Genomic DNA, 92,610 nt, shown 5'->3' with positions numbered 1-92,610 from the left:
TGCACTTACTACCTTACCAGGAGGAGAGCCCGTTTTTCATCTATTTTGCTTACATATCTGACAGGTTCCTTATTATACCAAATCAGGAACCTGTCTTTTTTTCTCCCACAAACATTTTACTCATACGAAAAATATGCAGTAGCTGAAACGAAATCATACGCCAACAAAATTGAAGGAATGTTTCGGCACGCGGAAGCTGTTGCCAATGATTTCGGACAATATATGTTGTTTGCTAAAAGCCATCAATTGACACGCGAGCAAGTGCTAGAACATATGCACGACTTACTCAAACGCAATAACGAATTGCTCGGCATTTATACGTTATGGGAGCCAAACGCCCTTGATCAGAAAGATGAGGAATACGTCAATAAAGATGGCCATGATGAGACAGGTCGATTCGTGCCGTACGTCGTTCGAAGCGATGGAAAAATTATTGTAGAAGCAAGCCGTGACTACGACAAAGCAGGGGATGGCGATTATTACTTAGTGCCGAAGGAGACAAAAAAACCTTTGCTTCTTGAGCCTTACACGTACGCAGTCAACGGAAAGGACGTGCTGCTTACGTCGCTCATTTTGCCGCTGATCGATCCGAAAACGAACGAATTTTTAGGCATCGTTGGGGTTGATTTTGATGTCTCGTTTTTGCAACAACTCATTCGTGAACAAAAACCGCTTGGGGGGTATTTTAATTTTATTGATGGCAACGGAACGATCATTGCAAGCGGCTTAGGGGAAAAGTTTATCGGACAAACAATTACAATGGACGAACAAAAAACGATATTGAAGCGCATCGCCAATGGGGAATCTTTTTCAGATACAGTATATTCTAATCTTATAAAACAAGAAGTGTTTCGAGGGATTGCTCCCGTTCATCTTGCACAGTTTGAAAAAACATGGGCTATCGTTTTATCCGTTCCTTCTAATACGTTGTTTAGCCAAATAAAAACGTTGGCGATAGAAGGAGCAGTCGGCGTCATTGTTGCCGTCTTATTGCTTATTGTCTTTATGACAGTAACGCTTCGACGCATTTTGCTCCCTGTCCGCAAAACAGCGCTTGTCGCCCAGCAAGTAGCAGAAGGAAAATTGAACGTTCACGTCGATATTTTAAAAAATAACGATGAAATTGGAACGTTAACGAAAGCAATAAAAAAGATGGTGGAACAACTAAGAGAACAAATTCGCACGTTATCAGCAGAAAGTATGCAGTTGACAACAGAAGCGGCCCACGTTACCGAAAACGCGAAGCAAAATAGCGACACGAGCGCGTATATTCATGAGGTCATGAACGAAATTACGGAGCGGACAACTTCTCAAACGGAAGCGATGCTTGAAAGTATGAAAGCAATGGAGGAGATGGCGATAGGCGTTCAAAAATTAGCTGAATCGACCTCCGAAGTGGCAGACTCAGCAAAAGAGATGTCCGAAGAAGCGCAACAAGGGAAAGAACAGCTTGAACAAACGGTACAACAAATGAATCAAATCGAGCGGTCTTTTACAATGATCGCTAAGCAAGTCGAACATTTAACATCGTATTCTGAACAAATTGGTCATATTGTTGCAGCAATTAGCGCGATTTCATCGCAAACGAATTTGCTCGCATTAAATGCAGCGATTGAAGCAGCACGTGCTGGAGAAGCAGGAAAAGGCTTTGCAGTTGTTGCTGAAGAAGTGCGAAAGTTAGCTGAACAAGCAGATGAAGCAGCGAAACAAGTAAGCGAACTCATCGGGCATGTCCAACACCAAGTGAAGGAAGTGTCAGAAGTCACAAAACAAGGAGCGGAAGATATAAAAGAAGGCAGCGCGATCATTACGAACACTGCGCAAGCTTTCGAACGAATTGTCCAAAAAACAGATGTCGTATCGGAAGAAATTCAAGAAATATCAGCGGCAACAGAACAAATGTCAGCTGGCGTGGAACAAGTGACCGCTTCGCTTGAAAACATTGTTGAAACGGCTAAAGATGTACAAGCAGAAATCGTTCAGGCGACGCGTTCAGTCGATGAACAAGCGAATATTTCTAAACAGCTTGATGCATCCGCCAAGCAGCTCGCTCGTATTGCGGAGCAACTACAACAATTGATCCAGCGCTTTACTTTGGAGTCCCAAAAATAACGGGACTCCTTTTTGACGATCAATATCGTTTTTCTACTTTTTTTTATCATTTATCAATACTAAAATATACAAAACTAGAAAATAAATATATACTTTTTTCTTTTCATCCACTTGTCGCAACATATTTATAATTTCCTCTTCCATTTTCCCTCTATGTTCCACTTCCTTTTCATTTGCAACTAGCCAATCGATAGATACATCTAGTACTCTACTGATCGGAATAAGCAAATCTACACGCGGGGTTACCGTCCCATTAACAATTTTATTAATCGTGCTCTTAGACTGACCGGTTTGTTCTACTAAATCTTTTTGCTTTAAATTGAGTTGTTTTAAACGTTGCTTAATTCTCTCACTAATGATCGCTTTTATATCATTCACATTCACCATTCCCTTCATGTTTTGTTTCTTTTTTGGAATTTTCTCATTGAAAAGTTCCTAAAAAGAAACTATAATGGTAATCAAACAAACCTTTCTTCGTTTTACGTAATCATAACAAGGCGGTGGATTCATGGACGTTTATGCTCGTGCAAAACGTACCATCAGCGCGTGGGTCATATGTTGTTATACGTCGATCATGTGCTTTTTAATATACACAAATGTTTCTAAAACTTTTTACATCGTCATCTCATGGCTCATCGTTAGCCTTTCATTCTTTTCTGTATTTTTAAAATACACTAGGAAAATCGTGTCCTATAAAAAGAAAAAAAATGAGCATGACGTGTATAAATATATGTGTGCGTTAAAACAACTCCCTTTAAGAGTCATACATGCCGTTGCATATTGTTTTTTGTTGTTTTTGTTTATCTTGTTTTGGATACATATTCCAATCGCTCACTTGCTTACAGCAAGCTTTCTGTACGGAATATGGCATGCGATTCTTTTTCATATAACAACTAAAACTTTATATAAAGTGATTCAGCATGACGTATATGACTTTTTATCATACGGACATCGAAGCGCCTTGCTTGCAACCGATTTTTTGTATTTATCGCATGTTAAAAAACTAATTCATTATGGAGTAGGCGTCGTTTCGATCTCCTTTATGTACATATTGAGCGTGTATCACTCGTTTATTCAAGCAAATAGCGAAGCGAGCGATGTTTTTTTGTACTCCTCCATTCTTTTTTTAGTAGCTTTGATAATGTTTTACTTTTTCGTTAGTTATGTGACAGCGAAGCATATCACGCGCACGATTGATTCTTTGCAGCAAAAAATCGCGGACGACTATATTCCGAACGTTTATATTGACGAATTTTCCTCTCTCGTTCACACGTTCAATGCATATAACGACCGAACAAAACAAATTTTTTTGCTGTTGCATACAATTGGACGGGAAAATGATGAATATCGGTACATTGTTGAACATTCTCATCGCGTTGCAAATTATTGTTTGAGAATTGGTGAATATCTCGGTCTTAACGATCATCAGCTACATAGCTTGTATCAAGCTGCCCTTCTTCACGACATTGGAAAAATAGGTATACCTATCTATATTTTATTAAAAAAAGAACCTTTATCTAAAGATGAATTTTCATTTATTCAACAATATCCGAATATTAGCTACTTTATAGCGAAAATGATGTTAAAGTCGGACAACGAAGATTTGCTAAACGCCATTCGATTTCATAAAGAACATGTGGATGGAACAGGATATCCGAACCGTTTGAAACAAGATGAGATCCCTTTGCTAGCAAAAATCATATCAGCTGTAGATGCATTTGATGCGATGACCTCATCTAGGCCGTACCGAAAAAGTAAAAGTAAAATGGAAGCGATGGAAAATCTATTAAAAGAAAGTGGGACAAAGTGGGATGACAAAGTTGTGAATGTGATAAACCTATTATTAACAAAAAATAACAAATATGTTAATATAGCGATAAGAAGCTAAATCCTTCGAGTCGCTTTTTTCTTGCCTATAGAAAGGAGAAACTTCATTGGACTGTACAAACTTATTTAAAACGACCATTTGTTGTTTTGAACAACAAATCAACCGACCGATCGTGCTCGTTTTAAACGACTCGTTCATTTTCTCAAGCTACTCATCAGAAGATGTAAAATATTTGTTTTATAAAAATGAATCTATGATTAAACGACATATTTTTAGTATGTCAGAAACGACTATAGTACATTACGATTCAACGGCATGGATCGTTTATCCCATTCCAACGAGCACAAAACATGGTTTTGTCCGTCTGCTTATTTCTCATCCATACCATTCAGACAATCACATGTGCGTTGAATGCTTAATTGAAATACTTACGCTTATCGTTCAAAAAAAATATAGCGAGCAACAACTCGCCCAAGAAATTGAACAACTATCAGAGAGAGAAAGACAAATATTTTTCCTTTTACTAAAAGGATACAGCAATCAAGAAATTGCAGACGAACTTGTTTTAAGCAAACATACGATTAAAAATCATATTAACCATGTGTTTCAAAAACTGGACGTCAAACGTCGTTCGCAGTTAATCGCAAAGTTCAGTCATCTTTTATAATTTTGTCATTCGGGGGAGCATCATGGATATTTTTGTAGGAAGACAACCTATCTTTAACAAAAATTACGAAGTCGTTGCTTATGAATTGTTTTACCGAAGTGGAGAAAAAAACTTTTATAACGCGTTAGACGGAAATAGAGCGACAATGGACGTGCTAATCAATAGCTTTATGAACATTGGAATTGACAAGTTAACGAACGGAACGCGGTGTTTCATTAACTTCACAGAAACGTTATTAAAAAAGCGAATTCCGTTTCATTTTCCAAAAAATTTAATCGTCGTTGAAATACTTGAAACGATTCCATATTCATATGAGCTCTTACAAATTTGCAAAGAGTTAAAGAAAGAAGGATATATGATTGCGTTAGATGATTTCATCTTTTCAGATCAATACGTTCCTTTATTTCCTTATATTGATATTATTAAGGTCGATTTTTCTCAATCCAATAATTATAAGCTATACGATTCTGTCATTAAATCTCATCATATTCATTTACTTGCAGAGAAAATTGAAACGAGCGAACAATTAGCCGAGGCAATGCGAAACGGATTCGTATATTTCCAAGGATATTTTTTTAGTAAGCCAATTGTTGTGAAAGAGAAATCACTTCCAAAAATGTCGTATGCTTCTCATTTCTCTTTGTTAAAACAATTAAATAAAAATGAATTAAACTTTGAAGAACTTGTTGAAGCGATTGAACACGATCCTTCATTAACTTATCGTTTACTCAAAACAGTAAATTCGTTTTTCTTATCTTCTTTCCCAAAAATTAAATCGATTCGTCATGCGGCGATTTTACTTGGAACAAATCATTTAAAAAGCTGGTTGACCGTTCTCACATTTCAAAAGCCGAACGAGCCGTTTAAAAATGAGGTGATTGTCAACAGCCTACTAAGAGCAAAAACACTTGAACAACTTGCTTATCTTATTGGTTTAGATGATGAAAAAGAGATACTGTTTTTTATGGGCATCTGTTCTTCCTTGCATCTACTACTAGATCGGCCTTTGCATGACGTATTGGAAGAGTTGCATGTCGATGAAAACATTCAACAAGCATTAGAAGGACGGCATCCGCTGTATTCTCCCTTGTTTGAACTCGTTCTCTCGCTTGAAACAAACAATACTGAGCAAACGCAGCAATGGGCGAACGTGCTAAACATTCCTATCGCCGAAGCATTCGCTATCTATCAAAAAAGCATCGAATGGATCGTGCAAATGCAAAGTGAATGGGCAAACTTATAAGTATTGAAAAATCAACATCTTTCGACAATAATAGACATATATTCTATTTTTCTATATAAAAGGAGGTGCTCGAAGTGGAGAACCATCCGCCTACGTCACATATGTTTTTTACAAATGAGCAATTTTTGTTTTACATTATGGATCAATTATTCGATATTGTATTTTTAATGAAAGTCGAAGAAGGTCCGCGCTTTCGCTATGAGCGCGTCAGTCCCACCGCTCTCCATTTAGCGAGCTTAACGGAAAAAGATATCGGAAAATGCATCGAAGATATATATGATCATCACGTCGCAAACCATTTAAATGAACAATATACGAAAGCGACGCAAACAAAATCGCTCATTACATTTCGCGATCGCATGAACGTAGAAGGGATACGTTTTGCGGAATCTACATTAATCCCTATTTTAGACGACAACAATAAAGTCTCCTATATCGTCGCATGCACGCGTGAAATTACCGATATGCTACAAAAAGAAGAGCAGTTAGAAGAAGCGAATCAATTGATTGATTCTTTATTTACGTACTCTCAAGAAGCTTTTATTTTATTTGACTTATGCGGACGTATTATTCGTGTGAATCACGAAATGGAACGTTTATTTGGTATGCAAAAAGAAGAAGTAGTCGGCAAAACGCTTTTCGATGTCATTCCTGTGCATAAAGAAAATATCGAACAAACGTTAGAACGATTAGGCGAAGGAAAGCCGTTACAAACGATTCGTTTAACGATGAAAACGAAACATAATGAAACGATATACGTTTCGGTGAACGCTTCACCATTGTTAGATAAAAACAGAAAAATTATCGCTGGTTTTGCTAGCCTTTTAAATATTACAGACCTCATTCAAACGCAAAAGCAGTTAAACCGAAGCGAAAAATTGCACCGTCATATTGTTGAGGCTTTCCCAGAGGCAATTATTATGTGTACGAACGAGCGCCTGACGTACGCCAATCCGATTGCTCTCCATACGCTCAAGGCATCAACATTGGACGATGTGAAAAACAAGCCCATTCACCAATTCATTCATACGAATAAACAAACAACCATCACAGCTCTAGACGGAGAAACGATCCCCGTACAAATTGGTGTACTCCCATTTCCATACGAAGAAGAACGGGCTGAGTTAATGATCATTAAACCAATCGAACCGATTGCGCTCAAACAACAAAAAGAAACATATTTAGAAAGAGAACAATTTATCGAAAAATTGACCGAGCTTCTTTTATCATACGAGGGTGTAGCTGTTCTTTTAATTGACGTGTACCAATTTAAATTTATCAACAGTTTCCTCGGCTATGAAAACGGAAACGAGCTATTAAAACAAATCGGTCTACGTCTTCATGAAGCGATTCATTGTAAGGCGATATGGACGCGAATAAACGGCGATCAATTTTCAGTTGCCCTTTCATATGGAACACAAAAGGAAGTCATTGAACTTGCCGACGTAATTAAAGAAGCTCTTCAAGAAACATATGTGATCGACCACCAACCGATTCGAATCGGCATTCATATCGGGATAAGCTACGCATACGACGCCCAATTATGTGCGGAAACGTTGTTGAACAACGCAGAGAAGGCACTATATTTTGCGAAAATGGAAGGAACGAATATCGTTAAGCGATACGAACCGCATATGTCAAACGCTTTTGCCAGAAAAATTCAGCTTGAAAACGCCCTTCCGTTAGCTGTAGAAAACGAAGAGCTTTTTTTACTCTATCAGCCAAAAGTCAATGTCCACGCCCGATCATGCAGCGTGGAAGCACTCGTTCGCTGGAAACATCCACAATTTGGATTTGTTAGTCCAGCCGAATTTATTCCAATCGCAGAAGAAACGAACGTCATTTACGATATCGGGAAATGGGTGTTGCGTCAAGCGTGTCGCGATCTTTCCTTCTTACGCCAAAGTGCCACAGGATGTATGAAAATCGCCATCAACTTATCGGCAAAACAATTTTTAGACGAGCAGCTCGTTGAAGATATTCAACATATTTTGCAACAAGAACATTGCGATGCCTCTTGCTTTATTTTTGAAATTACAGAAACGACAATTATTAAAAACCCTGAGCGCGTCGTAACGACGTTAGAACGTTTAAAAAAGCTCGGCTTTTCTATTGCGGTAGATGACTTTGGCGTCAGCTACTCATCGCTTGAATATTTAAATCGCTTTCCAATTGATGAAGTAAAAATCGACCGTTCATTTATTCAAAACATCGTCAATAATGAAAAAAGTAAAGAAATTGTGAGCGCCATTATTTCCTTGGCGCACAATCTAGGGTTGACCGTCACAGCTGAAGGTGTTGAAACGGAACAACAAGCGCAATTTTTAATCGAAAAACAGTGCGAACAACTACAAGGTTTTTACTTTAGCCGACCGATATCGCTTGAACAACTACCAAACACGATCGCATCATTACGACAAATCGTTCACACATTAAAATCCCCGATGTAACCCGGGGATTTTTTTATGCAAGCACGGCGCGATCGCTCGCGAACTGACTGCCGCGAATGCGTTGAAACTCTTGTAAAAGCTTTTCGACAGTCAGTTTTTTCTTTTCTTCTCCACTTGCTTCAAAAATGATTTGTCCGGCGTCCATCATAATAAGTCGATTGCCTAATTGGACAGCTTGTTCCATATTATGCGTCACCATTAACGTCGTAAGGCGATGTTGTTCAACAATTTGTTTCGTTAAATCAGTAATGAGTTGGGCGCGTGCTGGGTCTAGCGCTGCCGTATGTTCATCAAGCAACAACACATGCGGTTTCGTAAACGTCGCCATAAGCAACGATAACGCTTGTCGTTCCCCGCCAGATAACAAACCGACTTTTGCATGGAGACGATTTTCTAATCCGAGTTGAAGCGAAGCGAGCGTTTCTTTAAAAAATTCGCGTCGCTTTTTCGTCACACCGAAACGAAGCGTCCGCTTTTCTGTTCGGTTATAAGCGATCGCTAAGTTTTCCTCGATCGTCATATTTGGCGCAGTTCCTGCCATCGGGTCTTGAAAAACACGACCGATATAACGAGCTCGATCATGTTCGCTCATCGTCGTCACATGTTTTCCGTCAATGATGACTTCACCTGTATCCGGAGAAAGACGGCCAGAAATGATGTTCATTAACGTCGATTTCCCAGCCCCGTTGCTGCCGATAATTGTAACAAAATCTCCCGGCTGAAGCGAAAGTTCGATATGTTTTAGCGCTACTTTCTCATCGAGCGTTCCTTCGTTAAACACTTTCGTAATCTGCTTGAGTTGAAGCAACAGCCGCACCTCGCTTTCTTGCTTTTCGCTGTTTTTCCGCACGCGCTGCCACCATTTGCGGAACGACAAGCGCTAAAATGACGATACATGCTGTAATGAGCTTCACATCGCCCGTCTCTAAAAATTGGACACGTAACGCTAGCGTAATCACGATGCGATAGATGATCGCTCCTAAAATAACAGCTAGCGTCGCTCGCACGATCGTTTTAGCGCCAAATAGCGCCTCCCCGATAATGACTGACGCTAAGCCAATCACGATCATTCCAATGCCCATGCCAATGTCGCTAAATCCGCTATATTGTGCAATAAGCGCGCCTGAAAACGCAACGAGCGCATTCGACAACCCTAGACCTAAAATCGTTAAACGGTCTGTATTGCCTGAAAAACTAGCAATCATTTTTTTATTGTCGCCGACTGCTCGTAATGCTAACCCGACTTCCGTTTTTAAAAACAAGTCAATAACGACTTTAACGATCACTACTAACAACGTTCCAAAAACGATAACCGCCCATGTTTTCGGAGCGAACGGAACGATCGTCGCTAGCGCTGCATCCACTCGTTGAAATTGAGCTGTCACCATCGTCATCACAGTTTCTTGCTGCAAAAGAGGAATGTTCGGTTTCCCCATAATACGCAAGTTGATTGAATATAAAGCGATCATCATTAAAATACCGGACAACAACGGATTAATTTTTCCTTTCGTATGCAAAAGACCGGTTGCGCACCCTGCTAAAAAGCCGGCACCAATCGCCGCAAGCGATGCAACAAACGGGTGGACGCCGCCGACGATGAAGACGGAAGCAACAGCTGCTCCCGTCACAAAACTTCCGTCGACCGTCAAATCGGGAAAATCTAAAATTCGAAACGATATATATACACCAAGCGCCATTAGCGCATATAACAATCCTGCTTCTACAGAACTAAACAATGCTGTAATCATACGATCCATCCTTTACGTTATTCAATGAATTCCGCCATGCTATCCCATTCGCTTCTCCATTCCACACCCATCTCTTGCGCCGCTTTTTTATTGATGACAAGCTTTAACTTTTGCGGATATTGCACTGGAAGTTCGGACGGTTTTTTCTTTCCTTCTAAAATGTCAGCTGCCATCACGCCTGCTTCATAACCGATATCGTAGTAGTCAAAGCCGTACGCCGCAAAACCACCACGTTTTACCGAGTCTAACTCACCAACGAAAAGCGGTACATTTTGATCATTCGCCACTTGAATGACCGACTCAAGCGCTGAGACGACGGTATTATCCGTAATGACATAAAAACAATCAACTTTGCCAACGAGCGATTCAGCTGCTTGTTTCACTTCTGCCGATGTCGATACAGAAACTGGTACAATCGTTAAATCCGTGCCTTCCATCGCCTTTTTCACCGCATCAATTTGCGCAACCGAGTTTTGCTCGCCGGCATTGTAAATCATACCGACGCGATTTCCATTAACAAATTGGTCAATAAACTGCACCGTTTTCGGAATCGCATCTGGATGCGTATCTGTCGTTCCTGTTACATTGCCACCCGGATTTTCCATCGATTGCACAAGCTTCGCCCCAACCGGATCAGTTACTGACGTAAAAACGATCGGAATGTCTTTCGTTGCATTTAACGCTCCGAGCGCACTCGGTGTTGAGTTCGCGAAAATTAAATCGACTCCATCCGCGACGAAGTTGTTTGCGATCGTTTGATTATTGTTCATATCCCCTTGCGCAATTTGCACGTCGTATTCCACTTTTAATCCTTTATCTTCAAGCGCCTTTTTAAACCCGTTAAACGCCGCATCGAGCGATGGATGTTCAACAATTTGCGTCACGCCAATTTTGTACGTTTTGTCTCCGTCTGCATCGTTTGCCGTTTTCTCCCCAGAGCATCCTGCAAGCACGCTTCCTGCAAGCAACAATGCTCCACACATATTCAACCATTTCATTTTTATCCCCCTCACTTTTACGCTGTTTCGCTTTTATGCGTTAAATTATACAAATATATTTTCTAAATATCAAGCAAATTCTTAAAACTTTTGTAAAAAAAATAAAACGGTGCTTATTGTGCACCGCTTTGAGAGACGACTTGTTCTTTTAACGCCCGTCTTAAAATTTTTCCTGTCGTATTTTTTGGCAATTCATCTAAAAATTCAATTGAACTTGGTACTTTATATTTCGCTAAATGCTCGCTGCAATACGCGATGAGCTGTTGTTCGGTCAACTGTTTATTTTTGCTCACAACATAACATTTCACCGCTTCACCAAAATTCGGATCAGGGACGCCAATGACAGCCGCTTCAACAACATCTGGATGGCTGTACAATACTTCTTCCACTTCACGTGGATATACGTTATACCCACCGACGATAATCATATCTTTTTTCCGATCGACAATATAAAAATATCCTTCCTCATCCATTTTTGCTAAGTCGCCCGTATATAGCCAACCGTCTCGAATCGTATGCGCCGTTTCTTCCGGCATTTTATAATATCCTTTCATCACGTTCGGTCCGCGTACGATCAGTTCACCTACTTCGCCGACCGGCACTTCTTCACCTAATTCGTTCACAATTTTATTTTCGACGTTTATAATGCTCGTTCCAATCGAGCCCGGTTTACGCGGACGATCGAGCGGATTAAAACATGTAACTGGCGACGCTTCTGAAAGTCCATACCCTTCAGAAACGATCACTTGAAACTTTTTCTCGAAATTTTTCAATAGTGCTACAGGCATCGATGCCCCACCGGAAATGCATAGACGAATGTGCGAAAAATGTTCTGCCTTTCCGTCTGGATATTGATATAAAAAGTTGTACATCGTCGGCACCCCAGCAAAAACGGTCGCCTTTTGCTCGCTTGCGATTCGGAATACGTCTCCGGGACTAAACTTTGGAAGAATAAGCACCGTTCCGCCATTCATAAGCGGTGCATTGAGCGCCACCGTTAAACAAAAGACATGAAACATCGGCAACGTCGCAATGACGCGGTCATCCTCGTTTATTTTTAAGTAATCAGCCACATCTTGAGCGTTGCTGTAAAGATTTTTATGCGTCAACATCGCCCCTTTCGGTTTTCCCGTCGTCCCCGATGTGTATAAAATAACTGCTACATCGTCGTCATGGAGCGCCGGACCGAAAAACGGAACTTCACCTGTCGCTAACACCGTTGTAAACGATTTCATTTTTTCAGGCAAAACGATGCCATGTTCTTTTCCTTGCGGCGTTTCGCAAATAATGATATGCTCGACGCTCGGCAAGCGTCCGTCAAGCTTCATCAATGTCGGAATGACGAGATCGAGCGCAATTACTACTTTCACATCACCGTTTGTTAAAATGTAATGAATTTCATCGGGCGTATAAATCGGATTGATTGGAATGACCGTCGCCCCGGCGCGCATCGCCCCGTACAAACTGACGACAAAATATGGCGAATTGCCTAATAACAACGCCACATGATCCCCTTTGTTCACCCCGAGCTTTGCTAGACCGCTCGCAAACTTCATAACTGCTCCGTTCAACTCGCCATACGTCGCCTCAGTTGTTTCAAACACATATGCTCGCTTGTCCGGCTTTTGCGATGCGATTTGTTCTAACCGTGAAACTAAATTCATTTTCTCCCCACCCCTCTTAATGAATGAATAGTCATTCATTTTAAAATTAAAAAAATTCTAAATGTATTATATTTTAAAATAAAAAAACAAGCAAGTAGGACATTGTCGTGCAAACGATCACGTCTCGCTTCTCCTAGGTGGGTAAAAAAAGAAAACGGGGGCTCTCCCCGTTAAAATGACAATGAGCGCATTTGGCTATCGGTTGCCCGCAGCAATTCTCCCCACGTTTCATATCCACGCAGCCGAAATTGTTGTAACAGCTCCACAAATAAATACGCAGTCGTTAGCGCATCACCGATGGCGGAGTGACGTTCGTACATACGCGTGCCGAACGCTTGCGCATATCGTTCTAAGTCGCGCATATCATACGACGGTGCAATGAAGCCGATTAAATCGAGCGTATCGATAAATGTCGGCTTGTGAAATTTCATTTTTTCTCTGCGCAACTCATGCTTTATGACAAATAAATCAAACGAAATGTAGTGACCGACAAAACAGACCGTTCGTTTTTTCTGAACGAAATCAAAAAACTGTTGCAGCGCTTCAATCGCTATCGGTGCATGCTCTACTTTTTCTTCCGTAATATTCGTTAACTCCACAATCACTTGCGGAATGTCGCGACATGGGTTGACGTACGTATGAAATGTTTCGTTTTCAAGCACTGTCGTCCCCTTCACTTGCACCGCACCAATTTCAATGAGACGATCAGCCGTTGCAACGTTAAAGCCTGTCGTTTCTGTATCAAATACTGTAAAGATGATGTCATCAATCGGTGTTGATAACGGGATGTTGTCGTTTAGCTTGTAATCGATCGCCTTTCGTAAAAAAAACATGACCATCCCCCTTAAAAATGAGAAAATAATTGCGCTTGTAGTTGCTTTAACGTTTTTAAACTTAAAATGAGTTCATCTTTTTCTCTCGTTGTCATCGTCGTAAACGATAAGACAGATGACGCTTGTTTATTCGCTTTATAATGGTTCCATTTATGACGAATGTAAATAGTTAACACGTTTTCAGCCGCTTTTTGCACATCTTTTGCAAACGATGGAGACAACACGTGTTTCTCCTTTAGCTTCTCAATTCGCTCAAACGGTGTGCCGGATACAATTCCGTGAATGAGTGATAAAATTTGCACGCTATGATGGTACGGAAATAACACTTCTTTTTTCATATCAATCGTTTTTCGCTCAAGGCCGAAAATGGACCGAATCGGGCGATCAAGTGTCGGAATTTCATTTTGTTTTTCTATCTCAACGAGGCGAAAAAAGAAAATTTTCGCCCGAGTGAGTTGTTCTCGAATTTGTTGTTCGAACGTACGGTGCAAGTCCATATCCCCATATACAAACCGATATGAGAAAAAATTTTGCGCCAACAACAAATTGTCATTTGTCGCATGAATCATCCACTCGCGCAAACGATCTTTCCACGTCTCGAGCGAGCCGCGCCACGCCTTTTCACTCGCCATCATTTTTCCTTTGCATCGTTCATAACCAGCTTTCTCCATAACACGCACAATCGCCTCACCGAGCTTCGCAAAATACGCAGCATGCTCGTCGCTTTCGTACACGAGGAAATGGTCTTGATCCGTCAGTAAAAACTGCTCTCTCCGACCGCTTGAACCCATTTGGTAAAAAGCGAAACGACACGGCGGCTCTCCAACTTCGTTTAGCGCCAACGCCATACAACGCAACACAAGGCGATCATATAGTTTCGTAATCATATTTAAACATTGGGCAATCGGTACTTGGTCGCGCAACATCGTTCCTAACAGTTCATAAATGGCCATTTTCATTTTTGGCAACGTTCGCTCATCAGCATGATCAATTTGTTGAATCGTGCGCATCATACTTTCATTTTTCTTTCTCATTAAATCAGAAAACGTCACTATTCCTTGTACTTTTTCATCGTCAACAACCGGCAAATGCTTCACTCCGCGCTCAATCATCATCGCAAGCGCATCATAGTAGTAAGCGAAGCGCGAAATCGTTGCGACATCTTTTGTCATTACTCGCTCGATGGCAGTATCATAAGGAAGCGAGCAACTAAGCACCCGTTCGACAAGATCTGTTTCAGTAACGATGCCGCATAACTTTTTTTCTTCCGTCACAATAATGGAACTAATATGCGTCTCCGCCATTTTTTTCGCCGCCTCTTGTACCGTTGCGGTGGGCGGTAAAGTGACGACATCGCGAACCATTAAATCTTGTACGGGAACGACAAATGATGTTGAATCGCCAAATTTACGCGCCTGCTTAATTTGTTCAGCAAGCGATACGTACACATCTTTTAAGCGTACACACGCCTGCGCAAGCAAATAGTCATGTACGTTCGGATCATCCCATAAACGCGATAAAACAGAAAACGGTATGATAAGCACTTCGCATCGTTCCGCTGCCCTTACCGCGACAAGTTCTTCTTTTCCCTCCCCTTTTGATACACCTAAAAAATCAGCTAAACTAGAAAAGCCAATGAGCCCTCCTTTTTGCACAACTTCAAGCACTTCATCATATCCTTCGTGCTCGACGTACACTTCCGCCACCCCGTCAAGCAACAAAACAAGCCCTTTACGCCGCTCATTTTTTCCTAAAATCGCATCGTCTTTTTCAAACGTTTTTCGCTCACATATAGCAATGAGCCGATCGATCTCTTCTTTTGGCAAACCGCTAAATAGTGGATGCACTTTTTCCCCTCCCTCATAAAAACGGCATCTGTATACACAGATGCCTTTACATTATCTCATCCACACTTGGCCGTCTTTATATGTCATTTGCTCTGGATAACGAAGGTCATACACTTCTTCTTGTACAGCTTGCGAAGGTTCTTTCGTCATTAACGATACGACGACATTTGCCACAAGTGCGGCTGCAGCACCAAACACCCCTGCACCTGTATCAACAATGCCTGCAATCGAAAACCCACCGTATTTCGCCGCTAAAATGTAGCCTAACGAAACAATTAAGCCGACAAGCATGCCTGCAATCGCACCTGCAGAGTTTGAACGTTTCCACCATACACCAAGCACAAGGGCAGGGAAGAACGTACTTGCCGCAATTGCAAACGCCCACGCGACAATTTGCGTAATCACGCCCGGAGGATTTAAAGCGACTAAACCAGCTAACACCGTCGCTGCCGCAATCGAAATGCGTGCAACAAGCAAGCGATTTTGTTCCGATGCGTTCGGGCGCAAAATACGATAATAAATGTCGTGTGCAAATGACGATGAAATAGCAATCATTAAACCTCCCGCTGTCGACAACGCCGCTGCCATCGCACCAGCTGCGACTAAGCCAATGACAAACATGCCGAGATTTGCGATCTCTGGAGTTGCCATAACGACGATGTCATTGCTAATGACCATCTCTTGCCATTGTAAAATGCCGTCACCATTCGCATCGGCAATTTGTAACTTCCCTGTGTTAATCCATTTTTCTGTCCATGCCGGCAACTCGGTAATTTTTTGTCCAACGACGTTTTTAATGAGGATGAAGCGCGAAAATGCTGCATACGCCGGTGCTGATAAGTAAAGTAAGCCGATAAATAAAAGTGCCCATGCCCCCGACCAACGCGCCGCCTTCATCGTCGATACCGTATAGAAGCGAACAATTACGTGCGGAAGTCCCGCTGTTCCAGCCATTAATGTAAACATAAGGGCGAGGAACTGCCATTTGCTACCTTTCAGAAATGGATCCGTATATTGTGAAATGCCTAACTGTTGATCAAGCTGTTGAAACTCACCGACAATTTTCCCGTAAGAAAGCCAAGGAATTGGATTCCCTGTCAACTGTAGCGACATAAAGACAACTGGAATTAAATACGCGATAATTAAGATGATGTATTGGGCTACTTGTGTCCATGTAATTCCTTTCATTCCGCCAAACGCCGCATAAAACGCAATTAACACAACCCCAATCATCGTGCCGACTTTCGCATCAACTTCGAGCAAACGCCCGATAACAACCCCTGAACCTGAAAGCTGACCGATGGAATAAACGAACGAAATAATGATCGTACAAATGGCTGCAATGAGACGCGCGGAATGGCTCTCGTAACGGTCACCAATAAATTCTGGCACCGTATAGCGACCGTATTTGCGAAGCTGTGGAGCAAGCAAAAACGTCAGAAGCAAATAGCCGCCCGTCCATCCCATAATGTATGCAAGACCATCGTACCCTAGCAACATGATCGTACCAGCCATACCGATAAATGACGCAGCACTCATCCAGTCCGCCGCGATCGCCATACCGTTTGAAAACGGAGAAATACCGCGTCCTGCTACGTAGAAATCAGATGTTTCTTTCGCTTTATTGTAAATGGCAATCCCAATATATAACGCAAATGAAGCGATAATGATAGATAAAGACACGAGAAATTGTGTATCCATCGTGCTCCCCCTTCCCCTTTGTTCTCTTAATGATCAAGTGTTTTCCCTGCGCTTAGTTGCTCGTTTCTCTCTTCGCTAATGCCGTACTTTTTGTCAATGCTGTCGCTTACTTTTGCATTAATAAACAACAAGACGATAAACGTCACTACAGCCCCTTGTGCCCCCATGAAATAATGAAACGGGAATCCGTTAAACGTCATGTTTTTAAACGATTCCGCAAACATGACAACGCCAAACGAGACAATAAACCAAATAATTAAAAAGATGACAATTAACCGCACGCGCTCACGGAAGTATGAGTCGGCAATTTTTTTATCAATTTGTCTCAAACAAACACACCCCCAAGTTAAAAATAAATTTGACCGTTTCGAAAAATGGTGCTGGGAACGTTATCACTTCAAACAAAAAGTAAGCGAAGACTGACAAAAATGGAATGAGTAAAAAGAAAGGCTTTTGTTTACGAAAAGCAACGTACAAACTCGCAACTGTAATGGCTAAGATGAGGTAAAAACCAATCAAACAAATCCCCCCTATGTTGTAAGCGTTATCATTTTCTTTTAGCCCCCACCTCCTAGTATGTACTGCTAAATTTTAAGAAAATTCTAACACAATCATATTATCTCCACTTTTCATTTCATCGTCAAGCATCTGTTCAAAAAATTTTCAAATTTTTTATTCTGTATTATAACAAGACATTCTTAATTAACTCTTGTCATCCCAACATGGAACAACCATTTCTTAAACGATCATTTCACAAAAATAAACAAGCTAATCCAGAAACGTAAACACGTTTCGAGATTAGCCTCTTTCATTTCTATTTACTTTACAAAGGGAAATGTAATGTCAAAAAAATACAACACAACGAGTATAGTGGTCAAAATAAGTGCTTGAATGCTATCACGCTTAATTAAATCGGAATGCGAACGTTTGTATTCTTGTTTTACTGTCCACCGATGGGCAATATGTGAAGAAAGTAAAAACCAACAAAAAATAACTACATAACTAACGATTCCATATGTCCACCATGTCATTTGAATCACCTAAATCCAAGTTGTCTCTGAGAATAGTTCAGATGACAAATCTTATATTTTACTTCTCCCAAAAAAAGCATCCCTCCAACTTCGACCGTTTTTACTTCGTTTCGCAAACACATGCATCGTTCCTTCCGCACTCCCCATCGCCCTCATGTTTGTCGTGTCGATCCCTTTTTCCTTCAACCATACGCGATAGTCACGCAAACATCCTGGCATCTCCTCGATTCGACGAACAAGCGCCGCGAGTTGCTTTTCCTTCTCCTCATGTTCTAGCGTACCGAGCCACATGGAACCGATCAAGCTGAAAGTACCCTCTGTCCCCGAAATATTCTCGACAAGCTGTGATCCATGGGGCGCCATCTCCATTGATGACCACCCAATCCTCAAGTGGATCATAGCCATATTCCTTCATCAGAAAATTCTCTACAGCCTCCCAAATCGGTTCATTCGTTTGATGAACCATATACCGTCGATTCACTAAGGATACACGCTTCCCGTTTTTCTCCCATCCTTGGTGAATCATGATGATCTTTTCTTCTTTCCCTTTGATGCGGCTTCGTTGACGTTTCACGTACAACCCATCCGCTTCGATAAAAAACACGCGCCCTTTTTTCTCCATCGCACGGTGCCCTTCCACCTCTGCCTCGATGATGGACTGGCGAATCGTTTCGTGACTCATACATGCATATCCCACCAGCTTTTCAAGCGACTGCGCAGCCTGTCGATACGAAGAACCCGTCACGGCGAGATGAATCGCTGTCTCCTCTAATAGCGGACTCACTCCATGCGCCCCATCGAACTGAAGAAAGACATCGAGTAAAGACGTATACACCTTTTTTCACGGTCAAAGTAGTAGTTTCGCTTCACTTCCACCTCTCCAAATAGCGTTTGGAGTCGGAGCGTCCGCTTATCTTTGAGCGCATATCGTTTCTTATCTCGCTGTTCTGCCAATGTGCGGTCGATCTCCTCCAACACCTGTTGAAGGAGATGACCATATTGTTTTTGCATATGTTTAAATAAAGACTGTTCGATCTCTTTTCATGTCAAGCCGTTTGTGATATAATCCTGCATGGGCTCCACTCCTTTCTTTGGTTGTATTTTTTCGCACTTACTACCTTACCAGGAGGAGAGCCCGTTTTTCATCTATTTTGCTTACATATCTGACAGGTTCCTTATTATACAAAATCAGGAACCTGTCTTTTTTTCTCCCACAAACATTTTACTCATACTGCAGAGATTTTCTTTTTTGTTTCTGCCCAGCTGTCACACATTCAATGCGATCTTCAACGTCGCAATCGTCATTTGGTGAAACAAGAAGACGCGGTGATCATTGCCATTCATCTGTTAGGAAAGTTGCTTGGCTTCTCTTCCGAACGTGCATGGCATCGCTTTGTTACTGGGAACTTGTTCACGGATAGACATTTTCTCGAACGTTCTCGATACAATCGTCGTTGCCGGGCGCTACGATTTGCGATCAAATGGATTTCGTCATGAACTAGCGAAACGTGGGCAAAATCATGCCTATGCGGTCGTGGGTAGCATGCCAATCAAGTTGTGCCATGCCGCAAGAATGTACCTTGTCAAACAATTCCAAAGGATCGCTGACATCGGACTTTGTGCGTCGAAAAAAGTGGAATTAGATGTCATATTGTTGGTGTATTCACTTGTAACACTCGGGCTAGTTGAGCGCTAGCGCTCAACTAGCAGTACGGGTTTCAGTAAATAAAAAATTCAATAAATTTGATAATAGGAGTAGACGATCGCTACCCCTCCCACGTCCATCTTGTTCTTGCTAGTTGGACATGGCCATGGAAAATCGTTTTTGCTTCGTCGACAAGTTGTTCAACGTTACCGAAATGAGGTAAGTGCGTTAGTAGCAATGTTTTAACGCCAGCGTCGCGCGCGATCGTTGCCGCTTCCTCGCTCGTCATATGCCCTGCTTGTTTCGCATGTTGTCCTGCGTAAAAGTTGCATTCGCAAATCAGTAAGTCTGCCTGTTTCGCAAAAGGAACAAACTCAGGCAAATAGCTAGAATCTGCTGTGTATACGACCGTCTTTTCTCCTGCACAAATGCGCATCGCATAACAAACAGCTGGATGTTCTGTCGGCATAAACGTAATCGTAAATGGACCGATATGAAGCATATCGTTCGGATCGTACGCCACCGCTTTCGTCACTCCTTTATGAGCAAGGCGTGCGAATCCATCCCGATCAAACGAATGTCCATAAATAGGAAGCTCAGGCAAATGTGCGCCTAAATTTTTCTTAATGAGTCGCGCGTATTGAAGCGGGCCGATATCTGCCACGTGATCGTGATGATAATGCGATATGATAACCGCATCAATTTGTTCAATATCAATGACATTTTGCAGTTGGGCTAACGCTCCGCTTCCACAGTCCACTAATAAACGAAAACCGTCGTGTTCAAATAAGTAACATGACGTCGCCTCATTCTTTTTTGGAAACGCCCCCCAATAACCGATAACCGTCACTTTCATATGTATTCACCTTCCTCGCAAAAATGTGTACAACTAAACGATACCAAATTTCTGAACAAATTTCACATACGCAAATGTTATAAAACAACTATTGACAAATATATATCTGTTATAATACAATAAAATCAACAAAAGCGAAGGGGATGGGGAGTTATGTTAGAAAAAATGTCTGAATTTTATAAAAAGTTACCGCCAAAAACATGTTGCGAGTGCGGCAAAGAAATGGAAGAGCAACATGAATGTTACGGCAATGTTTGCGTTCAATGCTTAAACGTTTCTTGTTAAAGTAAAAAGCAGCCCGCGCGGCTGCTTTTTACTTTAATTTATAAACGCGTGCTTCATACGGTTTTAGCACGATCGTGTCAATCGATTCGTTTTCATCAACCGCATAGTTGCTAATGAGCAGTTGTTTTTCCGTAAACGTGATATGTGACGGCAACGTAAATGTCGGTTGCTCGCTGCTAAAGTTTGTGATGACAAGCAGCTGTTCGTCGTTCAACTTGCGCACGTATGCGTAAATTTGCTCATCATCTTCAAGCAGCAGCTCATATGATCCGTACACGATAATCGGATGCTCTTTCCGGAGACGAATGAGCTTTTTATAGTAGTGGAAGATGGAATTTTCATCTTTTAATGCTTGCTCGACGTTAATATCGCGATAGTTTGGATTGACGTCAATCCACGGCGTCCCCGTCGTAAATCCTGCATGTTCCGTCGCATCCCATTGCATCGGTGTGCGCGCATTATCGCGACCGCGGTAATGAATCGCTTTTAAAATTTTTTCTGGGTTTTCCCCTTTATTGACAACAACATCGTTCCATAAATTAATCGTTTCAACATCACGATAATATTCGATCGACGGGAAAGCGACGTTCGTCATCCCAATTTCTTGCCCTTGATAAATGTATGGCGTTCCTTGCATCATATGCAACCATGTCGCCAACATTTTTGCACTTTCTACCCGATACGTTTGATCATCGCCAAAGCGCGAAACAGAGCGTGGCTGGTCATGGTTTTCTAAATAGAGTGAGTTCCATCCTTTTCCATGAAGTTCTACTTGCCACTTGCTCATAATTTTTTTCAAATCGGTTAATTTCCACGGTTGAATGTCCCACTTGCCGAGATGGCTACCCGGTTTCGAATCGACATCCATATGCTCAAATTGAAACAACATATTCATGACGCCATCTTGTTCGTTCGTAAACCGAATGGCATCGTCTGTCGTCACCATCGGCGTTTCTCCGACCGTCATAATGTCGTATTTACTTAACACTTTTTCTTTCATTTCTCGCAAATAGTCCATTAACTTCGGTCCGTTCACAAAATATTGTCCGCCCCATTGATAACGGTCATTCGCATTCGTCACCGGAGCATCCGGCAACCCTTCCACTTTTGACAATAAGTTAATCACGTCCATCCGAAATCCATCAATGCCACGATCTAACCACCATGTCATCATATTGAAAATTTCTTCGCGCACCTTTTCATTTTCCCAGTTTAAATCTGGTTGCTTTTTCGAAAATAAATGTAAATAATATTCCCCTGTTGCTTCGTCGTACTGCCAAGCAGAGCCACTAAAAAACGATTGCCAGTTGTTCGGCTCTTTCCCATCTTTCCCCGAACGCCAAATGTAATAGTCGCGATACGGATTATCTTTCGACTTGCGTGATTCAACAAACCAATGATGTTCATCGGACGTATGGTTGACGACTAAATCCATCACTAATTTCATCCCGCGCGCATGCATTTCACGAAGCAGTTCGTCCCAGTCAGCGAGCGTGCCAAACTCGTCCATAATATCTTGATAATCGCTAATATCATAGCCGTTATCGTCGTTTGGCGACTTATAAACAGGAGACAGCCAAACGACGTCGACACCGAGCTCTTGTAAATAATCTAACTTTTCGATAATGCCGCGCAAATCACCGATCCCATCCCCATTTGAATCTTTAAAACTGCGCGGATATATTTGATATACCACCGCTTCTTTCCACCATTGTTTCATTTTTGGAATCGATTCCATCTTCTTTTCCCCTCTCCGCTATTCTTTTACTGAACCAGACGTTAAACCCGACACGATGCGGCGTTGGAATAATAATACCATAATAACGAGCGGAATCGTAACGATAACTGTCGCAGCTGAAATTTCACCCCATGGAATTGTATATTGACCTTGGAACATCGCGATTCCAACCGGCACCGTTTTATAATTTTCTGCTGTGTTAATCGTTAACGCGAATAAAAATTCGTTCCATGCCGCAATAAACACGAGAATGGACGTTGTAAAAATCCCTGGTACAGCGAGCGGCAAAATCACTTTAAAATACGTTTGTAGCGGTGTTGCACCGTCCATTTTCGCCGCTTCCTCTAAATCAAACGGAATTTTACGGAAAAATGTGACTAATAACCAAATGGAAAGCGGCAACGCAAACGTTGTATACGGAATAATTAATCCTAAATAACTGTTCGTCAACTCAAACTTTTTCACAAACATGTAAATCGGCGAAATCGTCGCAATTTGCGGAAACATCGAAACAGATAAAACAATGCCAAGAATAATCGACTTTCCTTTAAAATCTAAACGTGCGATCGCATACGCAGCAAACGCCGCCACAAATACGGTATACACGGTCGTAATCGTCGCGATGACGGTACTGTTCCATAAATACTTTAAAAATGGATAGTTTACAAAAACAGAAACGTAACTTTTTAACGTCGGATGGCTCGTAAACCAATTAAACGCTTCTTCCCCAAACAATTCGCTTAGCGGCTTAATCGAACTTAATAAAATCCATAAAAATGGAAACATCACTAAAAAAACGAAAACAAATAAAAACAAATAAAACAATGGACCGGCTTTCTTTTGCATCGTTGCACCTCCTATTTTCGATCAGAAATGAGGTCAGCACCTAAAAATTTAATGTAAATCGTCGAAATGATCGCAACGCAAATGAAGACGATCACTGCTAACGCTGAACCGCCACCGAAGTTTGTTTGCGAGAACATAACTTTATACGCTAAAATCGAAATCGTTTCTGTCGAGTTCGCTGGTCCGCCACCTGTTAAAACGAAAATTAAGTCAAATACACGAAACGCATCAAGCGTACGGAACAAGAGCGCAACGAGAATGCTTGACTTTAAAAGAGGTAACGTAATTTTGACGAACTGTTGCCACTTTGTCGCCCCGTCAATAGATGCTGCCTCATATAGTGAGCTTGGAATCGTCTGCAAACCTGCTAGCAGCAATAATGCCATGTATGGTGTCGTTTTCCATACGTCAGAGAAGATGACGGCAAACATTGCTCCTGCCCCTGTCGTTAATAGCTCGCTCATATTATTGATAATGCCGATATCTGCAAAGTATTTTGCAACAATTCCGTTTTGTCCGTCATATAAAAACTTCCACATTAATGCGGATACAGCCGTCGGAATCGCCCAAGGAATTAAAATCGTTGCCCGTACAAGACCGCGACCGAAAAACGCTTTATTAATCAACAGCGCAATCGCTAGACCGAGCACTAATTCAATGGAAACGGAAATGACCGTAAATACAGTTGTATTCCAAAGCGCTTTCCATAAACGCGAGTCGCCTAAATAGTTTTTGTAATGTGCTAAACCGACAAAGTTCGGTTCAATAACTGCTCCACTTAACCCGTTTGCAAGCCCTGTTAATTTGTCTCCCTGCTTTAACTGTCCGCTTTCGTTTAATGTCTTTAATGTTTGTTTCGTTTCGCTAATCGTTTTTGTTAAATGTTGTGCCGCTTCTTCATCAATAGAAACAATTTTGATCTCTTCACTCGGCACTTCAAAATTGTTCAAAATCTCATCAACTTGTTCATACCGTTTTGCTACTTCTTCATCCGCACGAATTTCTTCATCGACTTGTTTCAATTTTTCTTGCAACGACGCCAACTGTTCTTTTTCCGCGCCCGTTGCTTCGGCCGTTTCTTGCTTTAATGCGCTCATTAAAAACGGATAACTTTCTAAATATCGCTCTAAGTTTAAGCTGTAATCAAAGTGAAGAGAAGATTTTGCTGGGTTGTTCAGACGATAGTCAAATAAACTGAAATAAAATGACTGAATGACCGGCCAAATCGCAACAGCTAAAATGAGCAGTAAAGATGGAGCGACAAGAATATACGCTAAACGGCGCTCCGACTTTTTTTCGTTTTTCACTCGTTGTTCCCCCTTTATGCAAAGGATTTAGCCTCCAGCGCTCATACGAGGCTGAAGGCTAACGTGCAACTACTGCATAACTGCTTTAATTTCTTTTTCCATGTTTGCCACCGCTTCTTCGACTGTCATTTGTCCTGCAATGGCTTTAGATACGTTAATTTGAATAATTTCAGATACTTCTGGATAGTTTGGTACAACCGGACGCGGTACTGCTGCATTTAATCCGTTAACAAATCCTTCTTCTGCAAAGAATGGGTTCGCTTTTAACACTTCTTCATCTTTAAATAGTTCTGGAAGCGTTGGTGCTAAACCGCCGTAAATCGCAGAAATTTTTTGACCTTCTGGACCAGTCATAAATTTTACAAATTCCCAAGCCGCTTCTTTATTTTTCGAATATGCGTTAATTGCTGTCATCCATCCACCTAATGCAGCTGCTGAACCTTTATCTCCAGCTGGCAGTGGCGCAACGCCGACTTTATCAACAATTTTTGATTGTTCTGGATCGTTTGCCAACGCGTATTGGTATGGCCAGTTGCGAATAAATGGCGATTGTCCTTCAATAAACGCAGTATGCGACTCTGGCTCTGTAAATGTCGTAATGTTGCTTGGCACAACATCAGATGTTGCAATTTCAACAAGCTTTTTCAATCCCTTAATTGTTTCAGGGCTGTTAACGACTACGTTGTTATTTTCATCGACGATTTTTCCGCCGTATGCCGCAATAAATTCGATCGCGTTACATACTAACCCTTCATATTGTTTCGCTTGCATTAAGTATCCGAATTGTGTGCCGCCTTGTCCTTTAAATTCGCGAGCAGCTGTTAACAACTCATCCCAAGTTTTCGGCACTTTATCTTCTGGTACGATGTCTTTACGATAAAATAATAGTCCTGTGTCAATAAATTTTGGCATCGCCCATTGCTTTCCATCAAAATTTCCGGCTGCAAGTGCACCTTGGTTGTATGCACTTAAATCAATGCCATCTTTTTCGATGAAACGATCGAGCGGAAGAACATATCCAGCTTGCGCAAACTCTGCTGGCCAAATAACGTCCAAATCCATGACGTCAATTTCCGAAGATTTCGCGTTTAACATGGTGACGTATGCATCGTGCTGAGCCCCTGTGTCTGAAGGCATTTCGCGGAACTCTACGTCAATGTTCGGATATTTTGCTTCAAACGCTTTGACAATTTCTTCAGTTGCTTTTGTCGCATCTTTACCGCGAGCATACACGATTTTTACAACTTCTTCAGATTTTTTTGCCTCATCTTTTTTATCCGTTGTTTCCTTCTTGTCTGTGTCTTGACCGCCAGAACAAGCTGTCAAGCCGAGCGTAAGCGCTAACAATGCAGAAGAAAATTTTGTTGCTTTCTTCATGAAAAAATCCCCCTTATTTTTAAAATAAAATGTATGTCAAACTTCACTTTTGTGAAGCTTGCTACCAACTGTTGATGCGCGAACAATCAGTTGAAGTGGAAATTCGTAAATTTCTTGCACGTCATATTTTTTTGTTTGAATTTTTTCTATCATCACATCAACCGCTTTTTGTGCCATTTGTTTCACCGGTTGATGCACCGTTGTAATGGTCGGATTCGTTAGTTCCGTAATTGCTTGATTATCAAAGCCAACGACCGCTAAATGTTCAGGGATGCGATATCCGCACCTCACCGCTTCCGATATAATGCCAGCCGCCACTTCATCGCTTCCGGTAAATACAGCAGTCGGACGATCCGAAAGCGCCATCATTTGTCGGAATACACGCTTTCCGTCCGCAATGTGAAACGCATCGCGAAAAGCGTATCGCTCATCAAACGTAAGCTTATATTCCGCTAACGCTTTTTTAAAGCCAATCTCACGCGATTTTGCTACATTGCTTTGGTAACCACCGGAACAATACGCAATTTTCGTATGACCTTGTTCAAGCAAATGTTTCGTTGCTATGTATCCCCCGTACACTTGATCAAGCCGAACGGTTGGAACGTTTGCACAATCGTCAAACTCGTTGCAAAGGACGATCGGCCCATACTGTAAAAAAGGCTTCAACTTTTTCCACTCATTTTGAATAGAAGCTAAGATGACTCCATCGACTTGTTTTGTTTTTAGTAAATTCATATAGTTCAATTCTTTTTCAGGCGAATAGCGGGTTTGACAAATAATGAGCTGATAGCCATGTTCCGCTGCCGCTATTTCTGTCGCTTCTACAAGTTCGCTGAAAAAAGGATTAGTAATGCGCGGAATAAATAATGCTAAAATGCTCGTTTTCTGATTCCGCAAACTTCTCGCCGAAGAATTCGGCACATATCCTAGCTGCTCCATCGCTTCAAGCACGAGCTTTCGTTTCTCTTCTGACACATACGGGTGATTGTTTATGACGCGCGAAATGGTCGTCCGTGAAAGCCCTGTTAGCTTGGCGACATCTTCAATCGTCGCCATCCTCCCATTCCCCCCTTATTTCAATCGAAAAGAAACGAATGAAATCGTTTTCATATTCATATTATACTTACACTCTCTTGTATATGCAAGTTAATTTTTTAAAAATTTTTTCATTGAAAAAAAAAGCTTCTGAAGCATATTACGCCTCAGAAGCTCGTTCAACAATCGTTGTGAACTGACGACGATGTTGAATCGTAAAATACGTGATCGTTCCAGCCATCATCACGACGATAAACATAAGCAGTTTACCGACGTTTTCCCACATAAATGAGAAGTCACCGCTTGAAATGACCGCTTTAAATCCGAAAACAGAATATGTCATTGGCAACCATGCGTTAAATAGCTGGAGCGCATGCGGAATTAACTCAAGCGGGAACGTTCCGGCGCTTGTCGTTAATTGTAAAATTAATACAACAATCCCGATAAATCGTCCAGGATCTCCAAAAACTGTAACGAGAAATTGAATGACAGATAAAAAGGAAATACTTGTAACAATGCTAAAGATGATAAATAAAGGAACGCTTTTCACTTGTAAATCGAGCACAAACAGCAATACGCTATCAGCAAGAAGCGCTTGTAAAATACCGATTCCGATGAGTACGCCAAATTTTGCAAAAAACCAACTAAATGGCGAGCGCGGTGCTCCGGCTGGCTCGCGAAGTGGAAAGACGATTGAAAGTAAAAGTGCCCCAACAAACAATCCTAATGATAAGAAATATGGAGTAAATCCCGTTCCGTAGTTTGGCACTTTATTTATTTTTTCATTTTTTACTTTCACCGGTTCAGCAAACATGTTGTATACATCTTCATTTGCCTTGACATCGCTTGCTTTCTCTGCACCTTCTTTTAATTTATTTGCTAGTTCTTCTGAACCGTCTGTTAATTGATTCATCCCATCTTGCAATTTTCCTGTCCCGATTGTTAACTCATTCATCCCGCCGGCCAATCGTTGCGAACCATCAGCCAATCGATGCGCACCGTCTTGAAGTTGATCAGCACCGTCAGCAAGAGCCCGCAATCCAGAAACAAGCGCTTTGCCACCACGAGCGAGCTTCGCTGTTCCTTGCTCCGCTTCTTTCATTTTTTCATGTAACGTAGCCATACTTACAACAAGCTTTTCTTGACCGCTCGCAAGCGCATTCGCACCATCGGCCAGCTGTTTTTGTCCCGTAAGCAGTTGATTCACGCCACTTTCAAGAGCGATATGCCCTTCATGCAACTGCTTCGCTCCATTACTTAACGAAGTTGCACCTGCTTGCAACGCCTTGGCGCCATCGTTTAACTGTGCTACTCCGTTTTCCACTTGCTTGCTTCCTACCGACAATTGCACAACGTTTTGTTTTAGTTGCTCATATACTGCTTTTTGCGCTGGATCTGACGTTTGCGCAATGAGGGCATCAAGTTGGACAGCTAACTTCTCTAACCCGCCTGCCACTTGAGCAGCACCTGTTTGAACTTGCGTAGCTCCTTGTTGCCACTCGGAAAGAGATGTCGCTAACTTTTCTGCTCCCCCGCTTAATTGCTCCGAACCTTGCAACAGCTGCGGCATGCGTTCATCAAGTGCTTTCACTCCTTCAAGCACACGATTGGCCCCAGAAGCAAGCTTTGCCGTCCCTTCTTTTGCTTGTTGCGCTCCAGCAACTAGCTGTCCTTGCCCATCAACCATGCGCTTCATTCCATCATGAAGCGTTTGAACACCTGTTTCTACTTGCATCGAACCGTCAGCTGCTTGATGCAATCCGTCGGTAAATGCGATTGATTTTTCCGCAAGTGTCGCTAAATGGCGATACAATTCATTTGAACCATCTTGCGCTTGTTTCATGCCATCGTACAGTTTATTCGTTCCTTCGCTTGCATCAACGAGTCCATCATGCAACTTTTCTGCTCCGTCGCTCGCTTTCGTTAGCCCATCTGCCAACGTTTTTACTTTGTCAAACATGTTTTCTGCGTACGTTTCGGTTAATGTTTTTGCCACTTCCGTTTTAATTTTTTCAACCGCTGTCGCGCCAATTTGGGCAGATAAAAAGTTAAATCCTTCATTCGGTTTGTAAATGAGTTGCAGCTTTTTCGGATGATCGTCTTGTAACGTTGTGGCATGTTGTGAAAAATGTTCAGGAATTTCAATAAGCATATAATACCGTTGTTCTTTTAACCCTTTTTCCCCTTCTTGTTCACTGACAAAATGCCAATCAAACTGCTTCTTTTCTCTCAACTTATCAACAAGATCGTCACCAATATGAAGCTCTTCTCCTTCAAACGTTGTTCCTTTGTCTTTGTTTACAACAGCGACAGGTAAATCATCTAAATGATCGTACGGATCCCAAAACGCCCATAAAAACATGCCGCTATATAAAAGCGGAATAAACAAGACAGCGATAATCGGAATAAGCACTTTCCGATTGGACGTGACCGCTTTTATTTCTTTCACAAACAATTGAAATGTATGCATATGCTCAACCCCCTTTTTTAAAATGTTGACCAATTTGTTCATTTAGTCATTTCTTACAAAAAAGAGAAGGATCATCACCGAGATAATCCTTTTAACAAATACAAATGAAACAGTTCGGCAATTTTTTGTTGCGATAACGGCTCGTGCTCCTTTTCCCAATCGACGTTTAACGCGATATACATTTTAAACATTAAAAACGCTATTAACTCCGCATCGCACGAACGAATTTCCCCTTTTTCCATCGCCTCTTCAATCTTTTTACGAACGTAAGCGATCATTTCACGATCAAGCCGCTTCATGACGTGTCGTACAGCTGGCGTGCCAATATCACGAACTTCTTGTAAAAGTTTTATCGTCAGCTCATGCTCTTTGCGAAACGTAAAAATACGCTGCAAAGCGCGTTGTACGTTTTCGTTAAAAGATAAGCGATCATCAATCGCTGCATCTGCCTCACGCTTAATTTCAAAAATGATCGAAGAAACGATTTCTTCGAGTAGCTCTTCTTTACTTTTAAAAAACGTATAAATCGTTCCTTTCCCAACGTTCGCCATTTTCGCTACTTGATCCATCGTCGTCGCCTTATAACCGAACAGCGAAAACGACTTCGCTGCCGCTTCAATAATTTGTTTTCTTTTTTCTGACATAGGCGTTCATCCTTTATCATGACTAAATGAACATTTTGGTCATTTCGTTTTAAATCATAACATACATCACGTGCACTTGCAATAGAAAAGGTGCCTTATTTAAGAAGACACCTTTTCCTTTGTATAAGAAAAGTAATGCAGCACCTTTTTTACTGCTTCTTCTCCTTGATCGATACAATCTGGAAGACCGAGACCTTCATATGAACTTCCGGCTAAAAAGACACCTGGAAAATACTGTTTCATATCACTTTTCACTCGTTCGATACGTTCGCGATGACCGACAGTATATTGCGGCATCGATTGTTTCCAACGCGTCACGATCGAAAACATCGGTTTCGTCGTTATGTTCATCACTTTATTTAAATCGTCCATCACTACTTGGACAATATCATCGTCTGTTTGATCGACAATCGCTTCATCTCCAGGGCGCCCGACATAACAGCGCAACAACACGTAGCCTTCCGGTGTCGTATGCGGCCATTTTTTATGCGTCCACGTACATGCAGTAATCGTATAGTCGCTATCCCGCGAAACGACAAATCCCGTTCCGTTCATATCTTTTGCTACCGCCTCTTTCGGAAAGGCTAATGCGACCGTTGCCACAGAGGTAGATGGCATCGTTTCAAAAGAAGAAAACATCGTTTCATTTGGAAAAAGGGATGTCAACGATTGATGCGGAACTGCAACGATGACGCTATCCGCTTCTTTTTTCTCTCCGTTGCTTAACGTTAACACGTATCGGTCATCTATCTTTTCAATCCGCTCGACACGTATCCCTTTATGCACTGTTCCTTTTTCGAGCTTTTGCTCAATCGCATCAACGAGCGATGACAACCCTGTTTTTAACGTTTGGAAAATGCCTTTGTCACTCTTTTGCTTCGTTTTTTGCTTTGGCATCGATCGTTTCATCCCTAATACGAGGCTGCCGTGTTTTTGTTCTAAATGGAAATATTGTGGGAATGTTGCCATTAAACTAAGGTTGTCAATATCACCAGCGTAAATTCCCGACAATAAAGGCTCAATTAGCCGATCAACGACTTCATTGCCAAGACGACGGCGGAAAAACTGACCGAGCGACACGTCTCCTTCCGTTTTTAACGGCGGCAACACAAAGTCAGCAGCTGCACGCAGTTTGCCAAATGGAGAAAAAAGACGCGTCACAACAAATGGGGCAAGTTTTGTCGGGATACCCATCACCGCCCCGCCCGGAATCGGATGTAGCGTTCGATTCACGAGAATGTACGATTGCCCGGCCGTGTTATGCACAAGCTCTTTTTCAAGCCCGACTTCGTGAATAAGACGTGAAGCGCTCATTTTTCGTGCTAAAAAAGAGTCTGGACCGCGTTCAATAATAAATCCATCGCGATAAACCGTTTGTACTTTCCCGCCAAGTCGATGGCTCGCTTCGATTAATTCACACGAAATCGGCAACTTGTTTTCTCGCGCTTCTTTTTGCAAGTAATACGCAGCCGTCAATCCCGTTATTCCACCGCCAATAATGACGACTTTCTTTTTCATAGCGAATCGCCTTCTTTACGTAAATGGTTTAAAACAACTGTTGCAAGGGCGTCAATAAACTGCGGATGCGCATTCGGCATCGGTGGACGATAGTAGCTGACGCCAAGTTCATCCGTTACTTGCTTACATTCAATGTCGTTATCGTATAACACTTCTAAATGATCCGCGACAAATCCAGCTGGAACATATACAAACGCCTCGTATTTCTTTTCTTCGTACAATTGTCGCGTTAAATCTTGCACATCAGGGCCTAACCACGGCTCTGGCGTATTCCCTGCACTTTGCCATCCGATTACATATTCAGAAACGCCTGCTTCTTTCGCAATCAAATCCGCTGTTTCTTGTAGCTGTTTCGGATACGGATCTCCCATAGCAATAATTCTTTCAGGCAAGCTATGCGCTGACACGATTAACACCGCTTTGTTGCGCTCTTGCTCAGACATCGCTGCATACGTTTCTTTCACTCGATCTGCCCAATATTGAATAAATTTTGGCTCAGTATACCAACTTTCCACACACGTCAATGTCGGTCCACCTAAACGCGCCGCTTCTTCTTTCGCTCGTCCGTTGTACGATTTGACGCTAAACGTCGAAAAATGTGGGGCTAATACGATCGAAACTGCTTCTGTAATGCCGTCTTCATACATTTGCCGAACGGCATCTTCAACGAACGGTTCAATATGCTTCAACCCTAAGTATACGCGAAATTCAACGTCATGTTGCACTTCATTCAGCCGTTCAGCAAGCTTTTCCGCCTGTTGTTTCGTAATGGCCGCAAGCGGGGAGATCCCGCCAATCGCTTCATAGCGTTCACGAAGATCGGCCAACATTTCTTCTGACGGCTTACGACCGTGTCGAATGTGCGTATAATATCGCTCTAAATCTTCCTCTTTGTATGGCGTACCATACGCCATCACAAGCAGTCCCATGACTTTTTTTGACATCGTTCATTCATCCTTTTCTTTTTGCTGAATATTCATGGATAAACGCTGTGAGCCGTTTCAACGTCTCTGGCTGAATTTGCGGGAAAATACCATGCCCTAAATTGAATACGTACCCACCTTCATGCGCCATTCCTTCATCTAAAATTTGCTTCACACGCGCTTCAATAACTTCCCATGGCGCAAGCAATACAGCTGGATCTAAGTTGCCTTGCAGCGCTTTCGTTAGTCCCATGTCTTTCGCTTCACGAATTGATAAACGCCAATCTAAACCCACGACGTCAAGCGGCAAGTCATGCCATTCTTTCGCTAAATGGCTTGCACCGACACCGAACATAATGAGCGGCACGTTTTCATCGCGAAGCGCTGTAAAAATGCGCTCCATCGTTGGTTTAATAAATTGTCGATAATCAGCAACGTTTACCGCTCCAACCCATGAGTCAAAAATTTGAATCGCACTTGCCCCAGCGCGAATTTGTGCTTTGACGTAACGAATCGTCATATCCGCTAGCTTGTCCATAAGCGCAAACCATGCTTTCGGTTCAGCGTACATAAACGCTTTCGTTTTATTATAGTTTTTCGAAGGGCCGCCTTCAATCATGTAGCTTGCTAATGTAAACGGCGCACCAGCAAAACCGATCAGCGGAACGGTCAATTGCTCTTTCGTTAATAGACGAATCGTTTCAAGCACGTACGGTACATCACTTTCTGGGTCGATTTCACCGAGGCGCTCCACATCCGCAAGTGAACGAATCGGGTTGCTAATGACCGGTCCAATTCCCGCTTTAATATCCACGTCAACCCCGATTGCTGGAAGCGGTGACATAATATCCTTGTAAAGAATCGCCGCATCGACGTTATATTGTTCGACAGGCAAACGCGTCACGTACGCACATAGCTCTGGTTGATGAGTAATTTCAAAAAGGGAATATTTTTCTTTTAAAGCCCGATATTCTGGCTGCGAACGTCCGGCTTGTCTCATATACCAAACTGGGACGTATTCCGTTGCTTCTCCGCGACAAGCGCGTAAAAATGTATCGTTTTTAATCATTATGTCCATCCTCTCTACATATGTAATCGCTTATATTATAGTGTAACGAAACTGTTCATTTGTTTCCACTAACACAACTATACCGATTTTTTCACCGTCTGGGTAGTAATAATACGCAACGTTCATGAAATCGCCAAGAAGAAAAGAAAGTGGTAAAATATGAATAATAAATAGAAAGAGGTGATGGGTGGATGTACGTATTTATGACAAATGGAACAATCGACTACTTACAACAGTTACGCGATCAGCATCCAAATGAGCGCATGTTGCTCGCATGTAATGAGGACAATGGCATGCTCATTCATGAAACAGAAGGGAAATCTGTATTTCATGAGCCGCGTCCATATGAAGTGCTAGATGCTGTTGGATTGCTCGAAGGGGAGTTTATCGTTTGTAATAACATTCCTGTTACCGATGAAGGAAGACCGCTATTTGAACATCGCTTCAATCAGCGGGCGCGTTTAATTGAAAAAGAACCTGGCTTTGTCGCCATTCGCGTCTTACGTCCGTTAAAAAGCGATACGTACGTCATTATGACGATATGGGAAAGCGAAAGCGCCTTTCGTCGTTGGCAACAATCAAAAGCATACGAAAAAGCTCATCAAAAACGCGGGACTGAAGAAGGCATCGATCAACAACGCTCTATTTTCCCTCGTCCATCTTATGTGACGACATATACGGTCGTAAAAGAAGGCTGATGCACCATCAGCCTTCATCCATTCCAAGCGTTCATCCCGCCGCGAACGTTCACAACGCGCTTAAATCCGTTTTTCACTAATATTTTTGCCGCTTGATTGCTGCGCATACCGCTTTGACAAATGACGATCGTTTCTTTGTCACGGTCTAATTCATCCAATCTTTTGGATAAATCATGAAGCGGAATATTTTTAAATTGACGAATGTTGCGTGCGCGATACTCCGCCGGCGTACGTACATCAATAAACTGGCGGTCTTTCGCTTGTTTTAACTTCTCTTTTAATTCATCCGGCGTAATATGCTCCACACCTTTTGTCGGCAACATTTTTGTCGCGACAAAATAAATGAGTACAAGAATAAGGAAAACATTGACCCATGTGCTCATATTTTCTCCTCCTAAATACGTATATGGGTATATTACCCCGTTTTCGTCTGTTTGTCAACGATGGTATAATGGTAAAAAACAGAAGGAGCGGGACGCATGAAAACGTTACTGTTTGCTAAGCTTCACGAATATTATAACGACATGGTGGCCATTCGTCGTCATTTGCATCAACACCCCGAGCTATCGTTTCAAGAGTATAAAACGGCAGCGTACATCGCCGACTACTATAAACAGCTCGGCATTCCTGTGCGAACGAACGTCGGGGGGAACGGAGTAGTTGCGACGATCGCGGGGAAAAAAGGTGGAAAAACGGTGGCGCTTCGGGCTGATTTTGACGCTCTCCCGATTCAAGATGAAAAAGATGTTCCGTATCGATCAACCGTCCCAGGTGTCATGCACGCATGCGGTCATGACGGACATACGGCGACACTACTCGTTCTTGCCAAAGCGCTTCATGAACTGCGTGACCATTGGAGCGGAACGATCGTTTGCATTCATCAACATGCAGAAGAATACGCACCGGGTGGCGCAAAAGCGATGATTGAAGCCGGATGTTTAGAAGGGGTCGACGCGATTTTTGGCACCCACCTATGGGCAACAGAGCCGACAGGTGTCATTCAATATCGTACCGGACCGATCATGGCAGCCGCAGACCGCTTTCAAATCGTCGTCAAAGGTTCGGGTGGGCATGGAGCGGAGCCTCATAAAACAAAAGATGCGATCGTTACAGCAGCGCAACTTGTGCTACACTTGCAACAAATCGTTAGCCGGCGCGTCAATCCACTCGAACCTGCTGTCGTTTCAATCGGATCATTCATATCTGACAACGCATTCAACGTCATTGCTGATCGGGCAACGTTAGTCGGAACAGTACGTACGTTTTCTGAACAAGTGCGAAACGATATTGAACGAGAAATTGAACAAATTGTCAAAGGAACGTGTATCGCCAACCATTGTACATATAAATATAGTTATACGCGCGGTTATCCACCTGTCGTAAATCATGAAAAAGAAACGGCTTTTCTCGTCTCCATTGCCCGTGAAGTAGAAGACGTCACTCACGTTGTAGAAATCGCTCCCCATATGGGTGGGGAAGATTTCGCCTATTATTTACAACATGTCAAAGGAACGTTTTTCTTTACAGGTGCAAAAGCAGAAACGACGACGAACGCTTATCCACACCATCATCCAAAATTTGATTTTGATGAGCGCGCCATGCTTATTGCCGCAAAAACGCTTGGGTTAGCCGCGATAGAATATATGAAATAAAAAAAAGAAGCGGTGTTCATTCCGCTTCTTTCCATTTTTTCTTTACATACATAATGAGCAGGGTGCAAAGCAACCCTTCTGCTATAAGTACAGCCGTTCCTGCCGAAAGTGATACGATGAACGTAGACAACATTGTAAATAGAGCCGTTTGCATGCCGAATACAATAAGCCATATACCCAACACAGATTGACGTCGCTTCGTCATAGTTAACGGGTATAAAGCAAGCATCGGATGGCTGCGATGATGAGAAAAAAGCGGCAATAGCTGTAGCGCCGTCGCATAAGTGAACAACAATGAAAAAAATACATATCCTGTCGGTATCGTGTAAATAAATATAGCGCCAATCGCTGTTAATCGGGTAACAATCCCTAAATATTCCCCGCTTCGCACAAACGTCCGCACATGTAAATATGTGTACGCTTGCTTCGTCGCCCGATCAACGATACGTAACAGCGGAGATAGCCAATAGCGCTTTTTTACCGTTTTACGCAAATGTGGAACGTCAACAAATAAATGAACGACACGATAAAATGACTGCATCCGTCTAGTTTCATCTTCGAGCAACACGTCCCACTTTAATGGGATGTTTTTGACACTTCTTGTTATGTATCGTGCAACGATCATCATTATAACTGCCATTGTGACGACAAAAGCGTAAGCGCCGACAAGAAAAAAATACATCGCCATGACATTCAACAAAAAGCGAATACAACGATGAAATAATGACCGCTGTGAGAAAGCATCTTCTTTCCATTGAACGAGCATATTCCATCCTTTTAGCGGAAAAAGCACGACACATAGCAAAACGAAAGATTGACTAGAAAATGTACGATGGAGCGGAAAAAGAGCGATCGCGATCATCATACATATGGACATATGCACGACAAAACTATACACGCCGGCGCGAAAAAAATACGGGCGCATATTTCTTTCAACCGGAAGAAGAAAAACGGTATCCGCTTCTTTCAGCAGCGTCCGCACCCCGCTTGACGTTAATACAAAGGCGAAAATGATCGATGCGACTATGGCGTATGGAAACTGTTGCAACGAATCGGTCCATTGCTTATACACGTACGCCCCCGCTCCAACGGCGATGAACAACACGATAAGCAAATGATCATTAAACATATACCGACCATATCGTCTCACTTGTGCTACATAGGCAATAAGCCGCTCTTTCCACAACTGTTTTCCATCAATCATCGTTCGTCTCTTCCTTTGTTAATTCGATATATATTTCGTCGAGCGTCGCATGAGGCATATGAAGCTGTTCTTGAAGCATCGGCAATGAGCCGCACGCTTTCACTTGACCGTTATGCAAAATAACGAATGAGTCACAATATCGCTCTGCCGTCGCTAAAATGTGCGTCGACATCAAAATGCCTGCCCCTTGTTTTTTCCGTTCATCAATAAGCTGTAGTAACGCTTGAATGGCGAGCGGATCTAACCCGACAAATGGCTCATCAATAATATAGAGTGGAGCGTCTATTAAAAAGGCGCACATAATCATGACTTTCTGTTTCATCCCTTTAGAGAAAAACGCAGGAAACGCCCTTAATTTTTTCTCAAGTCGAAACATCTGTAGCAACTGCGGCACTCGCTGATCGTATTGCTCATTTGAGATGCCATACGCCATGGCAGTGAGGCGCAAATGCTCTTCAAGCGTTAATTCTTCATATAAAACAGGCATTTCGGGAATGTACGTAAATTGGGCACGATACTGTTTCGGATCATCGTGAAAAGTTATTCCATTCATCGTAATCGACCCTTTTCGTGGTTGCATCAAGCCGATGATATGTTTAATCGTCGTGCTTTTTCCTGCCCCGTTTAACCCGATTAAGGCGACAACTTCTCCTTGATGGACAGTAAACGATACGTCGTCTAAAACGTTTTGTTTCGTATAGCCCCCGACTATATGTTGAACTTGTAATAACGCCATCGTCGTTTTCCTTTCTTATGTAATTATTTTTTATTTTAACAAATGAATAATGAAAAGAAAAACGGGTTATGATAAGTAGCGAAGAGGGACAAACAAGTAGCAAGTCGCAGTGAGCAACAAAGCAAGTTCAAGAACATGATGAAATGAGGTGTCTACGGGCCGCATAATAAGCTAGCCTGTAACAACGAAAACACTCCCTTAAAAAGGGGATGGTCATCTTGAACAACATCGTACTCACAAACGCGTAACTGATTCTACTCGTAAATGAGGTGTTCCCAAAAGACACGTAATCATGAAGTTCCCTCTTCAGTGGGCAGGATGCGATGCGCATCCTGCTCTTTCCGTTTCTCCAATAGCCATCATTGTGGTAAAATGAAGACAAAATGGAAAGAAAGGTGGCGTAAACATGAGCGACTGTATTTTTTGTAAAATTATAAACGGTGATATTCCTTGTGCAAAAGTATTTGAAAATGATCACGTCATCGCTTTTTTAGACATTAGTCAAGTGACAAAAGGGCATACGCTTGTCGTACCGAAAGTACATAAAGAAAACATTTATGAATTAACACCTGAACTTGCCCAGCGTGTCTTTGAAGTCGTCCCTACAATCGCCAATGCGATTCGCGAACAATTTTCTCCAGAAGGCATTAATATTTTAAGCAACAATGGAGAAATCGCTGGGCAAACGGTCTTCCATTATCATATGCACATCATCCCACGCTACGGAAAGGGAGATGGCTTCGGGGCAGTATGGCGGTCACATCAAAGCTACTATACGTTCGATCAACTTCAAGACATCGCCGCACAAATTAAGCAAGCTCTATAGAAAGAAGGTGTCCTAAAAAGGGCACCTTCTTTTTCAAACCGACTTATTCGCTCTTTAATGCATCTTTTAACGACTTGTCTTTAATCTCTACATTGGCATCTTTCATAAGCTGATCGAGCTTCGATTGTACTTTCGATGCATCGAGCTTGCTTTTTTTCACTTCATATTCAATTTGCTCTTTCATTTCATCGAACGATTTTTTCTCTTCTTTATCTGTCACTTTAATGATATGGTAACCGAATTGCGTTTTTACCGGTTCGCTAATTTCCCCTTTATTTAAAGCATATGCTGCTTTTTCAAACTCCTCGACCATCTTGCCAGGTCCAAACCAACCTAAATCGCCACCGTTTTGAGCAGAGCCGGTATCTTTTGAATATTCTTTTGCTAATTTCGCGAAATCTTCACCTTTTTCTAATTTTGCTTTAATTTCTTTTGCTGTTTTTTCATCGTCAACTAAAATATGACTTGCTTTCACTTTCGGCTTATATTCATCATAATATTTTTTCAATTCTTCATCCGTTACTTTCATGTCTTCCATCGCTGCTTTTTGGCGTAATAAATCGAGTTTTACCATGTTGCGAATGGCTTCTTCGCCGTTTTGCTGCACCGCTAAATCATATTGCATACCGTACATTTCTTTTAAATTTTCAATTTCCTTATTCAATTCTTCGTCCGTCACTTTAAATTTTTTACTTAACACTTTTTCATGAACGAGATCGCGTAACACATCTTTCCCGAAACGTTCTTTCATCTCGTTGTATAGCTCTTCTTTTGTAATGTTGCCTGCCTTCGTTTCGACAACAACTTCTGATCCGTTATTACAAGCCGAAAGCGCAAGCATCGCTGCTGCCGACATGGCAACTGTCCATTTTTTCATTTCCCACAACTCCTATCTATAAATGTACACAAAACATACTATACCATATTTTTTCCGAAAGCTAAAATAAACCGCGAGTGCGCCCATACATTTTCGCTTCTTTTTACATACAATACATTGTCAAAGCGTCGCAACGCCTTCATATACGAAAGGAGGTGTCGTCTATGGGTGCAGGAGTAGGATATGCAAACGGATTTGCGTTAATCGTTGTGTTGTTTATTTTATTAATTATCGTTGGTGCAGCTTGGTTATACTAATCGAAAGGAAAGCTGACAGGAACGCTGTCAGCTTTTTCACGTAAACAACACTTCGATGTAGGAAGAAATGAGTAAAATGGTAATAAGGACGTTAATCGTTCGAAATACTTTCGGCTGTTTTTCTTCAGGAATTTCTTTTTGAATACAAAGTGAATTCGTTAGCTGATTAACGATGAGCAGTACAATGGTCGCAAGGGGTATAAAATAAAGAGCCAAACGATTCCCCTCCTGTTTTATGTATTTACTCCCCTAATTTACAACGATTTTTTCGATAAATCAATAATAGCATTTCATTTATGCAACAAATCCTGTAAAATAATACACACAAGTAGAGAAAAGGAGTTTCGAAAGATGAGCATTGAACAGCGCATTGAAAAATTAGAATACTATTGTTCGCTCATGTTAGACATGATCTCACCAGAAACAAAGCCGTTTTATGCGCTCGTCATCCGCTATGGCTTAACGAAAAAAGAAGTCGAAGACACGCTGCGACTGTGCGAACAATTAACTGAACAATATAAACAACAAAAAGAGGAAGGATTCGTGATTTTCACCTCGCTCTTTACTGAATTTGCGAGTGCGCTTCATCCGAACCTTCCGCTAGCTGAGACGATTGATGCGTTACAAAAACAACAACTATTCGTTCCACTCATGAACGAGTTTCAACAGTTATTACATACGTTCAACAAATGAAGCGACTTCTTCTTTTGGCTCATCTTTCTTTTTCAACTTCCCGTTCTCTTCCACGAACTCTTGTTCAATATTTTGAAAAGAACGCTCAAAAATTTCCATAAAATCGTCCCCGTACACATTTCGGATCATACACATCATTTCTAACATTTCTGGAAATTTACCGTACAATTCATACAACGGCTGAATGCCTTGAAGTACAGACGTCCGTTTCGGATCATACGACTCCATTAATTTCAATAAAATGTCTTCCCCTTTTTCCGTCAACTCGATGTACGTATTTCGTTTATCGTCTTCTTTTTTCGAAAACGACAACAATCCCCGCTCCTCTAATTTTTTCGAAAAGTTAAATGCGGTCGATACGTGCATAACACCAAACTTCGCAATTTCGGAAATAGATGCTCCTTTTAAATGGTATGCAATCCATAAAATATGATGCTCGTTAATGTTTAAATCAAACGGTTTGATCCATTGTTGCCAATCTTTTTCAATTGACTTCCATAGCGCTTTGCTTAATTGGGCAACCCTTTGACTAAATAACATCGCCTCTTTGACAGAATAATGTCGTTCCGTGCTTTTCATCTCTCCACCCACTTTTTCGTATTTCCTTTGTTTTATCTTTTATTATGCCAGTAAAACAATAAATAATAAAGTATTAAATATTAGAATTTTTTAATAAATTTTAATATACACTTTTTGAACTAGGAGGAACGAGCATGGTCATCGCGACGGCGACAATTGGTCTCATCTTTTTGTATTTCACGATTGCTACGTTTTCTATATTAAATAAAGCGCGCATGTATCCCCCGAAAAAAGTATTAAAGCAACGCATAAGCGTATTCGGGACCCTCGCCCTTTTTTTTATCGCCCTCACTCTTTTACTCGTTCGTATGCAGTAAGAATGATATAAGGAAAACCCGACCAGAAACGATCGGGTTCTTTTTATTATTGTTGTGGAACGGTATATGTTCGTCTCATAAGCGACTGAACGATCGGATAAATGACGATCATCGCAATCGTATTGACAAACGCCGTTGGAATGACGACAGCAACGAATAGACCGCCAAACGTCGCTCCCCCTGGTAAGCCAACGATGGCTAATGCGACAGCTAAAAACGTCGCCCCAGAAATGAATGTGCCGACAGCAGTAAGCAATGCCGCTTTCACTGGCGTCGCTTTTGCCTTAAACAGCATAAACAATCCAAAAAAGAGCGCAGCCGTCACCACTTTATCAACGACGTTCGGAATAAATCCACCCGGAAAACTTGTCGTTACTCCAGAAATGATCCCTGTGGCGATAGCTAGTAAACTAACAGCCGTTTTGTTCGGAAAAAGCATGATGCCTAAAAACATCATCGTCAACATCATATCCGGCTTCATTCCGAAGAAAAAGCCCGGAATGACCGTGTGAAGCACAGCACCGATCCCAACAAAAAGCGATAACAACACTAACGTTCTCGTATTCATTTCTCATCTCTCCTCATCTCATTCTTTTCTCTTCTCAGCTTGTAAGCAAGTTTAACAATATTATAGCACTTTAAAGTGCCAAGGTAAAATAAAAATTTTCAAAAAATATTTTTTCGGAACGTTTCCATAAACTGCACTAGCGCCTCACACGCTTCTATATCAACAGCGTTATAAATTGACGCGCGGCACCCTCCGACTGAACGATGGCCAGCTAATCCAATAAACCCGCTTTCTTTTGCCTGCGCTAAAAATGCTTTAGTGAGATGTTCCGTCGGCAACGTAAATGTGACATTCATATGCGAGCGGCTTTCTTTTTCAGCATGGCCTTTGTAAAAACCGTCGCTTTCATCAATACAGCGATACAACATCGCCGCTTTTTCTGCATTTTTCTTTTCGAGCGCTTGGACGCCACCTTGTTCCTCTACCCACTCAAGTACGAGCGATAACATATAAATCGCAAACGTTGGCGGCGTATTGTACAATGAACGGCTTTCGCTATACGTGCGATAATTCAACATAGTCGGTAAACGATCGTCCCCTTTTTGCAACAAATCTTTCCGAATGATGACGACCGTCACACCTGAAGGCCCTAAATTTTTTTGCGCCCCTGCATAAATGAGCGCAAAACGGCTCACGTCAATGTCACGGCTTAAAATATCGCTCGACATATCTGCGATCAAGTCGACAGAAACGTTTGGAAATTCACGCCATTGTGTTCCTGCAATCGTGTTGTTTGACGTAATATGCAAATAAGCAGGGCGTTCGGATAATTCGATATTCGTCGGAATATATGTATATTTCTCCTTTTTCGACGAAGCTGCGACGTGCGTTGCCCCTACTTTTTCTGCCTCTTTCATCGCTTTATCCGACCATGAGTCCGTCAGTACATAGTTGCCAACTTCCCCTTCTTTTAGCAAGTTCATCGGCACCATCGAAAATTGCAAACTTGCCCCTCCTTGTAAAAAGAGGACATCGTGCGTGTTTGGGATATTCATTAACTTACGCAACAACATCTCCGCACGTTCATGCACAGCATCATATTCTTTGCTTCGATGGCTTAACTCCATGACAGACATGCCCGTTTGTTGAAAGTTGAGCAATTCCTTTTGCGCTCGTTCTAACACAGCAAGCGGCAACGCGGAAGGCCCAGCATTAAAGTTGTACGTTCGCTTCACACTTTTCTCCCCCTCGTATCATGTAATAATATATATCCTAACATGAAACATAAAAAAATGAAGAAAAATTTTTGAGAATTTTTTAAAAAAGAAAAGACCTTGTTATTCCAAGGCCTTCTGTCGCTGTGCGCGCGCTTGACGAATACGTTCCATATACACTTCCCCTTCTTTCTCAAGCAACGTCTCATCTATTTTCCGTTCTTCCCTAGCCGCGCGAATCGCCATATATCCGCTCATCACAATACCGACAATAAGCAACGTTATAAGCATAAACATCCTCCTTTAAGCTTGTCTTACTTTACACATATGCAAATAAGCGAAAAAATAGACGCATAAAAGAAGGAAATAGTTGTGAAGGAGCGAATATATGCGAAAGAAAGGGGTTGGGAAGATGAACGTATACACGCTTACTGTGTTTGAAAAAACGGGTGAAAAATTGCTCGATGAAACATTTACTGCGGCAAACGATGAGGAGGCAAAGCGAATAGGGGAACAAAAATTAAAAGAAAAACAGCTTGAACATAAAACGCATCGCTGCACAACATCGAGCGGCAAACTCATTTTATTCCATCGATAAAGCCCCGATCATCTCGGGGCTAAAATAAATTGTTCCATCATGTTTAATTTTTCTTTTGTGTAGTGTTCATAATTTTCATTGTACGCCTTCGGTTCTTTCGGATTGGCAAAATGGGTAATGGCTTTTGTTTCAGGATGCACGAACTTGCTTGATGCACCGCATCCCAGTCCAATAATGGACTGCTGTTCTTCCATGATCATAATGTTATAAATGCTTTCTTGGCCTGGCAAAGCATAACCGACGTTTTCTAAATTGCCGAGAATATTTTTTTGACGATATAAATAATACGGCACATATCCTTTTTCTTTCGTCCACTGCTCTGCTCGCTTCATCATTTCACTAATTTCATCGCGATCAGCTACTTTATACTTCTCTTTATTTTTCGTCATTTCTGAAGCGCGCTTGAATGACAACGTATGCACCGTCAACGACTCCGGCATAAGCTTTTCCGTTTGCTCAAGCGTATAACAAAACTGTTCAACACCTTCCCCCGGCAACCCGATAATTAAATCCATATTGATATTGTTCATGCCTGCTGCACGCGCAAGATGAAATTTTTCGATTGTCTCATCAACAGTATGGTGGCGACCAATCGCTCGCAACGTTTCTTGAATATATGATTGTGGATTAATGCTAATGCGGTCGATGTTCCATTTTTTCAACACCGCAAGCTTTTCTGGCGTAATCGTATCTGGTCTTCCTGCTTCAACTGTAATTTCACGCACCCGCTCAACGTTTGGAAAAACGCGATACATATGGGCATATAACGCATCCATTTCTTCTGCAGTAATGCTTGTCGGTGTTCCGCCACCGTAATAAATTGTCGTAATCGGAATGTTGCGCTCTCGTAAAAATCGCCCAATTTGCTCCATTTCATAATGCAATCCAATTAAAAATGCATCGACTGATCCTTGCTTTCCTTGAATAGCATATGCCGGAAACGTACAATATGCACATTTCGTCGGACAAAACGGAATGCCGATATAAATGCTCACTTCTTTTGATAAGTCATAAAGATCAGGGACGACCGTCAACTGACGGTCAACAATTTGTTGCATAAGCTGAATTTTTTCATCCGTCACTAAATAATCTTCGCGCAGTTGACGGTGCGCTTCCTCTTTTGTTACACCAGACCGCAATGTTTGGTGCAGCAACTTTACCGGACGAACGCCCGTTAAAATGCCCCATTGCTGCACAAAACCTGTATACTGCTGCAGTAATGTTAAATATATATACGAAACCGCATGCTTCACTTGCTTCATGCGTCCTTTTTCTTCTGTCGTCTTCCACGCTCGCTCATAACGGGCGGAGCACGTGCGATCATGTTCATCATGCAACGTTCCTGTAACGACAAGTTGCTCCTCATGTCGTACGACAATCGTCACTCGCACGTTAGCTTCTCCCGTCGGCATAAATGAAACTGTTCGCTCTTCAAAAAATAAACCGGTAATGACCTCAAGTGAACGTTGAAAACGTTCAACCGGATCGAGTCCACAAATGTCAATACGCAATGAAATCACCTTTCGCTTCAAAGTATTAAGCTCATTTAAGTGTACAGAAGAAGCGAAAAGCTCGTCAAGAAACGGAAATTATTTTTTCTCTATCGTGCGAATTTGCCGTAAAAATTGCGGACGATGTTGTTTACGAAAATGTTCTTTAATCATATATGCAACACCAAGCTGTTCATTTGAACGTGTCACCCAATCCGCCACAGCTTTCACCTCGTTCGGCGCATTCCCCATCGCGACGCCAAGTCCAGCCGCTTCGATAGCTGGCATATCATCAATTTGATCCCCGATGACGACCATTTCTTTCAATGAAATACCGAGTTCGTTTCCGAGGCGAATGAGTCCGTTTTGTTTTGATACACCTTTTTGGAACAGTTCAATTTTCCCTTCACTTATCGTGATCGCAAGCTCTGGAAACGCCTGTTCAATCGTTTCGACAATGTCATCACGTTCCTCTTCATCCGAATAAAATACGTCAATTTTCATCACATCAATTGGATCGTCTCGCAACACATCACTTAACGAATCAACAAATTGAGCTGGATAAAAAAACGGATCTCCTAAAATCGTTTTCGCAACCATATTGTTTTTTATTTTTTTTCGATTTCCGATCGAATACCGCTCATGAAGTAAGCGTACATTGCAGTTAAAATGTTCAAGCACATGCACAATATCAAACGTTTTTTGTGCTGGAATGACTGACTCATGCAGCTTTTCGTCTAGCGACTTTGCGATGAGCGCACCTTGAAACGTCACTAAATACGAATCTAATTTGAGCGCTTTCGCTACTTTTTTAGCGGACAAAAAGTTTCTTGATGTCATCAATGTAATATATACATCTTTTTTCTTTACAAATTCGATTGCTTCTTTCGTTTTCTTCTCTAGCTTTCCATTTGTTTTTAATAACGTGCCGTCAATGTTTAACGCAAGTAATTTATACATGATCGTCCCCCCTTGATGTCGTGTCTTCATTCATACGTATGACAAGGGTATAAAAAAAAGAACACTCATTTTTCATGAGTGCCCATCATATAGCTGTTCAATCGGCTGAATCATCGCAGCCATCGCCTGTGCAAACAACTCGTTTAACCGCTCTTCTGCACGAATTAAACGCGCGATGTTTTCGTTCATTTCAATGACGTGCAAATGTTGTTGTAACATCTCTACGTCCGCATCGCTCACAGGTAATCCATTCATTTGCTTTTGTTGCAACTGTTTTTGTAGCGTGCGAAATCGCGCAAATAATTGATGTGCTGTTTCGTCACGTTGCACTTGCTCATATGCGCGACGAAGTTCCATAAATGGTTCGCTCATACGGATGGCTGTCGAAAGTTCATGAATAGCTTGAAGGACGTTCATGCGACACGCTCCTCTCCTTTTCCCTTTCTTTTTACGATATGAGCGAAGCGGCCGCCGTATGTCTACAATTGAACGAAAAATGCAACACATCCTTGGACGAGCCCGATGATTCCGCCTAACAAAGCACCTAAATACGTAATCATTTTAAACTCGCGGCGCGAAATCGTTAAAATCATCTCTTCTAGCCGTTCAACAGAGAACGAAGCTACTTCTTCTCGCACAATTTCTTGCAAGTGCAACCGCTCCATCCATTGTTCCAATCGCTCAGATGCAAACTGTAAAAAAAAGCGTACAAACTGCGGCAAAGAAGAGCGCACATACGGGGCAACAAGCGGACCGAGCGGCTGTTGCAACGGCTCTTGCACAATCGCCGACGTCAATCGCTTCAACCATCCGACAACAGTTTCACGACCGACAAACTGTTCAACGTCATGGACGTGCATCGCTTTTACTTTTTCCCATTCGTTTGTAAATAATTGCACAAGCAATTGTTTTGCCCCATCACTTTGCAAAAACTTCACGACTTCTGGACGAATTTTATCCGCTAAACTAACGTTGCCAAGAAACATTTGAATCATATTGCCAAACATACCACGGCTTTGTAAAAATTCATGAATCATATGCTCTATCTGCCGTTCCCCTTGCTCGCTCTCTACATATGCGCGCAAGCGGAGCAATAAACGATCGACAATGGCAGGAATGGCGTCATCTATTTTTTGCAATAGCTCGCTCGGAATCGCTGCATGGAGCGGAAGTTCACCACGTTGCATCATCATCATGTTATATTTTGTTTCGATCCACGTTTCAACCATTTGTTGCGGATGCTTTATACCCATCCGCTCTAACCAAAACGCAACCGTTTCGTCGGATTGAAGCCATTTTTCTACTTCTTCTTGCACGTAGTTCGTCATATCGCGAATAAACGTTTCATCGTTTAACTTTCGGCGCAAGCCGTCCGCTGTTAATAAATGCTCAACAACCATGCGTCCGAGCTGTTCCGCTAACTCTTCTCGCCGCTTCGGAATAAGTCCAGGGGTAAACGGGAGTCTTTTTCCTGCGATATAAATGGGACGATATGGACGGAAAAGCATTTTAATCGCAAGCGAATTCGTCATTCCCCCGATGAACGCTCCGACAGCCATCATAAAAAGTAAATAAAGAAAAAGCCCCATAACGATCTCCCTTCTACTAATGAACTGCTCTAACCATTCATTATAGGGCTTGTCCGTTATGAGTGCAAATGTGCGATAACTGCTTGTGTAATCGTTTCAAACATTTGCATAACAAGACGCGAAACACTTCCCGCTCCGTCGCATGTTCTGAAGCAAGCCATGCCTCTTTATATATATTCATTTTCTCAAATTGTTCGCGCCATCCATTTTCCGTTTCTTTCGTTGTTGTGTTCCATTCCTTTCCTAAATGAAGCAAATATAAATAACGAACGAGCGCTTCTTCTTCCTCGTCTAAATGATAGTTCATTAACGCATGTAAATAATGGACAACCATACTGTTCACCTCTCGTCATGAATATATGAACAAAGGAAATGAATCATGTATACTTTTTTTTCGGTCATACAAAATAACGAATAAGGGGGCATGCATAATGAAAGAACGCGACAATTATGAATGGGATATCGATCGCATGATTAACGAAGGCATGGCGGGAGGTTACGTATATTCGTGCCATCACGCAACAAACATTGAAGAAGCGCGTGATGTTCAAACAGAACAACCACCACATGAAGTAAAATGAAGCGGCGAGCATTTTCTCGCCGCTTTTTGTATAATGGTCGTGATAGGAGCGGAAAGGACTGGGATACATGTTAGAAAAATTACGGGCATATTACCAAGATGCACTTATTGAACGCGAGCAAGTGGACGAGCGGGATCAATATGAATGGTTTTCGACGGAACGCGGCGAAGTTTTTGGCATAAAAAAAGAAGCGCTTACTCTAAAAGAACGGACGTTGTTAGCAACGTTATTTACACGATATGAAACGATCCCTTCTTGGTTGAACGAGCGACAACAAAGATGGTATCGCTTTTTAATACAGCATGATACGACAGCATTCGAACATGTACCTTCTTCTGCACATACACGTTTCATTTATTTTTACATTCAAAAAGGGACTGTTGATCCGCATGATTTTATGGAAGCGATTCAATCGCTTTTTCCATATGATGTGACGATGTTATCGGAAACAGAACAACAATTTATCGTCATCGAGCAACAAGAAGAGAGCGTTGCCTCCACTCTTTATGAACTGATCGATACGCTATGTAGCGATTTCTACATTCAATTGCGGGCCTATATTGGACAAAAGTGCCCACATGGCGTTGAACTTACACACATATTTACCGCGGAAAAGCGATATTTTCACATCGGTATGAAACATAAACCCGAGCAGCGCGTTTACTCCATTGAAGACGTCTTCCCTCTTTTGCTTATTAACGATGAAGAGATGACGTACGCCATGACGTTTTTACAAACAGTAAAACAAGATGACGATATGATTAAAACGATGAAGACGTTTTTTGAATGCAATTTAAACGTTTCGCTAGCAGCAAAAAAGCTTCATATGCACCGCAATAGCTTGCAATATCGCATTGATAAACTTATCGAAAAAACAGGCATTGATATAAAACAATTTAAAGGGGCGCTCACCGTTTATTTGGCTATTTTACTTCATGAACAACACTAGGCATGTTGCCCGAAAACGTTTTCTTTTTTTGTGCATCGTGTCCATTTACGACTCTCCCCCTTTCATATATGCTTAAATCAAATGAAATCGATTGCATAAGGAGGCGTACGTATGGCTGAGCTTCGTTTAGAACATGTGTACAAAATTTATGACAACAACGTTACTGCTGTAAAAGACTTTAACTTACACATCCAAGATAAAGAATTTATCGTTTTCGTCGGTCCGTCAGGTTGCGGAAAATCAACGACGCTTCGAATGATCGCAGGTCTTGAAGAAATTTCAAAAGGCGATTTTTACATCGATGGCAAACGGATGAACGACGTTGCGCCAAAAGATCGCGATATCGCAATGGTGTTCCAAAACTATGCGCTTTATCCACATATGAGCGTATACGATAACATGGCGTTCGGATTGAAATTGCGCAAGTTTCCAAAAGAGGAAATCGACCGTCGTGTTCGTGAAGCGGCACGCATTCTCGGCCTTGAGCAATATTTAGATCGCAAACCGAAAGCGTTATCCGGTGGTCAACGTCAACGTGTAGCATTAGGACGTGCGATTGTACGCGATGCGAAAGTGTTTTTAATGGACGAGCCGCTTTCAAACTTAGACGCAAAATTGCGTGTACAAATGCGCGCAGAAATCGCGAAACTTCATCAACGTTTAGGAACAACGACAATTTACGTTACGCATGACCAAACGGAAGCGATGACGATGGCAACTCGCCTTGTCGTGATGAAAGACGGAGTAATTCAACAAGTCGGTACACCAAAAGAAGTATATGAAAAACCAGAGAACATTTTCGTCGGTGGATTTATCGGCTCACCAGCAATGAACTTTTTGCGCGGTGTGCTTCAAGACGGCGTATTCGCCATTGGCGATGTGAAAATTGCTGTACCAGAAGGAAAAATGAAAGTACTTCGCGAACAAGGTTACGTCGGTAAAGAAGTCATTTTAGGTATTCGTCCAGAAGACTTCCACGATGAACCAGTCTTCCTTGAAGCATCGCAAAATACAAAAGTACGTGCCCATGTCGAAGTGGCAGAATTGCTCGGTGCAGAAATTATGGTATATTCACAAATTAGCGGCCAAGAGTTTGTCGCACGCGTCGATGCGCGCACAGACGTAAAAGCAGGTCAAACGATCGATCTTGCATTAGATATGAACAAAGCTCACTTCTTCGATGTCAATACAGAGTTGCGCATCCGTTCCAATAGTGAGAAATAAATGGGAAGCCCGTTCATTTGAGCGGGCTTTTTACTCTTGGATGAAACGGACAACATCGTCGCCGCAACGGTCGCAATGAAACAAATGAACACACATATGCTGCTTTCGCGTATGCGCGTATCCATCGACCATTTTCATCACATCTGCATCCATATACGGACTATAATCATCGAAATAATCCGTTAATTTCCCTTCGTCTTTTAATTTTTCCCCACATTGGTCACAATAAAAAACGATTGTCCGTAAGCCATTACATAACGGACAAATGTTCATTTTCATCCCTCGCTTCGCTATTTTCCATTATCTTTCCCACTACACAAAAAATTACCACATTAAAAAAAGAATAATAACATGTTTTTTCCCCAAAATAGTAGTACAAGCAAGCAAACAACATTCGATGGGTTAAGCCAAGCTTGGCAGCGTGAAAAACGATCACGCGTTGCTGGTGCAAATCCAGCTAACCCAACCATAAAAAACTTTTCACGAGGAGATGATTGAACATGGCTAACACAAACCAATTATTAGTATACGGTGCACAACAAGCAATTGATCAAATGAAATACGAAATCGCTCAAGAATTTGGTGTAAACCTTGGACCAGATGCAACATCACGCGCAAACGGTTCAGTTGGTGGCGAAATTACAAAACGTCTTGTTGCAATGGCGCAACAACAATTAGGCGGATCTTACACAACTAAATAACATGGCTGAAAAACCCCCAAGCATTTCGCTTGGGGGTTTTACTGAATTCGTTGCAAAAACTGGCGCGTCCGTTCATGCTTCGGGTTTGTAAATAGTTGTTCCGGGTGGCCGCGTTCAATCATCATTCCTTCATCAAAAAAAATTACTTCATCGGCAACTTCCCGCGCAAAGCGCATTTCATGCGTGACGACAATCATGGTCATTCCTTCATTCGCCAAATCTTTCATCACTTTCAACACTTCCCCAACAAGTTCTGGATCTAGTGCTGAAGTCGGTTCATCAAATAACAATACTTTCGGTTCCATCGCGAGCGCTCGCGCAATGCCAACACGTTGCTGTTGTCCCCCGGACAGCTGAAACGGATACATATGCATTTGGTCTTTTAAACCTACTTTAGTCAGTAGCTGTTCCGCCTTTTGTTTCGCTTCATGTTTGCTTAACCGCTTCACCGTAATAGGTCCTTCCATCACATTTTCGAGCGCCGTCATATGTGGAAATAAGTTATACGATTGAAATACCATTCCTGTCAAACGACGGAAGTTCGTCAATTCTTTCTTTGACGGCTTTTTGGCAAAATGAAGCCGCTCTTGATCGATAGTGATCGTTCCGCTATCAGGTATTTCTAGCACGTTTAGACAACGCAATAACGTCGTTTTTCCCGATCCCGATGGACCGATAATAACAACAACCTCTCCTTTTTTTACTGTTACATTAACGCCTTTTAATACTTCATGATTTCCAAACGTTTTACGCAATCCTTCAACAACTAACATCACAACTCTCCTTATTCCGATTATCGCACGACGTATCGGCTTAACCGTTGTTCGATTTTTCCTTGAATGATTGAAAGGAAAAAGCAAATGAACCAATAAATGAGCGCAGCTTCTGTATAAAGCAACAAAAATTCATAATTCGTTGCCGCAATTTCTTGCGCCTTCCGAAACATTTCCGACACAAGAATGAGCGAGGCAAGAGACGTATCTTTCACTAAGCTAATAAACGTATTGGATAGCGGTGGAACGGATACGCGGGCAGCTTGCGGTAAAATAATACGTCTTAGCGTCTGCACATCGTCCATTCCAAGCGAATAAGCTGCCTCCCATTGACCTTTTGGAATCGATAAAATGGCCGCTCGGATAATTTCCGATGCATATGCCCCAACATTTAATGAAAAACCAATGATCGCAGCCGGCAACGGATCAATCGTTATTCCGATCGTCGGCAGTCCGTAAAAAATAATAAACAGTTGCACAAGAAGCGGCGTACCACGAATAGCGGACACATAGGCACGCGCCGTCCATTGCAACCATTTCACGCTCGATAGACGAGCTAAAGCCGTTAGCAACGCAATCGCTAATCCAATGACAAATGTAATAAATGCCAGCGGAATCGTATATAGCAAAGCTCCCTTCACCAATGGGAGAAGGGAACTTTCAGCAATATTCATTAACCTTTCTAAACGCTCTGAATCGATCACCATACTATTTAGATACATCTTCACCAAACCACTTTTCTGAAATTTTTCCGTACGTACCGTCTTCCATCATCTCTTTTAACGCCTTGTTTACAGCCTCAACAAGCGGATCGCTTCCTTTGCGGAACATGAACCCACTTTGCGACGCATCGTCATGTGTCGCGACAATTCGAACAGGTGCGTCCGGTTTTTGTTTAAGAAAATCAAGTACAGATAATTTATCATTAATTGTTGCATCAACTCGTTTTGAACTTAGTAGCTCAATCGCTTGATTAAATCCTTCCACCCCTACGACTTCTGCGCCATATGAACGGGCTAAATCTGCATAGTTACTCGTCATCGATTGCGCCGCTTTCTTCCCTTTTAAGTCATCGAATGATTTGAGCTGTTCATTTTCTTTATGAACGACAAGGACAGCAGCTGACGTAATGTAAGGGTTAGAAAAATCGTATTTTTCTTGACGATCCGGACGAATACCAACTTGGTTAGCAATCATGTCAAAACGCTTCGCATCTAAGCCGGCAAACATCGCATCCCATTGTGTTTCTACAAACACAGGTTTCACACCGATACGTTTTGCTACCTCTTTCGCAATGTCTACATCGAATCCTGTCAACTCACCTGTTTCATCATGAAACGTAAATGGCGGATACGTTCCTTCCGTTCCAATTTTTAATTCACCTTTTTCTTTTATTTGAGCAAATAAATCATTTTTTTCTTCATTTTGACCGCAACCAGTAAGCCATACGCTGACCAGAAGTAATGCCAACAACAAAAACGACTTTTTCATCACTGAAACCCCCATTATTCTTATCGGTTTTTATGCTTATTAATCGTAATGGAAGTTTACGAAGTTGTCAATAAAAAAAGGAGCAAATTGCTCCCTTTTTACACGTTTTCCACAATCGGCTCGCGAATGCGGACGAGCACTTTTCGAATGCGGCGATTTTCAACTTGACGGACAGTGACCGTTAATGACTCATGCTCAAACGATTCGCCAACGGTCGGAATGCGCTCAAACATTTCAAACACCCAGCCACCGAGCGTATGAGAGGAGCTTTCTAGCTCTTCGATACCTAAAATGTCACAAAACTCGTCAAGCGGCAATTCCGCATTAAATTCGTATTCGTAATCATTAATTTTTTGGAACGTTTTTACCGCTTCATCGTGTTCGTCCCATATTTCCCCAACAATTTGTTCTAAAATATCTTCTAGCGTAATTAATCCCGACGTTCCACCAAACTCGTCGATGACGATCGCCATATGTACTTTACTTTTTTGTAATTCAGGTAACAATGTCGATATGCGCATCGACTCGACGACGAATAGCGGTGTGCGCAACAATTCACGAACGTTTACTTCTTTCCCTTGCACAAGTTGACTAAAAAAGTCGCTTTCCGATAAAATACCGATGACGTTATCAATATCCCCTTCGTATACCGGAACGCGCGAATATCGTTCACGTAAAAAAATGTCGCGAATTTCTTCGATTGGCTGATTCACTTCTACCGCAACCATATCAATGCGCGGAGTGAAAATCTCACCAACTAAAATATCGTTAAAATCAAGTGAACGATGAACGAGCTCTTTTTCTTTATTGTCAATAACCCCTTCTTCTTCACTTAAATCGACCATTACTTTTAGCTCTTCTTCAGTGACCGAAGGCGTATCTGCCCGATGACCAAACAGTTTGGAGACGAATTGTTTTAACATGACAAGCAATGCCGTAACAGGAGTAAATAGTTGAATGAGCATATACAGCACATCGGAAATCATAAGCGAAAACGACTCGGCATTTTCTTTCGCTAACGACTTTGGCAACACTTCACCAAAAATTAAAATTAAAATGGTCATGCCGACTGTGCTAATGACGAGACCTGTATTGCCACCAAACAAGTCTGTCGCCACTTTCGCAGAAATAGATGCCGCAGCAATATTCACAATATTATTTCCGACTAAAATGGTCGAAAGAGCACGGTCGAAGTTTTCGGCAATATACAGCGCTTTTTTACTTCCCCGCCGCTTCTCATCGACATAATTTTTTAAGCGAATTTTATTGACGCTCGAAAACGCTGTTTCTGAAGCTGAAAAAAAAGCGGATAAAAAAATTAAAAAGATGAGTAAAAAAATTAAACTCAGAGGCAAATCTCCCAACGAACATTCACACTCCTAATCGGATGATTTTATGAAAATATATATTCATCATACCAAATTTACATGAAAAAGAAAACGACCACACATATGTGCAGTCGTTCGTCACGATTCGATTAACGTCGTCCCGATAAAAAAAGTTAATAGTAGCACGTACGTAATGTTTAATGTAATTGAAAGTTCTTCCATCCCGTTCGTCCCTCCAGCAACATATTCCCCATTTCTATTTTAACAATGAGAGGAACGAATATGTTTGTCAATGGTGTGAACATTTTTACTCATAAAGCGCCCAATGGTTTGTCGGACCGTGTCCACTGCCGATGTGTAGCGCTTGTTCGACAGCAGCTTGAATAAATCGTTTTGCAACATCAATCGCTTCATATATCGTTTTTCCTTTCGCCAGTTGCGCGGTGATAGCGGCAGCAAACGTACAACCTGTGCCGTGCGTATGTTTCGTTTCAATCCGTTCGCTTTTCCATTCGTAAAATCGTTCACCGTCATACAGCAAGTCAACTAGTTCGCTTCCTTCGGCGTGCCCACCTTTCATGACAACGTACCGAACGCCTAGATGATGAAGCTTTTTTGCTGCCTCTTTTCGATCCTCTAACGTTTCAATTCGCATATTCGTTAACACTTCCGCTTCTGGAATGTTTGGCGTTAACACATAAGCAAGCGGCAACATGTGACGTTTGAGCGCTTCAATCGCTTCTTGCTTTAACAACGGGGCACCACCTTTTGCAACCATGACCGGATCGACGACGATGCGCGTCCATCTGTATTGAGCCGTTTTTTGAGCGACTAATTCAATAATTTCATGGCTGAATAACATTCCCGTTTTTACCGCATCAGGCGACAAATCAACCGCAACGGAATCGATTTGCTTTTCGATCGCCTCAAGCGGGAGCGGATATACCGCTTGCACACCGAGTGTATTTTGCGCCGTTACTGCTGTAATGGCTGACATGCCAAACACACGGAACTGATGAAACGTTTTTAAATCCGCTTGAATGCCAGCCCCTCCGCCGCTATCTGAACCAGCAATCGTCAACGCTTTATATACCATATCCCTCACCCCAAATATTGATAATATAACCTTTTTGCTTCTTGGATGTCATTTGTACCATGAATAAATACGCGCCCATCGAAAAAAACGACAAAACGATGTCGATCAACTGTAAACGAAAATAAATAGTCATTTCGCTCCACTTGAATGCCTTGTTGTTGTAAAAAAGAAATGAGCGTTGTCCATTCCCACCCATCTCTCTGGGCAGGACGAATTTGTACAGTATCACGTCCGCACAATACAGCAAATTTCGTTTCGTTTTCATATTGAAGCGCTGGATACGTTCGCTTATCGCCGCATGACGGGCAACCGTCTTTTTTTATACGTTTGACGTCAATCATGCGGTATTGTCCACGCCATATATCAAACGAGACGAGTTTTCGATTGATGCGCTCATCATTCACTAAAATTTTCAATGCTTCTGCCGTTTGATGGGCGACAACCATATGAACGACAGGACTAATGATGCCGGCTGTATCGCACGTCGCAACACCGAGCGGCACTTCTTCAAGAAGACATCGTAAGCACGGCGTTTCATGTGGGATAATGACGTAGCTTAATCCATAACTACCTACACACGCCCCATAAATCCATGGCACAGCATACTTTTGCGAAACATCGTTAATGATCATCCGCACGTCGAAATTATCGGTGCTATCGATGATGACATGAGGGCGATCGCGTGCCACAAGATACTCAAGCAACCGCGCATCTGCATCCGCCACGATCGGCTCGATAACAACGTCGCTATTTATCGCGCGCAAATGCGTAGCGGCCGCCATCGCTTTTGGCAGGCGTTTGATTGCATCTTCTTCCGTATATAGCTGCTGACGCTGTAAATTGCTCCACTCGACATAGTCGCGATCGACAATCGTTATTTTTCCAACTCCAGCTCTCACAAGCGTTTCAGCATTTGCTGCTCCAAGCGCGCCTGCCCCAACGACGAGCACACGTTTTTCACGAATACGTTGCTGACCTGTTGCACCAATTGGAGCAAACCGTTGTTGCCGCGAGTAACGATCCATTAGACGATGCTCATCCCTTCGAGCGGGCTACTTGCTGTCGCATATCGCCTTTTCGGAATTCTTCCAGCTTCATAACCGAGTCTCCCTGCCTCAATCGCAAGTTTCATCGCTTTCGCCATTTTTACTGGGTCTTTCGCACAAGCAACAGCTGTATTTAACAACACTCCGTCAGCCCCAAGTTCCATTGCCAACGCTGCATCCGCTGGTCCACCAATGCCTGCGTCAATAATGACAGGCACAGTTGCTTGTTCAATAATAAATTGAATGTGTAACGGATTGATAATGCCTTGACCCGATCCGATCGGTGACGCCCCCGGCATAATAGCATGGCAACCGAGCTGTTGCAGTCGTTTCGCCAACACGACGTCATCTGACGTGTAAGGTAAAACGATAAATCCTTCCTCTAATAGCATTTCTGTTGCTTTTAACGTCTCTACTGGATCAGGAAGCAACGTTCGGTCGCATCCGATCACTTCAACCTTCACCATATCACAAAGCCCTGATGCTTTCGCTAATCGGGCGATGCGCACCGCTTCCTCTGCTGTTTTTGCCCCCGCTGTGTTCGGCAGCAACTTATATTTCGTCACATCGATTTTTTCTAAAAAATTCGGTTGATTCGGTTCAAAAATGTTCATTCGGCGCACCGCAAACGTTAAAATTTCTGCTCCCGACGCCTCCACAGCTTCTTTTTGAATGTCGATGTTCGGATACTTTCCTGTACCGAGCAACAGACGAGATTGAAATGTGTACGGACCAATTTGTAACATATTATCCTCCCCCTACAAAATGAACAATTTCAATGCGATCGCCGTCCGCAATCGCTCTTTGCTCATAATTATCTTTTGGAACGATATCCATATTGATTTCGACAATCGCAATCTTTTCATGAATATGAAAATGGCGTAACAGTTGAGCAACGGTACGCACATGATGAGGTAATTCAATCGTCTCACCATTAATGATGCAACGCATGCTTTCCCCCCTTTCTTGTAAGCGAAAATGGAGTCATATCAAATGGAATTTCTTTTCCTTCTACTATATCGCTGACGCATCGACCGGTGATGGCGCTTAGTAAAATGCCATTTCGATAATGCCCCGTCACAACGAATATGTTTGCATATTGTGGATGCTCTCCGATATATGGCATACCGTCTTTCGTTTGAGGACGAATGCCTGCCCAAGCTCCCTCAAACGTAGCGAAAGCAAGTTCAGGAACGATTCGCATCGCACGCGCTAACAATTCATGCACGCTACACGCTTGCACTGTTTTATGAAACGAATGAACAAGCGCACTAGCCCCGATCACCAAGCGATTGTTTGCTTTCGGCACAATGTAACAACCGTTTTTTGCAAATACAGTCGCTCGTAAAAGACGTTTTTCTGTCGTGACAGCGATACACTCTCCTTTAACGGGATACATATGTAACGATAATTGGAGCTTTTCGGCGAAAACAGGTGTCCATGCCCCGCACGCGATGACGATTTGTTTTGCATATATCGTCCCGCGCGTCGTTTTTACTCCGACTATGCGCTCATCATCGAAAATAAAATCATATGCTTCTGTATACGGCAAAAATCGCGCTCCTTTAGCTATAGCGGCATGAGCAAACGCCAATGAAAGCTGTCGTGCATCAACTTGCTGATCGATCGTATACATCGCGCCATAGTCAGTTTGTACATGCGGCTCCATTTGAGCAACTTCTTCCGCTGTCAACCAACGAACATGTTGCGGTTGTATACGCCTCCAAAATTCATAATGTTCCGTTAATTTTTTATACTCTTCATTTGTTGTAGCGATTTTTAGCATCCCTACGTCGTTCCAACCGATAGTGATGTTCGTTAATTCAGCCAATTCGGCGATGATGCTCGGAAATAACGATTGGCTAGCAAGAGCAAGCGGAATAAGAGGATGATCGGTTGAAAACTCCGAATGAGCACCGAGCATCCCTGCCGCTGCCGATGATGCTTCTTGCGCTAGCTCACCGCGCTCAACAACTGTGACAGCTGCCCCCCGTTTTGCTAGCTCAAAAGCAACGCTACTACCAATAATACCTCCCCCGATAATTAAAACGTCCATGTGCTCTCCCCCATTTGTTTTCGATATAATCGCACCATTTCCAACGGGTCATCGCCATAAAATATAGTGGACATCACCGCGATCCCTTTTGCCCCTGCCATAAACACATCGCGAACGTGCGCCGGTTGAATGCCGCCGATCGCAATTACAGGAATGTGTACGCGACACGTCAATTGTTGCAACGCTGTAACCCCTCGCGGTTTCACTCCTTCTTTACAGCTCGTTTCGTAAATATGTCCAAAAACCACATAGTCTGCCCCTTCCTCTTCCGCTTGTTTCGCTTCTTCAAACGTATGAACGGAACGACCGACACGCAAAAAAGGAAAACGTTCCTTTACTCGTTTTGGCGCTAAGCTATGATGTGCAAGCTGAACCCCACCCACGCCGTAGACGACCGCAACGTCTACGCGATCGTTGATGACGATTTTTTCCGCGGGCACACCTGCTTGAAGCAGTTTTTCTACAATGATCCCAATCTCTTTTGCCGGACGATGCTTTTCACGAATATGAATGAAATGAGCATAGGTGTGAACGAGCGATGAAATGTGAACGAGCGCATCTATTGACTGCTTTCCAGTTGAAATGAGATGAAGTTCTCCCATATTACCGCACATCCTTCACCGCAACGTATGGGAACACATCCGCCATATAATACCCAACAGCAACAATCATACATATGACAACAAATAAATAAACATCATATTTTCCGAGCTTTACTTCATAATAAAACGTCCGCTTTCGACCATTTGTGAATCCTTTCGTCTCCATAGCAACTGCGATGCGCTGAGCGCGCCGAATGCTTTGCGATAAAAGCGGGATAGCATATCGCTTCACAAGTTCAAGTTTGCTGCGAAATCCGTTCGCTTTGGCGGCTCGTCGTACTTTCAACGCCTGATGTACCGTTTGAAATTCTTCGATCATGATCGGCAGTAAGCGAATAGCCGCTAAAAAGCTATATGCGTATTTTGGCTTCAACTTTACTTGTTGCATAAGCGAATAAAATAAAAGCACCGGCTTCGTCGTGAGCGCAAACATCAACCCGAAAATCGCAAATAAAAGGGCGCGAAACCCGAGATGTACACCGCGATAAAAACTTTCTTCTGTAATGTGAATGAGCCCCCAGCGAAACCACGTCGTTTCTCCCTTTCCAAACAAAATCATCGACGACGATGTAGACACGAAAATAAAAAGGAACGGGAGAAGAAATAAAAAAATATGTTTCATTCGATAGCCGCTAAACAATATAAACAGCACCGTAAACCCAACCGCCCAGTTCATAAGCACGTTCGGGTTATGAACAAAAACGATGACGACAAACATCGGCAAAAATAAGAGCAGTTTCGCTGTCGGATTCGTTTGATGCAACCACGTTTCTTTATGTTCCATACTCCATCTCATCATATTCCACCTCGCACAACGATCCGCGGCGCAACCTTTTCATCAGCGACAAGCTTTCCGTTTTCAATGACCCATCGTCTCGTGGCGAATTGTGACACGATGCGCTCATCGTGTGTTACCATCACGATCGCTTTTCCTTGTTGCCGATACGCTTCGAGCCATTCAAGCAGCGCAAACGTATTTTTTGCATCTTGCCCGAACGTCGGTTCATCAAGCAACAATAAGCGATGGCGATCTGCCACCGATGCCGCAACGCTTAGCCGCCTTTTTTGCCCCATCGACAATTGATACGGATGTAAATGTCTCTGGTCAGCTAAATGAAAGCGAGCAAGCAACTGCTCTACTTTTTCTGCAATCTCGTTTTCCTTGCAGTTCTCGAGCCGCAAGCCGTATGCCAACTCATCATCGACGCGATGTGTGACAAATTGAAATTCTGGATTTTGAAATACAAAAGCCATGTTGTCGTATAACGACTCATCATCTATGATCTGATGGCCTTGCCAATACAAATCGCCTTCTGTTCGAATTAATTTCATCAAGCTTTGCAGCAACGTGCTTTTTCCTGCCCCGTTTTCCCCTGTAACTACAATCCATTCTCCTGCATAAATCGTCAAATGGTTGACTGCGATTTTCTCTTCTTTTTGCCGAAAGCCACGGAGCGATGGCACATGTAAAAGAACGTCTCCCTCTTCATACGGTTGTTGCGCGGTTTTTGGCTTTTCATACGCCTCCCACACACCCGGGTACCAAATGCCTTGTTCGTCGATAAACGAGCGATACGTTGAAAACACGGCGTGCGTCGGACCATCAGCGATAATATCGCCATGTTCGTTAAATAAAACGATGCGCTCAACAAAGTCAAGAATGTGATCAATTTTATGCTCGACGATAACAACAGTTCGATCTTCCGCCACTTCTTTTAACGTTTCCCATACCGCTTTCGTTCCTCCTTCATCAAGAAACGCTGTCGGTTCATCTAAAAATAGCACATCAGGCTCAAGCGCCAAAACCGACGCAAGCGCCAACCGCTGTTTCATCCCCCCCGATAGCGTTTGAATCGGTACGTGAACGTCCGACAGACGAAGGCGAACAAGTTGAAGAACGTGAGCGATTTTTTCATCCATGTGGGCGCGAGGTACACCGAGATTTTCAAGCACAAACGCTATTTCTTCGTCGACGTATGGCATGCAAAACTGAGAATCTGGATCTTGAAACACATAGCCTGCACGCTTTGGAACATGAAGCTCTTTCGCTTTCATCGGCACATCGACAGAGCGTGGGATAATCCCTGCCATTACTTGTAGTAGCGTCGATTTTCCACACCCAGACGGACCTAAAAACAACACTTTCTCTCCTTTTTCAATCGAAAGCGATAAATCTGTAAATAATCGCTTTTTTGCTCCAGGAAACTTCAATCGAAGTTGCTCAATATGAACGGCTTTTGTCAATGATGTCACCTTCTATTGATCTAACGAATCGTAATCTTCTTTTGACGTCGGGCGCAACAATTGTGTCACACCTGTTTTTTCAAGTGCTTTCACAAGGGAATAAGCAAACAATCCAGAAATCACAATCGCCCCAACAAAGCGTGCGCCGATGAATAACGTTAAATTCCACCACGCTAATTGATCGATGTAACCTTTGTAAAAATCAAGCACGAGCGAAGCGATCGTCGAACCAATTGCTGCAAGCGATACAACTGCGACATCAAAACGTTTATAACGGAAAGCAGCAAACACAAGCTCAGCGAACAATCCTTGTACAAAGCCGTAAAACAACACTTCTAATCCCCATTCAGAACCAACTAAAAACTCCCCGGACGCAGCGGCAACTTCAGCAAGCAATGCCACACCCGGCTTACGAATGAGTAAATATGCGACTGTAGCGGCGATAAACCACATGCCATAAATGAGCTGATCGATATGAAGCCCGAGCGGCTTTACCGCATAGTAAAGCGGCCCCCACACTTTATACACAATACCAAATACAATTGCTATAACAACGGTCGTTAATACATCTGTTAATTTAAGCCCTTTCGTTTGCATGAACATTCTCCTTTCCAATTGGCCAATATTCTAATTTGTACGCCATCTCCCAAAATAAATACTCGTATTGACTGCTGATCCAAAAGTGTTGCTTCATTCGCTCACGTTCTTTCTCGCTCGCTGTTTTTGCGATGTCGTTTAACCGTGCAATTTGTTGCTCGACAAGCTGTTTAAACCAGTCGGAGCCGTACGCTTCAATCCATTTCGCATAAATCGGCTGCTTCGGTTTGCAATGCTTCAATCTCTCCCCGATTTCGTAATACAACCAATAGCACGGCAAAATGGCTGCCAATACATCGCCAAAGTGTCCCGCAAATGCTGCTCGGTACATGTGCGACGTGTAAGCATAAGCGGTTGGTGACGGAACAAACGACGCCTTTTCTTCCTCGGTAATATGAAGCTCTTTCATAAACGTCTCATGCAAACGAAGTTCAGCTTCATATGTGTTTTGCGCATGATTGGCCATGCTCGCTGTCGTTTGTAAATCGTCGGCCATCGCCCCGCCAAGCGCTTGCACTTTCGCAAAGTGTGTCAAATAATATGAATCTTGTAATACATAATAACGAAAACAACGTAAATCGAGCGTCCCTTCCCCTAACTCCTTCACAAACGGATGATGAAAGCTCGCCTCCCAAATCGGATCGACAGCTTTGCGCAATTGCTCTGAAAACAACATGTCCTCTCCCCCTTATGAAAAATAAAAAACCACTTTCTTTGCGCAAAGAAAGTGGTTAATAAACGATGGAATTTGATATAAAGACACACTTCGCACCGTTTCCACTTCCCTACGCTGGTATGATCCAGATCAGGTTCTAAGGGTCTCAAAGGCACACTTTGATCTCAGCCTATCTAAAGGCCCCCCTAGTGGAATGCATTTGCGTTATTGACTTTGTCACTAATATTAGCATATTTCACTCAATTGTCAAATATTTTTTATCCATCATTTGCGCACATCGTTTTCTTCCTGTATGCTAAAGTAGCGAATATATAGTCAGGAGTGGGAAACATGGCAAATGTTTTTTTAAAACGAAAGCGAAAAAAGCGGCTCGAACTTGGACATCCATGGGTGTTTCAAAGTGAAGTCGATTATATTGAAGGAGATTCTGAGCCGGGTGATTTCGTCAACGTATATAACCATCAACGTCATTTTTTAGCGAAAGGATATATCAATCCGAAATCACAAATGATCGTGCGCGTGTTGACGCAAAACCCAAATGATGAATTAAATGCACAATTTTTTATGAACCGTATTCGACAAGCATGGGCGTATCGCGAACGCATGATTCCTGGCGTCCGTTCATGCCGCGCCATTTATGGTGAAGCAGATTTTTTGCCTGGATTAATCGTTGATAAGTACGAGGATGTGCTTGTCGTACAAATTTTATCGCTCGGCATGGAAAAACGAAAAGAATGGATTTTACAAGCCCTTCTTGACGTTTTTCAACCGAAAGCTATTTATTTGCGCAACGACGTACACGTGCGTGAATTAGAAGGACTAAAACAAGAAAAAGGATTTTGGTACGGCACGTGCGACACAAACGTACAAATTGAGGAAAATGGCGTCAAATATATTGTCGATATTGAAAATGGACAAAAAACAGGATTTTTCTTCGATCAACGCCAAAATCGTGCCGCGATTCAACCGCTTATTACAAGCGAATCGACCGTGCTCGATTGCTTTACACATACAGGCTCATTTATGTTAAATGCTTGCTTATATGGAGCAAAACATGTTACTGCTGTCGATATTTCAGAACATGCCATTGAAACAGCAAAACGAAACGCCGCGCTAAACGGATTTACAAATGTACAGTTTGTCGTCGCAAACGCGTTTGATTATTTACGCGAATGCGTGCAAGAGGGAAAAAAATGGGACGTTGTCATCATTGACCCGCCGGCGTTTGCAAAATCTGCTCATGCGGTGCCGAAAGCGCTCGCCGGTTATAAAGACATTAACTTAAACGGCTTAAAACTTGTGAAAGATGGCGGCTTTTTCGTCACAGCAAGTTGTTCGTATCACGTGCATCCCGACATGTTTCAAGCTATGGTTGCCGAAGCGGCATTTGACGCAAAGAAAATTTTACGTCAAATTCATTGGAGCGGCGCAGGATACGACCATCCAAAACTGCTTGCCGCCGACGAGGGCGACTATTTAAAATTTGCCATTTACGAAGTGCATTCACGCAAATAAAACAGGTTGGGGCATCCTAACCTGTTTTAAAATGGACAAATTTTTGCGCACACATCGCGTAAAAATGAAGTATACTATAATTGAAAACGCTTTCTTTTTTGTGAGGTGGTTTCATGTGGCACTCAAAACAATTTGCCCAAAATGCTTTGGGAAAAAGAAAATAAAAATTTGTTTGTCGCTTTATAAAACATGCTCGTTTTGCAACGGAACAGGGAAAATTCAACAAACACCAACGAAGCGAATTAGTTAAAAAGCACTTCACACTAACCATTGATGTGAAGTGCTTTTCGCTTATGCTGCGGATTTTCGCTGCTTCGCTTTCGCTTGCGCTCGTAAAATTTTCACAGATAAATAAATACCTGTCCCGGTTAAGACGATAATCGCAAGCGCGGCGATATCGATCATGAGGCGGTTCCAAAGCCCCAGCTTTCCAACGTGAATTGCGCGCACGAAAGAAGCAAATTTATTCACTTCTTTTTTGACGACGGTGCCGTCTGGCGCAATCGTCACTAACGTCCCATCTTTGTCATTTAAACGCACCATATACATGCCGTGGTTCATCACTACTCCAACTTCATCCATTGAAAATGCACCTGATTCGCTCGCCTTTTTCACAGCGTCCATCATATTTAGCTGTTCGTGATGTGCGCCACCGTGAGCATGTTCATGACCGCCATGCGAATGTCCACCCATCCCCATTAACCAACGCTCTGTCAACAACAATCCTGTTATCGCTTCCAAAAGTAAAAATATAGAACAAATGAGTCCAATCCATAAATGCAAGTTGCGCGTTTTTTTCACACATACCCCTCCAACTTTTTTAAAATATGCGACTGTCATGAATGTACAAAAAATAGATGTGAAAAGTATGAAATGATTGTGAAATAAACGTGAAAATCCCCTTTTCCATATCGGAAAAGGGGATTTCATTATTTCATCACATATACTCGTGCTTCATATGGACGTAATGCAAAGCGCGTCGCATGCTTATGCGGTTTCACGTCGTAGTTTGTTAACATGAGTTGCTCGCTATTTAATTTCAATGAATCGTAGCGATACATCGTCTTTCGGTCTGTTAAGTTCACGATTACGACCGCTTTTTCATTACCCCATGTACGCGTGTACGCATAAATCGCTTTATGATTTTCTAATATTAAATCATACGTTCCGTACACAAATACATCGTGCTGTTTGCGAAGTTGAATCATTCGTTTGTAAAAATTGAGCACAGAGTTCGGGTCATTGATCTGCTTTTTGACGTTAATTTGTTTATAGTTCTCATTGACGCCAATCCACGGTGTTCCTGTCGTAAATCCGGCGTTTTCTTCATCCGACCATTGCATCGGTGTGCGTGAATTGTCGCGGCCGTTTTTCCAAATCCATTGCATCACTTCTTCATGTGAGCGCCCTTTGGCCCGCTCAATGCGATAATAGTTTTTTATCGCGACATCATCATACTCATCAATCGTTTCAAAACGAACATTCGTCATACCGATTTCTTGACCTTGATAAATAAACGGTGTTCCTTGCATAAGAAAATACAATGCCCCTAACGCTTTTGCACTTTCTACAAGATATGTTTCATCATTTCCCCACGTCGACACCGAGCGCGGCTGATCGTGGTTTTCAAGGAACAACGCGTTCCAGCCAATGCCTTCTAATCCTTTTTGCCATTTCGTTAAGACGCGCTTTAATTTACGAACATCGATGCCGCCGTCCGTCCCTTTTTGCCAAAGTCCTAAATGCTCAAATTGAAAAATCATATTAAAAATGCCGCGTTCTTCGCCGACCCAATCTTCAGCTTCTTCCACTGTCACACCGTTCGCTTCCCCGACTGTCATAATGTCATAACGCGCAAACGTTTGCGCTTTGAGCTCACGAAGATACTCCATAATCCCTTCTTGATTCATATGCCCATCAAATGACGGGACATAGTCAAGCCCTTTTGGGTTCGGTAAGTCGGGAAGCCCTTCTTTTTTCTTAATGTGCGAAATCGCATCAACACGGAAGCCGTCAATGCCTTTATCAAGCCACCAGTTAATCATATCATATAACGCTCGCCGAACATCTTCGTTTTCCCAGTTTAAATCTGGCTGTTTTGTCGCGAATACGTGCAAATAATATTGATCTGTTGCTTCATCGTATTCCCACGCTGAGCCGCCAAAAATGCTTTCCCAGTTGTTCGGCTCTTTTCCGTTTTTCCCGTCGCGCCAAATGTACCAGTCGCGTTTTGGATTGTCGCGTGACGAACGCGATTCAATAAACCACGGATGTTCATCGCTCGTATGGTTAATGACGAGATCTAAAATGACTTTCATGCCTCGCTTATGAATTTCTTCAAGCAGTTGATCGAAATCTTCCATCGTGCCAAACTGCTCCATAATATCTTGATAATCGCTAATATCGTAGCCGTTGTCGGCATTCGGCGATTTATAAATAGGGCAAATCCATATGACATCGATTCCAAGGTCTTTTAAATAATCAAGCTTCTGAATGATTCCTTGTAAGTCTCCGATCCCGTCTCCGTTTGAGTCCATGAAGCTTCTCGGATATATTTGATATGCAACCGCTTCTTTCCACCAAGCTCTTTTCACGTAAAAACCTCCTCAATCCATTCAAACTAAATCGCTTTCAATGATCTCTACTCTTTCATGTTAATACACAAACGCTCTCGTTAAAAGAGGAAGTTGCACTTTTTCATAAAAAATTTCGTTTTATGTGTGCAAACGGTTTACATACGAACAAAAATAAGCAACGATTGATCATCGTTGCCTATTGTATACTTATAATTTTATTCCATTTCATTCACTTTATTCGTCCGATTTGAAATTGTAATGCGACCGATAAACATCGCAAAAATAAAACCAATGCCAACAAAAATTAACCCGTATAAAAACACATCACTTAACGCATCAACAAGCGTCTGCTTCAATACAGGAACAAACATTTGTTGCAGTTGATATGGAATCGTTTTTAACGTATCTGGATTTAAAATGACCGAATATACGCTTTGTGGGTTTGATTCGACTAATTGCTGAAATGAATCCATCATCGCATGCGCTTTTGGCGGCAATTGCTCTAGCAGCGGAAGAAACTTCGCTTCTAATAAGTCTTTTGAGCGATGATTCATAATTGCACCTAACAACGTCGCTCCAAACGTTCCACCAATTTGTCGGAAAAATTGGCTTGATGACGTCACAATGCCAAGCTGCGATTTCGGAAACACTTCTTGCAATGCAAGGGTAATGACCGGATTGACAAATCCTAATCCGAAACCGAGCGTCGCCATAAAGGACATCGCCGTCCATTTATTCGTATGAACATCCATTGTTGACAGCAAGAAAAAGCCGAGTGCTACAAGCACCATCCCACCAATGACTTGCGGACGAACGCCTATTTTTTGTACAAGTCGCCCGCCGATCATGCTTGCAATAATGAGCGCAAACATCATTGGAAACATCATCGTTCCTGATTCAGATGGGCTCATGCCAATAATACCTTGCATAAAGAGCGGCACAAACATAATCGCTCCAAACATTCCGACAGACATAAAAAAGCCGACACTATTGAGCACAACAAACGTCTTATTTTTTAATAAATGAATCGGCATAATTGGCTCCTCAGCTTTACGTTCAACAAACACAAATAAACTGAAGAAAACGACCGAGCTAGCTAGTAAAGAAATGATTTGCCACGACAGCCAATCATATTTATCGCCACCAAACGTCAACGCCAACAATAAAGAAACAACTGCCACAACCATCGTAAACATGCCGACTAAATCGAGCTTCACTCGTTCAGCCATGCGTCGATTATGCAAACCAATAGAGATGAGCACAATCGCTAATATACCGACAGGGAGGTTAATGTAAAACACCCAGCGCCAATTTAACGAATCGACAATCCATCCACCCACTTGTGGCCCAAGAATAGATGCTAATCCAAATACGCCGCCAAACACACCTTGCCATTTTGCACGCTCTGCTCCTGTAAACAAATCGCCGATAACGATCATTGCCATCGGCATCATAATACCGCCGCCAATACCTTGAATAGCGCGGAAAATGATAAGTTGGGTCATCGTATTTGCCATGCCGCATAGCGCTGAACCGATAATAAAAATCGCTAATCCAGCAATATAGATCGACTTGCGTCCAAATAAGTCAGCGAGCTTCCCGGCAATCGGCACAATCGTTGTCGATGTGAGCATATAAGCGGTTGTCAACCATGCCATCATGCTCAATCCACCGAGTTCCCCAACGATGCGTGGCAACGCCGTCCCGACGATCGTCCCATCGAGTGCTCCAAACAACATCGCAACGAGTAATCCTGTAATTAAAATGCCCCGCTTTTGTTGTATATCGGCCATGCTTGCTTGTATCGCGGCCTGTTCTTTCATTTTAATCACTTCTCCTCTTTTTCGTTTGTCGCAACAATTTTTTCGATAATATGAACAAACTGTTCAAGCTCCTCAAGCTGTAATTGGCTTAAATAACGCTCAATAATTTTTCTCCGCTCTGCCCGTGCGTGCTGAAGCATATGCCTTCCCTTTTCAGACAGCTGAATATACACGACACGCCGATCTTCTTCATCTCGCTCTCGCAATACAAATCCGCTTTTATATAAGCGATCAATCATCGTTGTGATCGCGCTCGGTTTCACAAACATTTCGTCCGCTAATTCACTTACTGTACATTTCCCGCGCTTTGAAAGCAAATTTAAAATAAAAAACTGCGGTTTCGTTAAGCCGATTTCCTCCTTTGCTAAATCCGCGGCCAATTTACGAACGGCCAATGAAAACGCATGCTCTAATCTCTCAACGAGTACAGTAAACGGCGTCCGCTCCATACACACCCCACCTTTTTTAATGATATAAATATTTAACATAGTTAAATATATACGAAAGAAAATATAAAGTCAATGAATCATTCCTGACGTATCAAATGATCCGCTCGTTCATACATTGTCATAAGGAGGGAGTGCGATGAAACGAGATGAACAAAAAGCGTTAGAAAGAGCGATTGCGGAAATTACAGAAATTGCCGAAGGGTTTGGGCTTGATTTTTATGAAATGCGCTATGAAATTTGTCCTGCTGACATCATTTACACGTTCGGAGCATACGGGATGCCAACACGCTTTTCGCATTGGAGCTTTGGAAAACAATTTCATAAAATGAAACTTCACTATGACCTCGGATTAAGTAAAATTTATGAACTTGTTATTAACTCCGATCCGTGCTATGCATTTTTATTAAATACGAACACACTCATTCAAAATAAATTAATTGTCGCGCATGTCCTTGCCCATAGCGACTTTTTTAAAAATAACGTTCGCTTCAGCAATACGAAGCGGGATATGGTTGAAAGCATGGCAGCGACAGCGGAACGAATTAAACATTACGAACACGAATACGGGAAACAAGAAGTTGAAAAATTTTTAGATGCCGTATTAGCTATTCAAGAACATATTGACCCGTCGCTCCTGCGCCCGAAGCTTGCATGGACGTTAGCTGACACGGAAGTGTACGAAGAGGAGAACGAAACGCGCAAACCGTCCCCGTATGACGATTTATGGTCGCTTGATGAAAAGAAAAAAACACAGCCCGTTCGAAAAAAACGAAAAAAGTTTCCACCACATCCAGAAAAGGATTTGCTGCTATTTATCGAAGAATATAGCCGTGAACTTGACGAATGGCAGCGCGACATTTTGACGATGATGCGCGAAGAAATGCTTTATTTTTGGCCACAGCTTGAAACGAAAATTATGAACGAAGGCTGGGCATCATATTGGCATCAACGTATTTTGCGAGAAATGGATTTAACGAGTGACGAGGCGATTGAATTTGCTAAATTAAACGCCGGGGTTGTTCAACCTTCCCGCACCGGCATTAATCCATATTACTTAGGACTAAAAATTTTTGAAGATATCGAAAAACGGTGGGACAATCCGACCGAGGACATGAAAAAGCTTGGCGTCAAGCCAGGTTCAGGACGAGCAAAAATATTTGAAGTGCGCGAGCTAGAATCGGACATTTCGTTTTTACGCAACTATTTAACAAAAGAACTCGTCATGCGTGAAGATATGTATTTATTCCAAAAGCAAGGAAAAGACTATAAAATCGTTGATAAACATTGGGAACATGTGCGCGATCAGCTCGTGAACATGCGCGTCAACGGCGGCTTTCCATATATTACAGTCAACGATGGCGATTACATGCGCAACGGGGAGTTGTATTTAAAACATTGGTACGAAGGAATTGAACTTGACGTCAAATATTTAGAAAAAGTGCTTCCATACATTTATCAGCTTTGGGGGCGTGCCGTTCACATCGAAACGATCATCGAAAACAAAACGACGTTATTCACATACGACGGACGAAACGTACAGCGAAAATATATATGAGCTACTGAGGCATCAGTAGCTTTTTTGTTGAAACTTTTTTCTTTTTTTTCCGTACATACATATAAATAACAAGAAAGGTGGGTTTATATGGAGAAACGTTCTCTTACTGGCATCATCATCGGTACTATTTTAGGCATTTTTCTTCTCGTCATTGCCTTGACGTCATGGTACACCGTTGATGAGTCGGAACAAGCAATCATTTTAACATTCGGTAAAATTGATGAAGAAGTGAGTACACCCGGTCTACATTTTAAACTTCCTTGGCCTATTCAAAAAGTAGAAAAACTATCACGTGAAACGTTTAGTTTGCAGTTCGGGTACAAAGAAGAAAACGGAAAGGTTGTCGCCTCGAATCAAGGCGATACAAAAATGATTACAGGTGATGAAAATATTGTACTTGCCGATATGGTCGTGCAATGGAAAATTACTGACCCTGCAAAATTTCTTTACCGTTCATACGAGCCAGAGCAAATTTTGTACAATGCAACGTCTGCTTCTTTGCGCAGCGTCATCGGCAGTTCAAAAATTGATGATGCCTTGACGTCCGGCAAAGCAAAAATCGAGGCAGATGTGCGCGAGTCGCTGACCGCATTAATGAAAAAGTACGATATTGGCATTTCCATTTTAGCTGTCAAGCTACAAGACGTCGATTTACCAAACGATGAAGTGCGCAAAGCATTTACAAACGTTACTGATGCACGTGAAACGATGAACACAAAAATTAACGAAGCAAATAAATACCGCAACAAACGGACGAAAGAAGCCGAAGGGGAAAAAGACGCACTCATCTCCCAAGCGGAAGCAGATAAAGTGGCACGCATCGAAAAAGCACGCGGAGACGTCGCAAAATTTAACGCCTTATATGAAGAATACAAAAACGCAAAAGATATTACAAAACAACGGCTAATGATCGAAACGCTTGAACAAGTGTTGCCATACACGCGCATTTACATTATGAATGACGATGGGAATACACTAAAATATTTACCAATTCAACCGATCGAAAAACAAACGACAGAGAAAAAGGCAGAGAAAGGAAGTGGTAACGAATGACAAACTTCCAAAACGATCAAAACGTCATTTCATTTAAAGATAAAATGCCGACAAAATGGTTCCGCTTCATCATGAGCGGCGGCATTGGTCTCCTCCTGTTGATCGTTGCTTTAACAAACATATATATTGTCCATGAAAATGAATATAAAGTTGTACGCCAATTCGGTGAAATCGTTCGCATCGATCAAACACCAGGTTTACGGTTCAAAATTCCGTTCATTCAAACCGTCACATCGCTACCGAAAGCGCAAATTTTTTATGACGTTGCTGAAGCGGAAATTAACACAAAAGATAAAAAACGAATTCTTGTCAATCATTACGCTATTTGGGAAATTACAAATCCGAAAGAAATGATTCAAAATGCCCGCACATTAGAAAATGCAGAATCGAAAATGGATGAATTTATTTTCTCGATCGTTCGCACCGAACTTGGACGGTTAAATTATGATGAAATTATTAACGATGAAAAATCGTCGCGTGGTAGCTTAAACGATGAAGTAACAGCAAAAGTGAACGAGCTCTTGCAACAAGATCGTTATGGTATTCGCGTCGTTGATGTACGAATGAAGCGCATTGACTTGCCAGAAGAAAACGAACAATCTGTGTATAAACGAATGATTTCCGAACGCGAATCGAAAGCGCAAGAATATTTGTCGATGGGAGATGCGCAAAAACAACGTATTATCGCTCAAACAGACCGCGAAGTAAAAGAGATGCTCGCGAAAGCGCAAGCCGATGCAGAGCGCATTCGTGCATCGGGCGAACAAGAAGCGGCGCGCATTTATAACGAAACATTCGCAAAAGATCCTGAATTTTATTCCTTTTATCGCACGCTCGAGTCGTACAAAACAACGATTGGCGAAGATACAGTCGTCATTTTACCTGCCAATTCCCCATACGCCAAATGGTTGTTAGGGCAAACGCGCTGATCATTCAGCGCGTTTCATGTTTAAGTAGCCACGTTTTCATCTCTACTCCCCATGCATATCCACCGAGCTTTCCACCTGTACGTACAACGCGGTGACAAGGAACGATAATGGTCACCGGGTTATTGCCGACAGCATTTCCGACCGCTCGAACAGCTTTCGGGTTTCCAATTTGTTTAGCAATATGAGCATACGAAACCGTTTGTCCGTAAGGAATCGTCTGTAATGCTTCCCATACACGCATTTGGAATGGAGTACCAGTGAGCCGAAGCGGAACGGAAAAAGATGTGCGCTTTTTCTGAAAGTATTGCTCAAGTTCTTCGATACAACGCATGAAACAAGTTGGTACATTCTCCTTCTGCTCGCCACACCGTTCTACCACATCCACGCGTTCAATGCCTTCATTCGTTCCCGTTATTTGTAGCCAACCGATCGGTGATTCATAATATGCGACGTGTTTCCCCATGCCAACTCTCCTCTACCAAATCACACAACATTTACAGCGAAAAAAAAGGCCATCTTTTCATAAACTACATATAGCTCCTCACGATAAGGAGGGTTTGCGTTGCATACAGCCGATTATGATAAGGCGCTTTACTATACGTACCGATCTGAATGGGATCACTTGCTTATTCTTATGGTACGCACAAAAGACGATTTGCTTTCGAAAAAAATTGAACAGTTTCTTCATGCATATAACTTCGAAAAAGATTACACCGTCGTTCAAAAACGATTGAACGCCTTGTTGCGCTATATCGATCACGCGTTAGACGTATACGAACAAGAGCCGACATGGACGATGCAATACGATGATTAGAGCGAAAGGAATAAACTCCTTTCGCTTTCCTTATACGACTGGATATGTTTGAATAAGCGGATGCAATACAATTTCGTCAACCGTCATATGTTTTGGCGCGCTTGCCATATATACGACAGCCTGTGCAACGTCTTCTCCTTTTAGCCAATCCGCTTTTTCAGGCAAGCCTTGAGTCGAATTAGCGAAATATGTATCGACCATACCTGGATTAATCGTACCAACGCGAATGCCGTATGAACGCACTTCTTGTGCCACACTTCCTGAAAATCCTTGAACGGCATATTTTGTCGCAGTATATGCCGAACCATTTGCAATCGTGTAGCGGCCGACATCGGATGAAATTGTAATAATCGTGCCGGAACGTTGTTTTTTCATGTGTGGAAGTACAGCTTTCGTCCCGATAAACACACCTTGTACATTCACTTCAAATAGACGTCTCCACTCCTCGACTGTCGTTTCTTCCACAGGCTTAAATACACCAATGCCTGCATTATTCACAAGCAAATCAATGCGGCCAAATGTGGCAACAGTTTCCGCGACGACCTCGTTCATTTGTTGTTCATTAGATACGTCCGCTTGAAATGTTTTTGCCTCTTTCAACTGTTCGCCAACACGATGAATATCGGATGAACTCCCGATTAATACAAGTTTCATTCCTTGCTTAGCCAACGCATGTGCGATTGCCAAACCGATGCCGCGTGACGCCCCCGTCACAATCGCAACCTGCCCTTGTAACATGTTGAACACATCCTTTCTATGTTGTCGCTTTTATGTTACCCTCACCCTATGCAAAAAACAACCGATAAGGTACTACACCTTATCAGCTGTTAATACATATACACGCTCCATGACTGCCGTTTCTAACTGTTCTAACTTCGTTTTCGCCTCCGTCAATGTTTGTCCTTTCACTCCAAAATAAAACTTCATCTTTGGCTCCGTTCCAGACGGACGCGCGCAAAACCACGAGCCGTCCTCCAATACGTATTTTAATACGTTCGACTTCGGCAAATCGATATTTTCTCTTTCTCCTGTTTCCACATGCACTCGTTCGCTCGTCTTATAGTCTTCACGAATGACTATACGCTGATTGGCAACAACAGTCGGTGGCTCCGAGCGAAACGTAGCTAATAACGATTCAATGCGCTCCGCTCCCTCTTTTCCTTTGAGCGTTAATGAACGAAGCCCTTCTTGATAATATCCGTATCGCTCAAACAATTGCATAAGCGCCTCATATAAAGATAAACCTTGCTTTTTATAAAACGCGCATACTTCAACAGCTAAAACAGCCGCTTGAATCGCATCTTTATCTCGGGCAAAGTCGCCGATTAAATAGCCATAACTTTCTTCGTAACCAAATTGAAATACATACTCGCCTGTTTGTTCGTACTGTTTAATTTTTTCACCAATAAACTTGAACCCCGTCAACGTATCCATCGTTTCCATATCGAATGACTGAGCGATTGCACGTCCAAATTCAGATGTGACGATTGTTTTAAATACAATCCCGTTTTTCGGTAACATTCCTTTTTCCTTCTTTTGTGAAAGAATGTAATGAAGCAATAAACCGCCTGTTTGGTTGCCCGTTAAAACAACATATTCCCCTTCATCGTTTTTAACTGCAATGCCTAAACGATCCGCATCGGGATCAGTCGCAATTAACATATCAGCATCGACTTGCTTGCCAAGCTCAATCGCTAACTCGAACGCTGCATGTTCTTCTGGATTCGGGGACTTCACCGTTGAAAAATTCGGATCAGGTTGCTCTTGTTCTTTCACAACAAACACGTTGTCGTAGCCAAATTCCCTTAATCCGCGTTGAACGAGCTTATTTGCCGTGCCGTGAAGCGGTGTAAACACTACTTTCACGTCGACTTCATTCGCTAGTTCAGGGCGAAGGGAAATCGTTTTTAACTTCTGTATGTATGCCTCATCGATCTGTGCACCAATGATTTGAATAAGTCCTTTTTCTTTTAATACGTCTTCTTCTTCCACTGCAAGCTCCCATTCATTTTCAATGGCGTTGACATGTTCAATAACAACATCCGCAATGTGTGGCGGCAATTGCGCCCCATCTTCTCCGTATACTTTATAGCCGTTATACTCCGGTGGATTGTGGCTCGCGGTGATGACAATGCCGGAAAAAGCGCGTAAATGACGCACCGCAAACGAAAGCTCAGGTGTCGGGCGAAGCTCATCAAACACATACGTTTGAATGCCGTGCGTCGCAAGCGTTTTTGCTGCTTCCATCGCAAACTGTTGCGACTTATGGCGTGAATCGTATGCGATAACAACTCCTCGTTTTTTTGCTTCCTCTCCAAACGACTCGATATAGCGCGCTAATCCAGCCGATGCCTTACGCACCGTATATATATTCATTCGATTCGTTCCCGGCCCGATTTCCCCGCGCATGCCACCGGTGCCAAACTCTAACGTTTTATAAAAGCAATCCTCCAATAACTTTTCATCTTTCTCTAGTTGTTCCAAATGCGCTCGTAATTCTTCGTCTAATTGTGCTTCCTTCCAGCGCTCGTATACCACTTTCCAAGTCATGTTTATCCCTCCATATCATTGCTCATTGTAACTTATTCTCCTACTTTTGTTCAAATTCCTTTTTCATGGATAAAAAGGAGCCTCTTGCGTGAAGAAGCTCCTTTCTCGTTTAATGATATGAAGGTTCAGAAATCTCGGATAGCGCTTGTTCTGCCGCTTCATCATACGTTTGATTTGTCGCGATGTCTCCAAGCGCAACGATGCCGCAAAGCTCGTTATTTTGTACGATTGGTAAGCGACGAATTTGGTTTTTTGCCATGACTTTTGCTGCTTCGTCAACGCTCATATTTGGCGTCCCTGTCACGACATCGCTTGTCATTACTTGTGAAACGGGCGTCGAAGGGGTCAACCCTTGCGCTGTGATGCGAAGGGTAATGTCACGGTCAGTAACCATCCCTTTTACCTTTCCGTTTTCAACAACAGGAATGGCGCCAACGTTATGCTCATTCATAAGTTGTGCCGCCTCTTGAACGGATTGATCCGGTGTAACCGTTGCCACTTGGCGCGTCATAATCGATTCAACTGTATGGTTCAATATGATCCTCCCCTTTCGTCTTTTATTGTGTACGTTCATCTGTTCATTATGTAAGTAAAATATCGTCGCAATTTACATCATTTCTTTCCATGTACTATAATGAACAAAGAGCAAAACATAAAAAGGTGGGACGATGATGCATAAAGAAAATTACTTATTAGCCGCTTGGAGCGTCGCGCTGATCGCTACACTTGGCAGCCTTTATTTTTCTGAGGTACTAAAATTTATTCCGTGTGAACTTTGTTGGTACCAACGTATTTTTATGTATCCACAAGTATTTTTGCTTGGTATGGCTTTCGTACGAAAACAATTTGTTATCGCACGTTATACACTGATGTTGTCCATCATCGGTGGAACGATTTCTTTATACCATTATTTCATTCAAAAAGTTCCATTTTTCCGTGATACCGCTCCATCATGTAGCATTGTGCCGTGCACAGGAGATTATTTAAACTGGCTTGGGTTTATTACCATCCCACTACTAGCATTGATTGCCTTTATTTTCATTAGTGTAATTAGTTACCGAGTAATTCAAATGGAGAAGGAAGGGAAATACATATGAAAAAATTGCTTATTTTCGGTGGTGTAATTATCGCTTTATTTATTGCGCTAGCTTGGATTACATCATATACCCAAAAACAAAAAGTAGAAGGAAACCCGTTCGGGAAAGAAGAGCTACATCCTGCCACGATCGATCTTCTCGATGATCCGAATTACAAAAACATTATTTTGCCTGATGAATTAAGAGAAGCATTAAACAATAAAGAAACGATGACGATTTATTTTTACAGTTCAACGTGTGAGTTTTGTAAAAAAACGACACCAATCGTCGTACCATTAGCGAAAGAAATGGGAATCGACTTGAAGCAATTTAACCTTCTTGAATTTGACGAAGGGTGGAACGAATATCGAATTGAAGCAACGCCAACGATCGTACACTTTCAAAACGGCAAAGAAGTTGCACGCATAGAAGGTTATTATGAAGAAGATGTATTTCGTCAATGGTTTGAACAAATAAAATAAAAAAGCCTTCACAACGAAGGCTTTTTTACATCACCCAAGCATGAACAGGCTTCGTATACATGCTGACATATTCATCTTTCTTATGCAAAAAATGTCCAAGAGTGAGCGGAAAACTAATTCCATGCTGCTCTAGCTGTTCAACATTGCGCTGAAACAGATGTTCATAATGATCTGAAAGATGATGGAAAGAGACATAATCAATAATGACTTGTAGCGATTGTAATGCAGAAATAATCGCGAACGCCTCCTTCAGCGTACCATCATATGTGGAGGGTTCAAACTGCAATATGCCTAGCGATTGAAATGTTTCAATTTCGTTATCTGTAAAATATTTCGGGAACATGCACGTATAAAAATGTTCAATGAGTGAACAAATATATTGTTTTTGCCCTTCCGTAGCGACATAGACGGTTTTCAATTGACCTCACCTTTTTCCATTTCTTTTCCTAATCTATAACGAAATTGTAACATACCAACTGCTTTTTTGGGTTTGGTAATTTCTTGTAAAGAAAGAGTGAGACGAATGAAAGTACAGAAAAAAGGAAGCTGGTTCATATTTGACGCCCCATCTTCTTGGGTTGGCCTATCTATTGAGCAAGCGTTCCGGACAAAGTGGTTCGTTCCAAAAAAAATGTTACATGAATGGCGTATGACAAAAGGAGTAGCAATAAATGACAGACTCGTTCCTTTTCATACGATCATTTCAGCTCATGATCGCATTCGCGTTCGCATAAAAGAAGAACATATTGAGCCAACTCCAACATATATCCCGCTTCATATTATATTTGAAGATGAGCATGTGCTCGTTATTAACAAACCAGCGCATATGGACGTCCATCCGACGCACGAAGGCGAAACGAACACGCTAGCAAATGCGGTTGCATTTCACTTTCAATGCGAAGGCATTCACAGCAAAGTTCGTCATGTCCATCGGCTCGATCGCGACACGAGCGGTGCAATTTTGTTCGCCAAACATGCGCTTGCTGGAGCTATTCTCGATAAATATTTAGCGGAACGTGCCATTCAGCGCACATATATTGCTTTAGTTCACGGATATGTCAAACAGAAAAAAGGGACAATCGCAGCTAAAATCGGCCGCGATCGCCATCATCCAACGAGACGGCGCGTATCAAAAACAGGAGATCATGCCATTACGCATTACGAGCGTCTCGAATATGATAAGCAAAAAGATGTATCACTCGTTCGCCTAACGCTTGATACAGGAAAAACACATCAAATTCGCGTCCATATGAGCTATATCGGGCATCCATTAGTTGGGGATACATTGTATGGGGGAAAGCCGTGGCTTGATCGGCAAGCACTGCATGCCATCTCTCTTTCGTTTCCACATCCGTTTACGAAAGAGATTATCACATGTCGTGCCTTATACGATGAAGATGTTTTTGGAAATATAAAAAGAGGCTCGTTATTATAACGCAGCCTCTTCATTGACGTCTTTTACGATGTCTACCGTTTGCGGACGACGCGCCACTTCAATTTTTTTTACATGATGGTCGTCCAGCTGCATAACGGTGAAGACATAATCACCAAACTCAATTTGTTCTCCAGGACGAATATTATAACGCTCTGTTAACATCCATCCGCCAATCGTGTCGACATCGGTGTCATCAATTTCTAAGCCGAACAAATCATTAATTTCATGAATGAGCACTTTTCCATCTACAATTGTACGGTCCTCATCTACTTTTTGAATCAGCGGCGTCTCATCGATGTCGAATTCATCACGAATTTCCCCGACGATTTCTTCTAATATGTCTTCTACCGTCACTAAACCAGACGTTCCGCCATACTCATCAACTAAAATGGCCATATGAATACGCTCTTTCTGCATTTTCACAAGCAAATCTTGAATAGGGATCGTTTCAATTACTTGAATAACTGGGCGAATATATTCACGCAACTGTTTTCGCTCTTGACAGTTCGCAACGAGATCAGTAAACAACTCTTTCACATTGACTAAACCGAGTATATGGTCTTTGTCCCCATCAATGACAGGATAACGCGTATACTTTTCTTCACGAATCGTTTGTAACACATGTTCCATCGAATCGTTCACATCTAGCGCAACAATCTCTTTTCGTGGAACCATAATTTCTTTTGCGACTCGGTCATCAAATCGGAAAATGTTATTCACATATTTATATTCCGTATGATTAATTTCTCCGTTTTTATAGCTTGCTGATAACAAAAGACGCAGTTCTTCTTCGGAGTGAGCCAATTCTTGTTCATTAGATAGCTGAAAACCAAATAAACGAACGACTAAACGCGCAGACCCATTTAACAACCAAATAAACGGATACATGACACGATAAAACAACATAAGTGGGCGCGCTGTCCATAGCGTAATGGTTTCCGCCTTTTGAATCGCAATCGTCTTCGGTGCTAATTCACCAACAACGACATGAATAAACGTAATTATCGCAAATGCAACAATAAAAGAAGCACCATGGGCAAATGATGGCGATACATCAAACTCATCAAAAAGCGGCCGAAGCGCTCGTTCCACCGTTGGTTCTCCAAGCCAACCGAGACCGAGTGATGTCATTGTAATCCCTAGTTGATTGGCGGATAAATACTCATCTAAATGAGTAATAACATGTTTGGCTGCCACTGCTTTTTTGTTGCCTTCCTCAATGAGTTGATCGATACGTGACGGGCGCACTTTCACAATCGCAAATTCCGAAGCGACAAAAAAACCAGTAAGCGCAATAAGAAAAACGATCATCCATAAACTAAATATGTCCAACGAACGTCCGCACGCATAATGCGTGCGGATGCCACCTCCTATTGATTAATCTTCATTGTTTCCTTGTACAAAAATAAGCACGTACTTAATTAATTCTAACACCGAAATAAGCGCTGCAGCAACATACGTTAGTGCCGCGGCATTTAATACTTTATTGACTCCGCGTTCTTCTTCATTGCGAATAATACCTTCCGCAATCATATAGTCTTTTGCACGCGAACTTGCATTAAACTCAACTGGCAACGTAATAACTTGGAATGCTACCGCAAATGAGAATAAAATGATCCCTAGACCAATTAAAGAAAATTGTTGTAATAAAAACCCACCTAAAAGAAGGAAAGGAGCAATTCCAGACGTAAAATTCACTAACGGGAACATGCGATGACGTAATACGAGCGCACCGTATGCTTCTTGATGTTGCACCGCATGACCAACTTCATGAGCCGCTACCGAAACTGCAGCGATCGAACGACCATAGTACACAGGCTCTGATAAGCGAACAGCGCGAGCAATCGGATCGTAATGATCTGTAAGTGTTCCTGGCACAAGCTCTACTGGCACATCATATAAACCGTGACGGTCAAGAATAAGACGTGCCACTTCTGCCCCTGTTAAACCAGCTGAAGCAGGTACATCTGACCATTTGTTAAAGTTTCCTTTTACTTTAAACTGCGCCCAAATAGATACGGCAAAGGCGATCAAAATAAGAAAATCCATTGGATGAAAAAACATTACATCATCCCTCCATCATTTTATATTGTAATGAAAAATGAACGAAAATAAAAGAGAATACTTTCACATACATTGTATACGACTATTGTGTCCAAAAAGTTTCATAAAATCGAAAAAAACCTCGCTATAAGCGAGGCTTAAATAAATAAATTTACTTTTCCTTCTGTCGCATCTCCTAAATAAGCCGCGACCCCTCCAAGTTCAACACCATCAATTAATTCTTCTTTCTTAATGCCTAATAAATCCATTGTCATCGTACAAGCGACAAGTTTCACTCCTTGCTCTTGTGCCATTTCAATTAATTGCGGGAGCGTCATCGCGTTATGTTTTTTCATCACATGTTTAATCATTTTTGGACCGAGTCCGCCCATGTTCATTTTCGATAATCCTAGTCGATTCGCTCCTTTTGGCATCATCCAGCCAAACATTTTTTCAAGCCATCCTTTTTTCACAGACACGCTTTCTTCTTTTCGTAACGTATTTAATCCCCAAAAGGTAAAGAAAATCGTCACATCATGATCATAAGCCGCAGCGCCGTTGGCAATAATAAACGCTGCCATCGCTTTATCTAAATCACCACTAAATAAAATAATTGTTGTTTTCTCCTTCTTTTCCATTTGTTCATCTCCTTTCATTCTAGAAACAAAATACCCCAACGAATTGGGGTATTTTGTTTTAGTGTGTATGGTGAACAGCGCAACGGTTCGGACCAATTTCTAGTTCTTGTTGTTGCTCTGGCGTTGCTTCTTTGACACCACGGTTAATCGCAATAATGTCTTCAAAGTTCGGTGGTGTTTCAGAAGCTGCTGACTGCGCCACATGTTCAACGAACTCCTCTTTCGTTTTCCCTTGCATAATTTCATTCATTTGACGAATGTTGCCTAACGTATTACCGATATATCCTTGCTCATTCACTTCTTGATCAAAGTTTGCGTAGTGCGCAGGGAGAACGATGACGTCATCGGCAATTTGTGCAACTTTGTTATACACTGTGTCATACAAGTCTTTTGCCCACTCGCGCGCTTTTCCACCAAGATCTGGTCGACCAAGGCCGCTAACGAAAATAGTATCGCCTGAGAATAACAATTTATTGTTTACGAAGAACGATACACTTCCCGGAGTATGACCTGGTGTTTTAATCGCTAATACTTCTAAACTTACTTTTTCAAACTCGATGCGATCGTGATTTTCTAGCGGTTCAAATTCAAATACCGCTCCTTCGCTCTTCATTAAATAATATTTCGCACCTGTTTCCTTCGCTAATGCATATCCACCGGAAATGTGGTCTGCGTGTAAGTGTGAATCAACAATATGTGTAATTGCTACTTGCTCTTTTTCGGCCACTTCTTTGTACGCATCAATGAATCGTGATGGATCAACGATAAGAGCTTCTTTTCCTGATACGACCATATAGGAAAGACAACCTTTGCCGACTCGGATGAATTGATATACTTTCATATCTTCATTTTGATATACGACAACCGGATATAAATATTCACTCCATGCTTTCATGCCGCCTTTTAAATAAAATACTTCTAATCCTTTTTCGGCGAGCATTTCCGCAACCATCATAGAAGATCCTTCTTTTGCGCAAACGACGACGATTTTTTTATCTTTTGGCAAACGCTCTAATACTGGCTCAACACCATCAATTAATTCAAAATAAGGGATATTTAAATATTCAATTTGTTCCCCTTCAATTTTCCAATCTGCAAAGTCTGACTCATTGCGAACATCAAATAAGAAAAACGGTTCTTTATTTACAATCATCTCGTTTATTTGTTGTGCCGTTAACGCATATACTGACATATGTCATCCACCTCTCCTTTATACCTAATAGGGTATTAATGTAGATAAAAAAATTATTGTTGCAACAATTGCATAATTCGTTGAGGATCAAATCCAATCACCCAACGCCCGTTAATTTCTGTTTGCGGCACTCCCATTTGCCCTGTCGAACGAACAACATAATCAACAGCTTCAGGATGTTGATGCAAGTTCACTTCTTTAAACGGAATGCCTCGTTCAACTAGAAAATTTTTTAACAATGTACAATATGGACATGTTGTTGTTGTATATACAGTGACTTGTTTCATCTCACTACTCCTCCTTTATGTTCCGGTACTTTATATACCCCTAATAGTATTATAACATAAAGGATGAACATTTCAACATTTTTTACAAAATATCCAACCAAATTTTGATTGCCGTAGCTACAATAAGTGCTGCTAAAATAAACTGTAATATTTTCGTATTTACCTTTTTACCAACATTCGCTCCAATCGGGGAAGCAATTAAACTTGCAACAACCATAATGAACGCCGTCCAAAAATCAAATTGACCCGTCGTAATTTTTCCTACTGTTGCCCCAATCGATGAAATAAACGTAATAGCTAACGAACTCGCAATTGTCATGCGCGTTGGAATTTTTAATACGACGAGCATAATTGGCACAAGAATAAATGCACCAGCGGCTCCAACAATTCCAGCGCTCACTCCGACAATAAATGCTAATGCGGCAGCGAGCCATTTGTTGAATGTTACTTGATCAAGTGGGATGTTATCAATCCCTTTCTTTGGAACAAACATCATCACCGCTGCGATAGTAGCTAACAATGCATAAACAATATTAATGCCGCCTTCGCTCATTAATTTTGAGCCATAACCACCGATGAAGCTACCGATCAAAATGCTCGTTCCCATGTAAATAATTAACGTCTTGTTTAAATACCCACCTTTACGGTACGCCCAAACACCGCCAATCGTCGCAAATAATACTTGAATGGCGCTAATGCCTGATACTTCATGCGCGCTGAATGCCGCATAGCCTAACAATGGAGGGATATATAGCAACATCGGATATTTAATAATTGAACCACCAATCCCAACCATGCCGGAAATGAACGAACCGATGAAGCCGATGAGAAAAATCGTCACGATAAAGCCTATGCTCATGCTAGCTCACTCCTTATATTGAACATCGGGACGCATTCCCGATGTTCACTACGCTTTACGAACCCAAAATTTTAGTACATCGCCTTCTTCAATCATGTCGATCATTTCATGACCAGCCGATTTCGCCCATGCAGATAAATCGTTTTTTGCTCCTTTATCCGTGACATGAATTTCTAGCACTTGACCTGATTGTAACGTATCCATCGCTTTTTTTGTCCGAACAATCGGCATTGGACACGCTAACCCCTTTGCATCAACAACAAGATCCGCTTTCATGTTTTTCCCTCCTTAAAATGTTAACGTAATGTCAGCGTCTTTCGCAAAATCAAGGAATGTAACGGCTCCACCAACATCAATGCCGTCTACAAAATGTTCTTTTGTTAATCCCATGACATCCATCGTCATTTGGCATGCGATAAACTTCACGCCCATTTCTTGCGCCATCCCCACAAGTTCTGGAATGGATGGGACGTTCGCTTGTGCAAATCCTTGTTGAATTTGTTCTTTTCCTTCTGGTAACGGCAGTTGTTTATACGCTTCCTTATGAATTAAATTCAATCCTTCAAACGTAAAGAAAATCGCTACTTCCGCTTCCGTTGCTGCAGCTGCTGTTGCAATGTTAAATACTTTATATGCATCAAATAAACCGCCGTTTGCTGCAATAATTGCTACACGTTTTTTCATTATTCATTTCCCCCTTTAACCATTGTTCCTTTCCATTCTGTCATACCTGGAATGACGTTAAATACATGCGCAAATCCTTTTTCAGCTAATTGTTGGGCTGCAAGGTCACTGCGATTGCCTGTTCGACAAATGACGTAAATCGTCTCATTTTTGTTTAATTCATTCATACGTGTTTCTAATTGTCCAAGCGGAATATGATACGCCCCTGGTATATGACCAAACGCATATTCTGCTTCTTCACGCACATCTAAAATAAACGGTTGTTCATTGTTTTCTACTTTTCTTTGCAATTCGTCTAAAGCGACGACATGAGGGTATTTTGTTTCTTCTTTCACTTCGGTAGGATTCGCCTTACGAAGGTAATGCTTCAATACCTCCCCTTCTTCGATCGTTCCGATGTATTGGTGTCCTGTATTTCTTGCCCAACCTTGAATATCAGCAAGCGATCCTTTATCCGTTGCTTGCACCTCAAGCACTTGACCAGGTTGTAATTGCTCCATCGCCTTTTTCGTACGAACAATCGGCATCGGACACGCTAGTCCGCGCGCATCAACGACATAATCTACGTGAATTGTCACTTTACTCCCTCCCCTTTTTCAACTTCTCCTGTCCATTCGAGCATCCCGCCCGTCATATTTACGACGCGGTATCCGTAACTTTCTAACAATTGGCAAGCCATACCACTTCGATTTCCTGAGCGGCAGACAAGAATATGTTCTTGATCTTTATCCACTTCGTTCATCCGCTCAAGTAGTTGACCGAGCGGGATGTGACGAGCACCGGGAATTTTCCCTTGAGCCACTTCTTCATCCTCGCGCACATCAATAATGCTTAGCGCACGACCTTCTTTTAATTGTTGCTCTACTTCCTGTGGCAATATATGCTTCATTTTTATCACCTCTTTATACTCATAAGGGTATATTTTGTTTTAAAAAAATAAGTTATTACCATTACCTCTATGAGTATATTACAAAACCCCCACCCGTTTGTCAACCGTTTTTTTACGAAAAAAAACCTTGTGTAACACAAGGAATTAAACAAGCGTTTTATGTTCTTCTTTTCTAAAAAAGCTTCTCATCGCTTGCAGTACATCAGACTTTTGTTTCAAAATGTAGTAGCGAAACTTTTCATCTTTAATATGCTTATATGCGGACATAAGCGTGGAATGGCGATTGTACTGATTTACTTCCCCGTATCCAAACATATTCGATACTTTCATTAACTCTTGCACGAGCTTCACACAGCGCGCGTTATCGGATGTTAAGTTGTCGCCATCGGAAAAATGAAATGGATAAATGTTATACTTCGTCGGTGAATAGGTCGTTTCAATGACTTCAAGCGCCTTTCGATACGCTGATGAACAAATCGTTCCACCGCTTTCCCCTTTTGTGAAAAACTCTTCTTCTGTTACAACTTTTGCTTCGGTATGATGAGCGATAAAAACGATATCTACCGTTTCATATTTTGTTCGTAAAAAACGCGTCATCCAAAAGAAAAAGCTTCTAGCCATATATTTTTCCCATACGCCCATTGAGCCGCTCGTATCCATCATCGCAATAACAACCGCTTTTGAATCAGGCTTAATGACTTCATTCCACGTTTTAAACTTTAAATCTTCCGGATAAATCGGATAAAAGCCTGGATTGCCGCTTAACGCATTTCGTTTAAAGGCAGCCATCATCGTTTTTTTCTTATCAATATTCCCCATGAGCCCTGTTTTACGAATATCATTAAATTCAATATGCTGGACAACATGATCAGCGTGTTGTTTTTTCTTTAAGTCTGGAAGTTCTAATTGACTGAATAACGCTTCTTCAAGCTCCATAAGCGACACTTCTGCTTCATAATAGTCTTGCCCTGCCATATCGCCAGCTCCTTGACCTTTCCCCGGTCCTTTTTGACCGTCTCCAGATCCATCTCGCGCAATAACATCGCCAACTTGACTGTCCCCATCTCCTTGGCCGACGTGCTTATTTTTGTCATAGTTATAACGAATTTTGTATTCATCTAGTGAACGAATCGGAATTTTTATGACGTCTCGACCGTTGGACATAATAATACTTTCTTCTGTAATTAAATCTCCAAGGTTGTTTTTAATAGCTTCTTTCACTTTTTCCTCATGCCGTTTTTGATCATCGTGGCCTTTTCGATGGAGGGACCAATCTTCCTTTGACACAATGAAATTTCTGCTCATTTTTTCCCCTCCTACATATAAGATAATGATGCACATTTTCCTTTGTTCTCGCATACACTATGTTGGCTTGCAAAAATCATTGATGAATGGTTGGTTACTTTATCCTATGCCGCGACCGAAAAAAATTGACAAATGATTTCGAAAATTACTCGAATCCCTTTCTGTTGGACAAGCCTGTTTTCTAAAATGATAAAACAAAGCATGCCAAGTGCGGCATGCTTATCTGTTTAATAAACTTCCAACATAACGAAGCAATTCATTTGCCGAAGTGGAATTGTAACCGTACTCGTCAATCAAACGGGCGACAACTTCATTAATTTTCTTTAATTGTTGTTCATCCGGCGTTTTTGTTGATGTCGTAATTTTGACGATGTCTTTCAAATCAGCAAATAGCTTTTTCTGAATCGCTTCGCGTAACCGTTCGTGTGAATTATAATCAAAACGCTGACCTTTGCGCGCATATGCCGAAATGCGAATTAAAATTTCTTCACGGAACGCTTTTTTCGCATTTTCTGAAATGCCAATTTGTTCTTCAATCGATCTCATTAGCTTTTCATCTGGATTCATTTCTTCTCCCGTTAGCGGATCGCGAATTTTCGCCTTGTTGCAGTACGCTTCCACATTATCTAAGTAATTGTCCATCAACGTTTTCGCCGATTCTTCATATGAGTAAACGAACGCTTTTTGCACTTCCCGCTTTGCAATTTCGTCATATTCTTTTCGTGCAATCGAAATGAAATTTAAATAACGTTCCCGATCTTCTTTTGAAATAGACGGGTGATGCTCTAATCCTTCCTTCAATGCCCGTAATACATCTAGCGCATTAATGGACGGCACTTCTTTTCGAATAATACAAGACGAAATGCGATTAATGACATACCTCGGATCAATGCCGCTCATTCCTTCGTCTGGATGTTCTTTTTTCAATTCCTCTACATCAACTTCATTAAATCCTTCGACAAGCTCGCCATCATACAAGCGCATTTTTTTCACAAGGTCAATATCGCCACGCTTCGGCTCTTTCAAACGTGTTAAAATTGTAAACATCGCCGCCACCCGCAACGTATGTGGAGCAATATGCACATCCGCCACATCGCTTTCACGAATCATTTTTTCATAAATGCGTTCTTCTTCTGACACTTTTAAGTTATACGGAATTGGCATAACGATAATGCGCGAATGAAGCGCCTCGTTCTTTTTATTTGCAATAAACGAACGATACTCTGTTTCGTTCGTGTGGGCAACAATCAATTCATCTGCACTAATAAGCGCAAAACGTCCTGCTTTAAAGTTTCCTTCTTGCGTTAAAGAAAGCAAATGCCATAAAAACTTTTCATCGCACTTTAACATTTCTTGAAATTCCATAATGCCGCGATTTGCTTTGTTTAACTCCCCATCAAAACGATATGCGCGCGGATCCGATTCTGACCCATATTGAGCAATCGTAGAAAAATCAATGCTTCCCGTTAAATCAGCAATGTCTTGCGACTTCGGATCGGACGGGCTAAACGTCCCAATTCCAACGCGCTTATCTTCTGAGAAAAAAATGCGTTCGACCATCACATCTTCAATGCGCCCGCCATATTCTTTTTCAAGCCGCATCATATTTAATGGCGACAAATTCCCTTCGATACGAATACCGTACTCTTTGTAAAACTCATCGCGCAAGTTGTGCGGAATTAAATGAAGCGGATCTTCATGCATCGGACATCCTTTAATGGCATATACGGCGCCACGATCCGTATATGAATACGCTTCAAGCCCCCGTTTTAACATCGTCACAAGCGTCGATTTCCCGCCGCTGACTGGCCCCATTAACAACAAAATGCGCTTTCGAACATCTAAACGTTTGGCAGCTGGATGAAAATATTCTTCCACAAGCCGCTCTAACGCTTCCTCAAGTCCAAACAATTGCCCGCTAAAAAAGTTGTACTTTTTCTTTCCGTCTATTTCTTCTACCCCTGCATCTTTAATCATATTGTAAACGCGAGAATGAGCAGATTGAGCTACCCACGGCTTTTCTTTTACGATTTCTAAGTACTCCGCAAATGTGCCTTCCCACTTTAATTTTTGTTCTTCTTCTCTATATTTTTGTATTTTTTTTAAAATGTCCATACAAGGACCTCCTCCACCTTTGATGTCTAGCGTCATGATTAATACCATATGTATGCGAGGATGTCCGTAATCATTCGCGAAAGTATGACTTTCATCTCAACGTGCAATTAAGCTATAATGAAAGCGTGGACATTTTATTGTCACTTCATAAGGGAGGAGATTTCATATGAAAACGCTTCTTGTTCTTGGCGTCATTTTCGCCTTCTTGGCTGCGATCTTTACAGCAGGATATAACGATAAGCCGGAAGTAAAAAATTAAGCGACTTTCATTCGAAAGTCGCTTAAAATACGTTTGGAAAGTTTTGTTGTCTTAACGCTTCGTACACGAGAATGGCTGCTGTGTTCGATAAATTGAGTGAGCGAACGTATTCGTTCATCGGAATGCGTAAACAACGTTCCATATTTTTTTCGATTAAGTCTTTTGGCAATCCACTCGTCTCGCGACCGAAAACGAAAAAGTAATCTTTCGTTTGATCACTATAGTCAAACGACGTGTAGTATGTTTGACCAAACTTTGTAATAAAGAAAAATTCGCCTTCTTTATATTTATCAAAAAGCTCTTGTAATGAATCGTAATAGTGAATATCTACATATTCCCAATAATCTAATCCGGCACGCTTCAACATTTTATCATCCGTTGAAAATCCGAGTGGACGAATTAAATGTAACGACGTTCCTGTTGCTGCACATGTACGTGCAATATTACCCGTATTCGCTGGAATTTCTGGTTGATATAAAACGACATGTAAAGCCACATTCTTCACTCCTATGTGTGATCAATAATATGAAAAAATTTATATTGAATATTTGGCGTATAAGCCGTGGAATCTTCATACGACCAATAACGCATGCGACTATTGGACGTATGGGCATTGACGAGCGGCATCCCTTGTTTATCTTTGGCGACGACGATCGTCGTATGATCAAACCGCCCGTCCCCTTGAAAATCATAACAAATGACATCACCGAGAGACAACTGTTCTGGCGATTTTTTTTCAACTGCTTGAATACCTGTTTTCGTTCCACTTAAATACCAACGAAATGCATGCGCAACCGTCCACGTATAGCTCCAATCGTTTTTTCGCATCCACCATCCTTTCGTTTTATTTGGATATCCGATCATCGGAATACCGCCCGCATGCAAACATTGAGAAACGAAATTTGTGCAATCAACAGGGAATTGATGAAACGCGGGGTTATAATCGTTCCACCATACTTCAGCATATTTCACCGCTGCCAGCCGATCATACGTATAACGAACTCGTTCATCTTCATGACGTTCTTGTTTTTTTTCCATTTGCTCTGTCTTGAGATGAGGCACAACAAGATGGTCGCTCACAAGCTTACCACGTTCAAAAATGGCTTCCCGTACCTCTTGTTTCTCCTCGACATACATCCACCCGTCTTGCCAAATAAAAAAACGGAAATGAACGATGTAGCGGACGAACGTGTGAGGGGCAATATGTTTCTTTTCTATTACGACTCCTTTTCCTTCGCATTTCACAAGCTTCGCCTGTCGCTTCGCAAGCAGTTGCTTTTTTCGTTCCATTTCCTCATCCGTCACATTAGCCGCAAAAAAGGAACGAATACGCTGATCGAGAAGGGCGTGTAGCTGTTTTCTCATCTCGCTCACCACTTTTACCTTTTTTACTACGTTATGTCGTAAACAATAGAAAAACAACTACACTCTTTTAAGCATCGCTAACGCGTTATCAATTTCTCGAATAACGTCCTCATCTTGTTCTTTTTCTTTTGCTTGCTGCAACATCGGCACAACTTTCCTGTTTCCGATTTTCCCAAGCGCCCACGCCGCGGTTCCGCGAATGACAGGACGTGAATCTTCCTGAAGCAGTACGAATAAATCATCTATCGCACTCTCATCTTTATAATGAGCCAATGCAATGATCGCATTCCGTTGAATCGGTTTTTTCCCACGCCATGCCCCCGATAAATGCCCAAACGTCTCTTTAAATTGCCGATTCGTCATATGAAGAATTGGTTTTAATAGCGGTTTCACCACTTCCGGATCGGGTTCCATCTCTGGATGAAAGTGAAAGTCTTTTCCTTTATTTTTTGGACAAACGAGCTGGCACGTATCACATCCGTACAATCGATTACCAATTTTATCGCGAAACTCATCAGGAATAAACGTTTTCGTTTGCGTTAAAAAAGCGATACATCGTTTCGCATTCAACTGTCCCCCTTGCACAAGTGCGCCTGTCGGACAAGCATCAATGCAGCGCGTGCACGTCCCGCATTGATCTTCAATTGGCGCATTCGGAGGAAATGGGATATTTGTAATCATTTCTCCTAAATATACGTACGATCCAAACTCTGGCGTAATAATTGAGCAGTTTTTCCCACTCCACCCGATACCTGCACGCTCGGCTACCGCCCGATCCGATAACTCCCCGGTATCGACCATCGATTTTACTTTTGCATCTGGTACACGGGTGAGAATAAATTGCTCTAGCTTTTGCAGCCGCTCGCGTAAAATGATGTGATAATCTTGTCCCCAAGATGCGCGACAAAAAATGCCTCGACGTTCTTTTTTTGTACTTCGTGGAGCGTTTTTCAATTTTGACGGGTAGGCAAGGGCGATCGCAATAATGGACCGCGCTTCTTCCAGCAATAAAGATGGAGTTGTTCGTTTGTCAATATCCGGCTCTTCAAATCCCGATTCATAACCGAGTCGTTGTTGCTCACGCAGCCGTTCTTTTAATTCGCTAAACGGATCAGCACTGGCAAAACCGATTTTATCGATACCAATCGTTCGACTATATTGAATAATTTCCTCTTTTAATGCAGCAACGTCCACGTATGAGTAAAATGTTTGTGGGAGAAAAAAAGACAGGTTCCTGATTTGGTATAATAAGGAACCTGTCAGATATGTAAGCAAAATAGATGAAAAACGGGCTCTCCTCCTGGTAAGGTAGTAAGTGCA

The 92,610-nt window shown here is 42.0% G+C and carries 100 protein-coding genes, 2 pseudogenes and 1 riboswitch; of the genes and pseudogenes, 26 read left to right on the top strand and 76 right to left on the bottom strand.

The features are described 5' to 3' along the window. Positions 1-177 precede the first annotated feature (177 nt). On the top strand, positions 178-2,112 hold the full coding sequence (locus tag K1I44_RS07665; protein ID WP_255573301.1) for a methyl-accepting chemotaxis protein: 1,935 nt from the start codon (positions 178-180) through the stop codon (positions 2,110-2,112). A 33-nt stretch (positions 2,113-2,145) separates the two neighbouring features. Here the strand turns inward: K1I44_RS07665 and K1I44_RS07660 are convergent, their stop codons facing one another. After that, the gene (locus K1I44_RS07660; protein WP_219985786.1) at positions 2,146-2,508 is read right to left on the bottom strand and encodes a helix-turn-helix domain-containing protein; all 363 of its coding nucleotides are present in this window, start codon (positions 2,506-2,508) and stop codon (positions 2,146-2,148) included. A gap of 409 nt (positions 2,509-2,917) precedes the next feature. Between K1I44_RS07660 and K1I44_RS07655 the strand changes: the two genes are divergently transcribed. The 4 genes from K1I44_RS07655 (at position 2,918) to K1I44_RS07640 (ending at position 8,300) form a co-directional block, all read left to right on the top strand. After that, positions 2,918-4,000 (top strand): HD-GYP domain-containing protein, encoded by a 1,083-nt coding sequence (locus tag K1I44_RS07655; protein ID WP_255573300.1) that lies wholly within the window; start codon positions 2,918-2,920, stop codon positions 3,998-4,000. A 46-nt stretch (positions 4,001-4,046) separates the two neighbouring features. Then, entirely contained in the window at positions 4,047-4,607 is a 561-nt protein-coding gene (locus K1I44_RS07650; RefSeq protein WP_219985784.1) for a response regulator transcription factor, read from the top strand. Positions 4,608-4,629: 22 nt separating this feature from the next. Then, positions 4,630-5,850 (top strand): EAL and HDOD domain-containing protein, encoded by a 1,221-nt coding sequence (locus K1I44_RS07645; protein WP_219985783.1) that lies wholly within the window; start codon positions 4,630-4,632, stop codon positions 5,848-5,850. A 74-nt stretch (positions 5,851-5,924) separates the two neighbouring features. Continuing rightward, positions 5,925-8,300, top strand: a complete 2,376-nt coding sequence (locus tag K1I44_RS07640) for an EAL domain-containing protein (RefSeq protein WP_370627971.1) — start codon at positions 5,925-5,927, stop codon at positions 8,298-8,300. Between the two features lie 13 nt (positions 8,301-8,313). Here K1I44_RS07640 and K1I44_RS07635 read toward each other — a convergent pair whose 3' ends face one another. The 11 genes and pseudogenes from K1I44_RS07635 to K1I44_RS07585 all read right to left on the bottom strand — a co-directional run bounded on the left by K1I44_RS07635 (position 8,314) and on the right by K1I44_RS07585 (position 19,133). Beyond that, positions 8,314-9,108 carry an ABC transporter ATP-binding protein gene (locus tag K1I44_RS07635; RefSeq protein WP_219985791.1) on the bottom strand — a complete coding sequence of 265 codons (795 nt, stop codon included), beginning with the start codon at positions 9,106-9,108 and terminating at the stop codon, positions 8,314-8,316. After that, on the bottom strand, positions 9,074-10,048 hold the full coding sequence (locus K1I44_RS07630) for an ABC transporter permease (protein WP_035044820.1): 975 nt from the start codon (positions 10,046-10,048) through the stop codon (positions 9,074-9,076). Before K1I44_RS07630 ends, K1I44_RS07635 begins: the two co-directional genes overlap by 35 nt. 17 nt (positions 10,049-10,065) lie before the next feature. Then, entirely contained in the window at positions 10,066-11,046 is a 981-nt protein-coding gene (locus K1I44_RS07625; protein WP_003395578.1) for an ABC transporter substrate-binding protein, read from the bottom strand. Between the two features lie 113 nt (positions 11,047-11,159). After that, complete coding sequence (locus K1I44_RS07620) at positions 11,160-12,710, bottom strand: fatty acid--CoA ligase family protein (protein WP_003395580.1); 1,551 nt, start codon at positions 12,708-12,710, stop codon at positions 11,160-11,162. A gap of 170 nt (positions 12,711-12,880) precedes the next feature. Then, on the bottom strand, positions 12,881-13,543 hold the full coding sequence (locus K1I44_RS07615; RefSeq protein WP_003395581.1) for a 3'-5' exonuclease: 663 nt from the start codon (positions 13,541-13,543) through the stop codon (positions 12,881-12,883). A gap of 11 nt (positions 13,544-13,554) precedes the next feature. Further along, positions 13,555-15,390 carry a DUF294 nucleotidyltransferase-like domain-containing protein gene (locus K1I44_RS07610; RefSeq protein WP_219985782.1) on the bottom strand — a complete coding sequence of 612 codons (1,836 nt, stop codon included), beginning with the start codon at positions 15,388-15,390 and terminating at the stop codon, positions 13,555-13,557. 51 nt (positions 15,391-15,441) lie between these two features. Continuing rightward, positions 15,442-17,091 carry a sodium:solute symporter family protein gene (locus K1I44_RS07605; RefSeq protein WP_219985781.1) on the bottom strand — a complete coding sequence of 550 codons (1,650 nt, stop codon included), beginning with the start codon at positions 17,089-17,091 and terminating at the stop codon, positions 15,442-15,444. A gap of 26 nt (positions 17,092-17,117) precedes the next feature. Further along, positions 17,118-17,420: a DUF4212 domain-containing protein gene (locus K1I44_RS07600; protein ID WP_003395586.1), complete on the bottom strand. Its 303-nt coding sequence runs from the start codon at positions 17,418-17,420 to the stop codon at positions 17,118-17,120. Further along, positions 17,407-17,610: a hypothetical protein gene (locus K1I44_RS07595; protein ID WP_219985780.1), complete on the bottom strand. Its 204-nt coding sequence runs from the start codon at positions 17,608-17,610 to the stop codon at positions 17,407-17,409. The genes K1I44_RS07600 and K1I44_RS07595 overlap by 14 nt, the downstream gene beginning before the upstream one ends. Positions 17,611-17,909: 299 nt before the next feature. Beyond that, positions 17,910-18,122 carry a hypothetical protein gene (locus K1I44_RS07590; RefSeq protein WP_219985779.1) on the bottom strand — a complete coding sequence of 71 codons (213 nt, stop codon included), beginning with the start codon at positions 18,120-18,122 and terminating at the stop codon, positions 17,910-17,912. 51 nt (positions 18,123-18,173) lie between these two features. Next, a pseudogene (locus K1I44_RS07585) lies at positions 18,174-19,133 on the bottom strand (UPF0236 family transposase-like protein). 228 nt (positions 19,134-19,361) lie between these two features. Here K1I44_RS07585 and K1I44_RS07580 point away from each other — a divergent pair. Continuing rightward, positions 19,362-19,755 (top strand): annotated as a pseudogene (locus K1I44_RS07580) (transposase family protein); the annotation flags it as partial. Positions 19,756-19,888: 133 nt separating this feature from the next. Here the strand turns inward: K1I44_RS07580 and K1I44_RS07575 are convergent. After that, on the bottom strand, positions 19,889-20,623 hold the full coding sequence (locus K1I44_RS07575; protein ID WP_219985778.1) for an MBL fold metallo-hydrolase: 735 nt from the start codon (positions 20,621-20,623) through the stop codon (positions 19,889-19,891). 153 nt (positions 20,624-20,776) lie between these two features. Between K1I44_RS07575 and yhfH the strand changes: the two genes are divergently transcribed. Then, positions 20,777-20,908 carry a protein YhfH gene (yhfH, locus tag K1I44_RS07570; protein ID WP_021095297.1) on the top strand — a complete coding sequence of 44 codons (132 nt, stop codon included), beginning with the start codon at positions 20,777-20,779 and terminating at the stop codon, positions 20,906-20,908. 28 nt (positions 20,909-20,936) lie between these two features. On the opposite strand, the gene K1I44_RS07565 is transcribed toward yhfH, so the two are convergent. From K1I44_RS07565 to hemE, 10 genes are all read right to left on the bottom strand, one after another. Then, on the bottom strand, positions 20,937-22,646 hold the full coding sequence (locus K1I44_RS07565; RefSeq protein WP_304511211.1) for a glycoside hydrolase family 13 protein: 1,710 nt from the start codon (positions 22,644-22,646) through the stop codon (positions 20,937-20,939). An 18-nt stretch (positions 22,647-22,664) separates the two neighbouring features. Next, complete coding sequence (locus tag K1I44_RS07560; RefSeq protein ID WP_219985777.1) at positions 22,665-23,492, bottom strand: carbohydrate ABC transporter permease; 828 nt, start codon at positions 23,490-23,492, stop codon at positions 22,665-22,667. 11 nt (positions 23,493-23,503) lie between these two features. Then, a complete protein-coding gene (locus K1I44_RS07555; RefSeq protein WP_219985776.1) occupies positions 23,504-24,799 on the bottom strand; it encodes a carbohydrate ABC transporter permease in 1,296 nt (431 codons plus the stop codon). A gap of 69 nt (positions 24,800-24,868) precedes the next feature. Further along, the gene (locus tag K1I44_RS07550; protein ID WP_219985775.1) at positions 24,869-26,176 is read right to left on the bottom strand and encodes an ABC transporter substrate-binding protein; all 1,308 of its coding nucleotides are present in this window, start codon (positions 26,174-26,176) and stop codon (positions 24,869-24,871) included. Between the two features lie 36 nt (positions 26,177-26,212). Further along, positions 26,213-27,232, bottom strand: a complete 1,020-nt coding sequence (locus tag K1I44_RS07545) for a LacI family DNA-binding transcriptional regulator (protein ID WP_219985774.1) — start codon at positions 27,230-27,232, stop codon at positions 26,213-26,215. Between the two features lie 139 nt (positions 27,233-27,371). After that, on the bottom strand, positions 27,372-29,681 hold the full coding sequence (locus K1I44_RS07540; RefSeq protein WP_219985773.1) for a YhgE/Pip family protein: 2,310 nt from the start codon (positions 29,679-29,681) through the stop codon (positions 27,372-27,374). Between the two features lie 74 nt (positions 29,682-29,755). After that, a complete protein-coding gene (locus K1I44_RS07535; protein ID WP_219985772.1) occupies positions 29,756-30,325 on the bottom strand; it encodes a TetR/AcrR family transcriptional regulator in 570 nt (189 codons plus the stop codon). Between the two features lie 99 nt (positions 30,326-30,424). Further along, complete coding sequence (hemY, locus tag K1I44_RS07530) at positions 30,425-31,843, bottom strand: protoporphyrinogen oxidase (protein ID WP_219985771.1); 1,419 nt, start codon at positions 31,841-31,843, stop codon at positions 30,425-30,427. After that, on the bottom strand, positions 31,840-32,787 hold the full coding sequence (hemH, locus tag K1I44_RS07525; protein ID WP_219985770.1) for a ferrochelatase: 948 nt from the start codon (positions 32,785-32,787) through the stop codon (positions 31,840-31,842). Before hemH ends, hemY begins: the two co-directional genes overlap by 4 nt. Positions 32,788-32,794: 7 nt before the next feature. Further along, a complete protein-coding gene (gene hemE, locus K1I44_RS07520) occupies positions 32,795-33,844 on the bottom strand; it encodes a uroporphyrinogen decarboxylase (RefSeq protein WP_219985769.1) in 1,050 nt (349 codons plus the stop codon). 182 nt (positions 33,845-34,026) lie between these two features. On the opposite strand from hemE, the gene K1I44_RS07515 reads away from it, so the two are divergent. Then, a complete protein-coding gene (locus tag K1I44_RS07515) occupies positions 34,027-34,533 on the top strand; it encodes an antibiotic biosynthesis monooxygenase family protein (RefSeq protein WP_219985768.1) in 507 nt (168 codons plus the stop codon). Positions 34,534-34,547: 14 nt separating this feature from the next. On the opposite strand, the gene K1I44_RS07510 is transcribed toward K1I44_RS07515, so the two are convergent. Then, complete coding sequence (locus K1I44_RS07510; protein WP_219985767.1) at positions 34,548-34,916, bottom strand: rhodanese-like domain-containing protein; 369 nt, start codon at positions 34,914-34,916, stop codon at positions 34,548-34,550. A gap of 96 nt (positions 34,917-35,012) precedes the next feature. Between K1I44_RS07510 and K1I44_RS07505 the strand changes: the two genes are divergently transcribed. Then, complete coding sequence (locus K1I44_RS07505; RefSeq protein ID WP_219985766.1) at positions 35,013-36,185, top strand: M20 family metallopeptidase; 1,173 nt, start codon at positions 35,013-35,015, stop codon at positions 36,183-36,185. Positions 36,186-36,201: 16 nt separating this feature from the next. On the opposite strand, the gene K1I44_RS07500 is transcribed toward K1I44_RS07505, so the two are convergent. Further along, the gene (locus K1I44_RS07500; RefSeq protein ID WP_219985765.1) at positions 36,202-37,389 is read right to left on the bottom strand and encodes an ABC transporter permease; all 1,188 of its coding nucleotides are present in this window, start codon (positions 37,387-37,389) and stop codon (positions 36,202-36,204) included. Next, positions 37,382-38,125 carry an ABC transporter ATP-binding protein gene (locus K1I44_RS07495; protein WP_091701977.1) on the bottom strand — a complete coding sequence of 248 codons (744 nt, stop codon included), beginning with the start codon at positions 38,123-38,125 and terminating at the stop codon, positions 37,382-37,384. The genes K1I44_RS07500 and K1I44_RS07495 overlap by 8 nt, the downstream gene beginning before the upstream one ends. 406 nt (positions 38,126-38,531) lie before the next feature. On the opposite strand from K1I44_RS07495, the gene K1I44_RS07490 reads away from it, so the two are divergent. After that, positions 38,532-38,951 carry an HIT family protein gene (locus K1I44_RS07490; RefSeq protein ID WP_219985764.1) on the top strand — a complete coding sequence of 140 codons (420 nt, stop codon included), beginning with the start codon at positions 38,532-38,534 and terminating at the stop codon, positions 38,949-38,951. A gap of 43 nt (positions 38,952-38,994) precedes the next feature. On the opposite strand, the gene K1I44_RS07485 is transcribed toward K1I44_RS07490, so the two are convergent. Next, positions 38,995-39,828, bottom strand: coding sequence for a peptidylprolyl isomerase (locus K1I44_RS07485; RefSeq protein ID WP_003395623.1), 834 nt, complete (start codon positions 39,826-39,828; stop codon positions 38,995-38,997). 164 nt (positions 39,829-39,992) lie between these two features. Here K1I44_RS07485 and K1I44_RS07480 point away from each other — a divergent pair, with 164 nt between their 5' ends. Next, complete coding sequence (locus tag K1I44_RS07480; RefSeq protein WP_009362001.1) at positions 39,993-40,085, top strand: YjcZ family sporulation protein; 93 nt, start codon at positions 39,993-39,995, stop codon at positions 40,083-40,085. 36 nt (positions 40,086-40,121) lie between these two features. Here K1I44_RS07480 and K1I44_RS07475 read toward each other — a convergent pair whose 3' ends face one another. Continuing rightward, positions 40,122-40,301: a hypothetical protein gene (locus K1I44_RS07475; RefSeq protein ID WP_003395624.1), complete on the bottom strand. Its 180-nt coding sequence runs from the start codon at positions 40,299-40,301 to the stop codon at positions 40,122-40,124. Between the two features lie 135 nt (positions 40,302-40,436). On the opposite strand from K1I44_RS07475, the gene K1I44_RS07470 reads away from it, so the two are divergent. Next, complete coding sequence (locus K1I44_RS07470) at positions 40,437-40,778, top strand: YhaI family protein (protein WP_219985763.1); 342 nt, start codon at positions 40,437-40,439, stop codon at positions 40,776-40,778. Here K1I44_RS07470 and K1I44_RS07465 read toward each other — a convergent pair. Further along, on the bottom strand, positions 40,758-41,357 hold the full coding sequence (locus tag K1I44_RS07465; RefSeq protein WP_003395629.1) for an HTH-type transcriptional regulator Hpr: 600 nt from the start codon (positions 41,355-41,357) through the stop codon (positions 40,758-40,760). The two genes, K1I44_RS07470 and K1I44_RS07465, sit on opposite strands and share 21 nt — an antisense overlap. 134 nt (positions 41,358-41,491) lie before the next feature. On the opposite strand from K1I44_RS07465, the gene yhzF reads away from it, so the two are divergent. Then, positions 41,492-41,674 (top strand): membrane protein YhzF, encoded by a 183-nt coding sequence (gene yhzF / locus K1I44_RS07460; protein ID WP_003395631.1) that lies wholly within the window; start codon positions 41,492-41,494, stop codon positions 41,672-41,674. 46 nt (positions 41,675-41,720) lie between these two features. On the opposite strand, the gene K1I44_RS07455 is transcribed toward yhzF, so the two are convergent. From K1I44_RS07455 to K1I44_RS07445, 3 genes are all read right to left on the bottom strand, one after another. Further along, positions 41,721-42,242 carry a tryptophan transporter gene (locus K1I44_RS07455; RefSeq protein ID WP_003395633.1) on the bottom strand — a complete coding sequence of 174 codons (522 nt, stop codon included), beginning with the start codon at positions 42,240-42,242 and terminating at the stop codon, positions 41,721-41,723. 98 nt (positions 42,243-42,340) lie between these two features. Beyond that, the gene (gene serC / locus K1I44_RS07450; protein ID WP_003395635.1) at positions 42,341-43,417 is read right to left on the bottom strand and encodes a 3-phosphoserine/phosphohydroxythreonine transaminase; all 1,077 of its coding nucleotides are present in this window, start codon (positions 43,415-43,417) and stop codon (positions 42,341-42,343) included. Positions 43,418-43,519: 102 nt separating this feature from the next. After that, positions 43,520-43,687, bottom strand: coding sequence for a sporulation YhaL family protein (locus K1I44_RS07445; RefSeq protein WP_003395637.1), 168 nt, complete (start codon positions 43,685-43,687; stop codon positions 43,520-43,522). Positions 43,688-43,808: 121 nt separating this feature from the next. Here K1I44_RS07445 and K1I44_RS07440 point away from each other — a divergent pair, with 121 nt between their 5' ends. After that, positions 43,809-43,994, top strand: a complete 186-nt coding sequence (locus tag K1I44_RS07440; RefSeq protein WP_003395639.1) for a YhzD family protein — start codon at positions 43,809-43,811, stop codon at positions 43,992-43,994. A gap of 8 nt (positions 43,995-44,002) precedes the next feature. On the opposite strand, the gene K1I44_RS07435 is transcribed toward K1I44_RS07440, so the two are convergent. The 5 genes from K1I44_RS07435 to K1I44_RS07415 form a co-directional block, all read right to left on the bottom strand. Further along, the gene (locus K1I44_RS07435) at positions 44,003-45,514 is read right to left on the bottom strand and encodes a coproporphyrinogen III oxidase (protein ID WP_219985789.1); all 1,512 of its coding nucleotides are present in this window, start codon (positions 45,512-45,514) and stop codon (positions 44,003-44,005) included. Between the two features lie 69 nt (positions 45,515-45,583). Next, a complete protein-coding gene (locus K1I44_RS07430; RefSeq protein WP_003395643.1) occupies positions 45,584-46,444 on the bottom strand; it encodes a Cof-type HAD-IIB family hydrolase in 861 nt (286 codons plus the stop codon). Positions 46,445-46,516: 72 nt separating this feature from the next. Then, positions 46,517-46,861: a YlbF family regulator gene (locus tag K1I44_RS07425; protein WP_003395645.1), complete on the bottom strand. Its 345-nt coding sequence runs from the start codon at positions 46,859-46,861 to the stop codon at positions 46,517-46,519. 62 nt (positions 46,862-46,923) lie between these two features. Beyond that, positions 46,924-48,033 (bottom strand): DUF445 domain-containing protein, encoded by a 1,110-nt coding sequence (locus tag K1I44_RS07420; protein ID WP_219985762.1) that lies wholly within the window; start codon positions 48,031-48,033, stop codon positions 46,924-46,926. Positions 48,034-48,073: 40 nt separating this feature from the next. After that, complete coding sequence (locus K1I44_RS07415; protein ID WP_003395649.1) at positions 48,074-48,367, bottom strand: hypothetical protein; 294 nt, start codon at positions 48,365-48,367, stop codon at positions 48,074-48,076. A 97-nt stretch (positions 48,368-48,464) separates the two neighbouring features. On the opposite strand from K1I44_RS07415, the gene K1I44_RS07410 reads away from it, so the two are divergent. The 3 genes from K1I44_RS07410 (at position 48,465) to K1I44_RS07400 (ending at position 50,787) form a co-directional block, all read left to right on the top strand. Further along, positions 48,465-48,614 carry a hypothetical protein gene (locus K1I44_RS07410; protein WP_003395650.1) on the top strand — a complete coding sequence of 50 codons (150 nt, stop codon included), beginning with the start codon at positions 48,465-48,467 and terminating at the stop codon, positions 48,612-48,614. Between the two features lie 67 nt (positions 48,615-48,681). Next, entirely contained in the window at positions 48,682-49,563 is an 882-nt protein-coding gene (locus K1I44_RS07405) for a PucR family transcriptional regulator (RefSeq protein WP_219985761.1), read from the top strand. 111 nt (positions 49,564-49,674) lie between these two features. Then, a complete protein-coding gene (locus tag K1I44_RS07400) occupies positions 49,675-50,787 on the top strand; it encodes an ABC transporter ATP-binding protein (RefSeq protein ID WP_003395653.1) in 1,113 nt (370 codons plus the stop codon). A 30-nt stretch (positions 50,788-50,817) separates the two neighbouring features. On the opposite strand, the gene K1I44_RS07395 is transcribed toward K1I44_RS07400, so the two are convergent. Then, complete coding sequence (locus K1I44_RS07395) at positions 50,818-51,060, bottom strand: hypothetical protein (protein WP_003395654.1); 243 nt, start codon at positions 51,058-51,060, stop codon at positions 50,818-50,820. Positions 51,061-51,287: 227 nt separating this feature from the next. Between K1I44_RS07395 and K1I44_RS07390 the strand changes: the two genes are divergently transcribed. Beyond that, complete coding sequence (locus K1I44_RS07390) at positions 51,288-51,488, top strand: alpha/beta-type small acid-soluble spore protein (RefSeq protein ID WP_003395655.1); 201 nt, start codon at positions 51,288-51,290, stop codon at positions 51,486-51,488. A gap of 38 nt (positions 51,489-51,526) precedes the next feature. Here K1I44_RS07390 and K1I44_RS07385 read toward each other — a convergent pair whose 3' ends face one another. From K1I44_RS07385 to tenA, 14 genes are all read right to left on the bottom strand, one after another. Beyond that, positions 51,527-52,261, bottom strand: a complete 735-nt coding sequence (locus tag K1I44_RS07385) for an amino acid ABC transporter ATP-binding protein (RefSeq protein WP_003395656.1) — start codon at positions 52,259-52,261, stop codon at positions 51,527-51,529. 20 nt (positions 52,262-52,281) lie between these two features. Then, on the bottom strand, positions 52,282-52,983 hold the full coding sequence (locus tag K1I44_RS07380) for an amino acid ABC transporter permease (RefSeq protein ID WP_219985760.1): 702 nt from the start codon (positions 52,981-52,983) through the stop codon (positions 52,282-52,284). Further along, on the bottom strand, positions 52,970-53,752 hold the full coding sequence (locus K1I44_RS07375) for an amino acid ABC transporter substrate-binding protein (protein WP_003395658.1): 783 nt from the start codon (positions 53,750-53,752) through the stop codon (positions 52,970-52,972). The genes K1I44_RS07380 and K1I44_RS07375 overlap by 14 nt, the downstream gene beginning before the upstream one ends. Before the next feature lie 98 nt (positions 53,753-53,850). Continuing rightward, entirely contained in the window at positions 53,851-55,116 is a 1,266-nt protein-coding gene (locus tag K1I44_RS07370; protein ID WP_003395660.1) for a hemolysin family protein, read from the bottom strand. A 271-nt stretch (positions 55,117-55,387) separates the two neighbouring features. After that, positions 55,388-56,176 carry a bifunctional hydroxymethylpyrimidine kinase/phosphomethylpyrimidine kinase gene (gene thiD / locus K1I44_RS07365; RefSeq protein ID WP_219985759.1) on the bottom strand — a complete coding sequence of 263 codons (789 nt, stop codon included), beginning with the start codon at positions 56,174-56,176 and terminating at the stop codon, positions 55,388-55,390. Positions 56,177-56,181: 5 nt separating this feature from the next. Further along, on the bottom strand, positions 56,182-57,201 hold the full coding sequence (locus tag K1I44_RS07360; RefSeq protein ID WP_219985758.1) for a MoeB/ThiF family adenylyltransferase: 1,020 nt from the start codon (positions 57,199-57,201) through the stop codon (positions 56,182-56,184). Next, positions 57,201-57,968 carry a thiazole synthase gene (locus K1I44_RS07355; RefSeq protein ID WP_003395663.1) on the bottom strand — a complete coding sequence of 256 codons (768 nt, stop codon included), beginning with the start codon at positions 57,966-57,968 and terminating at the stop codon, positions 57,201-57,203. The genes K1I44_RS07360 and K1I44_RS07355 overlap by 1 nt, the downstream gene beginning before the upstream one ends. 1 nt (position 57,969) lies before the next feature. Further along, positions 57,970-58,173 (bottom strand): sulfur carrier protein ThiS, encoded by a 204-nt coding sequence (gene thiS, locus K1I44_RS07350; protein ID WP_003395664.1) that lies wholly within the window; start codon positions 58,171-58,173, stop codon positions 57,970-57,972. Further along, positions 58,157-59,278 (bottom strand): glycine oxidase ThiO, encoded by a 1,122-nt coding sequence (thiO, locus tag K1I44_RS07345; protein ID WP_219985757.1) that lies wholly within the window; start codon positions 59,276-59,278, stop codon positions 58,157-58,159. Before thiO ends, thiS begins: the two co-directional genes overlap by 17 nt. Further along, positions 59,266-59,880 carry a thiazole tautomerase TenI gene (gene tenI / locus K1I44_RS07340; RefSeq protein ID WP_219985756.1) on the bottom strand — a complete coding sequence of 205 codons (615 nt, stop codon included), beginning with the start codon at positions 59,878-59,880 and terminating at the stop codon, positions 59,266-59,268. Before tenI ends, thiO begins: the two co-directional genes overlap by 13 nt. A 1-nt stretch (position 59,881) precedes the next feature. Continuing rightward, positions 59,882-60,676 (bottom strand): energy-coupling factor transporter transmembrane component T family protein, encoded by a 795-nt coding sequence (locus tag K1I44_RS07335; RefSeq protein ID WP_219985788.1) that lies wholly within the window; start codon positions 60,674-60,676, stop codon positions 59,882-59,884. Next, positions 60,676-62,124, bottom strand: coding sequence for an ABC transporter ATP-binding protein (locus K1I44_RS07330; RefSeq protein ID WP_219985755.1), 1,449 nt, complete (start codon positions 62,122-62,124; stop codon positions 60,676-60,678). Before K1I44_RS07330 ends, K1I44_RS07335 begins: the two co-directional genes overlap by 1 nt. Positions 62,125-62,136: 12 nt before the next feature. Continuing rightward, on the bottom strand, positions 62,137-62,727 hold the full coding sequence (locus tag K1I44_RS07325; protein ID WP_003395672.1) for an ECF transporter S component: 591 nt from the start codon (positions 62,725-62,727) through the stop codon (positions 62,137-62,139). Beyond that, complete coding sequence (gene tenA / locus K1I44_RS07320) at positions 62,702-63,397, bottom strand: thiaminase II (RefSeq protein WP_003395674.1); 696 nt, start codon at positions 63,395-63,397, stop codon at positions 62,702-62,704. Before tenA ends, K1I44_RS07325 begins: the two co-directional genes overlap by 26 nt. A gap of 89 nt (positions 63,398-63,486) precedes the next feature. Continuing rightward, positions 63,487-63,594: riboswitch (TPP riboswitch) on the bottom strand. Between the two features lie 133 nt (positions 63,595-63,727). On the opposite strand from tenA, the gene K1I44_RS07315 reads away from it, so the two are divergent. Continuing rightward, positions 63,728-64,912 carry a class I SAM-dependent rRNA methyltransferase gene (locus tag K1I44_RS07315; RefSeq protein ID WP_219985754.1) on the top strand — a complete coding sequence of 395 codons (1,185 nt, stop codon included), beginning with the start codon at positions 63,728-63,730 and terminating at the stop codon, positions 64,910-64,912. Between the two features lie 291 nt (positions 64,913-65,203). On the opposite strand, the gene K1I44_RS07310 is transcribed toward K1I44_RS07315, so the two are convergent. The 4 genes from K1I44_RS07310 to K1I44_RS07295 form a co-directional block, all read right to left on the bottom strand. Continuing rightward, positions 65,204-65,713, bottom strand: a complete 510-nt coding sequence (locus tag K1I44_RS07310; RefSeq protein WP_219985753.1) for a PepSY-associated TM helix domain-containing protein — start codon at positions 65,711-65,713, stop codon at positions 65,204-65,206. Positions 65,714-65,841: 128 nt separating this feature from the next. Then, on the bottom strand, positions 65,842-67,506 hold the full coding sequence (locus K1I44_RS07305) for a glycoside hydrolase family 13 protein (RefSeq protein WP_219985752.1): 1,665 nt from the start codon (positions 67,504-67,506) through the stop codon (positions 65,842-65,844). 197 nt (positions 67,507-67,703) lie between these two features. Beyond that, positions 67,704-69,311, bottom strand: coding sequence for an MDR family MFS transporter (locus K1I44_RS07300; RefSeq protein WP_219985751.1), 1,608 nt, complete (start codon positions 69,309-69,311; stop codon positions 67,704-67,706). A 5-nt stretch (positions 69,312-69,316) separates the two neighbouring features. Next, positions 69,317-69,760 (bottom strand): MarR family winged helix-turn-helix transcriptional regulator, encoded by a 444-nt coding sequence (locus K1I44_RS07295; protein WP_003399017.1) that lies wholly within the window; start codon positions 69,758-69,760, stop codon positions 69,317-69,319. Positions 69,761-69,896: 136 nt separating this feature from the next. Between K1I44_RS07295 and K1I44_RS07290 the strand changes: the two genes are divergently transcribed. The 3 genes from K1I44_RS07290 to hflC all read left to right on the top strand — a co-directional run bounded on the left by K1I44_RS07290 (position 69,897) and on the right by hflC (position 73,297). After that, entirely contained in the window at positions 69,897-71,315 is a 1,419-nt protein-coding gene (locus K1I44_RS07290; RefSeq protein WP_003399016.1) for a SpoVR family protein, read from the top strand. Positions 71,316-71,402: 87 nt separating this feature from the next. Next, positions 71,403-72,368, top strand: a complete 966-nt coding sequence (hflK, locus tag K1I44_RS07285; protein ID WP_219985750.1) for an FtsH protease activity modulator HflK — start codon at positions 71,403-71,405, stop codon at positions 72,366-72,368. Then, complete coding sequence (gene hflC / locus K1I44_RS07280) at positions 72,365-73,297, top strand: protease modulator HflC (RefSeq protein WP_003399011.1); 933 nt, start codon at positions 72,365-72,367, stop codon at positions 73,295-73,297. The genes hflK and hflC overlap by 4 nt, the downstream gene beginning before the upstream one ends. Before the next feature lie 4 nt (positions 73,298-73,301). Here hflC and K1I44_RS07275 read toward each other — a convergent pair whose 3' ends face one another. Next, entirely contained in the window at positions 73,302-73,760 is a 459-nt protein-coding gene (locus K1I44_RS07275) for a methylated-DNA--[protein]-cysteine S-methyltransferase (protein ID WP_003399010.1), read from the bottom strand. A gap of 99 nt (positions 73,761-73,859) precedes the next feature. On the opposite strand from K1I44_RS07275, the gene K1I44_RS07270 reads away from it, so the two are divergent. After that, positions 73,860-74,111 carry a YhdB family protein gene (locus K1I44_RS07270; protein WP_003399009.1) on the top strand — a complete coding sequence of 84 codons (252 nt, stop codon included), beginning with the start codon at positions 73,860-73,862 and terminating at the stop codon, positions 74,109-74,111. Positions 74,112-74,141: 30 nt separating this feature from the next. On the opposite strand, the gene K1I44_RS07265 is transcribed toward K1I44_RS07270, so the two are convergent. From K1I44_RS07265 to K1I44_RS07255, 3 genes are all read right to left on the bottom strand, one after another. Then, a complete protein-coding gene (locus tag K1I44_RS07265; RefSeq protein ID WP_219985749.1) occupies positions 74,142-74,849 on the bottom strand; it encodes an SDR family oxidoreductase in 708 nt (235 codons plus the stop codon). A 72-nt stretch (positions 74,850-74,921) separates the two neighbouring features. Beyond that, on the bottom strand, positions 74,922-76,661 hold the full coding sequence (locus tag K1I44_RS07260; protein ID WP_219985748.1) for a phospho-sugar mutase: 1,740 nt from the start codon (positions 76,659-76,661) through the stop codon (positions 74,922-74,924). Between the two features lie 109 nt (positions 76,662-76,770). Further along, complete coding sequence (locus tag K1I44_RS07255; protein ID WP_080629244.1) at positions 76,771-77,235, bottom strand: CBS domain-containing protein; 465 nt, start codon at positions 77,233-77,235, stop codon at positions 76,771-76,773. A gap of 94 nt (positions 77,236-77,329) precedes the next feature. On the opposite strand from K1I44_RS07255, the gene K1I44_RS07250 reads away from it, so the two are divergent. Together K1I44_RS07250 and K1I44_RS07245 are read left to right on the top strand one after the other, a co-directional pair. Beyond that, entirely contained in the window at positions 77,330-77,758 is a 429-nt protein-coding gene (locus K1I44_RS07250; protein ID WP_035045488.1) for a disulfide oxidoreductase, read from the top strand. Next, positions 77,755-78,219, top strand: a complete 465-nt coding sequence (locus K1I44_RS07245; RefSeq protein WP_003399004.1) for a thioredoxin family protein — start codon at positions 77,755-77,757, stop codon at positions 78,217-78,219. Before K1I44_RS07250 ends, K1I44_RS07245 begins: the two co-directional genes overlap by 4 nt. 25 nt (positions 78,220-78,244) lie before the next feature. Here K1I44_RS07245 and K1I44_RS07240 read toward each other — a convergent pair whose 3' ends face one another. Beyond that, positions 78,245-78,637 (bottom strand): DUF5365 family protein, encoded by a 393-nt coding sequence (locus tag K1I44_RS07240; protein ID WP_219985747.1) that lies wholly within the window; start codon positions 78,635-78,637, stop codon positions 78,245-78,247. A gap of 105 nt (positions 78,638-78,742) precedes the next feature. On the opposite strand from K1I44_RS07240, the gene K1I44_RS07235 reads away from it, so the two are divergent. Next, positions 78,743-79,654, top strand: a complete 912-nt coding sequence (locus tag K1I44_RS07235) for an RluA family pseudouridine synthase (RefSeq protein WP_219985746.1) — start codon at positions 78,743-78,745, stop codon at positions 79,652-79,654. Here K1I44_RS07235 and K1I44_RS07230 read toward each other — a convergent pair. From K1I44_RS07230 to queG, 15 genes are all read right to left on the bottom strand, one after another. Further along, on the bottom strand, positions 79,649-80,986 hold the full coding sequence (locus K1I44_RS07230) for a hemolysin family protein (RefSeq protein ID WP_219985745.1): 1,338 nt from the start codon (positions 80,984-80,986) through the stop codon (positions 79,649-79,651). The two genes, K1I44_RS07235 and K1I44_RS07230, sit on opposite strands and share 6 nt — an antisense overlap. 45 nt (positions 80,987-81,031) lie before the next feature. Further along, on the bottom strand, positions 81,032-81,718 hold the full coding sequence (locus tag K1I44_RS07225) for a zinc metallopeptidase (protein ID WP_003398996.1): 687 nt from the start codon (positions 81,716-81,718) through the stop codon (positions 81,032-81,034). Between the two features lie 137 nt (positions 81,719-81,855). Continuing rightward, a complete protein-coding gene (locus K1I44_RS07220) occupies positions 81,856-82,335 on the bottom strand; it encodes a DsrE/DsrF/DrsH-like family protein (protein ID WP_003399194.1) in 480 nt (159 codons plus the stop codon). Between the two features lie 58 nt (positions 82,336-82,393). Beyond that, complete coding sequence (locus K1I44_RS07215; RefSeq protein WP_003399186.1) at positions 82,394-83,527, bottom strand: MBL fold metallo-hydrolase; 1,134 nt, start codon at positions 83,525-83,527, stop codon at positions 82,394-82,396. A 53-nt stretch (positions 83,528-83,580) separates the two neighbouring features. Further along, positions 83,581-83,814: a glutaredoxin family protein gene (locus tag K1I44_RS07210; protein WP_003399184.1), complete on the bottom strand. Its 234-nt coding sequence runs from the start codon at positions 83,812-83,814 to the stop codon at positions 83,581-83,583. Positions 83,815-83,896: 82 nt separating this feature from the next. Further along, the gene (locus K1I44_RS07205) at positions 83,897-84,673 is read right to left on the bottom strand and encodes a sulfite exporter TauE/SafE family protein (protein ID WP_219985744.1); all 777 of its coding nucleotides are present in this window, start codon (positions 84,671-84,673) and stop codon (positions 83,897-83,899) included. A 48-nt stretch (positions 84,674-84,721) separates the two neighbouring features. After that, the gene (locus tag K1I44_RS07200) at positions 84,722-84,949 is read right to left on the bottom strand and encodes a sulfurtransferase TusA family protein (RefSeq protein WP_003399180.1); all 228 of its coding nucleotides are present in this window, start codon (positions 84,947-84,949) and stop codon (positions 84,722-84,724) included. Positions 84,950-84,961: 12 nt separating this feature from the next. After that, positions 84,962-85,357 (bottom strand): DsrE/DsrF/DrsH-like family protein, encoded by a 396-nt coding sequence (locus tag K1I44_RS07195; protein WP_003399177.1) that lies wholly within the window; start codon positions 85,355-85,357, stop codon positions 84,962-84,964. Beyond that, a complete protein-coding gene (locus tag K1I44_RS07190) occupies positions 85,357-85,935 on the bottom strand; it encodes a sulfurtransferase TusA family protein (protein ID WP_219985743.1) in 579 nt (192 codons plus the stop codon). The genes K1I44_RS07195 and K1I44_RS07190 overlap by 1 nt, the downstream gene beginning before the upstream one ends. Continuing rightward, complete coding sequence (locus K1I44_RS07185; protein ID WP_003399172.1) at positions 85,932-86,246, bottom strand: rhodanese-like domain-containing protein; 315 nt, start codon at positions 86,244-86,246, stop codon at positions 85,932-85,934. Before K1I44_RS07185 ends, K1I44_RS07190 begins: the two co-directional genes overlap by 4 nt. Before the next feature lie 144 nt (positions 86,247-86,390). Continuing rightward, positions 86,391-87,551 (bottom strand): sporulation protein YhbH, encoded by a 1,161-nt coding sequence (yhbH, locus tag K1I44_RS07180; protein ID WP_003399168.1) that lies wholly within the window; start codon positions 87,549-87,551, stop codon positions 86,391-86,393. A gap of 219 nt (positions 87,552-87,770) precedes the next feature. Beyond that, positions 87,771-89,666 (bottom strand): PrkA family serine protein kinase, encoded by a 1,896-nt coding sequence (locus K1I44_RS07175; protein WP_219985742.1) that lies wholly within the window; start codon positions 89,664-89,666, stop codon positions 87,771-87,773. 281 nt (positions 89,667-89,947) lie between these two features. Next, positions 89,948-90,421, bottom strand: coding sequence for a tRNA (uridine(34)/cytosine(34)/5-carboxymethylaminomethyluridine(34)-2'-O)-methyltransferase TrmL (gene trmL, locus K1I44_RS07170; protein ID WP_370627970.1), 474 nt, complete (start codon positions 90,419-90,421; stop codon positions 89,948-89,950). 11 nt (positions 90,422-90,432) lie between these two features. Next, positions 90,433-91,290 (bottom strand): amidase domain-containing protein, encoded by an 858-nt coding sequence (locus K1I44_RS07165; RefSeq protein WP_219985741.1) that lies wholly within the window; start codon positions 91,288-91,290, stop codon positions 90,433-90,435. Between the two features lie 57 nt (positions 91,291-91,347). Further along, positions 91,348-92,484, bottom strand: a complete 1,137-nt coding sequence (queG, locus tag K1I44_RS07160) for a tRNA epoxyqueuosine(34) reductase QueG (protein WP_219985740.1) — start codon at positions 92,482-92,484, stop codon at positions 91,348-91,350. Positions 92,485-92,610 lie beyond the last annotated feature (126 nt).

Origin of the sequence: Anoxybacillus sp. ST4 (assembly GCF_019448545.1) — a bacterium.
Classification (GTDB): domain Bacteria; phylum Bacillota; class Bacilli; order Bacillales; family Anoxybacillaceae; genus Anoxybacillus; species Anoxybacillus pushchinoensis.
This window is presented reverse-complemented; position numbering and strand designations above follow the sequence as displayed.

Coding starts and splice junctions, on each gene's coding strand:
- K1I44_RS07550 (WP_219985775.1), bottom strand. CDS start 26,176: ATGAAGAAAGCAACAAAATTTTCTTCTGCATTGTTAGCGCTTACGCTC.
- K1I44_RS07440 (WP_003395639.1), top strand. CDS start 43,809: ATGAACGTATACACGCTTACTGTGTTTGAAAAAACGGGTGAAAAATTG.
- K1I44_RS07465 (WP_003395629.1), bottom strand. CDS start 41,357: ATGAAAAGCACGGAACGACATTATTCTGTCAAAGAGGCGATGTTATTT.
- K1I44_RS07410 (WP_003395650.1), top strand. CDS start 48,465: ATGAAAGAACGCGACAATTATGAATGGGATATCGATCGCATGATTAAC.
- K1I44_RS07575 (WP_219985778.1), bottom strand. CDS start 20,623: ATGAAAGTGACGGTTATCGGTTATTGGGGGGCGTTTCCAAAAAAGAAT.
- K1I44_RS07625 (WP_003395578.1), bottom strand. CDS start 11,046: ATGAAATGGTTGAATATGTGTGGAGCATTGTTGCTTGCAGGAAGCGTG.
- K1I44_RS07605 (WP_219985781.1), bottom strand. CDS start 17,091: ATGGATACACAATTTCTCGTGTCTTTATCTATCATTATCGCTTCATTT.
- K1I44_RS07200 (WP_003399180.1), bottom strand. CDS start 84,949: ATGAAAGCGGATCTTGTTGTTGATGCAAAGGGGTTAGCGTGTCCAATG.
- thiS (WP_003395664.1), bottom strand. CDS start 58,173: ATGCGTTGCATCATTAATGGTGAGACGATTGAATTACCTCATCATGTG.
- K1I44_RS07205 (WP_219985744.1), bottom strand. CDS start 84,673: ATGAGCATAGGCTTTATCGTGACGATTTTTCTCATCGGCTTCATCGGT.
- K1I44_RS07380 (WP_219985760.1), bottom strand. CDS start 52,983: ATGTATCTAAATAGTATGGTGATCGATTCAGAGCGTTTAGAAAGGTTA.
- K1I44_RS07220 (WP_003399194.1), bottom strand. CDS start 82,335: ATGGAAAAGAAGGAGAAAACAACAATTATTTTATTTAGTGGTGATTTA.
- hemH (WP_219985770.1), bottom strand. CDS start 32,787: ATGTCAAAAAAAGTCATGGGACTGCTTGTGATGGCGTATGGTACGCCA.
- K1I44_RS07250 (WP_035045488.1), top strand. CDS start 77,330: ATGATGCATAAAGAAAATTACTTATTAGCCGCTTGGAGCGTCGCGCTG.
- K1I44_RS07500 (WP_219985765.1), bottom strand. CDS start 37,389: ATGATTGATGGAAAACAGTTGTGGAAAGAGCGGCTTATTGCCTATGTA.
- hemE (WP_219985769.1), bottom strand. CDS start 33,844: ATGGACATAATGATTAAAAACGATACATTTTTACGCGCTTGTCGCGGA.
- K1I44_RS07165 (WP_219985741.1), bottom strand. CDS start 91,290: ATGAGAAAACAGCTACACGCCCTTCTCGATCAGCGTATTCGTTCCTTT.
- K1I44_RS07315 (WP_219985754.1), top strand. CDS start 63,728: ATGGCAAATGTTTTTTTAAAACGAAAGCGAAAAAAGCGGCTCGAACTT.
- K1I44_RS07490 (WP_219985764.1), top strand. CDS start 38,532: ATGAGCGACTGTATTTTTTGTAAAATTATAAACGGTGATATTCCTTGT.
- K1I44_RS07210 (WP_003399184.1), bottom strand. CDS start 83,814: ATGAAACAAGTCACTGTATATACAACAACAACATGTCCATATTGTACA.
- K1I44_RS07430 (WP_003395643.1), bottom strand. CDS start 46,444: ATGTATAAATTACTTGCGTTAAACATTGACGGCACGTTATTAAAAACA.
- K1I44_RS07480 (WP_009362001.1), top strand. CDS start 39,993: ATGGGTGCAGGAGTAGGATATGCAAACGGATTTGCGTTAATCGTTGTG.
- K1I44_RS07225 (WP_003398996.1), bottom strand. CDS start 81,718: ATGTTTTTTCATCCAATGGATTTTCTTATTTTGATCGCCTTTGCCGTA.
- K1I44_RS07235 (WP_219985746.1), top strand. CDS start 78,743: ATGAAAGTACAGAAAAAAGGAAGCTGGTTCATATTTGACGCCCCATCT.
- K1I44_RS07645 (WP_219985783.1), top strand. CDS start 4,630: ATGGATATTTTTGTAGGAAGACAACCTATCTTTAACAAAAATTACGAA.
- K1I44_RS07195 (WP_003399177.1), bottom strand. CDS start 85,357: ATGAAAAAACGTGTAGCAATTATTGCAGCAAACGGCGGTTTATTTGAT.
- thiO (WP_219985757.1), bottom strand. CDS start 59,278: ATGGACGTTTTAATTATCGGGGGAGGTATTATTGGTAGTAGCGTTGCT.
- K1I44_RS07630 (WP_035044820.1), bottom strand. CDS start 10,048: ATGATTACAGCATTGTTTAGTTCTGTAGAAGCAGGATTGTTATATGCG.
- K1I44_RS07260 (WP_219985748.1), bottom strand. CDS start 76,661: ATGACTTGGAAAGTGGTATACGAGCGCTGGAAGGAAGCACAATTAGAC.
- K1I44_RS07255 (WP_080629244.1), bottom strand. CDS start 77,235: ATGAACGTACACAATAAAAGACGAAAGGGGAGGATCATATTGAACCAT.
- hflK (WP_219985750.1), top strand. CDS start 71,403: ATGGAGAAACGTTCTCTTACTGGCATCATCATCGGTACTATTTTAGGC.
- K1I44_RS07495 (WP_091701977.1), bottom strand. CDS start 38,125: ATGGCGTTATTACAAGTTCAACATATAGTCGGGGGCTATACGAAACAA.
- K1I44_RS07390 (WP_003395655.1), top strand. CDS start 51,288: ATGGCTAACACAAACCAATTATTAGTATACGGTGCACAACAAGCAATT.
- K1I44_RS07395 (WP_003395654.1), bottom strand. CDS start 51,060: ATGAACATTTGTCCGTTATGTAATGGCTTACGGACAATCGTTTTTTAT.
- K1I44_RS07245 (WP_003399004.1), top strand. CDS start 77,755: ATGAAAAAATTGCTTATTTTCGGTGGTGTAATTATCGCTTTATTTATT.
- K1I44_RS07510 (WP_219985767.1), bottom strand. CDS start 34,916: ATGAGCACATGGGTCAATGTTTTCCTTATTCTTGTACTCATTTATTTT.
- K1I44_RS07355 (WP_003395663.1), bottom strand. CDS start 57,968: ATGTTACAAATTGGTCCGTACACATTTCAATCTCGTCTGTTGCTCGGT.
- K1I44_RS07290 (WP_003399016.1), top strand. CDS start 69,897: ATGAAACGAGATGAACAAAAAGCGTTAGAAAGAGCGATTGCGGAAATT.
- K1I44_RS07295 (WP_003399017.1), bottom strand. CDS start 69,760: ATGGAGCGGACGCCGTTTACTGTACTCGTTGAGAGATTAGAGCATGCG.
- K1I44_RS07590 (WP_219985779.1), bottom strand. CDS start 18,122: ATGACATGGTGGACATATGGAATCGTTAGTTATGTAGTTATTTTTTGT.
- K1I44_RS07335 (WP_219985788.1), bottom strand. CDS start 60,676: ATGAGATGGAGTATGGAACATAAAGAAACGTGGTTGCATCAAACGAAT.
- yhzF (WP_003395631.1), top strand. CDS start 41,492: ATGGTCATCGCGACGGCGACAATTGGTCTCATCTTTTTGTATTTCACG.
- K1I44_RS07565 (WP_304511211.1), bottom strand. CDS start 22,646: ATGGAATCGATTCCAAAAATGAAACAATGGTGGAAAGAAGCGGTGGTA.
- yhfH (WP_021095297.1), top strand. CDS start 20,777: ATGTTAGAAAAAATGTCTGAATTTTATAAAAAGTTACCGCCAAAAACA.
- K1I44_RS07415 (WP_003395649.1), bottom strand. CDS start 48,367: ATGGTTGTCCATTATTTACATGCGTTAATGAACTATCATTTAGACGAG.
- K1I44_RS07175 (WP_219985742.1), bottom strand. CDS start 89,666: ATGGACATTTTAAAAAAAATACAAAAATATAGAGAAGAAGAACAAAAA.
- K1I44_RS07420 (WP_219985762.1), bottom strand. CDS start 48,033: ATGGGGCTTTTTCTTTATTTACTTTTTATGATGGCTGTCGGAGCGTTC.
- K1I44_RS07545 (WP_219985774.1), bottom strand. CDS start 27,232: ATGGCGACGATTGAAGATGTCGCCAAGCTAACAGGGCTTTCACGGACG.
- thiD (WP_219985759.1), bottom strand. CDS start 56,176: ATGGTATATAAAGCGTTGACGATTGCTGGTTCAGATAGCGGCGGAGGG.
- K1I44_RS07455 (WP_003395633.1), bottom strand. CDS start 42,242: ATGAATACGAGAACGTTAGTGTTGTTATCGCTTTTTGTTGGGATCGGT.
- hflC (WP_003399011.1), top strand. CDS start 72,365: ATGACAAACTTCCAAAACGATCAAAACGTCATTTCATTTAAAGATAAA.
- K1I44_RS07505 (WP_219985766.1), top strand. CDS start 35,013: ATGAAAACGTTACTGTTTGCTAAGCTTCACGAATATTATAACGACATG.
- yhbH (WP_003399168.1), bottom strand. CDS start 87,551: ATGAGCAGAAATTTCATTGTGTCAAAGGAAGATTGGTCCCTCCATCGA.
- K1I44_RS07665 (WP_255573301.1), top strand. CDS start 178: ATGTTTCGGCACGCGGAAGCTGTTGCCAATGATTTCGGACAATATATG.
- K1I44_RS07325 (WP_003395672.1), bottom strand. CDS start 62,727: ATGTTCATGCAAACGAAAGGGCTTAAATTAACAGATGTATTAACGACC.
- K1I44_RS07265 (WP_219985749.1), bottom strand. CDS start 74,849: ATGTTACAAGGGCAGGTTGCGATTGTGACGGGGGCGTCACGCGGCATC.
- K1I44_RS07360 (WP_219985758.1), bottom strand. CDS start 57,201: ATGGATCGTTACTCGCGGCAACAACGGTTTGCTCCAATTGGTGCAACA.
- K1I44_RS07405 (WP_219985761.1), top strand. CDS start 48,682: ATGTTAGAAAAATTACGGGCATATTACCAAGATGCACTTATTGAACGC.
- K1I44_RS07275 (WP_003399010.1), bottom strand. CDS start 73,760: ATGGGGAAACACGTCGCATATTATGAATCACCGATCGGTTGGCTACAA.
- hemY (WP_219985771.1), bottom strand. CDS start 31,843: ATGAAAAAGAAAGTCGTCATTATTGGCGGTGGAATAACGGGATTGACG.
- K1I44_RS07560 (WP_219985777.1), bottom strand. CDS start 23,492: ATGCAAAAGAAAGCCGGTCCATTGTTTTATTTGTTTTTATTTGTTTTC.
- tenA (WP_003395674.1), bottom strand. CDS start 63,397: ATGTTGTTTTCAGAGCAATTGCGCAAAGCTGTCGATCCGATTTGGGAG.
- K1I44_RS07445 (WP_003395637.1), bottom strand. CDS start 43,687: ATGCTTATAACGTTGCTTATTGTCGGTATTGTGATGAGCGGATATATG.
- K1I44_RS07185 (WP_003399172.1), bottom strand. CDS start 86,246: ATGAAGCATATATTGCCACAGGAAGTAGAGCAACAATTAAAAGAAGGT.
- K1I44_RS07425 (WP_003395645.1), bottom strand. CDS start 46,861: ATGAACGTCCTTCAAGCTATTCATGAACTTTCGACAGCCATCCGTATG.
- K1I44_RS07615 (WP_003395581.1), bottom strand. CDS start 13,543: ATGTTTTTTTTACGAAAGGCGATCGATTACAAGCTAAACGACAACATC.
- K1I44_RS07215 (WP_003399186.1), bottom strand. CDS start 83,527: ATGTCAGTATATGCGTTAACGGCACAACAAATAAACGAGATGATTGTA.
- K1I44_RS07470 (WP_219985763.1), top strand. CDS start 40,437: ATGAGCATTGAACAGCGCATTGAAAAATTAGAATACTATTGTTCGCTC.
- K1I44_RS07385 (WP_003395656.1), bottom strand. CDS start 52,261: ATGTTAGTTGTTGAAGGATTGCGTAAAACGTTTGGAAATCATGAAGTA.
- K1I44_RS07620 (WP_003395580.1), bottom strand. CDS start 12,710: ATGAATTTAGTTTCACGGTTAGAACAAATCGCATCGCAAAAGCCGGAC.
- tenI (WP_219985756.1), bottom strand. CDS start 59,880: ATGGGAGAACTTCATCTCATTTCAACTGGAAAGCAGTCAATAGATGCG.
- K1I44_RS07300 (WP_219985751.1), bottom strand. CDS start 69,311: ATGAAAGAACAGGCCGCGATACAAGCAAGCATGGCCGATATACAACAA.
- K1I44_RS07535 (WP_219985772.1), bottom strand. CDS start 30,325: ATGTCAGAAAAAAGAAAACAAATTATTGAAGCGGCAGCGAAGTCGTTT.
- K1I44_RS07485 (WP_003395623.1), bottom strand. CDS start 39,828: ATGAAAAAATGGACAGTTGCCATGTCGGCAGCAGCGATGCTTGCGCTT.
- K1I44_RS07375 (WP_003395658.1), bottom strand. CDS start 53,752: ATGAAAAAGTCGTTTTTGTTGTTGGCATTACTTCTGGTCAGCGTATGG.
- K1I44_RS07660 (WP_219985786.1), bottom strand. CDS start 2,508: ATGAAGGGAATGGTGAATGTGAATGATATAAAAGCGATCATTAGTGAG.
- K1I44_RS07515 (WP_219985768.1), top strand. CDS start 34,027: ATGTACGTATTTATGACAAATGGAACAATCGACTACTTACAACAGTTA.
- K1I44_RS07540 (WP_219985773.1), bottom strand. CDS start 29,681: ATGCATACATTTCAATTGTTTGTGAAAGAAATAAAAGCGGTCACGTCC.
- K1I44_RS07400 (WP_003395653.1), top strand. CDS start 49,675: ATGGCTGAGCTTCGTTTAGAACATGTGTACAAAATTTATGACAACAAC.